At 46.4% G+C, this 115,343-nt stretch carries 89 protein-coding genes, 2 tRNA genes and 1 pseudogene (1 of these 92 only partly in view); 53 read left to right on the top strand and 39 right to left on the bottom strand.

Annotation, left to right across the window (positions count from 1 at the left end; all coding sequences use genetic code 11):
* Positions 1–93 precede the first annotated feature (93 nt).
* Complete coding sequence (gene gfa, locus L4D12_RS06815; protein WP_428447104.1) at positions 94–660, top strand: S-(hydroxymethyl)glutathione synthase; 567 nt, start codon at positions 94–96, stop codon at positions 658–660.
* 302 nt (positions 661–962) lie between these two features.
* On the top strand, positions 963–2,111 hold the full coding sequence (locus tag L4D12_RS06810) for an S-(hydroxymethyl)glutathione dehydrogenase/class III alcohol dehydrogenase (protein ID WP_428447068.1): 1,149 nt from the start codon (positions 963–965) through the stop codon (positions 2,109–2,111).
* Positions 2,112–2,204: 93 nt separating this feature from the next.
* Here the strand turns inward: L4D12_RS06810 and L4D12_RS06805 are convergent, their stop codons facing one another.
* From L4D12_RS06805 to L4D12_RS06785, 5 genes are all read right to left on the bottom strand, one after another.
* On the bottom strand, positions 2,205–2,780 hold the full coding sequence (locus L4D12_RS06805) for a hypothetical protein (protein WP_428447067.1): 576 nt from the start codon (positions 2,778–2,780) through the stop codon (positions 2,205–2,207).
* Between the two features lie 322 nt (positions 2,781–3,102).
* Complete coding sequence (locus L4D12_RS06800; protein WP_428447066.1) at positions 3,103–4,710, bottom strand: sulfatase-like hydrolase/transferase; 1,608 nt, start codon at positions 4,708–4,710, stop codon at positions 3,103–3,105.
* Positions 4,711–4,857: 147 nt separating this feature from the next.
* Positions 4,858–5,571 carry an oligogalacturonate-specific porin KdgM family protein gene (locus L4D12_RS06795; protein ID WP_428447065.1) on the bottom strand — a complete coding sequence of 238 codons (714 nt, stop codon included), beginning with the start codon at positions 5,569–5,571 and terminating at the stop codon, positions 4,858–4,860.
* A 430-nt stretch (positions 5,572–6,001) separates the two neighbouring features.
* A complete protein-coding gene (locus tag L4D12_RS06790) occupies positions 6,002–7,261 on the bottom strand; it encodes a metal-dependent hydrolase family protein (RefSeq protein WP_428447064.1) in 1,260 nt (419 codons plus the stop codon).
* Positions 7,262–7,356: 95 nt separating this feature from the next.
* A complete protein-coding gene (locus L4D12_RS06785) occupies positions 7,357–8,367 on the bottom strand; it encodes a helix-turn-helix domain-containing protein (RefSeq protein WP_428447063.1) in 1,011 nt (336 codons plus the stop codon).
* A gap of 117 nt (positions 8,368–8,484) precedes the next feature.
* On the opposite strand from L4D12_RS06785, the gene L4D12_RS06780 reads away from it, so the two are divergent.
* Complete coding sequence (locus tag L4D12_RS06780) at positions 8,485–9,948, top strand: pyridoxal phosphate-dependent decarboxylase family protein (RefSeq protein WP_428447062.1); 1,464 nt, start codon at positions 8,485–8,487, stop codon at positions 9,946–9,948.
* Positions 9,949–10,267: 319 nt separating this feature from the next.
* Here L4D12_RS06780 and L4D12_RS06775 read toward each other — a convergent pair whose 3' ends face one another.
* Together L4D12_RS06775 and L4D12_RS06770 are read right to left on the bottom strand one after the other, a co-directional pair.
* Positions 10,268–10,456: a hypothetical protein gene (locus tag L4D12_RS06775; RefSeq protein WP_428447061.1), complete on the bottom strand. Its 189-nt coding sequence runs from the start codon at positions 10,454–10,456 to the stop codon at positions 10,268–10,270.
* Between the two features lie 3 nt (positions 10,457–10,459).
* Entirely contained in the window at positions 10,460–11,680 is a 1,221-nt protein-coding gene (locus tag L4D12_RS06770) for an FMN-binding protein (protein WP_428447060.1), read from the bottom strand.
* A 225-nt stretch (positions 11,681–11,905) separates the two neighbouring features.
* On the opposite strand from L4D12_RS06770, the gene L4D12_RS06765 reads away from it, so the two are divergent.
* The 3 genes from L4D12_RS06765 (at position 11,906) to L4D12_RS06755 (ending at position 14,586) form a co-directional block, all read left to right on the top strand.
* Entirely contained in the window at positions 11,906–12,811 is a 906-nt protein-coding gene (locus tag L4D12_RS06765) for a LysR family transcriptional regulator (protein WP_428447059.1), read from the top strand.
* 82 nt (positions 12,812–12,893) lie between these two features.
* Positions 12,894–14,306, top strand: coding sequence for a reductive dehalogenase (locus tag L4D12_RS06760; protein ID WP_428447058.1), 1,413 nt, complete (start codon positions 12,894–12,896; stop codon positions 14,304–14,306).
* 1 nt (position 14,307) lies between these two features.
* Positions 14,308–14,586, top strand: a complete 279-nt coding sequence (locus tag L4D12_RS06755; RefSeq protein WP_428447057.1) for a tetrachloroethene dehalogenase — start codon at positions 14,308–14,310, stop codon at positions 14,584–14,586.
* Positions 14,587–14,931: 345 nt separating this feature from the next.
* Here L4D12_RS06755 and L4D12_RS06750 read toward each other — a convergent pair.
* Positions 14,932–15,022 (bottom strand) — tRNA-Ser (locus L4D12_RS06750).
* 282 nt (positions 15,023–15,304) lie between these two features.
* On the opposite strand from L4D12_RS06750, the gene L4D12_RS06745 reads away from it, so the two are divergent.
* The 6 genes from L4D12_RS06745 to ppsA all read left to right on the top strand — a co-directional run bounded on the left by L4D12_RS06745 (position 15,305) and on the right by ppsA (position 23,144).
* Positions 15,305–16,615: an AMP-binding protein gene (locus L4D12_RS06745; RefSeq protein WP_428447056.1), complete on the top strand. Its 1,311-nt coding sequence runs from the start codon at positions 15,305–15,307 to the stop codon at positions 16,613–16,615.
* 45 nt (positions 16,616–16,660) lie between these two features.
* Positions 16,661–17,062, top strand: a complete 402-nt coding sequence (locus L4D12_RS06740) for an AMP-binding enzyme (RefSeq protein ID WP_428447055.1) — start codon at positions 16,661–16,663, stop codon at positions 17,060–17,062.
* Positions 17,059–19,086: a pyruvate dehydrogenase (acetyl-transferring) E1 component subunit alpha gene (gene pdhA / locus L4D12_RS06735; protein WP_428447054.1), complete on the top strand. Its 2,028-nt coding sequence runs from the start codon at positions 17,059–17,061 to the stop codon at positions 19,084–19,086. Before L4D12_RS06740 ends, pdhA begins: the two co-directional genes overlap by 4 nt.
* On the top strand, positions 19,079–20,365 hold the full coding sequence (locus tag L4D12_RS06730) for a dihydrolipoamide acetyltransferase family protein (RefSeq protein WP_428447053.1): 1,287 nt from the start codon (positions 19,079–19,081) through the stop codon (positions 20,363–20,365). The genes pdhA and L4D12_RS06730 overlap by 8 nt, the downstream gene beginning before the upstream one ends.
* Complete coding sequence (locus tag L4D12_RS06725; RefSeq protein ID WP_428447052.1) at positions 20,362–20,607, top strand: acyl carrier protein; 246 nt, start codon at positions 20,362–20,364, stop codon at positions 20,605–20,607. Before L4D12_RS06730 ends, L4D12_RS06725 begins: the two co-directional genes overlap by 4 nt.
* A 65-nt stretch (positions 20,608–20,672) precedes the next feature.
* Positions 20,673–23,144 (top strand): phosphoenolpyruvate synthase, encoded by a 2,472-nt coding sequence (gene ppsA / locus L4D12_RS06720; protein ID WP_428447051.1) that lies wholly within the window; start codon positions 20,673–20,675, stop codon positions 23,142–23,144.
* Positions 23,145–23,219: 75 nt separating this feature from the next.
* Here the strand turns inward: ppsA and L4D12_RS06715 are convergent, their stop codons facing one another.
* The 4 genes from L4D12_RS06715 to L4D12_RS06700 are packed head-to-tail and all read right to left on the bottom strand — an operon-like array spanning position 23,220 to position 28,175.
* The gene (locus tag L4D12_RS06715) at positions 23,220–24,059 is read right to left on the bottom strand and encodes an iron-sulfur cluster-binding protein (protein ID WP_428447050.1); all 840 of its coding nucleotides are present in this window, start codon (positions 24,057–24,059) and stop codon (positions 23,220–23,222) included.
* The gene (locus L4D12_RS06710; protein ID WP_428447049.1) at positions 24,049–25,152 is read right to left on the bottom strand and encodes a 4Fe-4S dicluster domain-containing protein; all 1,104 of its coding nucleotides are present in this window, start codon (positions 25,150–25,152) and stop codon (positions 24,049–24,051) included. The genes L4D12_RS06715 and L4D12_RS06710 overlap by 11 nt, the downstream gene beginning before the upstream one ends.
* A gap of 1 nt (position 25,153) precedes the next feature.
* Positions 25,154–27,304: a formate dehydrogenase subunit alpha gene (gene fdhF, locus L4D12_RS06705; protein ID WP_428447048.1), complete on the bottom strand. Its 2,151-nt coding sequence runs from the start codon at positions 27,302–27,304 to the stop codon at positions 25,154–25,156.
* 46 nt (positions 27,305–27,350) lie between these two features.
* Positions 27,351–28,175 carry a formate/nitrite transporter family protein gene (locus L4D12_RS06700; RefSeq protein WP_428447047.1) on the bottom strand — a complete coding sequence of 275 codons (825 nt, stop codon included), beginning with the start codon at positions 28,173–28,175 and terminating at the stop codon, positions 27,351–27,353.
* 105 nt (positions 28,176–28,280) lie between these two features.
* Between L4D12_RS06700 and L4D12_RS06695 the strand changes: the two genes are divergently transcribed.
* From L4D12_RS06695 to L4D12_RS06680, 4 genes are all read left to right on the top strand, one after another.
* Positions 28,281–30,977 (top strand): cation-transporting P-type ATPase, encoded by a 2,697-nt coding sequence (locus L4D12_RS06695; protein WP_428447046.1) that lies wholly within the window; start codon positions 28,281–28,283, stop codon positions 30,975–30,977.
* Between the two features lie 327 nt (positions 30,978–31,304).
* Positions 31,305–32,360 (top strand): PTS fructose transporter subunit EIIC, encoded by a 1,056-nt coding sequence (locus L4D12_RS06690; RefSeq protein WP_428447045.1) that lies wholly within the window; start codon positions 31,305–31,307, stop codon positions 32,358–32,360.
* Positions 32,361–32,382: 22 nt separating this feature from the next.
* Positions 32,383–32,697, top strand: coding sequence for a PTS fructose-like transporter subunit IIB (locus L4D12_RS06685; RefSeq protein WP_428447044.1), 315 nt, complete (start codon positions 32,383–32,385; stop codon positions 32,695–32,697).
* Between the two features lie 228 nt (positions 32,698–32,925).
* On the top strand, positions 32,926–33,768 hold the full coding sequence (locus L4D12_RS06680) for a helix-turn-helix transcriptional regulator (protein ID WP_428447043.1): 843 nt from the start codon (positions 32,926–32,928) through the stop codon (positions 33,766–33,768).
* Positions 33,769–33,849: 81 nt separating this feature from the next.
* On the opposite strand, the gene L4D12_RS06675 is transcribed toward L4D12_RS06680, so the two are convergent.
* Positions 33,850–34,644 (bottom strand): MurR/RpiR family transcriptional regulator, encoded by a 795-nt coding sequence (locus L4D12_RS06675; RefSeq protein ID WP_428447042.1) that lies wholly within the window; start codon positions 34,642–34,644, stop codon positions 33,850–33,852.
* Between the two features lie 237 nt (positions 34,645–34,881).
* On the opposite strand from L4D12_RS06675, the gene L4D12_RS06670 reads away from it, so the two are divergent.
* Positions 34,882–37,344, top strand: a complete 2,463-nt coding sequence (locus tag L4D12_RS06670; protein WP_428447103.1) for a beta-mannosidase — start codon at positions 34,882–34,884, stop codon at positions 37,342–37,344.
* 172 nt (positions 37,345–37,516) lie between these two features.
* Here L4D12_RS06670 and L4D12_RS06665 read toward each other — a convergent pair whose 3' ends face one another.
* From L4D12_RS06665 to L4D12_RS06600, 14 genes are all read right to left on the bottom strand, one after another.
* The gene (locus L4D12_RS06665) at positions 37,517–40,264 is read right to left on the bottom strand and encodes a glycoside hydrolase family 38 N-terminal domain-containing protein (protein WP_428447041.1); all 2,748 of its coding nucleotides are present in this window, start codon (positions 40,262–40,264) and stop codon (positions 37,517–37,519) included.
* 27 nt (positions 40,265–40,291) lie between these two features.
* The gene (locus L4D12_RS06660; RefSeq protein ID WP_428447040.1) at positions 40,292–40,738 is read right to left on the bottom strand and encodes a PTS sugar transporter subunit IIA; all 447 of its coding nucleotides are present in this window, start codon (positions 40,736–40,738) and stop codon (positions 40,292–40,294) included.
* 13 nt (positions 40,739–40,751) lie between these two features.
* A complete protein-coding gene (locus tag L4D12_RS06655; protein ID WP_428447039.1) occupies positions 40,752–42,293 on the bottom strand; it encodes a PTS fructose transporter subunit IIC in 1,542 nt (513 codons plus the stop codon).
* 252 nt (positions 42,294–42,545) lie between these two features.
* A complete protein-coding gene (pbpC, locus tag L4D12_RS06650; protein ID WP_428447038.1) occupies positions 42,546–44,675 on the bottom strand; it encodes a penicillin-binding protein 1C in 2,130 nt (709 codons plus the stop codon).
* A 29-nt stretch (positions 44,676–44,704) separates the two neighbouring features.
* The gene (locus L4D12_RS06645) at positions 44,705–49,258 is read right to left on the bottom strand and encodes an alpha-2-macroglobulin family protein (protein ID WP_428447037.1); all 4,554 of its coding nucleotides are present in this window, start codon (positions 49,256–49,258) and stop codon (positions 44,705–44,707) included.
* A gap of 724 nt (positions 49,259–49,982) precedes the next feature.
* Positions 49,983–50,073, bottom strand: a tRNA-Ser gene (locus L4D12_RS06640).
* Between the two features lie 99 nt (positions 50,074–50,172).
* Complete coding sequence (locus tag L4D12_RS06635) at positions 50,173–50,682, bottom strand: SixA phosphatase family protein (RefSeq protein ID WP_428447036.1); 510 nt, start codon at positions 50,680–50,682, stop codon at positions 50,173–50,175.
* Between the two features lie 109 nt (positions 50,683–50,791).
* Positions 50,792–52,039 (bottom strand): ABC transporter substrate-binding protein, encoded by a 1,248-nt coding sequence (locus L4D12_RS06630; protein ID WP_428447102.1) that lies wholly within the window; start codon positions 52,037–52,039, stop codon positions 50,792–50,794.
* A gap of 5 nt (positions 52,040–52,044) precedes the next feature.
* Positions 52,045–53,490, bottom strand: a complete 1,446-nt coding sequence (locus L4D12_RS06625) for an ATP-binding protein (RefSeq protein ID WP_428447035.1) — start codon at positions 53,488–53,490, stop codon at positions 52,045–52,047.
* Positions 53,491–53,560: 70 nt separating this feature from the next.
* Complete coding sequence (locus tag L4D12_RS06620; protein WP_428447034.1) at positions 53,561–54,286, bottom strand: response regulator; 726 nt, start codon at positions 54,284–54,286, stop codon at positions 53,561–53,563.
* Positions 54,287–54,361: 75 nt separating this feature from the next.
* The gene (locus tag L4D12_RS06615) at positions 54,362–54,568 is read right to left on the bottom strand and encodes a DUF3283 family protein (RefSeq protein WP_428447033.1); all 207 of its coding nucleotides are present in this window, start codon (positions 54,566–54,568) and stop codon (positions 54,362–54,364) included.
* Positions 54,569–54,986: 418 nt separating this feature from the next.
* On the bottom strand, positions 54,987–55,172 hold the full coding sequence (locus tag L4D12_RS06610; RefSeq protein WP_428447032.1) for a DUF4223 family protein: 186 nt from the start codon (positions 55,170–55,172) through the stop codon (positions 54,987–54,989).
* A gap of 454 nt (positions 55,173–55,626) precedes the next feature.
* Positions 55,627–56,316: a hypothetical protein gene (locus L4D12_RS06605; protein ID WP_428447031.1), complete on the bottom strand. Its 690-nt coding sequence runs from the start codon at positions 56,314–56,316 to the stop codon at positions 55,627–55,629.
* Positions 56,317–56,453: 137 nt separating this feature from the next.
* Positions 56,454–56,972: a porin family protein gene (locus L4D12_RS06600; protein WP_428447030.1), complete on the bottom strand. Its 519-nt coding sequence runs from the start codon at positions 56,970–56,972 to the stop codon at positions 56,454–56,456.
* Positions 56,973–57,417: 445 nt separating this feature from the next.
* Here L4D12_RS06600 and deoD point away from each other — a divergent pair, with 445 nt between their 5' ends.
* The 11 genes from deoD (at position 57,418) to L4D12_RS06545 (ending at position 70,766) form a co-directional block, all read left to right on the top strand.
* Positions 57,418–58,128, top strand: a complete 711-nt coding sequence (gene deoD / locus L4D12_RS06595; RefSeq protein ID WP_428447029.1) for a purine-nucleoside phosphorylase — start codon at positions 57,418–57,420, stop codon at positions 58,126–58,128.
* A 267-nt stretch (positions 58,129–58,395) separates the two neighbouring features.
* Positions 58,396–59,928 (top strand): transposase, encoded by a 1,533-nt coding sequence (locus L4D12_RS06590; protein WP_428447028.1) that lies wholly within the window; start codon positions 58,396–58,398, stop codon positions 59,926–59,928.
* Between the two features lie 318 nt (positions 59,929–60,246).
* On the top strand, positions 60,247–63,219 hold the full coding sequence (locus L4D12_RS06585) for a hybrid sensor histidine kinase/response regulator (protein ID WP_428447027.1): 2,973 nt from the start codon (positions 60,247–60,249) through the stop codon (positions 63,217–63,219).
* Between the two features lie 392 nt (positions 63,220–63,611).
* The gene (gene tal, locus L4D12_RS06580) at positions 63,612–64,562 is read left to right on the top strand and encodes a transaldolase (protein WP_428447026.1); all 951 of its coding nucleotides are present in this window, start codon (positions 63,612–63,614) and stop codon (positions 64,560–64,562) included.
* A gap of 79 nt (positions 64,563–64,641) precedes the next feature.
* Entirely contained in the window at positions 64,642–66,651 is a 2,010-nt protein-coding gene (gene tkt / locus L4D12_RS06575; RefSeq protein WP_428447025.1) for a transketolase, read from the top strand.
* A gap of 209 nt (positions 66,652–66,860) precedes the next feature.
* Positions 66,861–67,259, top strand: coding sequence for a DUF2170 family protein (locus L4D12_RS06570; protein ID WP_428447024.1), 399 nt, complete (start codon positions 66,861–66,863; stop codon positions 67,257–67,259).
* Positions 67,259–67,945 (top strand): PspA/IM30 family protein, encoded by a 687-nt coding sequence (locus L4D12_RS06565; protein ID WP_428447023.1) that lies wholly within the window; start codon positions 67,259–67,261, stop codon positions 67,943–67,945. The genes L4D12_RS06570 and L4D12_RS06565 overlap by 1 nt, the downstream gene beginning before the upstream one ends.
* 43 nt (positions 67,946–67,988) lie before the next feature.
* Positions 67,989–69,020 (top strand): potassium channel family protein, encoded by a 1,032-nt coding sequence (locus tag L4D12_RS06560; RefSeq protein WP_428447022.1) that lies wholly within the window; start codon positions 67,989–67,991, stop codon positions 69,018–69,020.
* A 26-nt stretch (positions 69,021–69,046) separates the two neighbouring features.
* Entirely contained in the window at positions 69,047–69,682 is a 636-nt protein-coding gene (locus L4D12_RS06555) for a YjfK family protein (RefSeq protein WP_428447021.1), read from the top strand.
* Between the two features lie 33 nt (positions 69,683–69,715).
* A complete protein-coding gene (locus L4D12_RS06550) occupies positions 69,716–70,132 on the top strand; it encodes a DUF350 domain-containing protein (protein WP_428447020.1) in 417 nt (138 codons plus the stop codon).
* Positions 70,133–70,142: 10 nt separating this feature from the next.
* Positions 70,143–70,766, top strand: coding sequence for a DUF1190 family protein (locus L4D12_RS06545; RefSeq protein ID WP_428447019.1), 624 nt, complete (start codon positions 70,143–70,145; stop codon positions 70,764–70,766).
* A gap of 75 nt (positions 70,767–70,841) precedes the next feature.
* On the opposite strand, the gene L4D12_RS06540 is transcribed toward L4D12_RS06545, so the two are convergent.
* Positions 70,842–72,176 (bottom strand): cytochrome-c peroxidase, encoded by a 1,335-nt coding sequence (locus tag L4D12_RS06540; protein ID WP_428447018.1) that lies wholly within the window; start codon positions 72,174–72,176, stop codon positions 70,842–70,844.
* 445 nt (positions 72,177–72,621) lie between these two features.
* Here L4D12_RS06540 and L4D12_RS06535 point away from each other — a divergent pair, with 445 nt between their 5' ends.
* From L4D12_RS06535 to L4D12_RS06490, 10 genes are all read left to right on the top strand, one after another.
* Entirely contained in the window at positions 72,622–73,065 is a 444-nt protein-coding gene (locus L4D12_RS06535) for an ATP-dependent zinc protease family protein (protein WP_428447017.1), read from the top strand.
* Positions 73,062–73,967 (top strand): 30S ribosomal protein S6--L-glutamate ligase, encoded by a 906-nt coding sequence (gene rimK, locus L4D12_RS06530; protein WP_428447016.1) that lies wholly within the window; start codon positions 73,062–73,064, stop codon positions 73,965–73,967. Before L4D12_RS06535 ends, rimK begins: the two co-directional genes overlap by 4 nt.
* A gap of 484 nt (positions 73,968–74,451) precedes the next feature.
* Positions 74,452–75,639 (top strand): glycine betaine/L-proline ABC transporter ATP-binding protein ProV, encoded by a 1,188-nt coding sequence (gene proV / locus L4D12_RS06525; RefSeq protein WP_428447015.1) that lies wholly within the window; start codon positions 74,452–74,454, stop codon positions 75,637–75,639.
* A 3-nt stretch (positions 75,640–75,642) separates the two neighbouring features.
* A complete protein-coding gene (proW, locus tag L4D12_RS06520; RefSeq protein WP_428447014.1) occupies positions 75,643–76,725 on the top strand; it encodes a glycine betaine/L-proline ABC transporter permease ProW in 1,083 nt (360 codons plus the stop codon).
* Entirely contained in the window at positions 76,722–77,732 is a 1,011-nt protein-coding gene (gene proX / locus L4D12_RS06515) for a glycine betaine/L-proline ABC transporter substrate-binding protein ProX (protein ID WP_428447013.1), read from the top strand. The genes proW and proX overlap by 4 nt, the downstream gene beginning before the upstream one ends.
* A 993-nt stretch (positions 77,733–78,725) precedes the next feature.
* Positions 78,726–79,703 carry a DMT family transporter gene (locus tag L4D12_RS06510; protein ID WP_428447012.1) on the top strand — a complete coding sequence of 326 codons (978 nt, stop codon included), beginning with the start codon at positions 78,726–78,728 and terminating at the stop codon, positions 79,701–79,703.
* Positions 79,704–80,078: 375 nt separating this feature from the next.
* Positions 80,079–80,621, top strand: a complete 543-nt coding sequence (gene ectA / locus L4D12_RS06505) for a diaminobutyrate acetyltransferase (RefSeq protein WP_428447101.1) — start codon at positions 80,079–80,081, stop codon at positions 80,619–80,621.
* A 24-nt stretch (positions 80,622–80,645) separates the two neighbouring features.
* Positions 80,646–81,911, top strand: a complete 1,266-nt coding sequence (gene ectB, locus L4D12_RS06500; protein WP_428447011.1) for a diaminobutyrate--2-oxoglutarate transaminase — start codon at positions 80,646–80,648, stop codon at positions 81,909–81,911.
* A gap of 13 nt (positions 81,912–81,924) precedes the next feature.
* Complete coding sequence (locus L4D12_RS06495) at positions 81,925–82,311, top strand: ectoine synthase (protein WP_428447100.1); 387 nt, start codon at positions 81,925–81,927, stop codon at positions 82,309–82,311.
* Between the two features lie 73 nt (positions 82,312–82,384).
* Positions 82,385–83,809, top strand: a complete 1,425-nt coding sequence (locus L4D12_RS06490) for an aspartate kinase (RefSeq protein WP_428447010.1) — start codon at positions 82,385–82,387, stop codon at positions 83,807–83,809.
* Between the two features lie 390 nt (positions 83,810–84,199).
* Here L4D12_RS06490 and L4D12_RS06485 read toward each other — a convergent pair whose 3' ends face one another.
* The 4 genes from L4D12_RS06485 to L4D12_RS06470 all read right to left on the bottom strand — a co-directional run bounded on the left by L4D12_RS06485 (position 84,200) and on the right by L4D12_RS06470 (position 87,340).
* Entirely contained in the window at positions 84,200–84,742 is a 543-nt protein-coding gene (locus L4D12_RS06485) for a type II secretion system protein (protein ID WP_428447009.1), read from the bottom strand.
* Between the two features lie 264 nt (positions 84,743–85,006).
* Positions 85,007–86,182 (bottom strand): diaminopropionate ammonia-lyase, encoded by a 1,176-nt coding sequence (gene dpaL / locus L4D12_RS06480; RefSeq protein WP_428447008.1) that lies wholly within the window; start codon positions 86,180–86,182, stop codon positions 85,007–85,009.
* A gap of 76 nt (positions 86,183–86,258) precedes the next feature.
* Positions 86,259–86,645, bottom strand: a complete 387-nt coding sequence (locus L4D12_RS06475; protein WP_428447007.1) for a RidA family protein — start codon at positions 86,643–86,645, stop codon at positions 86,259–86,261.
* A 23-nt stretch (positions 86,646–86,668) separates the two neighbouring features.
* Positions 86,669–87,340: a helix-turn-helix transcriptional regulator gene (locus L4D12_RS06470; RefSeq protein ID WP_428447006.1), complete on the bottom strand. Its 672-nt coding sequence runs from the start codon at positions 87,338–87,340 to the stop codon at positions 86,669–86,671.
* A 341-nt stretch (positions 87,341–87,681) separates the two neighbouring features.
* On the opposite strand from L4D12_RS06470, the gene L4D12_RS06465 reads away from it, so the two are divergent.
* The 4 genes from L4D12_RS06465 to L4D12_RS06450 all read left to right on the top strand — a co-directional run bounded on the left by L4D12_RS06465 (position 87,682) and on the right by L4D12_RS06450 (position 92,146).
* Entirely contained in the window at positions 87,682–88,848 is a 1,167-nt protein-coding gene (locus L4D12_RS06465) for a M24 family metallopeptidase (protein WP_428447005.1), read from the top strand.
* Between the two features lie 84 nt (positions 88,849–88,932).
* Complete coding sequence (locus L4D12_RS06460; RefSeq protein WP_428447004.1) at positions 88,933–89,760, top strand: maleate cis-trans isomerase family protein; 828 nt, start codon at positions 88,933–88,935, stop codon at positions 89,758–89,760.
* A 168-nt stretch (positions 89,761–89,928) separates the two neighbouring features.
* On the top strand, positions 89,929–90,891 hold the full coding sequence (locus L4D12_RS06455; protein WP_428447003.1) for a DMT family transporter: 963 nt from the start codon (positions 89,929–89,931) through the stop codon (positions 90,889–90,891).
* A gap of 103 nt (positions 90,892–90,994) precedes the next feature.
* A complete protein-coding gene (locus L4D12_RS06450; protein WP_428447002.1) occupies positions 90,995–92,146 on the top strand; it encodes a M20 aminoacylase family protein in 1,152 nt (383 codons plus the stop codon).
* An 88-nt stretch (positions 92,147–92,234) separates the two neighbouring features.
* Here the strand turns inward: L4D12_RS06450 and L4D12_RS06445 are convergent, their stop codons facing one another.
* A complete protein-coding gene (locus L4D12_RS06445) occupies positions 92,235–94,787 on the bottom strand; it encodes a YncE family protein (RefSeq protein ID WP_428447001.1) in 2,553 nt (850 codons plus the stop codon).
* A gap of 1,240 nt (positions 94,788–96,027) precedes the next feature.
* On the opposite strand from L4D12_RS06445, the gene potE reads away from it, so the two are divergent.
* The 4 genes from potE (at position 96,028) to L4D12_RS06425 (ending at position 101,517) form a co-directional block, all read left to right on the top strand.
* On the top strand, positions 96,028–97,356 hold the full coding sequence (potE, locus tag L4D12_RS06440; RefSeq protein WP_428447000.1) for a putrescine-ornithine antiporter: 1,329 nt from the start codon (positions 96,028–96,030) through the stop codon (positions 97,354–97,356).
* A gap of 249 nt (positions 97,357–97,605) precedes the next feature.
* Positions 97,606–99,903 (top strand): arginine decarboxylase, encoded by a 2,298-nt coding sequence (adiA, locus tag L4D12_RS06435; RefSeq protein WP_428446999.1) that lies wholly within the window; start codon positions 97,606–97,608, stop codon positions 99,901–99,903.
* Positions 99,904–100,008: 105 nt separating this feature from the next.
* Positions 100,009–100,197, top strand: a complete 189-nt coding sequence (locus L4D12_RS06430) for a hypothetical protein (protein ID WP_428446998.1) — start codon at positions 100,009–100,011, stop codon at positions 100,195–100,197.
* A gap of 240 nt (positions 100,198–100,437) precedes the next feature.
* Positions 100,438–101,517: a permease gene (locus L4D12_RS06425; protein WP_428446997.1), complete on the top strand. Its 1,080-nt coding sequence runs from the start codon at positions 100,438–100,440 to the stop codon at positions 101,515–101,517.
* An 87-nt stretch (positions 101,518–101,604) separates the two neighbouring features.
* On the opposite strand, the gene L4D12_RS06420 is transcribed toward L4D12_RS06425, so the two are convergent.
* The 5 genes from L4D12_RS06420 to L4D12_RS06400 form a co-directional block, all read right to left on the bottom strand.
* A complete protein-coding gene (locus L4D12_RS06420; protein WP_428446996.1) occupies positions 101,605–102,228 on the bottom strand; it encodes a hypothetical protein in 624 nt (207 codons plus the stop codon).
* Positions 102,229–102,354: 126 nt separating this feature from the next.
* The gene (locus L4D12_RS06415; protein WP_428446995.1) at positions 102,355–103,491 is read right to left on the bottom strand and encodes an ABC transporter ATP-binding protein; all 1,137 of its coding nucleotides are present in this window, start codon (positions 103,489–103,491) and stop codon (positions 102,355–102,357) included.
* Positions 103,491–104,405, bottom strand: coding sequence for a sugar ABC transporter permease (locus L4D12_RS06410; protein ID WP_428446994.1), 915 nt, complete (start codon positions 104,403–104,405; stop codon positions 103,491–103,493). Before L4D12_RS06410 ends, L4D12_RS06415 begins: the two co-directional genes overlap by 1 nt.
* Positions 104,405–105,703, bottom strand: a complete 1,299-nt coding sequence (locus L4D12_RS06405; protein WP_428446993.1) for an ABC transporter permease subunit — start codon at positions 105,701–105,703, stop codon at positions 104,405–104,407. Before L4D12_RS06405 ends, L4D12_RS06410 begins: the two co-directional genes overlap by 1 nt.
* A 63-nt stretch (positions 105,704–105,766) precedes the next feature.
* Positions 105,767–106,900 carry a sugar ABC transporter substrate-binding protein gene (locus tag L4D12_RS06400; RefSeq protein WP_428446992.1) on the bottom strand — a complete coding sequence of 378 codons (1,134 nt, stop codon included), beginning with the start codon at positions 106,898–106,900 and terminating at the stop codon, positions 105,767–105,769.
* Positions 106,901–107,376: 476 nt separating this feature from the next.
* Between L4D12_RS06400 and L4D12_RS06395 the strand changes: the two genes are divergently transcribed.
* Together L4D12_RS06395 and murQ are read left to right on the top strand one after the other, a co-directional pair.
* Positions 107,377–108,294 (top strand): LysR family transcriptional regulator, encoded by a 918-nt coding sequence (locus L4D12_RS06395; RefSeq protein WP_428446991.1) that lies wholly within the window; start codon positions 107,377–107,379, stop codon positions 108,292–108,294.
* A gap of 70 nt (positions 108,295–108,364) precedes the next feature.
* Positions 108,365–109,270 (top strand): N-acetylmuramic acid 6-phosphate etherase, encoded by a 906-nt coding sequence (gene murQ, locus L4D12_RS06390; RefSeq protein WP_428446990.1) that lies wholly within the window; start codon positions 108,365–108,367, stop codon positions 109,268–109,270.
* 161 nt (positions 109,271–109,431) lie between these two features.
* On the opposite strand, the pseudogene L4D12_RS06385 reads toward murQ, so the two are convergent.
* Positions 109,432–109,584 (bottom strand): annotated as a pseudogene (locus L4D12_RS06385) (DNA-binding response regulator); the annotation flags it as partial.
* Between the two features lie 338 nt (positions 109,585–109,922).
* Between L4D12_RS06385 and L4D12_RS06380 the strand changes: the two are divergent.
* From L4D12_RS06380 to L4D12_RS06360, 5 genes are all read left to right on the top strand, one after another.
* The gene (locus L4D12_RS06380; protein WP_428446989.1) at positions 109,923–111,269 is read left to right on the top strand and encodes a magnesium transporter; all 1,347 of its coding nucleotides are present in this window, start codon (positions 109,923–109,925) and stop codon (positions 111,267–111,269) included.
* A gap of 221 nt (positions 111,270–111,490) precedes the next feature.
* Positions 111,491–113,446: a tetratricopeptide repeat-containing diguanylate cyclase gene (locus L4D12_RS06375; protein ID WP_428446988.1), complete on the top strand. Its 1,956-nt coding sequence runs from the start codon at positions 111,491–111,493 to the stop codon at positions 113,444–113,446.
* Between the two features lie 305 nt (positions 113,447–113,751).
* Positions 113,752–113,970: a hypothetical protein gene (locus L4D12_RS06370; RefSeq protein ID WP_428446987.1), complete on the top strand. Its 219-nt coding sequence runs from the start codon at positions 113,752–113,754 to the stop codon at positions 113,968–113,970.
* Positions 113,971–114,278: 308 nt separating this feature from the next.
* Positions 114,279–114,884: a hypothetical protein gene (locus L4D12_RS06365; protein WP_428446986.1), complete on the top strand. Its 606-nt coding sequence runs from the start codon at positions 114,279–114,281 to the stop codon at positions 114,882–114,884.
* 97 nt (positions 114,885–114,981) lie between these two features.
* Positions 114,982–115,343, top strand: partial view of a ClbS/DfsB family four-helix bundle protein gene (locus tag L4D12_RS06360; RefSeq protein WP_428446985.1) — the 5' portion only. Its footprint extends 154 nt past the window's final position; only the first 362 of its 516 coding nucleotides appear in the window; the start codon lies at positions 114,982–114,984; its stop codon lies off the right edge, out of view.

Raw genomic sequence — 115,343 nt, 5'->3', positions numbered from 1 at the left:
ATAAACCTACACACCTGACTCTGAATACCAGGGAAAGTGAATAACATGAAAAAACAACTAGCAAAATTATTAACCTTAATGAAGGGAACAAAAATGAACGTTATTACATTACACCCAGCGATTGATCATGGCTTTTCAGCAACTCAAGAAGGATTCAATGGCGGTGTATTAAACTGCAAATGTAAAACCAACAAGGTGAGCGTACAACTTTCTGGGCAAACTGCTCATAATCACGCGTGTGGTTGTTCTAAGTGTTGGAAGCCTGAAGGCGCAATCTTTTCTCAAGTTGCCGTGATTTCACGTGACAATCTTAAAGTGATTGCCAATGAAGAAAAATTAGTGGTTATTGATGAATCGGCAGCGATCCAGCGTCATGCCTGTAAAGAGTGTGGTACTCATATGTACGGCCGTATTGAAAATGGTGCGCACCCATTCTTTGGCCTTGATTTCGTTCATACTGAACTATCCGATGACAAAGGTTGGTCTGCGCCACAGTTTGCCGCTTTTGTCTCATCGATCATTGAAACGGGTACTGATCCTAAAGACATGGATGCTATCCGAGCGCGTTTTGAAGAACTGGGTTTGCCAACCTACGACTGCCTGTCACCAGCCCTAATGGACGCAATCGCAACGCACATTGCAGCACAAAATAAAGCATAACTAGCACCCCAATCATTTGGCTATGTTCAATAGCCAAATGATTGCATTAGGGGCTCTGTTAAGTGATCAGTATCTCTCATATATCGGCTTATTACTCTAGTCAGCTAAAGATTCGATTGTTACGCATAGGTAATAATGAATTTCACAATGAACGGATTATCAAATATTTGTAATCCTCTATACTGCATCCAACAAAGCGTTACAGCGGGTGAGAAAACTCAACTACGCTTATGATTAACCCACGCTTACCCCAATATTTATGCTTACTTGTCTATCGATAAGTAATCAATAAGGAAAAAACAATGACACTTGAAATCAAACCAGGTCAAACTCACATCAAATCGAAAGCAATGGTTGCTTGGGCCGCGGGCGAACCACTCAAAATGGAAGAGGTTGATGTACAGCTTCCTAAAGCTGGCGAAGTATTAGTTCGTATCGTCGCAACGGGTGTATGTCACACTGACGCATTCACTCTATCTGGTGATGATCCAGAAGGTATATTCCCTTCAATCCTCGGTCACGAAGGTGGCGGTATTGTTGAAATGATCGGCGAAGGCGTCACCAGCGTTAAAGTCGGTGATCATGTTATCCCGCTTTACACCGCAGAATGTGGCGAATGTAAATTCTGTAAGTCAGGTAAGACTAACCTATGCCAAGCGGTTCGTGAAACCCAAGGTAAAGGCCTAATGCCGGACGGTACTAGCCGATTCTCTATCAATGGTGAAACCATTTTCCATTACATGGGTTGTTCAACGTTCTCTGAGTATACCGTTCTACCTGAAATCTCATTGGCGAAAGTAAATAAAGAAGCCCCCCTTGAAGAAGTGTGCCTGCTAGGTTGTGGTGTGACAACTGGCATGGGTGCAGTACTAAACACTGCAAAAGTAGAGAAAGGCGACAACGTAGCCGTATTTGGTCTTGGTGGTATCGGCCTTTCTGCCATCATCGGTGCACGTATGGCGGGTGCTAACCGCATCATCGGTGTTGATATCAACGAAAGCAAATTTGAGCTTGCGAAACAGCTTGGTGCGACTGATTGCATCAACCCAATGAAATTCGACAAACCAATCCAAGACGTGATTGTTGAAATGACAGATGGCGGTGTTGAGTACTCATTCGAGTGTATCGGCAACGTTAACGTCATGCGTCAAGCACTTGAGTGCTGCCATAAAGGTTGGGGCGAATCTGTAATCATCGGTGTTGCAGGGGCTGGTCAAGAGATCTCTACTCGTCCATTCCAGCTAGTAACAGGCCGTGTATGGCGTGGTTCTGCTTTCGGTGGTGTTAAAGGCCGCTCTGAGCTTCCTGAAATTGTTAACCGTTACATGGCTGGCGAGTTTGGACTACAAGAGTTCATTACTCACACCATGGGTCTACAAGACGTCAACGAAGCATTTGAACTGATGCACAAAGGTGAGTCTATCCGTACTGTTCTTCATATGGATAAATAAGCCATTGATGGGCCTTCGGCTGAAGGCCCATTATGCTTAGGCGACAATTAACAATCATTCTCGAACAAGTTTCGCTCTAACTCGCTGATTAACTCAGCGAACCTGTGTGATTGCATACAATAAATAATGTGTTTTATCTGCATCTATCGCAAAGGACGATTTAACCATACCTTCCCTTTCCAGAATTTGTGCAAGTTCTTGCCAAACGGGTGTGTCGTTTTGCCAATTATGACTCTGACACCACCAATTCTCATACTCTGATGATTCAGTAACAGCCAATAACAAAATAAAATGCGGCAAATCATTATAACAGTGAGGGTATTGAATTGACTGGGCTCTCTTAAAATCAGCGATGAGTTCCTTACCTTTATCAACAGAATAAAGTTTCTTCGACTCAACAGTAAGAATGAATTCATCTCGGCATATCACATGTAAGTCTAATCTTATCGGTTTTTTAGCACTTGAATCTTGGTAAACATTGCTGGCTTCTGGATATACGAACCAACCTTTTCCCAAACACTGATGGGCAAATTGCAACGTAAGATTGGCCTCATGAATACCATTCTTATCTGAGTTGATTACCGGTGTATAAATATTCAGATGTTCTTCTAATTTACAAGATGTCTTATTAATAAGTTCAATTAGTTGGTTAACTTCTTTCTTCTTCATCGTGGCTTGCTTATTACAATGTAATGATCACAGCTTATAGTACTTTATAAAAGTTATTTTGATTTCAGATAATCACTTTCAAATTTATATTGATGATCCTGTTCTGCACTTTATTTTATTCTTTCCCAAGCAACTTATTGTATGTAACCTTATAGTTCCATCACACTACCAGACACAACCTTGGAAATTTTTTTTAGCTCAATCGATACTAACGACGTTAATATTCATAATGGCGCCCTGACACCGAGGATAGGGCGTCCATTACATCACTACACTTTGATACTTAATAAAAGACCGCCACGAATGACAGTCATTTTAACTATTACTTCAAGTGTTCTGGAACACCTTCTTTTTCCCAACGTGCCTTTGTCGCTTCCAACCAGTCACCTTTGTTGAAATCAGTCATTCCTGTAGGAAGTACTTGGTTCTGAGGAATCCACTTAGCTAAGTCAACCTTGACTTGATGGTACTCCAACTTATTAGCAAGGTTATGATGCTCATGTGGGTCAGTCTTGTGATCGTATAGCTCTTCTGAACCGTCACGGTAACGAATATAGCGATATTGCTCATCACGCACTGCATGGTTCTTATAACCCCAAGTGGTGATAGATGGGAACTTTCGATCAAAGTTAGGATTGTTAATCAGCGGCTTAAGCGAGATACCTTCATTAGATTGAACGTGAGGTAATCCACATAGTTCTGTTAGTGTTGGGTACAAGTCAAGTAAGTTAACGGCTTGTTGTGTCTCTTGGCCTTTAACTTGTTTAGGTAAGCGAATTGCAAGCGGTACACGTGTTGACTCTTCCCATAGAGTCATTTTACGCCAGCTTGTATGCTCACCCAAGTTTTGACCATGATCCCCCCAAAGAACAACGATAGTGTTGTCTTTATACTGACTATTTTCTAGTGCATTAACTACCTTACCAATCTGGTCGTCAACGAAAGCAACGCAAGCTAGGTAGCCTTGGATTAGCTCTTTCTGGAACTTCATACCAATAGCCTTAACAGCGGCATGGTCGCCACCATTAATAAAGCCATGAGTCATTAGCTTACCGTAAAGAGGTATATCATCCATATCGTTTTCAAGATATTCCGGTAGGATGATTTCATCAAGCGGGAACATTTCGAAGTATTCACGTGGAGCAGTGTAAGGAACGTGAGGACGAACGAAACCACAACCTAAGAAGAATGGCTTATCGTAATCCTGCTTAAGCTTATCTACAGCCCACTGAGCAAACATTTCATCAGGCATGATACCGCCATTAGCAATATCATCGCGGTCTAATGGACCAGCACAAAGAGAAAGACCTTTCTTACCGAACATAGGGAAAGTCTGACTACCCTCTGCAGGGAACGGGTAATATTTATGATCATTTTCGCCATAACTACCGTAGCCCTGACCACGTTCTAAGAATTTAAGATCATCGCCTTTCATTAACCACTTAGGAGCAAGTTCTGACCATTGCTCATCTTTACGGTAGTCATACAGACCGTGATGAGTAATCTTACCAACTACCATAGTGTGGTAGCCGTTATTCTTGAAGTGCTGTGGTAATGTTGGGATATCACCAAGAACTTGCTCTGCAATTTCTGGTAGGTTCTTCATACCTAGCTCACGGTTAGAATACCAACCCGTAGTAGAAGGACGCATACCAGTAAGGATAGCATTTCGACTTGGGCCACACACAGGAACTGGACAATGAGCGTTTACAAAGTTAGTTGAAGATCGAAGTAAACGATCAAGGTTAGGCGTTTTAGCTTGTGGATGTCCTTTTAGGCAACCTAGCCAGTCATTAAGGTCATCTACTGCTATGAATAATACATTAGGCTTTTCGCCTTTAGCCATCATAGGGCCAGCTACTGAATTAAGTGCGGTCATTGCACCAACAGCGGTAGTCGCTTGAATAAAGTTTCTTCTTGAAATCTTCATTTATCTTTCCTTAGCGTAATACGAAACAACTTGAAATATATCAAAAGAAAAAGAAAGCAAAAGTGACAATTATCTAGTTGCTTATCTTAAAGTGAAACTAAAAAAAGGCTCCTTAAAAGAAGCCTGCTTTTGTATAAATCACTATGCTTAAAACAGGTAAGCAAAACCCAAACGCCAACGTAACTGACGCTCATCAGTCTTAGGACTAACCTTGATGTCACCAATTTCAGCGTATGGCTGAAATCTGCTGAATCCTTTGTACGTTGCTTTTAAATTATGAAAGTAGTCAGTCTCTTTATTGTCAAATAGAACATTACCGCTTACCGAATTCGTGATATTACCTTGGTATAATAGGTGTACATTCTTACTGACTCCATACCCTAGGTATAGATCGAATGCCTGGTTACGGTGAGTATTGTGACTTGTGATAACTTGCTTATAACGTCCCTCTAACTGAACTTTGTTATCAGTAAGGTAGCTAAAGCGAAGTGATGGGATGTACAAATTGTTTTCATTAGTGTTAATTGCATATGCGAAGCCTGGGCGTATGGTTAGATTAGGATTGACCTTATAGTTGTGATATAGACCTAATTCATAAGATCCAATCTTGTGATCACTCCAAATGTCATTGTCATTACCGCCATTGACATAAGCAACAGTTTCGAGGATGTAAGAGCCTTGGCGTAAGTTAACTTGGAACTTATTATTGTACTGGTCAACTCCGTCACGATATTCTTGACGAAACTCAAACTTACCGTGTGTCGGTAAATCCCAAAAAGACTTCTCTTCTTTCTTGGTTTCCGCTACAGCCTGAGCACTACAAGCAACCCCTAGCAATATCGCTAATAATTTAATTTTCATTTATCTCCTCCTTTTTATAAATGCAACAAAATGAAAGCAATAATCACGCAATCAAAGGCAAATGAAAACAGCGAAGCAGATGGTAATTGGAAAGATTCAACCTATCAATGACAAATAATGTCCAATTGGTCACATTTATGAACAAAACATCATGCTTAATAGGAATGGGAGAAATGTTATTCAGATTTTCTACAACACTAATTTCAAGGTGTTTTATGATGTACAAGAATTAACCTTGTTTTTTATGAATTCTGAGAGAAACCAATCATATCTCTGGACGATGGCGTAAAGTACGAGGTAATTACCTTTTCAGGAAAGTGAAAGCTTAGATAAGCTAAATGAGTAATACGAGGTCAAGCATAATATGAACCCGTATTATGCTTAATCCTCGCATTATTGTAGTTTTTTACTCAGCAAGACGACTCGATTTCTACAATGTATTTTTGTAGATCATGCCATCTTTCATGATTAAGTTTTGCTTTTCAGGATTGGTTACACATTCCACGCCCGACAATGGGTCACCATCGATAATCAATAAATCAGCATACGCACCTTCAGTAATAACGCCCAACTTACCTTGCTGATAAGGGTGCTGATAAGTCGACATCTCAAATAAACGACCACAGTTTGCCGTTACCATGCGTAGAGCTGTTATCGAGTCAAAGACACTTTCTATTGCTTGCAGTTCATTTGACTGTGTTTTATGCACATAGAGACTGCCGACACAATCCGTACCAAAACACACGTTTTGAATATCGTACTTCTTAATTAGCTCTGCCGACTTAAACATTGCCTTACCAACGCGCTCAGTCTTTTGGTACAAGATTTCATCGCCCAATAGGATCTTGCGCTCAGCAATCAATGACGACGTGAAATACGAAGGAATGACATAAATCCCTTTGTCTTTAATGATTTTCGCAATGTCATCATCCATGATAGTGGCATGTTCAAATGACATTACCCCCGCTTCAGCAGCACGGCGCATAGCATCTGCAGTATGAATATGGGCGGCAACATACGTGCCGTAATCCGAAGCCGCTTCAACCGCCGCTTTCATTTCATCAAGGGTATATTGCAAAGTATCTAGCGGATCAAAGGTTGATGATGCACCACCACCAGCCATGATTTTAATCTGAGATGCGCCCATGAATAGCTGTTCACGCACCGCTTTAAGCACACCAGAGCGCCCATCAGCAACGGTAAACGCGCCTGTTTTCATTAATGGAGAATCTTCGTGTACACCAACACGTTGTTGTGCCTGATTTTGGCGATAATCTGAGTGGCCACAAGTTTGCGAAATAGCCGCTTGTGACGGTAGGATTCGAGGGCCAGTCGCATAACCTTTGTCGATACTATTTTTCAAACCCAGCGTATTACCCGCCACATCACGAACAGTGGTAAAGCCTCGCATTAGCATCTCTTCTGCCACTTTCGCAGAGCGGATTGCAACCTCTTCACGCGTCATTTTATCTAGCTCATGGAAGGGGGCAGACATAGTGAGATGAACATGCGCATCCATAAGCCCTGGCATCACCGTTTTGCCTTGAGCATCAATAACTTCATCTGCTATTGCTGTATCTATATCCCCGATCTTAGTAATCAAATTATCTTCAATAAGAAGGGATGTATTACGCTCAAGTTGATCATCAGTACCGTTAAAAACATTGGCGTTAATAATTGCAATTTTCATGACAAAACTCTCTCTGTTTTTTCGTGTTATAACTTAGGGTGTGGTCATATCATAGGCAAAGAGTGAGAGAGAGAATTGCCATTTGATGACAGTGGCTATTTTGACCGATTCAATTTCCGATATTGAGATGGCGTCATCTTCATCTGACGTTTAAATGCGCGGGTAAAGTGGGCGGAATCGGTATAACCCATCTTGCTAGCTATGCTAGTAAGCGATAAATCCGTGTGACAGATCAGATCGATAATCTGCTCAAGCACCATCGCTTCAATAATGTCACTGTATATAGCGCCTTCTTTTTCTAAACGCCGCTGCAAAGTACGTACATTAATACCCAAGATGTCTGATGCCCATTTGATAGAAAGCTTACCCATCGACAGATAAGGCCTAATCGCCAACTTAAACACAGCAACAAACGAATCCGCTTTAATTGAATCTGTCATGCTATCTGAAAACGAAACCCGAGTTGGCAGGTGAACAGGGCTAAGCATCATTTCTTCAGGGATCGTGACCGCCATGACAGATCGCGCGGTATAAAGCTGGGTATTTATGAGCGGCTTGAAGCTACGAAAAATATCGGCATCATGGGATTGCAGTGCCAATTCACTCGCGATCCATTTACCCGAGGTTAATGTCGACAACAGTTCATGCATAAAAATCACTGAAAACAGTTCGGCATACTGAAAGCTTACGTCATGACTAAACGGTTTATCCCTCACTAACCACCATTTCCCACCTCTTTGCTGGGTATAGACCCTACTGCCAGTGGCTGTCTGTTGCAGCAACTCACAGCATTCATCTAATGCGGCCTTTAAGCTTGAAGAGTGAGTGAGCTTTTCAAGCAAACGTGGAATATACACATCATGGCAAACACTCCAAACCAAGAGCCCAAACTGATCAGGCGTTGTTCTACTGCCTAAAATTTGAATCAGATTTTTTAGTGCATTTTCAGGTAAATAATCGTAACAGCTGTCAGTGTTATGCAGATCGTTAGGGATCCTAGACGCTTTCAATAATGCATACATATCATGATCTAACGTTTTGAATAGTTGCGAAAATAACGCAATATCTTCTCGCTTAACTAACGCTATTTCTCGATTTTCAACCATCGCTTTCACCCTTACACCGAGCCCAGACAGATAAAAACAGCATTGTCATCAAATGGCAAGAATTTCCAAACCTGCTCGCTAAGATGGAATAACACTTCGTCATCAAGGTAGAGCGTTATGTCACATCAATTCAATCAGTATAAATCACCATTACAACACTCATTTGAACATGCGGTTTCTTATATAGAGTCACTGCCAGATAGAAAGATCGACCAGACACCAACGTCACAGCAGCTTCGCCAAGCGATTGCAGGGCCACTTCCACTACATGCTACCGACCCTGCGACCGTTATCGATGATATGGTTAAAAATGTAGATGCCGGGCTCATTGCGTCAGGTGGTCCTCGTTTCTTTGGTTATGCGATTGGCGGTTCATTCCCAGCGTCGTTAGCAGCTGATTGGATGGTGAGTGCTTGGGATCAAAATGTACCGTATTTTGTTTCAAGCCCTGCAATGGCTGTTGTTGAAGAAACCGCAGCAGAATGGATAGTTGAGTTACTCGGTCTAACAAAAGGCTCGGCTGTCGGCTTTACTTCTGGTGCACAAGAAGCGATTTATACTTCGTTGATCACGGCAAGAAATACGCTGTTACAACGTGAAGGTTGGGATGTCGCAGCCCGTGGTATGTATGGCGCACCTCGCATTCAAGTGGTTATTAGCGATCAAATCCACTCAACCATTAAACGCGCCTTATCCATGATAGGCATTGGCTTAGAAGACATCATCAAAGTACCAACGGATGACAACCTAAGGTTGATCCCCGAAGAACTGGAACGCGTGATGAAACTGTGCGAAGGACCGACCTTGGTATGTGCACAAGCGGGCTGTATTGACTCAGGTGCATTTGACCCCTTTGATCAAATTGCCGATTGCGTAGAAGCACATAGCAACGCATGGCTACACGTTGATGGTGCTATCGGTTTATGGGCGGCAGCAAGTGATAAACAAAAACACCTATTGAAAGGTATTGAACGCGTCGACTCTATCGATACCGATGGCCATAAATGGTTCAACATGCCTTACGACTGCGGCATGGTGATTGTCAAAGATCCAAGCACTATCACTACCGCTATGGGCGGGAACAACATGGGTGATTACCTGAATGATGCGATGGATAAACCCGATCGTAATGCGATCAACTTCGGTATTTCGGCATCACGCCGTGCGCGAGGCGTACCAGTGTATGCTGCATTTAAATCACTAGGTAAAGAAGGCATTGTCGCTCATCTTGATAATTGCAGTGCACTAGCAAAACTCATGGCGGAAAAACTGGCGGCGGTTGACGGGATCACCATTCTTAACGATGTCGTTTCAAATCGTTTTTCAGCCCAATTTGGCTACGGTGATGAGAACGACCGTAACGAACTGACAGCACGTGTCGTACACCACTTACAAGAAGAAGGTTATTTATACCCATCAACATCAGGCTACAAAGGCTTAAAAACAATGTTGATTTCAATTCTGAGCTGTCATACAAGCGAAGAAGATGTAGTAACCTCAACGCAGAAAATCATTGCTGCCTACCATCACGAACAGGCAATGATGAAAACAGAATCGCATCAAGCGGAATGCATGAGTTAAGTGACCAATATCAACCACAATAAAAAACGAGCTAGCCTTTAAGGTTAGCGCGTTTCAGTTGCATCTTTCGATAAATTCAAACCCGGTTTTACGCAGTAATGGAAACACTGTCTATTATCCACCACCATTTATCACAGCAAAACAATAAGACTATGACCTATGCTTAAATAAAAACGTCCATCTCCCACATTATTTAACTATATCCTTAAGACTATTCTTGGGTAATAACATTCCGGCATCCTTATTCATAAGTTGTTGATGTCATGTTTTTATCTAAAAATGTCACCCTTCAATGAATACAACTAAGCAATACTTGAGGTTAAATCCGAATACCATTTAGCATAAACAACATAATCACAACCACGGTTAATCCATAGCCAGCAGTGGTGGCATACATGATTCCTTTAGAAGCCGGTTGCTTGTGCGAACCTCGTTTTGGCTGCACATTTATCGGCTTGCGTTGGATCGGTGTACCTAACGCTTGTGTTTCAATCACTTTCGATTCCATCGCTTAACTCCTATCCCAATTGTTTTTTACTCGTTGTACTGATTTTGCCCGACTACGCCACCACTTACGGGCTTGTTGACGCAGCCCAACCATCAAGTTCAAGCCCCGGCCTAAAGGACAAAATAGGCGACACCAGTAATCTTTGATGAAAAAACTGCCGGTTAAGGCCAGCGGTAAGATGTACCACTGCACCCCCACCCCATCGAGTGAGAACAGCATTGAAAAGGGTTCATACGAAGCAACTGCGGGGTTTCGAGTAACAAAAATCAGCATTAAGGCGAGCCAGAGCAAAACATTCACCACTTGCTCGCCATGAACATTAATCCACTCAGAAACCGCAAAATTGTTTTTCCCCAGCTTGTGCAGCCAACGCTGAATATGGTGGAAAGGACACAATTGGCTGCAATAGAGATTCTTACCCAGCCAAACAATACCGATCGCGATGGTAAACAAGAGAATATACAGAGATGGATTCTGACGAGGATCCGGCCAATAGCCGAGTAGTAAGCTCGATAATGCCGCTGTAGACAAGGCCATATTAGCCCAAAAACCAATCACAACCACTGAGAGTAAACCTACCAGCATAATGTGATATTTACGCAACATCGCTGGCATTTTTCGCTCAAATAGCACCATCAACACCAGCACAGTTAACATCGCATCAGTCCATTGAAAGCGTAATAGCGTCTCCACAGCATCAACACTCAGCCCCCGCGCAGTCGCTTCTTCATGCGCCGCTTTTCGCACCGCTTCAGTCATACCGACCACGGTTAACGTCGCCCCGCTTACGCCATCAATATCTTGACCGACAACCATTGCATGGGTGATGGTTTTGCCATTGATACGATCAAGAAAGCGCTGGTTCATCACATTCACCACGTAACCCGCAGTATCGACATGGGTCACTAAGGTTGCGTTACGAATGCGCTGGTTATCATCAACATTAAACGCCATGACTAGTGGCCCACCATAGCCATTAGCGGAGGCCGCGTAGACGGGAGTGGTTGCACCTTGCTGTTCTTGCTGTAGGGAAAAACGATAGTCGCGCTCGTCATCTTGCAGGAGCGATGAGGCGTTAAAATGAGATGCGAGGGTATGACTCAGCCCGATTTGCTGGCTAAAGCCAACCCACCATGCAAAAAGTAGCGAAATGAGGGCAAAAAGCATCGCCATTCGTTGCCATAGCGCGCGTTGTTTGGGAGAAGAGGCTTTCCTTGTTTTCATGCCTAACACTTTGAACAAAAGGACGTAGCACTATTGTGACACTTTTTACCGGACACGCTTATCCCTGAGAATGGATACCCCACATAGCAATAATGCTATAGCAATCAAGGGATAACGACAGGATTCAAAAAATGGGTCAATAACATGCTCCAGCTCAACATTTAATGATGAGAGGATAGATTTTACAGGCTCGGTGACGATAATGACGTGCCATTAGGAGAGACCATGAAAATCGACGACCTCGCACTGTTTGTTAAAGTAGCTGACCAGCTCAGTTTCACTGAAGCCGCCAACAATTTAGACCTACCACAATCTACGGTTAGTCGGAAAATAAAGCAGATAGAAGATGCGCTGCAATCACGCTTATTCGAGCGTACCAGCCGCCAGATCTTTTTAACTCAACAAGGTCACCAGTTCTATAAGCACTGCAAAGCGATTGTAGATGAATTTCATCTAGCGCAAGAGAATCTCACCGACTTTCAATCTGCCCCTAGTGGTGATCTGCACCTTTGTATGCCCACCTTTTTTAGTGAAGCGCTATCGAAAGAATTCTTTGATGACTTTATGCGATCTTTCCCGAAAATCCGCATTCATATCAAAACACTCTCACCGACTCTAATTGAACAAACCAGTGATGCAGATTTGTTCTTTTACATCGAACCACCGAGAAACAGCGGCATGGTGGCACGGCGTTTATTCACTTTCAGCCGCCGCTTTTACGCTGCGCCCAGCTACCTTAAAAAATACGGCACACCTAATCATCCTCGATATCTCATCCATCACAATTGTTTACGCTTTGATTCTCGATTGGTAGATGCATCATACTGGCACTATATCGAAAATAATGAGGTGCATTGCGTAGAGGTCGATGGCTCTTTTATCTCCGAATCCATTCGGTCGACCATGCAACTGGCTGAGAAAGGAAATGGGATCTGTTATACGCCCCAATTTCTCACCAACCCGTTAGTGCGAGAGGGTAAGTTGATTTGCCTGTTTGATGGTAAATATTCCTTTGAACAACCCTATTACGTGATGTATCACTCTCGTCATCATATGCCGAAAAAAATCCACGTGTTTCTCGATATGCTGACGCAGTATGTCGAACAAAAATACGATCTATTTGATTTTTGAATAGGGTTATAGCAGTGCGGATCTGCATACCTCCGCCAAGGTTACCTATTATCGTACCTAGGATTATAAACTTGGAACGATCATGGAAAAACAACCCACTCCAACGCCTGAAAAAGACACCTCAACGTTGGAAAACCCTCATCGCCGCAACCTATTCAAAATGGGCGCAGCGGCGACAACTCTAGCGGTTACTGGTGGCGCAGGTGCGTTCATTACTTACCGTGTTAATGGCGTACCGCACGACACTTTCCCGGTTGAAATAGATGATGCTGTTCTAACACCGTTTGATCAGCGTAATTCAGTATTCAGTTATGCTATCTCGCAGGAATTACAGCAACAATTCCCTGAACGTAACACGGCTTTTGCTGAAGAATTAGGTATCCCCGGCTTCACCTTTACCAGCATCATGAAGTCGCTCAAAGCACACGCACAACCTAACCCCGCCGCTTGGGATAACAACACGCTCGGTTACCGACAGATTGACTGGGCGCTCTGCCATGCTGCTGTCGGGCCATTGGATCGCTATTTGGCACCACTGAGTAAATTTGGTTCTCCAAAAACCGGTGAACATACCTGGGAGCAGCTAAACCTTGCCTCGGAAAAATGGCAATTCGAATCTCCGGCCGATGCCAGCCAACATATTAAGCGTGCCGCGTGCATGTTTGGTGCTGATCGAGTAGGTATCACTCACAACGATGACCGCTGGAACTACTCACCAATTTATGATCCAGTAAACAGTCAGACCTACACGTGGGAAGACGACTTTCCATTCAAACCGAAAACGGTGATAGTGCTAGCATTTGAGATGGATTACGAAGCAATCCGTACTGCTCCTTCTGCTGTCTCGGCGGCATCAGTCAACAACGAATACACAGAAATGTCCTTGGTAGCAGGTCAACTGGCAGACTTTATTCGTCGTCTTGGTTACCAAGCAGTGGCTTCGGGTAATGACTTGGGCAACAACGTGGCTTACAGCATTGCTGCAGGATTAGGTGAAGGCGCGCGTAATGGAACATTGATTGTGCCTAACTTCGGCAGCCGGGTGCGTACGGCCAAGATCTATACTGACTTTGATTTTGTTGAATACGACAAACCGCGCTCTTTTGGCATTATGGAGTTTTGCGAAAACTGTAAACGCTGTGCTGAGCAGTGTCCATCGAATGCGATCAGCATGGATGATAAGCCCTCCATGGCCCCGACCTATCCGGGCAGTGAACGCATCGAAATTTCATGGCACGGACAAAAAGGTGTACGTAAATTCTATAACGATGCGAAAAAGTGCTTTAAATACTGGGGTGACAACGGCATTGGCTGTGTCATCTGCATTAAAGCCTGTCCATGGAATAAACCCGACTTCTGGCACCACCGTTTAATTGATGCCTCCAACACCGTCACAACAGGATTTGTCCATAAATTAATGACAGAAGCAGATATTCTATTTGGTTACGGCAATATGGAAGTCGATAAATTCTGGCTGTCAGACAAGGAGAAGTAACATGATCGGATTAATGTGGTATCTGATGGGTATGCTAACAACAGGCGCGTTGTGGGGCTATGTCCACGTAAGTAAGCACTATCACCTAAACTGGATGAGTAATCTCGCTCTGGCTTCTGCGTTTGGTATTTTATGGATATGTCTCGGCTGGTCTTGGGCATCGTTTGCCGAAGGTGAAGCACAGTCAGGTGCGATGGGCTTGGTATGTTTTGGCTTGCCCGGCATCATCTTGCTCAATCTCACGTGGAAGCGATTAATCGTACCAAGTAAGCTAAGTTAAATATTCTTAAGACACGTCGGTAAATAGTGATATTTCACGGTTCGTTTTTAAAATGTCAAGGCTAGCCTTTTTGTCACGACATCCAATATTGAGCGTGTATATACTCAACCAACAGGTGTAAAAAAGCCGACAATGAAGTCGGCTTTTTTATGTTTGGCGGAGAGATAGGGATTTACTGCTCGCAAGCTCGCGCCCTCCGGGCTATTGCCTTTTCGTACCTTCGGCACGGGCAATGTGCTTTCGCTTCGCTCAGGTGAACCCTTCCCTAGGGTTCTGCACCCTATCTCGTTCTTTCCCACGTGACAGGTGTAAAAAAGCCGACAATGAAGTCGGCTTTTTTATGTTTGGCGGAGAGATAGGGATTTGAACCCTAGGTGGGCTATAAACCCACGCCGGTTTTCAAGACCGGTGCTTTAAACCACTCAGCCATCTCTCCATGCCGCGAATAATACGACGAGGAGGTTTCGTTGTAAACCCTCAAAAATACCGAGTGCATATAATCACAGCAAGAATAGGCGTTATTGTTCACCAGGCGATCAGCGCCTTGTTTTCTAATTAGAAAAAGCCTCGCTACTCGGTGGTTTTTTATACTGCGCCATTAACTCTCAACACTGCAATGGCAAAATTAAACCTATACACCACACTTACTCATGCTGCGTCACGGGTTCAGACACACGACATTTCTGAGCAATCTATCACTCTTGAGCAGGCGACAAGCATGGTTAAACCCATCTTCCATCAGACGTTGGCAGACAATGCAAACCTCAAACACTACCCTCTTACCCAAACTGACGTTGATCCGCCTTGTCTTATCCCTAAAAGGCTCTCTAATGGCGGACTCAACATCGGTTATGAGGCAGTTGACTGTCATCTGCAGCCCCCTTGTGACGGCATAGATGCAGACAAAGTCGCCCTGCGCTGGATCAGCAAAGACGATCGGGTGGTGGATTACAGCTACCGCGAGCTTCGTCAGCAAACCAATCGCTTTGCCGATCTGCTCAATCAACTTGGGCTAAAACCCGGCAGCCGGGTCTTCAGCTTGGCCGGACGTCAACCGGCACTCTATATTGCCGCCCTCGGCACGCTCAAGGCGGGTTGTGTGTTTACCCCACTATTTTCAGCATTCGGTCCTGAACCTATCCGCTCACGGATGGAAATCGGTGAAGCCAATCTGGTACTGACAACCTACAGCCTGTACCGCAGGAAACTCAAAAGTTGGTGGCGTGAGCTGCCCCATCTCAAAGCAGTGCTGCTGATTGATGAAAATCCGGATAATGAAGCGGACTGTTATGACTTTACCACCCTCATGGCCACGGCCGATCCTGATCGTCCCTGTGAAAATACCACACCTGACGACATGGCATTGCTGCACTTTACCAGTGGCACCACTGGCAAGCCCAAAGGGGTCATTCACGTTCATCAGGCCGTACATCACCATATCCGTTCAGCCTATTATGCGTTAGATCTCAAGTCATCAGACATCTACTGGTGTACCGCCGATCCCGGCTGGGTTACGGGGACGACCTACGGCATCATCGCACCACTTTGCCTTGGTGCAACCCTCATTATCGACGAGGCAGAATTCGATGCTGAACGCTGGTATCGAATCTTACAAAATTACCACGTCACGGTCTGGTACACCGCACCGACTGCGATCAGGATGCTAATGAAGATTGGCGATGCGCTACCGAAGCAGTTTGATCTGTCAGCCCTGCGGTTTATGGCCAGTGTGGGCGAGCCGCTCAACCCTGAAGCCGTCGAATGGGGCAATCAGGTACTCGGCTTACCTTTCTATGATAACTGGTGGCAAACCGAAACCGGCGGCATCATGATCGCCAATTTCCCCAGTCAGCCCATTAAGCCCGGTTCGATGGGCCACCCCCTACCCGGCATTAAAGCGGCTATCGTCAATTCAGATAAAAATGGCCATCAACAGGTCGAAACCCGCCCGATGATGGTCGGGGAGCTGGCACTCAAACCCAACTGGCCATCCATGTTCCGCGGCTACCTCAACCAGCAAGAGAGATAGCAGCAATGTTTTGCTGATGGCTGGTACTTAAGCGGTGATCTGGCGATGCAGGATGAAGACGGCTATTTCTGGTTTGTTGGCCGCAAAGACGATCTCATCAAATCGTCCGGCCATTTGATTGGTCCGTTTGAAGTCGAGAGTGTGTTAATGGAGCACCCAGCGGTTGCTGAAGTCGGGGTGATAGGTGTGCCCGATCCGGTCGCAGGACAACTAGTGAAGGCATTTGTGGCACTCAAACCTAACATTCCCGCCGATGAAGATCTGCAACAAGCCCTGCTGGGTCTGGCGCGAAAACGGCTGGGGGCCGCTGTCGCACCGAAAGAGATCGTATTTCGCACCAACCTGCCAAAAACCCGCAGTGGAAAAATCATGCGCCGACTGCTCAAAGCCCGAGAGCTCGGCCTGCCGGAAGGGGATATTTCAACTTTGGAGAGTGATGAACGATGACTAACAGACTCCATATCAACCGTGATCATCTTGTCCACCAGCTACGGCAAATGCTGCGGATTCGCCGCTTTGAAGAAAAGTGTGCCGAGCTTTATGCCTTAGAAAAAATCCGCGGATTTCTGCACCTCTATATCGGTGAAGAGGCCATTGCGGTTGGGGTGATGTCAGCCTTAAGTGACGACGACCAGATTGTCGCCACCTACCGTGAACATGGTCATGCCCTTGCGCGCGGCATGAGTATGGGCAGTATTCTTGCTGAAATGTATGGTCGCAGCAATGGCTGTAGCCGGGGTCGTGGCGGATCGATGCACCTGTTTGATAAGAACCGCCACTTTTACGGTGGCAACGCAATTGTCGGCGGGGGGCTTCCTTTGGCTACCGGATTGGCCATGGCCAATAAAAAGATACGGCGAGAAGCCGTCGCGGTCTGCTTCTTTGGCGAAGGGGCGGTAGCCGAAGGAGAATTCCATGAAAGCCTCAATTTAGCCGCCTTATGGCAACTACCTGTGCTTTTTGTCTGTGAAAATAATCGCTATGCCATGGGCACCGCACTGTCATTGTCAGAATCTGAGACCAATATCGCTAAAAAGGCTGAAAGCTACGGGATCAGCGCCAAACAGGTTGATGGAATGAATGTGGTCGATGTGGAAGCAGCAACTTGTCATGCGCTCGATTATATCCGCCAGCAGCAGCGCCCCTATCTCATTGAATGCCAGACCTACCGTTTTCGTGGCCATTCCAGTTTTGATACCCAGCTCTACCGTGACAAGGGAGAAGTCGCCCAGTGGGAAGAAAAAGGCCCGGTAAAACAATTGATCCAGTGGCTGCAGCGAAACAGCCATTTTCAAGATCAGGAACTTACCGACATTGAAGCCGACATTGCGGCGGAAATCAGCGAAGCGATTGCCTTTGCTGAAGCGGGAGAGTGGGAGCCTACTGATGAACTTAAGCGTTTTGTGCACAGCCCCGGTAGCCAGCCGCCACCGACTCCGGTGATCTGCACTCAGGACGCAGCAACACTGACCTACCGGGAGGCATTGCGCGGCGGGCTCAGCGATGCTCTCAACAGTGACCTGCGTATTTTCCTGATGGGGAAAGATGTCGGCCGTTATGGCGGCTGTTATGCGGTCAGCAAAGGGCTGATTGAGCAGTTCGGGCCAGACAGAGTCATTGATACACCGCTGTGCGAGTCCGGTTTTGTCGGGGTCGGCATTGGAGCCGCACTCGGCGGAATGCGCCCGATTATCGAGGTCATGACGGTCAATTTCAGTTTGCTCGCCATGGATCAAATCATCAACAGCGCAGCGACCCTGCTTCACATGTCCGGCGGTCAATTTAACGTGCCCGTGGTGATCCGCATGGCGTGTGGGGCCGGTAAGCAGCTAGCAGCGCAGCATTCACACAGCTGGGAGAATTTCTACGCCCACGTCCCTGGCCTTAAGGTACTCAGCCCGGCAACCCACAACGATGCCCGCCACATGCTTGGCATGGCGCTGGCCGATCCGGATCCTGTACTGATTTTTGAGCATGTCATGCTGCTTAACGAGAGCGGCCCTGTCAGTGAGACGATCGATGCTCCAATGCATCAAGCTATCGTCCGTCATTCTGGCAGTGATATCAGCCTGATCACTTACGGTGGCAGCCTTGATAAAACCCTCCAAGCGGCAAAACTACTGGAGGATGAGGGAATAAGTGCTGACGTTATTGATCTTCGCTCCCTTCGCCCGATCGATACTGAGACCATCGTCGCCAGTGTCAGCAAAACACATCGGGCGGTGATCATTGATGAAGGCTGGTATACCGGCAGTCTGGCAGGTGAGATCAGCGCCATTATCATGGAACAAGCATTCTGGCAGCTGGATGCGCCGGTTGGTCGGGTGTGCACTGAAGAAGTTCCGATCCCTTACCCTCAGCATCTTGAACAAGCGGCCATCCCTCAGAGTGACAAAATCATGGCCGCCGCTAAAGCAACTCTGGCCATTCCCGAACCACACGCCAAAGGAGGAAAGCCAAGCTATGGCTAGCGCCGAACTCAATACCTCGCTGATTGACATCAACATGCCTGCGCTCGGGGCAGATATGCATGACGGCACCCTGATCGAATGGCAGGTCAAGCCGGGGGATAAGATCAACAAAGGCGATATTATTGCGGTCATCGAAACCAGCAAGGGCGCGATTGATATGGAGGCCTACCACAGCGGGATCATCACGGAGCTATTAGTTGAACCCGGTATCAAACTGCCTGTTGGCAGCGTACTGGCACGCATGAGCACCACAAGTATGGCTATACCCGTTACCTCAGAAGCGGTCACCTCAGAAGCAATGACTTCGGAGGACAGGCCCATCCCCTCGAAACCTGTCACCGCGACTCAGGCAGCGACGAATATCGTTCCAGATGATACCCCTTTGCCACCTTATCGTCCGCCGCGATCTTTACCGTCATCATCGTCTCCCCCCCGGCAACGGGTTTCTCCTGCTGCTCGCCAGCAAGCTCTTCATCGCGGGATCGATCTGGCAACATTGACGGGCAGCGGACCACAAAGGGCCATTATCCTGCGGGATATCCCCGTCACACCTGAACCATTAACGGACATATCGATCGTCGAACAAACGACCAGTGACACGGCACCACAGACACCCTCACCGATGCGCCAGGCGATCAGTGATGCGATGAGCCGATCCAAACGGGAAATCCCCCACTATTACCTCGCGCTAGACATTGATTTAACGGCCGCTCAGCACTGGCTTGGGCAGCAAAATCAGCAACGCGAGCCAGAGCGGCGGCTATTGCTGCCAGCGGTACTAATCGCAGCTATTGCTCGCCAACTCCGGCATTTTCCGGCGCTTAATGGTGCTTTCAGCAACGGGGCTTTTACCCCATCACAAGCCATTCATATCGGCAATACCATCAGCCTGCGCGAAGGCGGGCTGGTGACCCCGGCGATCCTTCATGCCGATCAGCTAAGCATTGACCAAACCATGGATGCCCTGCGCGATCTGACTGAACGCAGCCGTCACGGGCGGTTGCGCAGCTCGGAAGTAAGCGAAGCCACGATTACCGTTACCAGCATTGGCGATCGGGGTGCCGACAGCATCACCGGGGTGATCTACCCGCCACAGGTGACCATTATCGGCTTAGGTCGACTACGCCAAGCCGCGATAGTGACCGTCGATGGTGAACTTGCCATCGGTCAGTGCATGACGGTTACGCTGGCCGCCGATCATCGGGTCAGCGATGGGATCACCGGCGCCCGCTTCCTGCACGCGCTCGCCAAACAGCTTCAACATCCGGAGGCCTTATGACCACCATTGATATTCCCTCACTTATCGCCAACGCTATCAAACACATTGCCCCAGAAACCGAATTAGCGGCGATCAACCCAAATGACGACCTCCGTGACGAATGCGATCTGGACTCGATGGACTTTCTCAACCTGATCGCCGCGCTAAAGAAAACCACGGGAGTCAGCATTCCTGACACTGACTACCCCAAAGTACGAAGCTACAACCAACTGTTAGCATATTTACGTAACCATACTCATTAAGGTGTCACCATTAAGACAGCAAAAACCCCACCATAGCCGTAACATCTGCAACGAGGATTTTCACCATGCCCATCAAGTCCATTCCACCGCTGATTTACCGTTTCCGGCAGATCCATGCCAGAGATGTGGGTCTGGTCGGGGGGAAAAATGCCAGCTTGGGTGAAATGCTGAACCAACTCAGTCAATCTGGCATCCGAGTACCGGACGGCTTTGCCACCAACGCCCAGCTATACCGTGATTTTCTGCACCAAAATCAGCTTGATGGCCCCATCACCCTGTTGCTTGACGCAATGGACAACGGCGAAGCTACGCTTAGTGAAACGGGTCAGGAAATTCGCTCTCTGATCAGCCAGGGCGCTTTCACGGCTGAACAGGAAACCGCCATCATCAATGCCTATCATGAACTGAGCCAGCAACTCGGCGAGCAACAAAACGTAGCCGTCGCGGTGCGCAGCTCGGCCACCGCCGAAGATCTACCCGAAGCCAGTTTTGCTGGTCAGCAGGAAAGTTACCTCAATATTCGTGGTGAACAATCGGTGCTTGACGCCTGCAAGCAGTGTTTTTCCTCCCTGTATACCGATCGCGCCATTGTCTACCGTCAGGAACAAGGTTTTGAACATCAGCAGGTGGCTCTGTCGGTCGGCATACAGCAGATGATCGAGTCGCACTGTGCCGGGGTAATGTTCAGCCTCGATACTGAAAATGGCTTCCCAGACGTGGTATTGATCAACGGCAGCTGGGGACTGGGGGAAACCATTGTCAAAGGCACCGTCACCCCAGATCGCTTTATGGTGTATAAACCGCTGCTCGACCAGCCGGGTAAGCGGCCTATCATTGAAAAGCAGCTAGGGAACAAACGGGAAAAAATGTTGTTTGCTACTCACGGCCACGCTGAGTCTCCAACGGTTAGCATCCCCACCAGTGATGCGGAACGCAATCAGTTGGTACTCAGTGATGATGAACTCCTACAACTGAGTCGCTGGGCTGTGATTATTGAACGTCACTATGGCTGTGCAATGGACATGGAATGGGCCAAAGACCGCCATAATCAGCAGATCTACATGGTACAGGCCAGGCCCGAAACCGTTGAAGCTCAAAAAGACAGCGGTGTATTAGTTAACTATCAGCTAGACAACACCACCGCCCCGATACTGCTGGAAGGCGCCAGTGTCGGCAGGGCGATAACCAGCGGCAACACCTTTACCGTGCTCTCACCTGAAGACAGTGCGCAGTTTCCCGACGGGGCGATTCTGGTGACCGAGCGAACAGACCCAGACTGGGTGCCACTAATGCGCAGGGCGGCGGGCATTATCACCGATTCAGGCGGCCCCACCAGCCATGCTGCCATTGTCAGCCGTGAGCTGAAAGTGCCGGCCATCGTCGGCACCGAACAGGCTACCCGCACCCTCACCACCGGGCAAACAGTCACCTTAAGCTGTGCCAGTGGCGCGGTCGGGCAAGTCTATGAAGGGGTGGTGAACTACAGCACCCAACAGATCGACCTCACCACCCTACCGACACCCCAGACCGATATCATGATTAATGCCGCCATGCCTGACGGTATTTTCCACTGGTGGCAACTGCCAACCGCAGGCATCGGCCTGACCCGGATTGAGTTTATTATCTCAAGCCAGATAGGGATCCACCCGATGGCGCTGCTCCACCCTGAGCAGATCACCGATAGCGCGATCAGGCTGACGATCAACCAGCGCTGTAAGGGCTTTCCAACCCTGCCCAATTTCTTTGTCGACACCCTCGCTCTGGGGGTCGGGAAAATCGCCGCCAGCCAGTACCCTAAACCGGTTATCGTGCGAATGTCGGATTTCAAATCCAACGAATATAGGGGATTGCTCGGCGGAGAATACTTTGAACTGCATGAGGAAAACCCGATGCTCGGGCTGCGCGGCGCCTCACGCTATTACCACCCGCGCTATCGCGAGGCCTTCGAGCTTGAGTGCAAGGCAATAGCCAAGGCTCGCGATGACATGGGGTTTGATAATATCATTGTGATGATCCCGTTCTGCCGCACGGTCAGCGAAGCCGACAAAGTCCTCGCGGTGATGGCACTGGCCGGACTTGAACGGGGTCATAACGGACTGCAGGTTTACGTGATGTGCGAGATCCCGTCCAACGTGATCCTCGCTGACCGCTTTGCTGAACGGTTTGACGGTTTCTCTATCGGCAGTAATGATTTAACCCAGCTGGTGCTGGGCATCGACCGAGACTCAGCCGAGCTTAAGCCGATGTTTGATGCCCGTGACGATGCGGTGAAGAGCCTGATCAAACAAGTCATACAGGTCGCACACAGTAAAGGGTGTAAAGTCGGGATCTGCGGGCAGGCCCCATCTGATCATCCTGAATTTGCAGCGTTCTTGGTCGAGTGCGGGATTGATTCTATCTCTCTCAGCCCCGACTCATTTGCCAAGGGATGCGAGGTTGTCGCCAAGGCCGAGCACAACCTTTCTCATCACCGCAGCCATGCTAACAAGAACAAGGATGACAGTAATAATGGTAATGAAGACAAATCAGATAAATGACTCAAGTCCCGTCGTCAGCCACTCTGCCATCCGATTTTCTATCACTTAGGCTCTCTACTACAAGCTATTACCTAGCTATACATCAGACTGCAAGGCGCAGAGCTCTGCCCAGCTGAATGTCGGGCCATCAGTACACACATACTTCTCATTAAGGTAACAGTGCCCGCAGAGCCCAACAGCACAGTGCATCCGCCGTTCTATCGACAAGTATATGGCTTCAGGCTCGACCTCATAGGCGACCAGATATTCAGCTATCGCCGACATCATGGTTTCCGGTCCCGCCAACAGCACCCGATCAGGTTGTTCACCAAAGGCATGCAAAACGGTCGGCAAAATCCCTGTCGCGGTGCCCAAATAATACCCGTGTTCATTCAGGCCAGTCATATCCTCAACCGCCGTGAACATAGGAATACAATGCTGCCACTGTTCTCGCTCTGGATTGAGCATCAAGGCGGCTTTGCTGCGCGCCGCATACAACACCTCAAGCTGGGCAAAGTGCTGCTGCTCGATAAGCTGCGCGATCACACTGACCAACGGGGCCATCCCACACCCGCCGCCTATCACTAAAATTCGCTGCTCGGCCAACTCTGTCACGGGCCACCCTCGGCCGAACGGCCCGCGCGCACCCAGAACATCACCCGAATGACACCCAAATAGGGCTTGCGTGACGGCCCCCATTTTACGGACCAAAGCGCGAAAGTTGCCTTGCTCATCAGGCAGAGTCGTAAACGTAAACGGTGCCTCACCCACTCCTGGCACACTGAGCATAAAAAACTGCCCGCCTTGCGCCTGCAACCACGCAGGTGAAATGCGTTGCTCATCGTCAAGTAAACGAAATTGATAATGACGGGCATCTTCGCCATCATCATAAAAACTGACTATTTCAATGCGTTCAGGGGTTAGGTTAACCATCATCAGCGATCCTTTTCATCACGGAGTGCACCCCGATCACACCGGGACACGTCTGTTCGCAACGCCCGCAACCAATACAGCCGTACCGACCAAAATCGGGCGTAAAATCATCACTGAACTTGTGATACCAAAAGCGCTTCACCCGCTGACCCGCCAGTTTTGCCGGGTTATGGAAACTGGCCTCACGCTGAAATCCCTCGTACAGGCAAGAATCCCAAAACCGAACCTGGCGGCTATTTGTTGAAACGGCACTTCTCGTTAACACTGCATCTTCGGTCGCGGATTCAGCGGGCAATGCTTCAGTACTGGCGACATCGACACCGGTGGAATCGGCCACGGAGCGGGTCCCAAAACAGGAACAGGTTGGGCAGAGGGTAGTACAGCCGGAGCAACCAAGACACTGGGTCCCTATCTGCTGCCAGAAGGTATCCGGGATCTGATGACTGTTTAGCTTGTTGATCCCATCAGTCAAATACTGATGGTCCGGAAACGCCTGCTCACAATGACTAATGTTATCCCAGCGCAGACTGATGTCATGCGGTGAGGCTGGATCAAGCGCAAAACCATGCAAGGCTTCCTTTCCCAGCACTGACAGTGCCACCAGTAGCCAGCGATTATCATCAAGAGGATGGAGCACCAAATCTGCCGTCTCATCTCTGACACTCGGCCCTGCATTCACCGTTGGGCAAAAACCGTGCTCACACGGTTGGGTACAATCTAGCCCTACTAACAAAACTTGTTCACGGCGCGACTGATAATACGGGTCTTGTTCAAAAAAAATATCTTGGTAATGGATGGCCATTAAATCACAGCTCTGCACCCCGAACAGAACAAACGGATCAGGCGATGGCAGGGTTTCCCGAAAACACTGACCATCAAACACGTACAGTGGTTCTTGTTCGGCAAAGAAAAAGGCTTTGGCCGAATGCGTGGGTTTATGTGAGAGCAACGGCGGCCAATCCCTATCAACTACCTGCTGCCACTGGTAATCATGGTGTCCTTCGCCATCCTGCGCCATCACCTGATAAAATGTCCGATTACGTGATAAATGCACCCGCAGCGCATCCAGCGACTTCAATAAGTAAGTATTATGCATGCTAAGGCTTCTCCTCCTGTAACTGCCACACAGCACGGGGAATGTGGTCGGCAGGCAAGGCGATAACCGCCACCGCACAGGCTTTCAGCTCCGGCATTTTGGTGACAGGATCTTGCGCGGTATTGGTCAACTGGTTAGAAGGGGCTTCCTTAAAATGATAGGGCATACTGACCAGCCCGAGCGGTACATCGGTGGTGATCATAGCCCGGGTTTCAATATAACCCCGCCGGGATCGCACACCAATCGGCCCATACGGCGAAATTGACAACGCGCTGGCATCCAGTGGATTGATGAACAAAATGCCGGGCGGAGTCTCACGCTCAAGCAGCGGTGATTTTCGAGTCATCGAGCCGCAGCCATAATGGAAATGCAACCGGTTGGTGGTCAACAGCAACGGATACTGTTCATCCGCTAACTCATCGATCGGTACATAGTGAACCGGGGTAAGACGCGCCCGACCAATGGGGAATTGTTTCTGATGAAGGATTGCGGTACCTTGCGGCGCACTCTCATTACACGGCCATTGCAAGCCATGGTGCTTGGCCAGCTTGTGGTAACTCATGCCCTGATAAGACGGTGTCAGTGAGGCCATTTCATCAAAAACGGCAGCGCTGCATTCCCAATTCAGCAGCTGGCTGCCCATTCGTTCTGCCAGCGCTTTCAGCCATTGCCAGTCACCCATTGCCTCACCCAATGGCAGAATCACCGGATTAACGCGCTGCACCCGACGCTCACAATTGGTAAACGTACCGGCTTTCTCAGCAAATGACGCGGCCGGAAGCACATAGTCAGCCAACTTGGCCGTCTCCGTCATCGTCAGCTCGGCGACCACCAGCAAATCCAATGCCTTGTAAGCTTCACGGACGTGGTTCTGATCGGGATCAGTCACTACCGGATCTTCGCCAAACAAGATCTGTGCCCGAAATTGTCCGGCCAATGCTGCCTTGCTCATCCCCAGTGATGTCAACCCGGGGGTCGCAGCCACCGATCCCCCCCATGCGACTGAAAAACGTGCCTGAGTATCACTGTCACCAGCCAGCTGGTAACCCGGATAAACATTGGGTAGGCACCCCATGTCACAGGCACCCTGCACGTTATTCTGACCACGCAACGGGTTAATACCTGTACCGGGTTTACCGATATGGCCACAGACCAACGCCAAATCAGCCAGAGCAATCACATTGTTGGTACCGCTGACAAACTGGGTGATCCCCATACCATAAAGGATCATAGCCCGTTCAGCACGACTATAGCGTTCAGCCGCTTGCCGGATCAGCCCGGCATCAACCCCAGTGATCGCAGCAACGGACTCAGGCGTGATATGTTTAACCTGTTTCGCCAATGCGTCAAAGCCCTCACAGCGTTCTGCGATAAAATCACGGTCATGCCAGTCGTTACTCAGGATCACTTGGATCATGGCGTTAATCAGGGCAATATTGGTGCCCGGCGTCAGCTGCAGATGTAAATCAGCCAGTTTGGCTAGCCGCGTCACCCGAGGATCAACCACTATCAATGTCGCACCCGCCAATTTGGCCTGAATGATTTGTCCACCGAGCACACTGTGATTTTCAGTTGGATCGGCCCCTATCACCACTATCAGCTCGGTCTCAAATAAGTCGTGAGTGCTGTTGGTCATCGCCCCTGAGCCCAGCACTTGCTTGAGGCCTGCGACGGTCGGGCTATGACAGATCCGCGCGCAGTGATCGACGTTGTTGGTGCCCAGTACGGCACGAGCAAATTTCTGGGCGGCATAATTATCTTCATTGGTTGCCCGGGCACTGCTGATCACGCCGACTGCATCCGGGCCGAATTCGTCGATAATATCAAGCAGGGAGGTGCTGATCGCGTTAAGCGCTTCATCCCAACTAACGGGAACAAACTGATCGCGCACACGCTTAAGTGGTTGGGTAATACGATTCTCTGGTGAAATAGCATACACGCTGCTCCAGCCCTTATCGCACAGCTTTCCTTGACTGATCGGGTGATCATATTGAGGGCTCACCCCGCAGACACGTCCCTGCCCGTCACGGGTCAGGTACATACCACAGCCAACCCCACAAAACGGGCAGACGGTTTTTATAGTTTTTATGATTTGGGAAGCCGTGGCTGGGTCTGGTATCGCTTTCTTCGGCACTGCTTGGTTAGACATCATTTTCACCTAGCCATTTGAGCATGGCTAGATTATAGCAGCCCACCCGTTATGCGCTGGGGGAACGACCACGCTGGTAAATCACATGATAGACCAGGCCGACCAGTACACTGCCGCCCACAAGATTACCTAAAATCACCGGGATCAGGTTACTCGCAAGCCCAAACATACTGACCGAGTTGGCCACCTCAACGGTACCCGACGCATCCAGCATAATTGCCAGCGGAATAAAGTACATATTGGCAATACTGTGTTCAAACCCGGCAGCCACAAACGCCGAAATCGGAAATACGATCGCCACCGCTTTATCAATCACGCTACGCCCTGCCAACGCCATCCATATTGCCATACACACCAAGACATTACACAGCACCCCTCGAAGAAAAGCAGTCCAGAATGGCATTTCACATTTTGCAGCAGCGATCTTGGCATATGTCGCAGCAATCGCGCCTTGGTTCATTTCCGTGTGTCCCGAATGAAACACCAAGGTGGCGATCCCGACAGCCCCCACGAAATTAGCGATACTGATTACCAGCCAGTTTTTCAGCAGCTCTCCGGTTGTGATTTTTCTATCCGCCCACGCCATAGCCAGTAAATTGTTGCCGGTAAACAGCTCGGCGCCCGCGACTACCACCAGTAGCAAGCCAAGGGAAAATACCCCCCCACCGACCACCTGCTGGGTAGCAAATCCTAAGCTTGCATCTGATTTCACCAGGGTATAATACAGTCCCCCCAGACCAATAAATGCCCCCGCCAAAATGCCAAGCATAACCATCTGTAACAATGGCAGCCGAGCTTTCGCCACCCCAATACTGTCAACCTTTTCGGCGATCTGTTTGGGTGAAAATGCATCGAAACCATACATATCAGCCATCCCCTTCCCGATTTCCGTTCATTGATACACTCAAGCTAGTCCAGTTTGGACAATAATCAATCAAGTCTGTTATTTGTCCGGCACCTTAGCGCAGGAGCCTTTTCCATGGATGAAAACCCGCACATTTGGCACCATGAATCAGCCGACAGTACCTTCGCTGCCGTTGCCAGCCAACCAGAAGGGCTGGAGGTCGATGAAGCCCGTCGGCGACTGACTGAGCAGGGACTGAATAAACTCCCGACCTCCCACGGACGCTCTGTCTTACAACGGCTACTCGGTCAGTTTCATAATGTACTGATCCATGTCTTATTGATTGTGATGGTCGTTACCGCAATCCTTGGCCATTGGATTGATGCAGCAGTTATTGCTGGCGTGGTGGTGATCAATGCGCTCATCGGTTTTATCCAGGAAGGGCGGGCGGAACATGCGCTTAACGCTATCCAATCAATGCTGGCCCCCTCGGCCAGAGTCTTACGTGGCGGCCAGCCATTTACCATTCCAGCCGAGCAGCTTGTGGTCGGTGATGTGGTGATCTTGCAGTCTGGCGATCGGGTGCCTGCCGATCTGCGTCTGTTTCGCACCAAAGGCTTTCAGGTAGCCGAAGCACCATTAACCGGGGAGTCGGTCGCGATCGAAAAGTGTACTTCCGCAATCAGCGCAGCCAGCGAACTGGCCGAACGGCGCTGCATGGCCTACTCGGGGACCCTAGTCACCCATGGACAGGGAGCCGGCATTGTGGTGGCTACCGGCCTCGGCACTGAGCTGGGCAAGATCAGTGCGCTCGTCTCCCGGGTCGAACCTACAATTACACCGTTGCTCAGGCAAATGGCGCAATTCAGTCAGTGGCTCACTGCTGCCATCATGGTTATCGCGGTGGCTACCTTTAGTTTTGGTATTGTGATCCGCCATTACCCCATCACCGATATGTTCCTTGCCGCAGTCAGCCTTGCGGTTGCCGCTATCCCTGAAGGGCTTCCAGCCATCATGACCATCACACTGGCTATCGGGGTCGAAAAAATGGCCAAACGCAATGCGGTGATCCGCCGACTACCCGCAGTGGAAACGCTGGGCGCGGTCACGGTGATCTGTACCGATAAAACCGGCACCTTGACCCGCAACGAAATGACCGTTCGCAATATTGTGACGGCCGATACCCCATTTGAACTCAGCGGCACTGGCTATGATCCCCACGGGGGGATCACTATCGATCATCATGCCATTTTTCCTGAACAGTACCCCTTGCTGCTCACTACTCTCCGTGCAGCGGTTCTGTGCAATGATGCCGATCTACGCACCCAGGAGGGACAATGGCACATCCATGGTGACCCGATGGAAGGTGCCCTGCTGGTCGCGGGGATCAAAGCAGGATTTGATACTAATACCGAAAATAAAACCTATCCCCGCACCGATCTGATCCCCTTTGAATCTGAACACCGTTTCATGGCAACGCTGCACCATAGCCATCAGGGGGAGGCATTCATCTTTCTTAAAGGCGCCCCTGAACGGGTAATGGAGATGTGCAATCAACAGCAGACCAACGATGGAACAACAGCTATCGACCTCGCTTACTGGCAGCAGCAGACCGAACACATGGCCCATAATGGTCAGCGGGTACTGGCCATCGCCTATCGGCCAACAGCGCATGACCACCGAGAGCTCACGTTTGACGACGTGAACGATAACCTGATCATGCTCGGTCTGTTTGGCCTTATCGATCCCCCCCGGCAAGAAGCGATTCAAGCTGTCAATACCTGCAATATTGCCGGTGTACGCGTTAAAATCATCACCGGAGACCATGCTCTCACCGCCCGCGCTATTGCCCGCCAACTGGGACTGATCAATACCCAGGAAGCGCTTACCGGTCAGCAGATCGATCAGCTCAGCAACGATGAATTATTCGAACTCGCTACCCACATTGATATTTATGCCCGAACCAGCCCAGAACACAAAATGCGACTGGTTACAGTATTGCAGCAGCACCATCAGATCGTCGCCATGACAGGTGATGGCGTGAATGACGCCCCGGCACTAAAACGCTCAGATATCGGTACGGCGATGGGCCGCAGTGGTACAGCGGCCGCCAAAGAAGCCGCTGAAATGGTACTGGCCGATGATAACTTTGCCTCCATCACCGCCGCGATTGAAGAAGGGCGGGCTGTCTATGACAACCTCAGAAAAGCGATATTATTCATCCTGCCAACCAATGGCGGCGAAGCCTTAATCATCTTTGCTGCTGTACTGCTCGGCTTTGAACAACTGCCATTAACCCCGGTGCAAATCCTCTGGGTTAATATGGTAACAGCCGTGACTCTCGCCTTATCACTGGCCTTTGAGCCCAAAGAAAGTGATCTGATGCAACGTCCGCCACGCCCGCCAGGCTCCCCTTTGCTAAGTCCTCACCTCATCTGGAGAATTGGCTTTGTTTCCGTGATCCTGATGGGCGGTACATTAGGCTTGTTCCAATGGGAGATGGGGCAGAGCGATGACATTGCCCGCGCCCGGACCATTGCCGTCAATACTCTGGTTATGTTCGAAATCTTCTACCTGTTCAATGCCCGCTACATCCTCGGTTCAATATTTAATCGTCAGGGGCTAACGGGCAATCGTTATGTCCTGCTAGCCATTGTGTTCCTCGCGATATTTCAATGTGCCTTTACCTATCTTCCGGTTATGCAGACCTTGTTTGGTACTCGTCCTTTTGAAGCGGGAATATGGCTAAAAATCATCCTGGTCGCCTCATCTGTGCTGTTTCTTGTTGAACTGGAAAAGTGCGTGCTTCGCCACACTTTCACTCACACCTAATACCCGCCTTATTCATTGCCGATAATTTCACAGCTAGATTTTTCACACACCAACTGGATTATTAATGCATTTCCCCATCACTTTATCCAGCATTATCGCCATTTGGTGATCTCGCTCACTGAGGGGCTGAGAGCTAAATCACATCTGTTTTTGCTGGATACAATAGTCCAGTGAATGCCCTATTTATCCAATAGTTTGGCTCTCTATTCCGCTCCATAATTACAGCCAATGAAACAACACCGTGTCACCTCAATTAGCGTAATCCTATTAGGTGGGCTCTTAAGCCAACTGAAAAAATAAACCCTAACGAACATGGAGAGATTTAAGATGAAAAGCCAATTGTCGATCTTAAAGCGGCACTTATTAACTGGCACCAGCCACATGCTGCCATTCGTTGTCGCTGGTGGTGTGCTATTAGCACTGTCCGTTATGCTTGGTGGTGAGGGAGCGGTACCTGAAGGCGTTTTCCTTGAAGGCCTGTGGGACATGGGTATCGCTGGTTTTACCCTGTTTGTACCGGTTCTTGGTGGCTATATTGCCTACTCTATCGCTGACCGCCCGGCACTGGCTCCAGGTATGATTGGAGCTTACCTCGCCAACCAAGTGCAGGCTGGTTTCCTTGGTGCCATTATCGTCGGCTTCATTGCTGGCTATGTGGTGCTACAACTTAAACGTATTCCGCTGTCAAACAAGCTCAAAGCCATTTCTACCTACTTCATTTTGCCTATCGGCGGTACGTTTATTGTCTCTGCATTAGTTATCTGGGTGATCGGTGCGCCAATTGCAGCCGCAATGGAAGCGATGAACAGCGGACTACAAGGCATGGCTGGCGCATCAAAAGCCCTATTAGGCATTGTGCTTGGCGGTATGACAGCATTTGACATGGGCGGCCCAATCAACAAAGTTGCTACTCTATTTGCTCAAACCCAAGTGGGGACTCAGCCATGGCTAATGGGTGGCGTCGGTATCGCTATCTGTGTGCCTCCTCTGGGTATGTTCCTGGCAACCCTGCTTTCACCAAAACGTTACACCGATGAAGAGCGTGAAGCGGGTAAAGCAGCAGGCATCATGGGTTGTATCGGTATCACCGAAGGCGCGATTCCTTTTGCAGCCGCTGATCCGGTTCGTGTTATTCCTTCAATCATCGTCGGCGGCATGGTCGGTAACGTCGTGGGCTTTATGTTCAATGTACTTAACCACGCACCATGGGGCGGTCTGATTGTTCTGCCTGTAGTTGACGGCCGTATCTTCTACATCCTTGGTATTGTTGCCGGCTCAGTCGCTACCGCCTTAATGGTAAACGCACTGAAAAAACCACTCGACCAACGTCAAGATGCTGTGGAAGAAACAGCAGATGACAGCCTTGAATTAGATTTTAATTAAGAAACACTCTCGGAGAAATAGAATGAAACTACTAGGCGTAACTTCTTGCCCATCTGGCGTTGCTCATACATACATGGCTGCCGAAGCCCTAGAAACAGCTGCAAAAGCAAAAGGCTGGGATGTAAAAATTGAAACTCAGGGCTCTATCGGGATTGAAAATGAAATCACGATGGCTGATATTGAAGGTGCTGATATTATTATCCTAACCAAAGATATCGCCATCAAAAAAGAAGAGCGCTTTAACGGTAAAAAAATTGTCCGAGTTGGCGTGGCTGACGCAGTAAAAAAAGCCCCACAAATCATGGATAAAATTGAAGCGCACTTAGCAACCGCTTAATTTAAAACATACTCAATTTCGCCTTGGAAGCAAGCACCTTCTTTCAAGGCGATTTTTTATCCACTTTACAAAAAAAAACAGCACTAAGTTAACACTTTACCAAGCAATATTTCGCAAAGTGTTTAATTCTGTACGAGAATACATGTATAGGTAATTGGACACTCATTCCTTTCATCACCATCCTTTTTAGAATGCTCCCACTGGCGGATGAAATAACAGGCAACCAGCATGAAACATACCTTCTCTGATCTTATCGACAATGTCATTTCAGACGCTTCAGCGTTCAACCAGATCTGGTTTGCCGGTGATGAGATGCCACCACCAGAAGCCAGCTATCAAGTAAACTTTCCACGTCTAGAGCTGGTTTTCCAAGGAAACTATGAAAATTTACTAGAATGTCCGCAGCAACAGATAGAAAACATCATGCTTAGCGCTGGCGATGCATTATTTATCCCGGCTAACGCTTGGAACAAACCCAGCTGGAATCAAGAGTGTTCGGTATTAAGTCTATTATTTGGCAAAAGCCAACTCGGTTTTAGCCTCGTCAGCAAACGCGACAATGAAGAAGGCTTCTACGATGTGATTAAATACAGCGTTCCTCAACGCACAGGACGGGCAATTGATCATATTCTGACAGCACTCACGACGCTGGCTCATGAAAAGCAAAAACAACCTGCCGATAAGTATCTTCTGCTTGCGCTACTGAGCTACTGCAAAGATATGATTGAACAACCTTCTGAGGATGCCAACCGTCGAGGAGAGGATATGTTTAAAGGGGTGTGTATTTACGTTCAGGAAAACTTCCACCGCAATATTACGCGTGATACGGTTGCCGCACGGTTTAATATCTCACCGAACCACCTATCCCGCTTATTCCGTCAGGAAGGCCATATGCGCTTTGCCGATTACGTTTCCTGGGTACGCCTTGAACGCGCTAAGTTCATGCTCAAACGCTACAATTTTCGCTTAGAAGAAGTCGCCCAACGCTGCGGCTATCATGATCCCAATTATTTCTGCCGGGTATTCAAGCGCAAAACGGGTAAAACCCCCACCGAATACCGCTGCCATTAAGCCCGCCCGAATCCCATAACAATAACATCTCGATCCAATATTGCCCGCTCATCGCGGGCTTTTTTATCTGTCTTTTTCACTTTAGCTCAGAAATAGTTGTTCGGTCGCCATCCAATTTTGAATGGAATCACGATAATCCGACACATAACGGTAATAGATATGATCGATGGCCATCAGGATGGGCATTTGTCCTGATATCATCCCCGTTGACTCCTCGCCGTTCAGCGAAGCGGTTAATATTGATGCGTCTGCAATTGCCAGTAATTTTGATTTTTCATTAGCGGTAACACACAACACCATGATTCCACGTTTTTTCATCTCTTGGGCATAACGGATCATCCGCTCATTATTGCCCTTTAGCGTCAGCAAAATCACCAATGCGCCGGGAGCTAAAATCGAACTCACCATTTGCATTGAGTCGCTGTCTTGCACCACCTCAACAAACTTACCCAAGCGGGTAAATCGAAACTTCAGATCCGCCCCAGCCAGCGCACTGTAACCCGAACCAAAGACATGGATAACATCATGGCTGTGAATGGCTTGACTAAACATCGCCACTTGCGCGGTATCCAGTCGCTTATCAAAGGCCTGCAGCACATCCACATAATCATTATGCAGACTACTGGGTTCAATGACCTGCTCTGGCCGTTCTTCGTCCAACTGCTGCTGGTAGATATAGAGAAATTCTTTAAAATTATTCAGACCCACTTTTTTGCAAAAGCGTGTAATCGATGCCGTTGAGACACCAATATCCAGTGCCAGATCTTCGATATTCTTTGCAGGTTTACGAGCGAGAAAGTAATCAGCCACTTTGATATCTGCACTCGTAAATTTGATACGGGCGTATTCAAATAGCAATGGCAAGTCTTTGTTCATTTATTCACTCCTGCAAGTCCCTTTAAGACGAAAACAATTACAGCATACCACCGCTATGAAACGTATTACAGCACACAAATTGAAAAAATTTTCATAAATTCAGACCCATCACACAGGTCACAGAAATTCCATCATGATACATTAATCTAGTTATTGCGATGTTAGTCCTATCCTCCCGCGATAAGGCAATCAATATACTGAGACTTGCATATTTATATCCATTTACAGGAGTTCATGGTGTCAACATTCTTACTTGACGGTGACTGGCAACTCTCATCACCACAGCATCCACACATTGATATTACCTGCACATTACCGGGTGACGTGCATTCCGCCTTAATCAACCACCAGCTACTGCCTGCTCCCTACTTAGGGTGCAATGAAAAAGAGGTACAGTGGGTTGGAGAGTGCGACTGGCAACTGACGCGTACCTTCAATGTAGACCGTGAACTACTCGCGGCACAGGCTATTGATCTCTGTCTTGAATTCGTTGACACCATGGCAACAATCACCATCAACGGCCAGACAGTGTTGCAATGTAGCAATATGTTCCGCCGTTATCGGGTCGATGTACTGCCTTACTTACAATGCGGTGAAAACCATATTGCGATCACACTTGATCGTAATGATCGTGAAGCAGCCAAGCGCGCTGAAAAACTGCCGTTCCCTGTGCCGTGGGCCGTTGGGAACAACCAGATCCCACACATGAACACGCTACGCAAAACCCAATGTCATTCCGGCTGGGATTGGGGGATCTGCCTAATGGTTAGCGGCATCTACCACTCTATTGCGCTGGTGCCGGTTTACCAAACCCGCCTCATACAAGTGCGTACCGCGCAGATCTGGCACGATAACGGCAGCTGTCAACTGACGGTAACAATCGACTACGATCGCCTTACTTCGAACAATGAGTCTGATGAACTGGTTATTGAGTTCGATCAGCAGCCATATCGGATCACCTTACCCTCACAAGATGTCGGTTCGCATCAGTATCAGCACTCCATTACCCTTGAAAACCCGCACCTTTGGTGGCCAGCCGGATACGGCGAACAGCCGCTCTATCCGCTGAACGTGCAGCTCAACCAGCACGCGGTTGCTAAACAGATCGGCTTGCGTAAACTGGAACTGGACACCTCAATAGATGACATCGGCAGCGCCATGACGTTCAAGGTCAATGGCAAAGCCATCACCGCCAAAGGGGCCAACTGGATCCCGCTTGATGCCTTGCCTAATCTGCATACGCCAGAGCGTTACCGACAGCTGCTGGAAGATGCGGCAGCGGCCAACATGAACATGATCCGAGTCTGGGGTGGTGGCATGTATGAGCACGATATCTTCTATGATTTGTGTGATGAACTCGGGCTTTTAGTCTGGCAGGATTTGATGTTTTCCTGCGCGCTCTACCCGTCAACCCCTGAGTTTCTTGTCGATGTAGAAGCGGAACTGCGCGATCAAGTGCGGCGACTGGCCGATCACCCATCGCTGGCCTTATGGTGCGGTGACAATGAAGTCATTGGCGCGATTAGCTGGTATCCGGAATCAAAAAGCAGTCGTGAAAAATATGTGGTGAATTACGACCGTCTCAACCGGATGTTGGCACAAGTGGTCGCAGAAGAAGATCCGACCCGACGCTTCTGGGCCAGCTCACCGTGTAATGGTGAACTGGATTTTGGCGATGCCTGGCATGATGACAATTGTGGTGACATGCATTATTGGGATGTGTGGCATTCAGGCAAGTCATTCGATGCTTACTACAGCGTCAAGCCGCGTTTTTGCTCAGAATTTGGCTACCAGTCCTGGCCGTCACTGCCGACGGTGAAAACCTACGCCGATCAATCTGACTGGAACGTCACTTCACCGACATTCGAGCAGCACCAGAAAAATGGCCGTGGCAATAGCATCATCACTGAGATGTTTACCCGCTATTTCCGCTTCCCTAACAGCTTTGATCAGATGCTTTACCTCAGTCAGGTACAGCAAGCCCTAGCCATTAAGACTGCCAGCGAATTCTGGCGCGCCCATAAAGCGCATTGCCGCGGTATTTTGTACTGGCAACTAAATGACTGCTGGCCAGTCAGCTCATGGTCGAGCATCGAATACACTGGCCGCTGGAAGCAGCTGCACTATCAGGCTAAGCGCTTTTTCGCCCCGCAACTGGCGACCTTCATCAAGCAAGATACAAGCTTGGCCCTTCATCTGGTCAACGACCAGTATCACCCCGTGCCCGTTGAAGGCCAGATATTCAAGATCCGCTGGGATGGCGAAGTGGTCGACACATGGCCTATCCATACCACCCTCGACGCTGATAGTGCCTGCAAGGCGTGGGAGATCGACACTTCTGCATCTTTTGAAGCTAATAGCCGTGGACACTTCTTCCACGTCCGACTTCATTGTGGTGATATCGTGCTTGAGAATAGTGCCTATCCGGCGCTGTTTAAGCATGCCAATCTGCAAACCACCACCATTGACTGGCAGGTAAGCACCGACGACCAAGGCACGTTTGTCGAACTGGATTGCGACAATCCGGCACTGTTTGTTCACCTTGAGTTTGAAGGTGAAGGCCGCTTTGATGACTCCAGCTTCACCCTACTACCTTCTGCTATCACTGGCAGCAAGAAACGGGTTCGTTATCTCGGCAATGCCAGCCCTGATGAGTTAACCCATGCCCTGCGTGTGTATCACCTCCGTGATACGTACTAAAGTTTAACCTTTCCTCCCCTTACCTTCGTCGTCATCTCAGCCCCAAGCTGAGATGACGCCGTTCTGCTTTCTGCAGATAAAAAAAGCCGGCAATGAATGCCGGCAAAAACAACAATAGCAATAGATATAACTTTACTCTTTAGACACTGACTCACTAACTTGCACTGGCTCACTAACGGGCAATAAAACTCCGAATTTGCTTAGGCTTAAACAGCCCTAACGCCACTTCATTATTAATGTCGCACGGCAGACCAACCTTTTGCTCCAGTAAATCCACTTCCACCAGCGAAGTGAACGATGCTGGTAAGCAAAGTGCACCTGCCTCGTTCAACGGCTGAGAATGGGGGTTATACACGCGGATCAACACCCCTTCCCCTACCTCGGCGGGTTTAATTGCACTCAGTACCAATCCATCAGACTGCAAGCAGATCCCTTGTTGATGATCCGGTACAGTATGAGGTAACGGATGCATCACAAAATACTGCAATGTATTGGTGAATTGATTCAACGACTGATGCTGATACGGCAGCACATCAATGGCATATTCCTGCCAGCGGCGTTGAATCACCGACGGTACAAACTGGAATTCAATCAGTACTGCACACTCAACTTTCACCTGACCCTGCAACTGGCTATCCGGCGTTGGGATATATTTAAATTGCTGGCCTGAGGCAATCCCCGGACGGCGTTGCAGATCTGGCTTACCAAGCCAACCTACTGAGCGGAAGCAGGTCAGTGCTAACTGATTATTCGCCCTGACTTCATATTCCTTCACCCCTTTCGCCAACAGGGTCAAACTTGCGCCTTCATCATGCATATTGGCAAAATGCACCATCGGATAAATCGGGCTCGGCTCTTCTTTCCAACCCGCATCGCGCCAGTCATGAAGGTGAGCTGGCACATTGACGCGTTCTACAACCCCAAATGGTGTATCGGCCCACGACGTTGAGGTCGTAAACGGTGCTGTTACCACCAGCTGTAACCGATGATCGTCCACCTGATTATCAAACTGCGCATCAATTGATAATGGGCTAATCGATAATGGACCCGTCGATAACGGAGCAGCATGAGGCTGAGCTGGCGCGTTCGACGCAGACTGTTCCAGACATAAGGCAATCCGATAGGCCAGCTCGCCTGTACAAGCTTTAGCGGCCCGCTCTGCCAAGTTTTTCGGTAAACACCACGTCCCTTCAATCACCAAGGTTTGCTTATGCTGGCCTTGTTGCACCGAGACAGTGGCACCCTGCCAGTCCAACGTCAGCAACCAGTCGTGTTCAGGCGGCGAATAATCATAGGTATCGCCGTCATCCCCCATGTCGATGAGATCCAACTGGTAAGGCGCTTGATGCGGCTGTTGTTTATCCACTAACTGCAACGCGCCTTGATTGAAGCAGATCCGGTAGCGATCATTGTCTATTTCAACGGCAGCAGCATTCGCGGCCGATATTTCAACTGGGCTCACCTCAACCGGGATCATGATATCTTTAGCTATCCCTGTCTCATCTTCTGCATCGCATTCGCACACTTGTAAGCTGGTAAAGCCCGAGGCTAGCAACGCACAATGAAAGGTGATTTCACTCTGATAATAATACAGCTCAGGATCATTCAGGCTTTCATCACGCTGAATACTGCCACGGTAAACCGCCTCACGGCGTAGCAGATCAAACGTAACCACCTCGCCCTGTAAATCTCGCAAGAGAAAGTCCGGTTGTTGGGTTGATACCGTCATGCAGATCAACGGGTCACGCGGGTACGGCAAGGTATTGAACACGGTCAGCCGACCATCAATCCCGCCTTGCTGTGCCACTGGTTGCGATTCCGCCATTTTCCGCACAAGGTAATCCACCGCCGACCCAGACATTTGATCTGCTTGCTCATAGCGGGCCAGAATGATCTTGTTGGTTTTATCGGTATTACACCCACCCGCACTGTCGTGCGCATGGTTACGCATCAGTACTTTCCAGACCTGGTCGAGCAGCGTTTTCTTCGGCGCAATACCCTGTTGCTGGGCCATTACCATTAAGGGTTCTAGCTGGTAGCACAGCCGGCGTTCTACCCTGTCATTAAGGTATTTATGATCATACCGTGAAGAGTAAATTGAACGGTGGATCTTCGAAACCTGACCATCAATAAATTCGCCACTCAAACACGGTAAAATCAAGCCTTCGTCGGCAATCGCATCAAACAGCTGATCATAACTACTTTCGATGATCCGGTAGTCAGTCGTGGCTTGATCACAAACCGCAATACGCGGCTTAATATTGCTATCGATATAGCGTTGATCGCCCCCCAGCGGGATCGCGATATTATTCGCCATCACCCCCGCTTCAACGAGATGGCACAGCGGGGTCGGATCATCAAAGTCCATCAAGTAGGAACCGACAAAATAGCCATTTTTGATGTTATAACCGCGAACTTTGCTGCCATCTTCGCTCTGCCAGTCAAACTCTCGACTCTGGCACACATCCGTTGACAGCCCGCGCCAGAAAACGGTTTTATCAATGCCGACACCCTGATAGATCTTCGGCATATCGATACTCTGACCAAACGCATCAGGCACATAGCCGATTTTCATCACCGGACCATATTGCTCGCCCAAGCGCATACCTGTCACTAGGTTACGGACGATAGACTCACCGCTAATGATCAGCAGATCCGTCTGGCTGTACCACGGACCAATTTTCAACTTCCCCTGCTGAACCAAGCGACTAAAGCGCTCCACCTGCTCAGGGCAATGAGCGAGATAGTCTTCAACAATACTGAGTTGACCATCCAGCAGGTAGGTATCACTCTCTCCGGTTTCTAGCCCGCTCATCACTTCATCCATATGATAAATCAGCTGAATAAGTGACTCATGGGTTGAGAAATACCATTCAAAATCCCAATGTGTATGCGGGATCACATGAAATACTTTCTTCATCGTTACTGCTCACTTCCACGCATACCACTACGCCATAGCGCTGGCGATCACATCTTGAACCTGACCGGCATCACCGTTCTGCAAGGTATCTCGAAACGGTTTTCGCATCATGCTGCGCGAAAGTTTAGCCAGTAAACGTAGGCTCTCCTCACTCCCTTCTGCAGGAATAGTGAGTGATACTGCCGTTGTCACTGGCTTTTCATCCATGGTTTCCCACGCTATCGGGTGACTAAATCGCACCACAAAGATCCCGGCATGTAACACCGTGTCATGCTTACAATGCGGTATAGCAACCCCATCAGTCAGCCCTGTGCTGCCATGCTGTTCTCGCCCGTTCAAACCCGCCTCAAACGCCTTGGCGTCCGCCACGTAACCGAGGGCATAAGCGTTCGCGGCAATAAAGGCAAACACCTGCTCTTTGGTGGTTGACTCGGTATCGAATAAAATATGTTCAGCTTCAAATACGGTTTTCATTCTCAATCAGTCCTTACGCGGTTTTTATCGGTTGCGGGTCAATAACAGGGGCTTGCTCTGTCGCTACAGGCGCAGCCGCCGGGGTTGTCTCGACCTCAATCGGTTTACGCCAGAAGCCGATAATCAGAGCTGTCAGTGTGATACCCGCAAACGTACAGAGGATCCAGGTCACGAACGGAATAGGCTGCTCGATATAACCGACAAACGTTCCCAATGGTGAACCAATACCGCCATAGAATTTGACATCTAAGAAGCCCACTAAGCCACCCGCTAACGCAGAGCCTGCGACACTGGCGGTGATCATCTGTACCGGGTTAACGGCAGCAAATGGGATGGCCCCTTCCGTGACGCCGACAATGCCCATACCAAAGGCAGATTTAGCCGAAATTTGTTCTGTTGCGGTAAATTTGTTTTTGAACAGCTGGGAAGCCAGGAAAATACCCAATGGCGCAACTGAAATCGCCGCCTGTGCTGCGGTGCCCGGTACGAAGTTAGCCCCTTCAATACCGTATTTTGCAACCGTATCTGTAAAGACGGCGGTACCAAATATCAATGCCGTTTTGTTCACCGGGCCACCGAAGTCAAAGCCGATCATCGCGCCGATAATGGCACCGATAATGAACGTAGAAGCAGAGTAGGTATTGGTCATCCACGTTAAGCCGTCATACATTGCCCCCATGCCTGACGCGATAGGCCCGCCAATCATGTACTTCACCACAATGGTAATAAAGAAGGTGGCGATCAACGGTAGAATCATGATCGGGACCAATGGCTGCACGATTTTCGGCCAGCGAATTTTTTTCAGCATTCGGACGAAGTAGCCAACTATAAAGGCCACGAGAATGGCAGATAAGAAGCCACCACCGGTTTCCGTGCCTAAGAACGCGGCATCATTGGCGATGTAAGCACCGATCATGGCTGGCGCAATCGCCGGACGTGATGCAATCGAGTTGGCAACAAAGCCGGCAAAGAGTGGGATCATCAAGGTAAAGCCGACTTTACCCACCTGGAATAGGTGATACATTAAATCGCCAATCGGGTCATTGCGGTCAAAACCCCAAGCAACCAAACGGCCTAAATCATCTTTTTGGAAGGCAAATATATTGGCAATCGCCAGCAATAAACCGGCAGAAATTACCATCGGTACCATGTAAGAGATACCACTCATGATGTGCTGGATGAAGCCATTTTCACTGGACTTACCCAAGGTAATATTACCGACCTCTGTCCCTTTGCCGCCAAAGATGCTGCCTTCTTTCAACGCCAGTTCAACCAGCGCCTTGGCATCTTTAATCGCTTCCTTCGGGCGGGTTTTGTAGACTTTCTTACCGACAAAACGCGCCATCTCAACTTCAATGTCTGAAGCGATAATCACCACGTCTGCCGCTGCGATCTCTTCGTCTGTCAGAATATTCTCTGCACCAATTGAACCTTGGGTTTCAACCTTGATCTTGAATCCATGCTCTTGGCCTGCCACTTCAAACGACTCTGCCGCCATATATGTGTGGGCAATCCCTGCTGCACATGCAGTAATTGCAACGATGGTATGACTCATTCAATACTCTCCCGTTAATTTTCACGCTCCATCTTATTACGTCTATTCTGATAATATTTTCACACCAAGTATGAGATCGATGACACACAAACAAAACAATTGAAAAAATTTACACAAAACCACCTGGTGAAAACACGATAATTACTGATTAATCATATGGATACGATATTACTGAATTTCAAATTCGTGACAGAGGTAACTATTTAGTTATCCAATTTGAAAGAGAAACGAGGACTCACAAAGGTCTCGCCGTTAATGCACGGTAATATGACGAACATCGCATTGTGCTCCAAGACAAGCGCTGATCGTCACCTCACCCCGATAATCGGCTAACGGCAATACTGACGAAGAGTACAACTGATGGTTAATAAACCATGCTACCTGCTCTGAGTCAGTATTAGCAACCAGTGGTAGCTGCTCAATTTGATCCTGATAGTAGTGCTGGCCGGTTTTAATATATTGAATATTAACAGCCAACCCTTTAATCGCCGCGGGTGAAGCGAGTCCTTTTTGTTGTTGCCAATTGGCAAGCTGGGTTGGCCACACGGCCTGTCCCACCACAAATTGGCCATGACTTTCTAGCGTTGGAGGCGTGATCCCTCGTACGGTATAGGCCGATTTTTGCCCGAGACACTGCGACGCTGGTGTCGCTTGGCTATCTCGCCCTCCAGGCCAGCAAATCGTTTTTTTTACAACGTTTTGAGGTCGAACAATACGATGCTTATCTCGTGGTAGTTGATCGAACGTATCAAACATCAGCGGGGCTGCCTGTGTCGCCCCCAGATAACCAACCATCGGGCTGGCATCTGGCCGCCCTATCCACACCCCCACGGTATAATCCGGACTGACCCCCACAGACCAAAAGTCGCGATAGCCGTAGCTAGTACCGGTTTTCCACGCGATTTTACGCCGGATGCTGGGAACCACTCTGTCTGGCGCAGTGATCTCACTCAAGGTGTGATAAATAATCCAGCTGCTTTCAGACGTTAACAGCGTGCGGGCTGACCGCGTCTGCTCTTGCGCCAGAAACCGTAATGGCGTTACCTGCCCCTGCATGGCTAACGAGCGGTATAAACTCACCAAGGTCAGTAAATCCGCCCCTGTTCCGCCAAGCCCTACCGACAAATTCGCATCATCATGATGCAAACGCACATCGGCACTTGCCAGCAGATCATCAAAAGCTTGCGGGGTAATGGTATTGAATACCTGAATTAAGGGAATATTGAGCGATTGCTTCAGGGCTTCACTGACAGTAATAGCCCCTTGAAATCGTCCGTTCAAATTACGCGGTTTATAATCACCAAATACCGATGGCACATCACTGAGCAGACTGGCAGAGTGGATCACGCCTAAATCCAACCCCAACCCGTAAATGAACGGCTTCAACGTCGACCCAGGCGAGCGAACCGCTCGGATCATATCAACATGTGAAAAGCGGCTATCATCATGAAAATCCACCGCGCCCTGATACGCAATCACATTGGCAGTTTGATTATCAATGACCAATACCGCCGCTGAGCTCTTTGCCGGTAACTGATGACTAAGTTGTATCAATAATCGCTGAATACGGGTCTGGATCGCATGATCAAGCGTGGTACGTATAACATGGGCATCGGGAGATTGACGCTTTAGTTCCCGGCTTAATAATGGGGCTAAAATAGGGGACGGATGGTGGCGCAATAACACCGGCTCTGCACGAAGAAAACCCACGCTACGACTGTCGAGTATCGCACTCCCCAGCAACCTATCGAGCACTTTATTCCGCATGAGAGCCGCGATTTCTGGGTAGAGATCAGGCCGGTAACGAGACGGTTTCTGTGGCAATACCACCAGCAAGGCAGCCTCAGTTTTCGACAGAGCACGCGCTGACTTGCCGAAATAGTGCTGCGAGGCGGCCTCTACCCCTTGCAGGCTGCCGCCAAACGGGGCCAGATTGAGGTAATGGGATAAAATCTCCGACTTGCTGTAATACCACTCTAACTGCAGCGCCCGAAATGCTTGCTTCAGTTTTCCGCTCAGTGAACGTTGGTGCGGGTCGATCAAACGCGCCACCTGCATCGTCAGGGTCGACCCTCCCGAGATCACTCGACCGTGATACAGCCACTGCCCCGCCGCTCGCACAATCGCCAGTGGGTTGATCCCGGGATGGTAATAAAACCAGCGGTCTTCATAATTAAGCAAGGCTTGAAGGTAAAACGGATCGACGTCCTTTACTGTTACCTGATAACGGTGCACCCCTTGCCTATCAGCAAACGCACGCAATACCTGCCCATTCGCGCTGGTCACCACCGTGGCAGGACCATCCGGATACAATGGCGGTAATGGATAGATAACATTGAGCGCAGCCGCGAGCAAAGCCACCACAAATAGAGTGGCTAACACTCGCTGTGCCGCCCGCAGGCAAAAACGTTTTATGGGATCACCGATATCGTGTCATCACCTAACCAATACACCAGATGTTTGCTGGGTGAGTACATATTTTCAATATACACTGGCGGCACGGTAAACTGCCCCGGCACTTCAGCACGTAGTACATAAGCGAAGGTATACGTCACCCCTTTTGAAAACGAGTGTGATAGCACAAAGCGGTCATTACGGTATTCCTCATGAGTGGGGGTATCAAGCGAGAAACCTTCCGGCAATAGCGAGCTGATATTCAGCCCTTGGTTTAAACGTGGATTTTCCAGCACAAAACCAGCGGGGATCGTCTCAACCCACAAGCCGTTGGGCAGATCTTCTTTAAAGTTAGCCTGCATGATCATGAGTACCCGCTCACCAACCACGACGCTCTTAGCTCTGAACGGAGTGCCCGATAAGGTATAGATCATCCGTTTCAATGCATTAACCGGTAGCGTATTCAACGGGTTCTTGCCATTATCAACCGTACGGTCGGCGAGCTGATAGCCTTGCGCTTGCAAGTTAATATACAGCGGGAACGTATTGTTATTGGTGATCGTCATCTCAGGCAGCAAGGGCACATTAAACGTTCCGGTATAACTCGATGCTTTGTCATTGATTGCAATGTCGAAAACTTGTTCCGCATTTTTCTGTTGTGTAACGACAGCCGCTTGCAGCAATGCGCCTCGCTCTTGAGTACTCAACCACGATTGAGCCAGGGATTGTTCAACCGCGCTTTCCAGCAACTGGGCCTGCAGCTCACTGGCTGCCAGATTAAGCATAGGCACCGATTGTAACCTAACTAATACCTGTACCGACTGCGCGTTGTCGCGAATGTCCGAACCGTAATCATCCAAATATTGCTCACTGCGGGTCACTGTTTTTGCCTGCTTTAGCATCGCCAATGCTTTATCGCTGTCACCGACATGGGCGAAACTCGCCGCCAATTGCAGGTAACTCAACAGTGAAGGATACTGCTCAATCCCCAGCTTATCTAAATGGCTCCACTGCACTTTACCTTGCGCCGACATAACATAGGCCGCATACGCCAAGGCACTATCGCCAGTGGCGCTGTTATAAGCCATACTGCGGGTATAGTCAGAATAAGTCAGGTAATCTGACAAGCGTGTCTGAGCGGCGCTAAGCATGGCGACAGGAACTGTCCCCGGATAGGCTTTTTCCACTTGGAGTAAAAAGTCGGTGACATACACACTAAGCCACGGTTGCTCGCTCCCATAACTGTCCCAGAGTGAAAAGCCACCCATGTCCGTTTGCATGGTTTTCAGCGTCATAACAGCTTGATAAAGGATTGCCTGATCTGACTGGCGCTCTCCTTTTTTCAGGTTCCGCGCGCGCGTTTGCAAAGCGGCCGCTTTAAATTGCTCCAGCTCAGGTAAATGATAGAGGTAAGGCAAGGCTTTACTGGTAGTTTGCTCTGCACAACCGTACGGATAACGATAAAGATCCCGCGCCTGCTCGGTCACACTGAGTACCGGCGTTTGGCTGATATACGCATGCCCTTCTTTCCCATTCACACTCGCTAACCCTTGCCACAATGCGTCGGTAAAGGTCACGGTTTCCCCCGGCGCTACCCATTCACTGCTGGCTTTCGTCACCCAGGGCATGACGGGTCGGATCGGCACTGACCATGCCCTGTCTATCTCCAGCGTATCACTGCTAGCTTGCAGCCTGATCGACGTCGCTAGTTGTTCAATGCTATCCGACACCTGAAACGGGATGCGGTAAGCCACATGCCCTCCATCAGCAAGATCAACCTGTGGCGGCAGCGTTGAGGTATCTAATGCAAGCTCTCCACCATTACTCACTGTCAGCGCTAATTGCTGCGCTTGCCCACTTAAATTATGAAGATCCACCGTAACGCTTGAACTGTCTCCCGGCACCAAGAAACGCGGTATACTCAACTCAGCCACCACGGGGGCGGCAATCGGCGCATCCTCAACCGCTAATCCCACTTGGCTGGCATTAAACACGGTGGCGATGATCTGCCCTTCCCCGTTATAATCCGGGATATCCAGCTCAACCACCGCGTTACCATCCACGACCTGAACGGGCTGTGACATCAAAATAACGGTTTTGCTTTCCACCACATCATCATTTTTATTGTCTGTTTTACTCACCGCATCACTACCAAAACGTGACTGGGCAAACGGGTTCTTCCTCAAGTCATATAACCGAGAATAGAGATCAACCACATCAGCGCTATAACGGCGCTGATCAAAGAAATAACCGAATGGGTCTTGTGGCATGAAACGACTCAGATTGATGATCCCCTTATCGACAATCGACAATGTCACCCAGGTATCACCTGCGCTTTCTGCTGCAATATTATCGACCGTAACGGGAATAACCAACCGCTCCATCGGCCGGATCACCTCTGGTAGTGTCAGCGAAGCCGTCAATTGACGATCGGCCCGCTCTAATGCTACGGGCACAATACCAAAGTAGCGTTTCGGGGTGGCAGCCTGCACGGCAGTTAACGTCGCTGTCAGGTATATATCGTGCCGTGATATACCTTTTTCTAGTGGCACCCGCACCTGCTGCACCCCTTTTTCCACCGCAATCCGCTGCGACCAGACCACCTTGTCGGTTTCTAGGGTCACCAGCAAGCTACCGGCTATGGGTGCGGTGATCGCCGCTTGGATCTCTTCACCAGAGGTATAGGCTTTTTTATCCAACTGAATATCAGCGTGATCCGGCTTGGCTTTCACCTGCTCACTGCCGCTGTACCAGCCTGCATAAAACAAATATTCGCTAACGACATCAGTGTGCTTATCGGTCACAGTGATCCGGTAATTGCCCCATTTCACCGGAACAGAAACAGGCATCGATTGCCCATCTGCAACGGTCACCGTCTGGCTGGCAATACGTCGCCATTGATCTTGCTTTTTACGGGTCCAACCCACGCCGTCTTCATACAACCAGTAATATTCGCCCTGGTCGTAATCAAACGTTACCTCCAGCTCTCCCGCCAGCAAAGCCTGACCATCATGACTTAGCAAGCCCACCGTAAACTCAGCGTCCGAGTCATAGCCCACACTCTCTGACACAGGCTTTATCCCAGGAATAGGGCTATCAGCCCAACTGACATAACGTAAATAGCGCTGAACCGCTGCCCCACCCGCTTCTAGCAAGCTAAAGTTGGCGACGGTTTGAATCGGGCTTTTCAGTCCTTGCGGTGATGGCGTAGGCAGTACAACCCCTAGCGTTCCTTGTGGCGAGAGTCGTTGCTTATCGAGAGAGGCGTAGCCCTCACTGAGTGGATGAGGTTGCCCGACAATAAAATCAGCATATTCCCCGGTAAAGTGCCTGATTGGCTGAAAGGTCAAATCGGTTAATACCGTATTGCCTGCCGCCGGACTACCAAACAGATAACGCCCGGTTAGCTCGACTTGATAATCTTCACCCGCCACGACAAAATCAGCCAAATCACCGAACGTTAAATCCATCCTTTCCGGTACAAACTCTTCCAACTCAAAGAAAAAACGGCTGATGGGTTTGTTTGCGCTGGGATCAATCCGCACCTCTACTTTGTAGCGCCCTGTCATCCAACTGGACGCCGTCGCCAACTGACGAGAAAAATATCCCGCCATTTGCGGGGCCAGCTGTTCGGTTAAAATCACTTCATTGCGCGGGTTGAGCACCGTAAGGGTAATAGACTGCTCAGTGATTGCCTGACCATCCTGATCACGCAACAATATATTAATCGGTAATGATTCCCCCGGCTTCACCAAGTCACGGTTACTATAAATAAACGCCTCGACGGGCTGATACGCGCGTCCACCAATTTGGAGATCAGACAGATCAAGCGGCACTTCCCGCAATGGGAGAATACCGATATCCTTCGCAGGGGTTGAGCCTGCGCCACCAGCTACTCGCGCCACCACCACATCAGTCCGCTTCGCCGCAAAATCAAACACCGCCAGACCATCGTCATTGACGGCGACTCGTTGATGCAGTTTATGATCGCGATATAACTCAACCTCACCTTGTGTGATCACCTCCCCGCTCGATAACCATGCAAGACTGAAAACGGATTGATTCGCATGTAAACGCGCCTGAATGCCAACATCAGTCAATAACATGTGCTTTGCTTGTATATCGTAAAAACTGCCGGGCGCTTTTAGCACCACCACATACCAGCCTGAAGAAAAATCATGTGGGATCGGGATCCGCGCACTGGCTTGTTTATTAGCGGCACTCGGTGGTAGCGAAAAACGGTCTGAATAGACACTCTTATAAGCGTGCTTTAATTGTTCTAACGCATATGGTGTTGGGGTATCCAACAAGTACTGTGTATTGAGGAAGGTTTCCGGATCGGTAATTTGTAAAATTTCGACGTCAACCTGCGACAAATTAATAAAATTGATCGGGATGGACTGACTGTTTGAGCGAGGCACCAGAGGACCACTCCCAACAAATGATACCGCAGGGGTTTGTATCCCCTGTTCACCACTCTCCTCGGCATAACTAAATGGCATAAACAGCGAAAGCCATAATAACATGAAGAAAATGCTGAGTTTTGACGCCAGCCGTGAAGAAAAAAACATGAGAACACTCCTTTGTTCATCCATACTCATTTAGCGGTATTCATTTGTTATCCATCCCCTTCCATTATCACCGCCAATGCCGCGCATAGCATACCGCATGACACAATTATGCGTCGCACAACACATATTTTTATAAGACTCACACAACTTACACCACACCATGAAATGGACGACAACAGCAACTTATTGTCAGTACAAGACAGCATAAGAGGGACAAGAAAGGGCGGTATATCTATCAGATATCGTGACTTGAAAAGTATCCAACAAAGACAGTGACAGAGCATTAATGAAGGCCTAAAACACTGAGTAAAGAATGGAATCTTTGAACGTGTCGCTAGAATAGTTTATGTCTATTCATTTGCTAGCCAGAGAAAAAGCGGACAAACCCTAGAGTTGATTGCAAAGACATTGCGGCAGAGAGATGTGCTTTCGCTTCGCTCAGGTGAACCCTGCCTAGGGTTCTGCCCCCGATCTCGCTCTTTCCCACGTGACAGGTGTAAAAAAGCCCAGCATTTCTGCTGGGCTTTAGAATGTGGCGGAGAGATAGGGATTTACTGCTCGCAAGCTCGCGCCCTCCGGGCTATTGCCTTTTCGTACCTTCGGCACCGGCAATGTGCTTTCGCTTCGCTCAGGTGAACCCTTCCCTAGGGTTCTGCACCCTATCTCGTTCTTTCCCAAGCGACAGGTGTAAAAAAGCCGACAATGAAGTCGGCTTTTTTATGTTTGGCGGAGAGATAGGGATTTGAACCCTAGGTGGGCTATAAACCCACGCCGGTTTTCAAGACCGGTGCTTTAAACCACTCAGCCATCTCTCCATGCCGCGTATAATACGGGGGGGATGATGCGTTGTAAACTCTCTTTTTGCCACTTACTCACCGAATGCTTGGGTTTCAACCAAATGAGACAAAACGTCGTCATTCCACGCTATTATTTGCCTCAACTCTCCGCTTTGGATAGTCATAATAATACAGTGTGGCCAGTTCAGCCGTGATTGCCTGCCAGCAATCTACCTCAAATCCAAACACAACAATCCCACTGGTGGGTATATTATCGACAGCCATTCCCAAATTTTTTGCCAATTCGGTCACTGCTGGGTTATGGCCCACCAGCATCAACCGGTCAACGACATCGTTACAGTCACGGATGCTAGTTAACAACTCATCAGCGGATTCAGTGTAAAGCGCAGTATTTGAAGCTAGCTTTGGCTGACTCATTAACTGTTGGGAAAACAAATAACCCGTTTCTAACGCCCGTAGGGCGCTACTGGTTAATATGAGTTGAGGCCCCATTTGCCAGGCATTTAGACGGTGGGCCATATCGGGTATGTTTTTCTTACCGCGCTCATTAAGGGGGCGCTCATGATCATCGAGTGTAGGATCATCCCATGCAGATTTCGCATGACGAACCAAAAACAATAGCTTCATCGCACTCCTCCCAAACAGTCAAACTGCGTTCTACACAGCAACACCGTAAGTATAAGCAAGAAGCAAAGGGGTCAAGATGTTCAAATTATAGAAAAGACATGGGTAAACACTACATCGCTGATTTTACCGCACGCGCTAAACGGTCTGCAGCCTTGACCGGATCCACGGATTTCGCATCGAAGAAATTGCTGACCACATCGAAAATGGCCGCCTGCACATAACTTGTCGTTGCAAGCCCTTGTGACACACTGGGTACGAGGCCACCGTGTATAACGGTTTGTTTGAACGCGGCTTGTGAGTCTTGTGCACACTGATCAAAATTGGACAGATCCATATCCATCCGCACCGGGATCGACCCTTTACTGCGGTTAAACGCAGCTTGAAAGGATTTATCCAATATGGCGCGCGCCAAATCTTTTTGCGCTTGTTGACCCGCTTTATCCCTTAAATTAAAAAAGGCAAAACTATCGATATTATAGGTAAATTCCCCTGCCGTACCTGGCGCCGCGACACAGATATAATCTTTCCCCGGAATTTTGCCTTCAGCTTCAAATTCACCTTTTACCCAGTCACCCATGATTTGCATCGCCGCTTCACCGCGACTCACCATCTCGGTGGCACTATTCCAGTCTCGTCCTCGGTATGCTGGGTCGATATAATCACGCATGCGACGAAACTGGGTGAACACCGCCACCATTTTGTCGCCCGTCAGCACCGACATATCTAACTCAACAAATGCGCGGTTATAATCATCTGCACCTAACACCGCCAGTGCGACTGCTTCAAATAAGGTGACGTTTTGCCACGGTTGACCACCATGAGCCAGAGGGATATATCCGGCTTGCTTAATCTTGTCGGCAGCAATAAAAAATTCATCCAGTGTTACAGGTACCTTTACCCCGACTTTGGCAAAGATATCCGGATTAGCCCATAACCAGTTTACACGGTGAATATTAACCGGTACGGCCAGATAGTCACCCTTGTACATCATGATCTGCCTCGCTACGGTCGGTATGATCTGCTGCCAATGCTGCTCTTGGGCAATATCATTTAAGTTCATCAAAAAGCCAAGTTGCCCCCACTCATACAACTCATGGCCTTTTAACTGCGCCGCTGACGGTGGATTGCCTGATACCGCCCGGGTTTTTAACACCGTCATAGCACTGTCTCCACCACCACCAGCAATGGCGAAATCCTTCCACTGGTTTCCCTGTGACTCAACTTTATCTTTCAATATGGAAAGCGCACGATCTTCACCGCCCGATGTCCACCAGTGCAACACCTCTACCTCTCCAGCCGTTGCATTACACCCGGCCAAGGCAAGTACAAGGGATAACAATGTTGTTGCTGGTTTCATACTATTCATACTTTCGTTACCAAGCGGGGAATATATACTTCAACTTCTAATCCACCTTCGGCGGCATTGTGGATGGCCAGATCACCACCGTGAGCATGTATAATATTACGCGCGATACCTAAACCGAGACCGTGGCCATCTTCATCGGTTGCAATTCGTACATACGGTTCAAACACCGCATCAAGCGATGCTTCGGGTATACCAGGGCCTTGATCTTTAATAATGACAACCAAGGCTTCTTTCTTATCAATAATGATCAGCTGTACGTCATGACCATACTTAACCCCATTATCAATCAAGTTTGTGAAACAACGCTTGAGCGCCAGCGGTTTACCCATGATGGGGGCAATTTTACTCTCAGGAATATGTACTTTTACGGTTTCTTGATTATGTTGTTCGGCAATGCTCGCCAGCAAGGTCTTCACATCAACCTGAGCCAGGTTTTCATGCAGATCGGTATCTTTCACCGCCTGTAGGGCCCCTTTCACCATCATTTCCAACTCATCTAAATCATGGTTGAATTTCTCTATTTTGCTTTCATCATCAATCAGTTCAGCACGTAACCGTAACCGAGTAATCGGGGTTTTTAGATCATGAGAGATAGATGAAAATAACTGCTCGCGATCATCGATATAGCGTTGTACCCGTAGCTGCATACGGTTAAAAGCCCGCGTCGCTGTCACTAACTCACTGGCCCCTTCTTCTTTTAAGGGGGGTTGGTAAATATCAAAACTCATCGCATTAGCGGCATAGGCTAACCGCTTGAGTGGTTTAGTCTGGCGACGGATCATGAAGAAAGTGAACACCAGCAGCAAGGTGGTAATAAACAGCATGAACACTACTTGCTGACGGGTGATTATATCGTCGCTGAGTGTGACATAAGGAGCAGGTAATAACGCCGCAATATACAGCCATTCATTTTTGGCCAGTTCCAGTTGCACCACTAAGATAGGCGGGTTAAGCGGCTCAAGCGTAAGCGTGTAATGTGCCCACGAACGGGGTAAATCTTGTAATAGAATATCGTTTTTCAGAACGTGTAAGGTCTCGGGACGTGAGAACTCAACCTGAATAACATTCAATCGTGGCAGTTTTTCTCTTAGCTCATGTTTAAAGACATCAATCGCTGTTCGCTTCATCAATGAGTCAGGAATGGGATCAATTAAGATCTCTTCTTGGTTTAACGACACAAAGAAGCGCGTACCTCCCATATTGCGCAGTTGATCAAGCACGATATGGCGATATTCCAACGGCAGCGACTGAAAAAACGTCACTGTAGAGGCAAACATATTGGCCATGCTGGCAGAGGCAGATTCCAACCCAGCCAAATCTCGCTGTTTAGATTGCGCATACCAGATCCCCGTTGCGATAACCTGTGCCAGAAATACAGCCAGTAACGTAAACCAGAGGGTACGGGCCAACAGAGATTGCGGCCACCACTTTCGAATATTCATTAGACGTATCCATACAGGCAACCTCATGCTTTATCGTAAGCCGGGTTGCCACGAGTCACGGGGAGAATTACTACTCTTCGTAAATCACATCAGCATTAAAGGAATAGCCATTGCCACGAATGGTTTTGATCAATCGTTGTTGTGAGCCCGTATCACCAAGCCGCTGACGTAACCGGCTCAGCTGCACATCAATGCTTCGCGCTGATGGTGTCGCCTCTCGGCCTCGGGTGGCAAAAGAGATGGTATCACGATCAAGTACTTCATTCGGGCGAGTAAGAAATAGCATCAACAGAGCAAAATCACTGCCACTGAGATCATATTCTTTTTCCTTCACTTGATCCCGCAAGCGTTGCGCAGCGGTATCTAAGCGCCAATGGGCAAAACGAATGGCTTTGGGAGCGGTTGGCAGCTGTTGGGCTTCAGTCGGCTTAACTCGTCGTAACAGCGCTTTGATCCGGGCCATAAGCTGACGCGGACTAAACGGTTTAGCAATGTAATCATCTGCCCCCAGCTCCAGACCGATAATCTGATCCATTTCATCAGAAACAGCCGTCAGCATAATGATCGGCACGTCTGAAGTTTTACGAATATACTGGCAAAGAGTAAAACCATCATCACCCGGCATCATCACATCCAACAAGATAAGATCAGGGTAACCCATCGCCAAGCGGCGCTTCATGTCTTCCCCTTCAGCAGCCGTCGTAACGGTAAACCCGGCTTTAGTCAGATACTCATCAAGCAACTCACGGATGTCTTGATCATCATCCACAACAAGCACTTTCTTGCTTAAACTCATTCTTTTTTCCTATTGCCCAAATGGCATTACATTTACCACGATGCTCAGACTCGAAGCCAAGATCGCGTAACGAGGTTAGGCGACTCCCATCTCGATTTTGTATTTTGACACTGCCCGTTCAAAAAACTCACGCTCATCATCATCGGTAATGTTATGTGTCATCTCGGCAAACACTTCATAGCCTTTCTTCGCGTTCTTAACCTGCCACACCGCGTAGGCCGCTTGCTTATCCAGTTCTATACGATTTTTTTCTGCCTCGGAAAGCAATGTCAAATTGTGCATAATCAATACCTGACGCCGATTAATAAATTACGGTCTGATTCTAGCGAATTTCAGCGTCAATACCAACGACAAAGCCACCTCAAAGGATCAGCTTGACTCTTAATGCTATCGCGTTTATTGCTCGTCATATTTCTCATCATCAGACAACAATGCATGTCACGACATCAATGATCGCCACATCATTGCAACTCGCGCAGGATCCACCCTATCAAAGTAGTACATCGTACCTTGATAAATACATCCAAATCAGACAATCAAATAAGGAATTTAAATAAGATGAAAAGGGGGACATTCAGATATGAAAAAAGGCCGCGAAAGCGACCTTTTATAACCAGCTTATCTTGCTGCAAATAAAATAAATTCATTTACTATAATGTGAATCTAAAATGAAATATTTATCTAAATGCAGGTTCTGATATTAGTGCTTGTTTGTCGCATTTTGTGAATCACATGCGCCCAATGCAGCAGAAACAGAAATAGCTGGAACTAGTAAGTAATCAGTTGAGCAAGTTTTATCTTTGTTAAAAGTAGTACCAGTACAACCTGTAAGAATAGTCGCAGCAGCAACAACAACAAAAGCCAACTTAGCAGTAACTAATTTCATGGTAATTCCAATTCCAAGTAAATGTATGATTTTAAAATGGTACCACAGAGGAATATGAAATTGGTAGGCTAATTTTAAAATTATTTAAAAAAAATCAACGAGCAAAAAAATGTGAGTAAATAATAAACAACACTGCAGAGAAAATAGTTCAGATTTGGTATATACCTTAACGTTAAATGAAGTAAATAAATGGTTATCTATCGGTAATTGATATGCTGAAATATATAATTAATCTTCATTTGTAGCGACTAAAATGAATGCTTTTATAATACCAAAATATTACTCATTGATTTGTTACATAATAAAAACCAGCATTTACTTATTGATCACAATATATGGATTATTCTTTCTCCCTAATGATGTGATATAACGCAGGATTCAGAGTAAGATCCGTGCGTTCAATTTAACGGAAATAAGCATGGGAATGGCTATATTGAAAGAACGTGGGTATACATTAAAAACCCAATAACCACTTAACACTGAGAAAAAAACCAAGAATGACAACCGTGGTCAATCCTACACTCATTATAGGACTTAAGGTAACAAAGCAAGGATTGCGGATAGCATCCGTTAATGTCGGCTCATTCAGTGCTGCCTGCTTTTGAGTCTGATTCTGCTCATGGGACTGCTCCTCCAGATAGTGATGAATGGTTTCGATAGATTCATCGACAGAATCAATGACCTGTGCCCCTAGCCATTGTTCGCGATCAATCAGTTGCATGGGCTCAATATTGCGAGGTGTACTAAAGTGACCAGTACGGCGATCTATCACTGAGATAGATAACCATGCATCATGGTGCCCCCATACCCAGCACGGCAAATAAATGCCATCAATATTCACTTGACTGGGGTAAGGGAATTCAATGTCGTTTATCCGCATCAATAACTGCTCTGTCGAGTCACTGATTACTTGAACGGGTTGCCAACAATACGTCAACCAATGAGAAAAATTATTACGAAATGCCGATTGGCGTAATGGGGCTAATCGGGATGCACCTCTCAACATATACTCAGCCTGTTGCTGCTGAGAGACAGAAGTGAGCGAGATGGGTAAAAATGGGACATGCCGCCCTAAAGCAGACTCCTGCAATATGATCCGGTTAACCTGCTCAACTGTTGACGTATAGTGTGCATAGTTGGTCATGGGGAGCCTCCAGAGCGATTCTCTACCTTCTAGGTATTGTATGAAAATCGCGCTGAAACTACTTTGACCCGTATCGTATTTTATTTATTGAACCATGGACACCCTCAGGAAAACCACATTATGCAGTCTGCCTGTTGCTATAAGCTGGTACCAATACCGAACAAAATTGAATTATTGGTCACATCACCCATATCGCGGTACTCATAGCCTAACGATAAATCAATAAAAGGCAGCAGGGTAAACACAAAACCGGCCCCCCCCGTAAACCCCCAGCCATCATCACTGCCTTTCATGCCAGAGTTTTCAATATCGTAATCGTAATAGTTCGTTCCCGCCTTGGCATAAAGATTACCAATCAAAAGTGGCAAATCACCACGAATAGTGATGGGGAAAGCGGTATAATCAATATCATTCTTCGCTGACTGGCCATCTGCATTAATTTCAGCGCTTCCCTGTACCACTCCAGCATTCACACTGATCATGTCATTAAACTGATAAGCGGCATTTATCCCATATTCGAAACCATAGTCATCATGACCATCATATTTAATCTGTGCGGCACCTGCCGTTGCCCCCACCGACAAGCCAAAAATATCGGCTGATGCTGGCGCGGTACAGATCAGTAGAAAAAAACCAGCACTTAACACTCTTTTCATATTCATTCCTCGAAAACGGTCCTATTGGTTAAGAGGTAGTGCGGTTCGCGGAAAATTACCAATTTCATTGATACTTCCGTGCTAGAGGTCACTCTGTTTCAGGTTTTTTTCCCGGTTACCCATCCGCCACGCAGTGCAATCGATTACAATTTGGCACGTTAATCCATTTTGTCGATCACATAACATTGAATTCTAATACCTAACAAAAAAGAATAAAACATGTTGATTTTGCAGATAAACACGCTAAGGCTCGGCCTTTTTTGACGTTTACCCCCCCAAGATAACGCAAACGATCCCCTTCTCACTTTCAACATATTTGGTAATCAATGAGCTATTTTTGTTTAAGAGCAAGACAATTTGTGATCATGATCGCGAGATTGTATGCATCACTTGCTTACACTTTCCCCATCAAAACAGTAAAAATACTAGATACTTGGAGTGAACTATGGCTACCCCACACATCAATGCTGAAGTCGGTGATTTTGCAGAAACTGTCCTGATGCCAGGTGACCCTCTGCGCGCCAAATTTATTGCCGAAAACTACCTTGATGATGTCAAGTTAGTGTGTGATGTTCGCAATATGTTCGGTTATACCGGCACCTACAAAGGCAAGCCTGTCTCTGTCATGGGACACGGTATGGGTATCCCTTCATGTTCTATCTATGTCCATGAACTGATCAAAGATTTCGGTGTTAAAAATATCATCCGTATCGGTAGCTGCGGTGCCGTTCATGACGATGTTAAACTAATGGATGTGATCATCGGTATGGGCGCATCAACGGATTCCAAAGTAAACCGCATTCGTTTTAACAACCACGATTTCGCTGCCATTGCGGACTTCGGTCTATTGGAAACCGCAGTGAATGAAGCTCGCGCCCAAAACGTACCTGTTCGCGTGGGTAATGTTTTCTCTGCTGACCTATTTTACAGCCCGGAAGCTGATCTATTCGAAAAAATGGAAAAGCTCGGCATGCTAGGTGTTGATATGGAAGCCGCTGGTATCTACGGTGTTGCTGCTGAACTTGGCGCTAAGGCATTGACGATTCTGACTGTGTCTGACCACATCAAACGAGGTGAAAAACTCAGCTCTGAAGATCGCCAGAAGTCCTTTGCTCAAATGATGGATGTGGCGCTGGAAACCGCTATCAAGTTGTAATAACAGATTGTTAGTTTCTGTACTGGCGTGATGAGCATCGACTTCGCAGCTCAATATTCTGTAAAATGTGGCGTCTTACACAATTTAAGCGATGTTACTCGTTAACATCTGGCGCAGTTGCCTGAACATGGTCTATTGCAGAAACTAATGGTGCAGAGCAGTGAAATACCTGCTCTGTACCACCCCTTTTAAAACTATAAGCAGCTTTAGCAAAATTCCGGCTGTGTGTTTGTTGCTTATGCTCATAGATAAGATTAGGCTGATGCGATGAATACTCGCCACACCGACACCCCCGAATCTCTGTTGCCAGAAGCCTGCAACGGCCATCAACTCAATCATTGCAAAACAGTGAGCTGCAAAAATTTTGGCTCAACGAATACCCATCACTACGTCTTCCAACGTAGTAATCCCAACAGACCGGCTCTGGTCTGCCGCGAATGTGGGGCTTTTCCTCCTATCATCAGCAACTATGATGTCATGCAGGAAGTGCAGCGGCTAAAACAACTGCAAAATGCAGGTATGCCTGCTTGTAGTAATCCTGACTGTGAAAATCTGGAATTACCCGTGCTTACCCATCGTCATCTCTACCACGCGTTTGGTTTTAGTGGCGATCGTCAGCGCTACCGTTGTAAATGCTGCCAGACAACGTTTGTTGACCGCTGGTCAGGCACTAATACCAAAAATGCACTTCAGCAGACAATGCTGGCGATGTTATTTACCGGTTATTCAGTACGTGATATCTGCCGCCGACTCAGCATGAATCCCAAATCGTTTTATGATCAGCTTTCACATATTGCTAGCCGATGCCGTCGTCAGTTGGCGATGTTTGATGCCCGTCTTTGCAAACAGGCCCAACAGTTATCTCTGGCAACCAATATGTGTGTACTGCAACCCGATAGTGACAATGGGGTGATCTGGATTGCCAGTGGTGAAGCGAAATCGGGCTATGTTCTCGCGCAAGATATCAATTACCAAACAGCCACGCCCCCAGATAACAGCGAACAGTCGCTCAATAGCAATACAGCTGAAAGAGATACACCGGATGGGCATCATAACCCATACCGCCGTGGGGCTCGTTTTATGCCACCGCAACCCGATCGCAAGGTTGCAATCGAACATTCGCGACCAAACGGGTTACTGGCTCAGATAGACGCCACTTACCGGGAGGCGATGTCACGCCCCAACTTAGAAGATCTGCTATCGAATAAAGCGCGAGTTAATTACCCGAGCAAAGGATGCTTAATTCGGCCACAGTACACCGTTTACGCCCACAATTTGCACCTGCGAGAGATGCTCTACAATAACGAAGAATTGTCGTTTTTTATGCCGCTGGAGCCGATGCTTCGCTCTGCTTGCATTTCTGTGTTTTTTGACCGAATAAAACAGAAAACGATCCACCCGGTATACGTTGAAACGGATTCGGATTGGCAGCATGGCCAGCACGCCAAACATATTGACATCGTGCTCATTGGTTGGTGGCGAGATCGTTGGGCATTTACTCGACAGGATGAAAACAGCAAAGGAATCTGTCATCTTGGCGGAGAAAAAGGCAATGAGGGACACTGGTTAGAAACGGCATCCCACAGCGCAATTACCCGCTATCAACAGCAATGCCAAAGTCAATTCAGCCAGTTGATCAATGAACCTCGGCGTAAATTACGGCCTGGCGGATTACTGCCATTATTAGACATCTACCGCGCATGGCATAACCTCTGTCATCAAGACAAAACAGGGGTAACACCAGCCCAGAAGCTCGGCCTTGTCACCGCGCCGTTAACACTGGAGCAATTGCTTAGTTAAATAACTGTACCCTCGCCCCTCAAAGCCTCCGTTACAGCGAAAATCTATTGGCTTCTCATCAAGACGCAGATTTATAGCGATCGTGGTCTCACATCCATACCAATGTCAAATAATGGCGGTGAGATCGTGTTTCTTCTCGTAATACGGGCAATAGAGTTGATTCTTCACTGTCAGTTATACCACACTCCAATACAGGAACAGGCCTACACAATGTGGCCAGATATTCGCCGATGAATTCGTTTGACGAACCCGCATTCTGACCGTGGTTCTTTAAACAAGGCGGCGTGAGAATGATTGGATGTCGAGAGGTATGAATTGGTGACAATAATTCCTAATAGAATAAAACCAATACTACTGTGTTGTATGTTGTTTATTGGTATTGTACCCACCGTTGCTTATAACTGGTTAAGTAGTGATAAACTCACCACGGTTGCCACAGAACAAATCATCAATGGTTTAAATACCCGTACCGAACTTGCCGCCCATAACCTTGACGATATCCTGACTCAACGCTTCCTCAGTATTCAAAAGTTAGCAAATTCACCAGTCTTTCTCCTTGCACCAGAACAAACGCTCGGCCAGGGTACATTCATTCAAGACTACCTCAATGAATTGACTAAGGTTGATTCAGGATTTAGTCGTATTGACCTCATTGAATTACGTCAACAGCACATCACCCTTGTTGCAGGTTCTGAGCTATCCCCCAAAAACACACTTACACACTATTTAGATCAAACCGGTATTGCTGATCTTACTGACGCACTGTATCTACTCACCTCCGGACAACGTCACTTGGTTTTTTCCGAACCGCATTATGACGCGAACAACGCCTACTTGTTTATCATCAGTCCGGTTATCCACACTCATCATGAAACAGATGACAGTGAACGTTTTTTAGTCATTAAATACCAACTGAATGAACTCAACAGCCAGCTGACATTTCTCGGTGAACGGATCAGCGACACGGACTATATCATGCTGATCAACGAGGACGGTGGAACCGTTTTGGCGGGTCGTCACCAAGGTAAAGATGTCACTACCTTTAAGAACATCGACACCCTATTCCAAGACCGCCTCCATCAGTTCGCCCCTTTACAACCTACCGTAAATAATTCACTGCTAAGCTTTCAAAACTGGCAAGGGGAAACCATGCTGGCAACCCTGGTTCCGCTAACTTTCCAGCAAGCTGGCTTGTCTCGATGGACGCTTGTCTCTATTACCCCCAAAAGTGCAGTTACGACAACATTAGTTTATCTCCAGCGCTACTTCTTAATCGCATTACTCGCAACCGCCAGTGTTGTTATTATACTTTCTTTGATGCTAAGCCGACGGATCACCGTCCCAATTGCAAAGCTGTCACGCTTTGCCGCCCAATTTAAACTTGGCAACTATAGCCGCAATGCCGATTTTAAGGGCCCCTATGAATTTCAAGTCTTGCATGATGCTCTCAATCAAGGGGCAGATAAAATATCGATAGATAAACAACTTCTCAATCAAGCGCTACAGAAAGCGGAATCAGCCGACCGCGCTAAATCTGCCTTCTTGGCCAACTTATCCCATGAGATCCGCACCCCGATGAATGGGATGCTGGGGCTTACTCAGCTACTACTGAAAACAGACTTAAGCAAAGAGCAGAAACAGCACTTACGTACTTTGCTCGATTCGGGCAACCACATGATGGGGCTGCTCAATGATATTCTCGATTTTTCTAAAATTGAACGGGGCCAACTCACCCTCGACCCAACCCACTTTTGCTTTACCGATTTAATCGACTCGACCGACAGCACCTACCATTCGCTGGCTAAAGAAAAAGGCATTGGCTTCCATATCCACTGCGATTTCGACCAGCAACGCTGGTTTTATGCCGATAAAGCCCGGATCCGGCAAATTCTCTTCAACATCATCAGCAATGCGATTAAATTTACTGAAAATGGACGGGTCGATATTAATCTCTCGCTTGAGGATCATGGAGAGACACAATCGCAGCATCTGACTATTATCATTAAAGATACAGGCATCGGTATTGCCCCTGATCGTATTCATTCTATTTTTGACCCATTCGCCCAAGCAGAGGCCTCAACCAGTCGCCGTTTTGGTGGTACCGGGCTTGGCCTCAGTATCGTCAAACAACTAACTCAATTAATGCAGGGTGATATCCATATTTCAAGTCAACCGGGTATGGGGTCGAGCTTTACTATTAGCCTTCCTCTGGAACACGGCCACTACAAAGAAGACACCACACCTATCCCCCACTTAGATCACAATACTTTTGACAACTTGAATGTATTAATTGTTGAAGATAACCATCTCAATGTAATGATCATTGATAGCTTTCTTAAACATCGAAGTTTCGCCACAAGTGTCGCCGAAAACGGCGCAAATGCACTTCGAGCAATAGAAGCTCAACCCTTTGATCTTATTTTGATGGATAACCATATGCCGGTTATGGATGGGGTAGAGGCCATTAAACGCATCCGTCAGCTCCCGGCCCCAACGTGTGATACTCCCATTTTTGCTTGTACCGCAGATGTATTCGCTGAAACCCAACAGAAAATGCTCGATGCTGGCGCGCAATGCGTGATCACAAAACCGCTGGATGAACAAAAGTTGGTTGATGCACTTCTGCGGTTCAAGCCACAGATCACGGCGAGGAAGCAGCAACGCCTCTCAACACCACAATCAGCATTAATTCATACTCACAGCGGTAGCCATAAGACCTCTGCCACATCAAACATATCTCGTGATAATAGCCGTTCACCGACTCTGCCAGACACCACGCCAAGCCGAACAGTAACACTGGATGAAGACCCCATCTTAGACACGTTTAACCAGACTAACCGCTCTGACGGGGATGACAGCATAGGCACAATACACAATGAACACCGAGTGCTAGATGATATCAACCACCGTAGCTCACTGTCAGCGGAACACTTTCAACACGTCGAACTCGTTACATTGCTGGATCTCATGGACAATGACCATGATATCGTCATTGAATTTTTACACATGTTCTGTGAGGAACATGGCAATGATGCAGAGCGCTTTGAACACTCGCTGAATGAACCAACGCTAGACAATGCACTGCTGATCAGTCACTCCCTCAAAGGCGCGGCTGGCAGCATCTCAGCCCCTCGGGTTTATCAGGCCGCTATGGCTATAGAGAAACAAATTAAGCAACAGCAACGCCCTAGCAGTGATGACATCACAGCACTTAAGCAGACACTCAATGAGCTTGTCGATGAAATTCACCAACAATTGGATGAACGACAGCCATCTCCCCCTCGCCAATAAGCCTCTTAAAATTGCTAGGGGGTAAGCTCTTTTGCTCAGTGTTTGTTCAACTGCTATTTCTCATCAAAACAAAAGATCACAAGCATGATCATATGCTCACCAAATTGACGCTATATTTTCGCTGATAAATGTCTACAAATCGCTTGATGAGTATTTACTCTTTTAAAAAGCACCAATTAATGTGACAAGGGCACGTTTTGTCTTGCATTTGTATTGACAAAATTCCTTGAAATGATAATCATCATACTATCAATTGTTCTTACACATTCCATATGTTCACTAATAATGTTTTTTGTTTACTGCGGAATGGTTAAGAAAACGTAATCATGACTTTACTAGCGAATTTTTCGGCTAGCATTGAAACAAAGTCCACACGTATAAGGTCGATAGATATGAGCACAAAACTGGAACAACTGCGCGCGCTAACAACTGTTGTTGCTGACACGGGCGACATTGAAGCAATCAGTAAATACCAGCCTGAAGATGCGACAACTAACCCGTCGCTAATCCTGAAGGCCGCTCAGATAGCTGAATATGCTCCTCTTATCGATCAAGCTATTGCATACGCAAAAGCACAAAGCGAAAACAAAGAGCAGCAAATCGCTGATACCTGCGACATGCTGGCCGTTAATATTGGTAAAGAAATCCTAAATGTTGTTCCTGGCCGTATCTCTACAGAAGTAGATGCGCGTCTGTCTTTCGATACAGAAGGCAGCATCGCCAAAGCTCGCCAGTTAATTAAAATGTACAATGATGCAGGTATCGCCAACGATCGTATTCTGATCAAACTAGCATCAACCTGGGAAGGCATTCGCGCAGCGGAAGTGCTAGAAAAAGAAGGCATCAACTGTAACCTAACCCTACTATTCTCATTTGCCCAAGCGCGTGCTTGTGCTGAAGCAGGTGTATTTCTGATCTCTCCATTCGTTGGGCGCATCATGGACTGGTATAAAGCTAAAGAAGGCCGTGATTTCGAACCAACAGAAGATCCAGGCGTAGAATCTGTTACCGCCATCTACAACTACTACAAAGAGCACGGTTATAACACTGTCGTTATGGGTGCAAGCTTCCGTAATACGGGTGAGATTCTAGAACTTGCTGGCTGCGACCGCTTAACAATTAGCCCTCAGCTGCTACAAGAGCTAGAAGATGCGCAAGGTGAAGTGATCCAGAAACTAGTCACTGCTACTGATATTAAACCATGTCCTGCAGCCATGACTCACTCTGAGTTCCTATGGGAACACAACCAAGATGCAATGGCGGTTGAAAAGCTAGCAGAAGGTATCCGTAATTTCGCGATTGACCAAGGTAAGCTAGAAGCGATGATCGCTGAGCGCCTATAAGTACAACAGCATTCAGAAAGCGGCTAAATAGCCGCTTTCTCCCTTTTTTGATTAAGACAATTTCATAGTGGATAGAAATATGGAACATAATGCGCTTTCTCGCAAAGATCTGGCCAATGCCATTCGTGCCCTAAGCATGGACGGTGTACAACAAGCTAACTCTGGCCACCCTGGTGCCCCTATGGGCATGGCTGACATTGCTGAAGTATTGTGGCGCGGCCACATGAACCACAACCCACAGAATCCACAGTGGGCTGATCGCGACCGTTTCGTGCTATCAAATGGCCACGGTTCAATGCTGATCTACTCTCTGCTTCACCTGACAGGCTATGATCTATCAATTAATGATCTGAAAAATTTCCGTCAACTGCACTCTAAAACACCTGGTCACCCAGAATATGGCTACACACCAGGCGTTGAAACGACCACGGGCCCACTGGGTCAAGGCATCACCAATGCCGTAGGTATGGCTATGGCAGAAAAAGCTCTGGCTGCCCAGTTCAACCGCGATGGTCACGATATCGTCGATCACCACACTTACGCGTTCATGGGCGACGGCTGTCTAATGGAAGGTATTTCTCATGAAGCGTGTTCACTAGCGGGTACATTGGGCCTAGGCAAGCTAATCGCGTTTTGGGATGACAACGGCATCTCTATCGACGGTCACGTTGAAGGCTGGTTCGCTGATGATACCCCTAAGCGTTTCGAAGCTTACGGCTGGCATGTTATTCCTGCGGTTGATGGCCACGATGCAGATGCTATCAACGCCGCTATTGAGGCAGCAAAAGCAGAAACCAGTCGTCCAACACTGATCTGTACTAAAACCATCATTGGTTTCGGTTCACCAAACAAAGCCGGTTCTCACGACTGCCACGGTGCCCCACTAGGCGCTGAAGAAATTGCGGCAGCACGTGAATTCCTAGGCTGGAATTACGGCCCATTTGAAATTCCTGCAGATATCGCTGCAAAGTGGAATGCCAAAGAGGCAGGCGCAGCGAAAGAAGCAACGTGGAATGATAAGTTCGCAGCATACGCAGCAGCTTACCCAGAGCTTGCTGCTGAATTCACCCGTCGTGTCAACGGTGAGCTGCCTGCACAGTGGGAAGAAAAAGCCAATGCAATCATTGCTGATCTGCAAGCTAACCCTGCCAATATCGCTTCTCGCAAAGCTTCACAGAATGCCCTAGAAGCATTCGGTGCGATGCTACCTGAATTCATGGGTGGCTCTGCTGACCTTGCGCCATCCAACCTGACCATGTGGTCTGGCTCTAAATCACTGACAGCGGATGATTTCTCCGGTAACTACATTCATTACGGTGTACGTGAGTTCGGCATGACGGCAATCATGAACGGTATCACCCTACACGGTGGTTTTGTTCCTTACGGTGCAACCTTCCTGATGTTCATGGAATATGCGCGTAATGCGATGCGTATGGCTGCACTGATGAAAATTCAGAACATCCAGGTTTACACCCACGATTCAATCGGTTTGGGTGAAGATGGCCCAACTCACCAGCCTGTTGAGCAAGTTTCATCACTACGCCTGACACCTAACATGAGCACATGGCGTCCATGTGATCAGGTAGAATCAGCAGTAGCCTGGAAACTGGCGATTGAGCGTAAAGACGGCCCATCTGCGTTGATCTTCTCGCGTCAAAATCTGGCTCAGCAGCCACGTACAGACGCACAGGTAGCTGATATCGCTAAGGGTGGTTACATCCTGAAAGACTGTGATGGCAAGCCTGATTTGATCTTTATCGCTACCGGTTCTGAAGTTGAACTTGCCGTACAAGCAGCTGCTCAGCTAACTGCTGAAGGTAAGCAAGTACGTGTGGTATCTATGCCAGCAACAGATGCATTCGATAAGCAAGATGCCGCTTACCGTGAATCAGTCCTACCATCAGATGTAACCGCACGTGTTGCGATTGAAGCGGGTATTGCCGATTTCTGGTACAAGTACGTTGGCTTCGATGGTCGCATCATTGGTATGACTACCTTTGGTGAGTCTGCACCAGCCGATGAACTCTTCAAAATGTTCGGTTTCACTGTAGAAAATGTCGTTACTACTGCAAAAGAGCTTCTAGCATAATATCGCGACTTTCTCATACCAAAAAAACCAGACAGATGTCTGGTTTTTTTATATTACTAATTTTGTATTAATTTCATGCCCAATCCCAAAGTACCTCACAAAATAACAATAAAAACCGCTACTCACATGGTAATTTAATGATTTAACTTCATAATATGGGTGCGATTTTCGATCAACTTCGCCTGATATTAACGAAAAAGGTAGCAATTATGACATGGCAAGTATCTGAACTTATTCCACTACTCAGTGAACACGATGGCTGGAAAGTTGAGGCTAAAGAGCAAACACTGATCGTCAGAAACGAAGACAACATCGAAGCATTCCTCGCTGTTGCAGGCGAACAGATTGTTGTAGAAGTCTTACTCTTTGCTGAATCACAAGTAAACGACGTAGCAGCACTGAACGATGATATTCTTCGTACCCATAAAATGTTCCCACTGTCTACCATCGGGATCAACGCCATCGACGGTACCAATTACTATGTCGCTTTTGGTTCACTGTCGTCACAATCAAAAGCTGAAAGTATTGTGATTGAAGTCGCTACTCTATTCCGTAATGTTGAAGCTTTCATCGAACTCTATCAAGACCATCTTCAAGAGGTTGCATAATGAGCGTCTGGAAAAAACTATTTACTGCCATTAAAGGCGGCGTTAACGAAACAGCCGAAAGCGTGGCTGACAATCAAGCCCTACGCATTCTTGACCAAGAAATCCGTGAAGCGAAGCAAGATCTCCGCCGTTCAGACGAAGCTTTAGTGAGCATCGTTGCAAAACGCAAGTTGTCACAACAGAAAGTTGAAGCCTTTAATAAAGGCATCACTGAATATGAAACCCATGCGCGTGGCGCAATGGAAAAAGGCCAGCAAGATCTTGCACTTGAATGTGCCCAAAAAGTCGCGACGCTCCGTAACGAACAACAAACAGAGCAGACTTATCTCGACCAATTTATGACATCCGAACAACGTATGCGCACCAATATCAGTCAGGCAAAAGATAAACTGCGTCAGTTAGAGCAGCAAGTTGATGTCGTGAAAGCAAACGAAGCGGTACAAAAAGCGCAGTCTGCCGTTTCATCCACCAATGTCGGTGCCAATGCCAAAATGCACACTGCTGTTGAGTCACTTGAGCGTATCAAACGACGTCAGGACGAAAAATCAGCGCAACTTGAAGCTGCCGCTGAAATGGCGGAAGAACAATCTGGTAGCAGCCTTGATAAAAAACTAGCGGAAGCGGGGATCACTTCGGGCGGCACGGCCTCTGCCGAAGATGAGCTCAAGCGTATCCTTGGCCAGTAGCGATTAAAGATATCAGCAGTTATCATCCACTAAGGAGATATTGATGCCACTCTGGCTTATATTCCGACGCTGGGCTGCGGGTCAGTTTCATGCATTAAGTGGACGTAACCTGCTACTGATCATCCTCGGTTATACCGTAATCAGCTATGCACTGCTCACTCTCTCGGGTGAGCAGGCCTTAGTTCAGTCTCCAACCGACTTCATCTACTACCTTATTGTTACGGCGTCGACCGTTGGCTACGGAGATATGTCGCCAGCCTCAGTCTCTGGTAAATGGGTTGTTATCTTATTTATCATCCCCGGAGGGCTGGGGCTCTTTGCCGTCACCGTGGGGCGAATAGCGAGTATTTTACTTGATTACTGGAAACGGGGCCTGCTAGGCAAACGGAAAATTACTTTGAAAAATCATATCCTTGTTCTAGGCTGGAATGAACAGCGTACCTTGCACCTAATCAAAATGCTGCAGTATGAAGAGAAAGGCAAACGAGCAATTGTACTCTGTGTTCGCCGAGAAATGGAAAACCCTCTTCCAAGTGAAATCCAATTTGTCCGCGTACCAAGCTTCACAGACCATCAAGGTATGTCGAATGCAAACATTGAAAATGCCAGCTGTATCCTGATTGATAACCCGGAAGATGATATTACATTATCTGCCGCTCTCTATTGCGCTAACCGTAATCCCAACGCCCATGTGCTCGCCTATTTTAATGATGAAGCCCTTGGTAAGCTGCTTAAACAGCACTGTCCCAACGCTGAATGTATTCCCTCGGTTGCGGTTGAAATGCTAGCAAAAGCAGCCGTTGACCCTGGCTCAAGTGAACTTCATCACGAATTACTCAGCACCCATCATGGGATGACGCAATATGCCGTCATCTATCCTGATAATGCACCAGCCACAACCGTTAACCAATTATTCCCGGTCTTCAAGCAGCACTATGATGCGATTCTTATCGCCATTGATAGCGGCAACGGGGTTGAGCTAAACCCACCATTAGATCGTGAAGTGTTGGCTGGTAGCAAGCTATTCTATATAGCAGATGAGCGTGTAAATAATTTCAATTGGCAACGTAACTAGTGCTGCATCAAAGCATTGGAGTGACTATGTTTGACTGGTTTAAAAAGAAAGCTGACACCCCGCCCCCTGTTGAAAAGGGACCTGAATTTCTGGGTTTGCGCCTTGGTGGTGCCTTTGAACTTGATGATCTAAAACTCAAGTTAATCGAACCTCAACTCACCATCGAAGGGGCATCAAGAACACAACTAATCAAAGCAGTTGGTGAGATACAATTAGATGAACAAACCCGTTTAATCCGCTATTACACCGATGATGATGGATTTATTCAGATCCTAACTCATGGCGAGTCCGAGGCCGATATCAGCGAAGTAAAACTGTATTATTTCTATGAATCACAACCCATTGATACCCCCGCACAATGGCGGCAACTGCTTGATCATAAAATTGTTCAGCCACAATGGGAACTCGACGGGCATCTCTTTGACAAAGTATGGGACAATAGCCGTCCTGTTGCCATGACCGAAAAAACCTGGCTGGAAAACGGTAAAATCACTCAAACCGATCAATTCGTGATGATTTACGAACGTGATTGCGGTGATGATATTTTTGAATCACTACTGATTGCCGGTGAAGAGAAAATCTACCAAAACCAAGCTGAACGCTGTTTGGCGATGAGTACCGGTTTCGACTTATCACCGACCGATTTTAAACTCATCGGCTAACCCTTTTTAATATCAATAACCAATGGAACAAACATGGAAGTCTTAACCAACTCACTTGCTGGCCTGGGTGCCTTTTTACTTTATTTTTCCTTATCACTCGTCTTTTTACTGCTGTTTAAATTTGTCTATGTCCGTTTCACGCCACATGACGAATGGAAACTGGTTAAAGAAGAGCAAAATATTGCGGCCGCTATCGGTTTATCAGGCTCCATCATCGGCTATTGCCTAGCGATTGCCAGTGCAGCCAGTAACTCTGTAAACCTGATCGATTTTGCGATCTGGGGCGTCATTGCCCTACTGGCGCAGTTAGTCGCCTTTGCGATTATGCGTTTTGGCTTCATGCCAAACATTGTTAAGCGTATTGAAGCAGGTGAAATCCCAGCCGGGATCATCATGGCAGCCACCGCCATTGCTGTCGGCCTGCTTAATGCTGCCTGCATGACGTACTAGGGGAGTTGCCATGAAACGCAGTAAGCATGTCGTTCTTGCCAGTATGCGTAAAAACTGGCGGCCAGTGTCAATGGTACCTGTTACCGTTGTACTTGCCAGTACCGCACTATCAGGCTGTAGTGAACCCACAAAAAGTGCCTCCATCTACAAAGGCCTGAATGACTGCATCAATGATAATCCTAGCTACGCCGAGGAATGTCGTTCCGCCTACCAATTGGCTTTGCAAGACGCAGCCCGAACCTCACCAAAGTACAAGACGCGTGCGGATTGTGAGATGGAGTTTGGTATTGATTCTTGTACGCAAGCCCAAGGCAATAATTGGTTCATGCCTGCCATGGCGGGTTTTATGTTTGCCCGGATGATCAACAGCCACAATGGCTATTACTCACAGCCTATGTTCAATTCAAGCTACCCATCAAGCCGCTATTATGGCCATTGGATCACGGCTGATGGCTATGACTATGGCCGCAGTGGTTACAGCAAAACCAAAGTGCGAGTCACTAAAGATCAAATGAAAGCCAAGCCGACAATCAACCGAACCATTTCTCGGGGGGGATTTGGCTCTACCGTGTCAGCCAAATCCAGCTGGAGCAGCAGTCGGTCGTCAAGCAGCAAAAGCGGCTGGGGCGGATAATCGGCCTTTTACCTACTGTTACACACCACATAACAAGAGAGCCGCCAATGCGACTCTCTTGTTTAGCTATGCGGCCTACTCTGGCAATGTTGACTCATACGGGTCACTGAAAATGGGATTGGTAAGAAATGCGTCATCGGTTAGGGTCTCAAGAAAAGCAACCAATGCATCCTTCTCCTCTTGACTCAACCCCATTCTCAACGGCCTTCCGCCGACCCGTCCTGATCGGGTTAAATCCGGGCTTAAATTAGGGTGAGGTTGAATCCCACTATTATAAAACTCCACCACATCTATCAGCGTCGATAAGCGACCATCATGCATATAAGGCGCTCCCACCGCAATATTTCTTAATGACGGCGCTTTAAAGAACCCGCCACTCGCCCCCTGATCAGCTGCACCTCGTCCATCCAACCCATTTACATGGGCTTGATCCATCGTATGGGCAGCCGTTTGGTGACAAGAAACACATCCAAGTGAGTCTTGCGCCCCTCCGGGATAGCCAGAAAACAACCGATGACCCAGCATCTCCTGCTCAGTATATACGGCAGCAAAATCAGGGTTATCCCGCTCTCCAGCAACAAATGCCTGATCATATTTCGACTGATAACTCACCATGGAACGGATAAACTGAGCCATGGCCAACGAAATCCGCTCACTGGTAATGGCCTCATCACCAAATGCCTGTTCAAAGAGTGCTGGATAAAAGCTGGTCAAACCGAGTTTGACCTCAAGATCAAACAAATTCATTCCCATTTCAACGCCATCCTGAATCGGCATCAATACCTGCTCTTCTAAACTATCAGCTCGCTCATCCCAAAAGAATTTCCCATTTTTGTAGTACGTCGCATTGGATAAGCTCATTGAATGTCGGCCTGTTTTGCCCCCCTCAAATCCATCACTGAATATCTTTGGATCGGTAAAACCATGTTGCTGTATATGGCATGATGCACAGGCTGTCGTATTATTGGCCGACAGTCTCACATCATAAAATATGATCCGACCAAGATTGGCCCCCGCATTGTTTACTCGATTACGAAATGGCGTGTTATTTTGTGAATCAACATTACCAAAGGGTGATGTTATCTGAGTGTAATGCTTAGGCTGTGCCGCCAGATAGGCCTCGTAATCATAACTAATGGACAAATCGGGTAACGGTAACCCATCAATATCTAACAGGGGCTCGGGCTGTGGTTGAGGGGGATCATCAACAGGTGGTGTCTCAATGTCCGGCACTGGTGGTTCAGTCTCCGGATTTTCAGGGATAATGACACTATCATCGACAGGTAATTCAACTACGGGCTCTTCCCCTCCGGAAGGTGAGATTACACTACCGGTTTCAGATGCGTCTTCACGGCAAGCCGTGACCGACGCCAATATGGCGACCGCCAAAATATAGCGAGAGGTATTCATCAAACACTCCAAACCTAGCCAACTTAGGTGTTTATGGTTATTAAATCCTGACAGTGATTTATTTTTATTCTGCCTTTGTTATCACACTAGCAGTGGGGAAGGTTCTTATTTCTGACTAGTGAGATAAAAGCGAACTATAGCAGTGAGTTAGCACCAGTCGATTAACTCAACAATCCCAATATCGCCTTGGTATATGAAAATGATATTAACTGCTGTACGCGTCATTCAACGACGATAACTACTGATTTCACATCATTATATTTAGTGCAACACAACGTTGACTCTCTCCTCTGCCACTCATCGAGACGACTTCTGGGAGTACGCTATAATTTTCCAGTAAAAAACCATTTACAGTACAAAGCATGGCGAGAAATACGCACCGGACTGCAGCAAAATATTGCACTTTCACGCACACCCTTTATCTACCTCACAAAGGTAAATAACGATGTCAGATAAAATGATTGTCGGTTGGCGAGAAACCCTTAGCTTACCCAGTCTCGGCATTAATCGTATCAATGCTAAAATTGACACGGGTGCCAGAACCTCATCTCTTCATGCCTTCAAATGCGAAGAGTTCACCAAAAATAATGTGCTCTGGTTACGTTTTTGGACCCACCCAGAACAACACCGCACTGATATAGTACAAACTTGTGAAGCCGAAATTATCGACCAACGCGCGGTCAAAAGTTCAAGCGGCCAAGAAGCTCATCGCTACGTCATCAAAACGACCATGACGCTGGGAGGTCAGACCTGGCCCATTGAAATAACTATCGCCAATCGCGACAAAATGGCCTACCGAATGCTACTTGGGCGAACAGCAATGCATGGCCGGATCATCGTCGACCCTGAACAATCATTTTTAATAGCTTGCGAGGAGAGCGATACATGAAAATAGGCATACTATCGCGTAATCAGAATTTGTATTCATCAAGCCGCCTGATTGAAGCTTGCGAAGCCCGCGGACATAAAGTCAAGATCATTGACGTGCTGCGTTGTTACATGAACATCAATTCTGACCGGCCACAAATTCATTTCAAAGGGGAAGAACTCTCTGACTTTGACGCCATCATCCCGCGTATTGGTGCCTCGGTCACTTTTTACGGCACCGCCGTGTTACGTCAATTTGAAATGATGGGGGTATACCCCGTCAACGAATCAGTGGCAATCACCCGTTCACGCGACAAACTCCGCTCGATGCAACTCCTGTCACGTAAAGGCATCGGCATGCCAATCACTGGCTTTGCCAGCAAACCTGACGATGTGAAAGATTTACTCAATATGGTGGGCGGCGCTCCTGTCGTCATCAAGCTGCTAGAAGGCACGCAAGGTATTGGTGTGGTTTTAGCTGAAACCCTCAAAGCTGCAGAAAGCGTTGTTGAAGCCTTTCTTGGCTTGAAAGCCAATATTATGGTACAGGAATTCATTAAAGAAGCAGGCGGAGCAGATATTCGGTGCTTCGTGATTGGCGATAAAGTCATTGCGGCCATGAAGCGCCAAGGAGCCAAAGGCGAATTTAGATCGAACCTTCATCGTGGCGGTACCGCCTCTCTGGTTAAAATCACCCCGGAAGAACGCCGTACCGCAGTTGCGGCATCAAAAATTATGGGGCTGAATGTCGCAGGGGTGGACTTACTCCGATCAGCACGCGGTCCGTTAGTGATGGAGGTCAACTCATCACCGGGGCTGGAAGGGATAGAGAGCGCAACCGGTAAAGATGTTGCAGGGATGATTGTTGAATTCATTGAAAAAAAAGCGGCGAGTAAACGAACAAAAACCCGAGGTCAGGGTTAATATAAAATGCGTCTTCAAATCCAATGCCAAGGTGTTGTGTAACCCATTTACGCACAACACCTTCTCCCCTCATCCGCCAGATCGTCAACAGCCTACTCACCAACATATCACATGGAAAATTGAGACAAATTACACTCATTTTAATCTCAATTTATTTAATCGTTTTAAGCATCCCGTTTAACGGGTAATAACCGACTCACCACACCATAAAATACTTTGACCACTAATCATTAAATACTATTAAACCCACTCACTGCTCAACAGCAAGCCTATATTAATAGCACCGCAAAACTTCACATTGTTAGTGAACTAAGTATATAGTTGAGTATATTGAGGTGTTTTTAGCAAAAAATTTTCACTTTTTTATTGATCTAGGTACGTAGACACTATAACTCGCATTGATTTTGACACCTCATTTGTTTAGTGTTCTACATACTTACTTGTGAGTGAATTGTTAATGGATCGACGCCAAGGATGATATTAAATGGCTGCCATATTAGAAGTACAGAACCTCTATAAAGTGTTTGGGAGTAAGCCCGATGCTGCTTTCTCTCTTATCGATAAAGGATTAGATAAAGATACCATTTTTAAACAAACCGGACTGACTGTGGGGGTGCATGATGTCTCTCTCAGTATTGATGAAGGCGAGATTTTCGTCATCATGGGGCTATCTGGTTCCGGAAAATCAACACTTGTCCGCTTACTGAATCGATTAATTGAACCGACCAAGGGCAAGGTCTTGTTCAGAGAGCGGGATATTGCCCATATTTCAGACCAAGAATTGCGAGACGTCAGACGCAATAATATCTCAATGGTGTTCCAGAATTTTGCCTTAATGCCGCACATGACGGTCATTGAAAACACCGCATTTGGATTAGAGTTAGCCGGTATTGCCCTTGAAGACAGGCAGCAGTCTGCTCGTTCAGCATTAGAACGGGTTGGTCTGGCAAATCATTGTGCATCATATCCTGATGAATTATCGGGGGGGATGAAACAACGAGTCGGATTAGCAAGAGCCCTCGCTTGTGATCCTGATATTTTATTGATGGATGAGGCCTTTTCAGCGCTCGACCCATTGATCAGAACGGAAATGCAAGATGAACTGATCCGCTTACAGAATGACGATAAGCGTACCATTGTCTTTATCTCTCATGATCTTGATGAAGCAATGCGGATTGGCGATAAAATTGCCATTATGCAAGATGGCGTCGTCGTCCAGGTTGGCACTCCCGATCAAATCCTTCATCAGCCTGCCAATGATTACGTACGTTCGTTTTTCCGCGGGGTCAATGTTGCGACAGTCCTCTCTGCGAAAGATATTGCCCGTAAAAAACCTGTCGCCGTCTTTAAAAAATCAGAACTTGACGGTCCCGCATCGGCTCTGCAACTGTTGATGGAGCATGATCGTGACTACGGCGTAGTCGTAGATAAAGCCAATAAATTCTCAGGCATTGTCTCACTCGAATCGTTAACACAAGCACATGATGAACAACGTTCTTTGTCCAGTGCTTTACTGCCTGACTGCCAGTATCTTTTACCCAATACCCCCATAAACCAGCTGATCAGCCACGTTGCCAATGTGCCCTATGCCGTACCCGTTGTGGATGAAGATCTCAACTACTACGGCGTGATCACCAAGTCTCGATTATTACAAACATTAGATAGGGAATAACACATGGGTAAGGAAACAACACCGCCAAGTGACTCATGGAGTCAAACCGAACAGTCGGCAGATCCATGGTCATCGACATCTTCGCCAGCCTCTGGGACAGAGAATGCATGGCTGGCTGAATCCGAGATCACACAACCCCCCTTCGATTGGCAAAACCCTTTCCAAGAAGCCCTGATCCCATTTGACCAATGGGTCGATACGGGGCTGAGCTGGATGGTCGAACATGGTCGCCCGATCTTTCAGGCTATTCGCGTACCTATCGATTTTATCTTATCCACCTTTGAGTCAGGGCTCGTCTTAACGCCTGCGCCAATTATGTTAATGCTACTCTTTTTACTGGCCTGGCAGTTTTCGGGATTAAAGCTGGGCTTGTCGACATTGGCTTCCTTACTGATCATCGGGTTAATTGGTGCTTGGTCTGAAGCGATGACCACCTTGTCGCTGGTGATGACCTCGGTATTCTTCTGTTTGCTCATCGGATTGCCCCTGGGGATCTGGCTGGCCAGAAGTTCAATGGCAGCGAAAGTGATCAGACCAATACTGGATGCCATGCAGACCACACCAGCATTTGTCTATTTAGTACCTATCGTAATGTTATTCGGGATCGGTAACGTACCCGGCGTCGTTGTCACAATCATCTTTGCCTTACCTCCTGTTGTTCGCTTAACGATTCTGGGGATACAACAGGTCCCCGACGAATTAATCGAAGCTGGACATGCCTTTGGTGCCAGCCCAAAGCAAATGCTTTATCGGATTCAATTACCGTTAGCAATGCCCACCATCATGGCAGGTGTTAACCAGACCTTAATGCTCTCACTTTCGATGGTGGTTATCGCATCCATGATCGCGGTTGGCGGTCTGGGTCAGATGGTATTACGGGGCATTGGTCGGCTTGATATGGGACTTGCCGCAGTGGGGGGATTGGGCATTGTGATTATGGCTATTTTACTCGATCGGCTTACCCAAGCGTTAGGTGCTAATTCTCGTAATACAAAAAGTAAATGGTATCACCACGGGCCAGCAGGCTTTGTATTAAAACACAAACCATCTATTAATAATGACAACAAGATTGGAGAAAACGCATGATTGCTTCATGGAAGAAGACACTAACATTAAGTGTATTAGTTTCAGCAGCCTGTGCCACAAGCACTGCATGGGCAGAAAAGCTCCCCGGTGAAGGGATCACAGTACAACCATTACAGTCAACCGTCGCAGAAGAGACCTTTCAAACCTTAATTGTCAACAAAGCACTGGAAGCATTAGGCTATACCGTTAAAGCGACAAAAGAAGTGGATTATAATGTCGGTTACACCTCCATTGCAGAAGGCGACGCGACTTACCTAACAGTCGGCTGGTTCCCACTCCATGCGGATAAATTCACCATGGCGGGTGGTGACGAGAAGCTTTTCCGTAAGGGCCACTATATCAGCGGTGCCGCACAGGGCTATTTGATCGACAAAAAAACCGCTGAAAAATACGGTATTACCAACATGTCGCAGCTTACCGACCCCAAAATTGCCAAACTGTTTGATGCCGACGGTGATGGTAAGGCTGATCTAACAGGCTGTAACCCAGGCTGGGGCTGTGAGCGGGTCATCGAAGCACATCTGACCGCATATAAATTGCGCGATACTGTCAGTCACAATCAAGGTAATTACGCCGCTATTATCGCTGATACAATTTCGCGCTATAAGAAAGGCTCTCCTGTTTTATATTACACTTGGACGCCTTACTGGGTTAGCGGTGTTCTCGTTCCGGGCAAAGACGTTACTTGGCTTGAAGTACCGTTTTCAGCCCTACCCGATGAGCGTAAAAACGTCGATACCACCCTGCCAAATGGCAAGAATTATGGGTTTGAAATGAATTCAATGCGTATTATCGCTAATAAAACATTTACTGACGAAAATCCTGCTGCTGCAAAATTATTTGAAATCATCAAACTCAACATCAATGATGTCAGCGCCCAAAATATGATCATGAGTCAAGGTAAAAATTCATCAGCAGACATTGAAAGCCATGCAAACGCTTGGATCAAATCGCATCAAGCCACCTTTAACACATGGCTTGATGAAGCAAAACAAGCAGCTCGCTAACGGCGATTTACACATAAAAGACTTAAACCAAAAGCAGACACACATAAGTGTCTGCTTTTTCTTTAATAAACATACACCCAAGTTACCTCAAGATGCAGGATTCAGAGTGATCTCAGCGCAACCACACTCATCTGCCCACCATTATCTTGCGATTTAAATTATGTTGTTCTACGGCTTCATGGCATTCACTACCTTTGAATACCTAGACAATGTTTCATCCGCCAACTCATACACATTCTTTCTGTCAGATAGTGACCTTTTGTCAAATGATCAGGTGAACAATAATAAATTTATGATGTGAGTATACATTTATTAGAAATAACGAATGACATAATTTCAATTTTCGCCGAATTTTTAATTTCAGTTCACATAACTTCCCACCCACTAAATAATTTCATTTCGCATCGCAGATGCATACCATCCCATATTTATTGGCGTTCATGCAGCCCCTTTGATGGTTAACTTTATTGGCCCACCGTCATCATCTTCCTCGCAGACCAACAGGACACTTTAGTTAACTATAATTCAAGATTATGATTCATTTACAATACTATCTTGCTCTCTCCACTTAAAAAGGATAAGAAAAATCAGATCGAAATCATGATTTACATTGTAAATAAGATATAAAAACAACAAAAATCGATCTAGATCACTATTCAAAGATAAAGACATGTCAACAAGTTCACTTTACTGACCTTTTGGACATAGGTCACATTATTGAACTGTATGATCGGTAAACTAGCATGCATACAATTACTGATGATACACACAACAATAGATAATTAACTATTGTTAACTTAATACAGATATAAACAGTACTATCTCTTTGAACTTCGAGAGCGATCTCTTTTCATTATAATTTATTTTATCGATCAACAGCTTGTGGTTACACAAATAATTCATCTGATGAAACAAAAACAGAGAAAATATATACGAGCTGCTCTGTAAAAAACGATTAAACATTTATTTGCCAAACAAATATAAGAAGGCACCATGGACGTAAAAAATAAAAATGTATTTTTAGGGTGGGTAGCAGCAATATCTGTGGCTGTAATTTGGGGGGTAACTGGCGTCGTATCAAAGCCGCTGTCAATGGCGGTAGATCCCATGACATTGGTGTTTTTCCGGTATGTCACGGCTGTAATTGGTTTAACTGTTATCTATTTTTTCACCTCTAAAAGTGAATCACTCAGCAAAGATTTAGGCGCAAGTTTAAAAATAGAGAAAAAAGACATCGTAAAAATTGCCCTGTGCGGCATTATTGGCCAAGGCGTTTTCTCTTTATTTAATTTCCTTTCCCTCTCCCACATTGGTGCAACTGAAAACGGTGTGATCCAAGGCATGCAGCCTTTCGCCACCGTTTTCTTTGGCATGATGTTTATGCATTTTAAAATGAACAAAATTCAATGGGGCGCCTTCATTGCATCTGCACTGTGTATCTACGCCATGAGTGTAGGGCCAACAACAGTGGTTGAAAATGGTAACTCACTACTGGGTTTTGCTTATGTGACTATTTCTATGTTGTCACTGGCCTGGACGGCCTATCTACGTAGTAGCCTTGCTGAAAAATACGGCTCTGTCGTATCAATGCTGTATCAATATATCTCGGTCGCCGTACTTGGAGTATTTGTCGTAATCGCGATGGATCTTGACCTCTCTCAGATCAATATCATTCTATCAAGCCCACTACTGATCAGCCTGCTCATTTTCCTTGGCATGGGGATCTCTGGGGGTAGCTACCTTATCCAACTTTACTCATTCAAACAAATCGGTGTAGAAAAAGCGACCATGGCACTGAACCTAATGCCATTAGTCGGTTATTTGGTTGCAGTCTTCACATTGGGTGAGGAGATGGTACTAAGTAAAACTATCATCGTTTCGCTGATTGTTGTTGCCCTGTACGTATTTACTAAATACGAAACGAAAGTTCCCGTCAGCAAAGCCCCAGAGCTTAACGCACAAGAAGCCTGATTTTAGCGCCATATAAGAACAACGGTCTGACGCAAGAAACAATCTACACTCTGATTAAACGGCATATTTCGGTATGCCGTTTCTATTTCACCGCCTCACTCTCTCCCCTTCTTCGCCTCCTATTTACCCCAGTTACTACGCCTTCTTATTGAGTAAAATGCTCTGCATTTTGTAACATTGCAGTTAACTATGAATAGATTTGAAAATCCATTAATTTAGACCTCAAAGCATTTTTTGACTTTATTTATAGTTAACAATATGTGATAATTGTCACATATCTGCAGAGAAAGGCGCCTATAGCTTGATTTTCAGTTAGCTAAGATGGGCATAATAATGAAGGAAATTGATTAGGGCTCAAAGGATATGTATCAATCTATTATCACACCCACACCAAAGGTTAAAAATCCAGAAAATGGAGACACGCCTGGTTCGAAATGGACGTTTCGTGAACCGACGGTTACCGATGGCGATGCGATTTACAGCCTAATCGCGAATTGCCCCCCATTAGATACCAACTCTTCATACTGCAACTTTCTCCAATCCACTCACTTCAGCAAGACCTGTGTTCTCGCCGAGCACAAAGGCGATATTGCAGGTTTTATTTCGGGTTACCAAAAGCCCAACGAACCCGATGTTTTATTTGTCTGGCAAGTCGCCGTCTCCCCTCGCTTTCGTGGCAATGGCCTCGCAATGCGTATGCTTACTGCTCTTTTAAAGAGGGAGGCCCTCACAAACGTACAAGCCGTAGAAACGACCATTACTAAAGAGAACGATGCCTCATGGGCGCTATTTAAAAAACTCGATGCTAAACACAATAATCGAGGGGTCGTATCAACGTTTTTAGATGGTGAAGCACATTTCAAAGGTAAGCACGATACGGAACACCTGTATCGAATCCCATTAAATAACTCTCAATAATTAGGAATCATAAACGGCCTTATCATGGATATTTTCAAAAAACAAGAATCCAACGTACGCTCATACTCAAACAGCTTTCCGGTTGTATTTCAAAAAGCCAAAGGCTGCTGGCTAGAAACCAACAATGGAGATCGTTACTTAGACTTCCTTGCCGGCGCCGGATCACTGAATTACGGACACAATAACCCCGTCTTAAAAGAAGCCTTGCTTGATTACATTGGAATGGATGGCATTACCCATGGTTTAGATATGCATTCCAATGCTAAAGCCGACTTTCTTAGCGCATTCAGCCGCTACATTCTCGAGCCAAGAGGCTTAAACTACAAAATGCAATTTACTGGCCCAACCGGGACAAACGCTGTTGAAGCGGCAATTAAATTAGCAAAGAAAGTTAAAAATAGAAGCAGCATTGTCGCCTTTACCAACGGCTTCCATGGTTGTACAGCGGGTGCACTTGCTGCTACAGGCAATCAACACCATCGTCAGGGAGCAGGTGCTAGCCTGAACAATGTCACACGCATCCCATTTGAAGGCTATGCCGGTATTGATGGCTTAGCGTTATTTGAAACCATGTTATCTGACAACTCCTCCGGTATGGATAAGCCTGCAGCAGTACTGCTCGAAACCGTACAAGGCGAAGGCGGCCTCAATGTCGCCTCTGACGAATGGCTACAGCGCTTAAGTAAGATCTGTAAGGTGCACGATATCCTTATGATCGTCGATGACATTCAGGCGGGCTGTGGCCGTACAGGCACATTCTTCAGCTTTGAACCCGCGGGCATTACCCCGGATATTGTCACACTCTCAAAATCAATCAGTGGGTATGGCTTACCGATGGCGGTGGTGCTACTCAAACCTGAACTTGATATTTGGAAACCCGGAGAGCACAACGGAACATTCCGTGGTAATAACCACGCCTTCGTAACGGCTGCAACAGCTCTGGAAATCTACTGGTCAAACCGCAATTTTGAATCCCATATTCAGCAATGTTCAAAGCAAGTCAGTCTCGTCATCCAGCGTTCCATTAAACGCTTCCCCGATCTGTTTGTGAAACAGAAAGGCCGCGGCATGATGATAGGCATTGAATGTAAGCATGATGATATCTCACGCGATATCGCAAAAGCGTGTTTTAAAAATGGCATGATCATTGAAACCGCAGGCCCGAATGATGAAGTCGTGAAGTTTTTCTGCCCACTGACCATCACGGCAGCCGAGCTTGAACAAGGACTCAATATTTTCGAAGGTGCCGTTGAATCTATCGCGGCAAAGTACTTCAAAAAAGCATCTTAACAAGGAAGAAATGATGATCGTAAGAACACTCGATGAGTGCAAAAATAGTGAACGACGTGTTGTCTCGGATAACTGGGAAAGTGTCCGAATGTTATTGAAAGACGACAACATGGGGTTTTCTTTCCACATCACGACCATTTATGAAGATACAGAAACCCATATTCACTATAAAAACCATCTGGAATCCGTTTACTGCATGAGCGGTGAAGGCGAGATCGAGGTCGTAGGCGGCGAAACCTACCCGATTCAGCCTGGTACTCTGTATATTCTAGATAAACATGATGAGCACTACCTGCGAGCTTACAAAAACAAAGAGATGGTCATGGCCTGTGTTTTCAACCCACCGATCACTGGGACGGAAGTACATGATGAAAATGGTGTGTATCCGGTTGTTGAGTAACGGGTTCTAAGTGGGGTCTCGCACCCCACCCTCAGCCATATTCTTTTCTTTTAATCATCAAAAAGGCTTCATCATGACTTATACCGTAGAAAAAATCGGCGGTACTTCAATGACTGCATTTGATGCAGTGCTCGACAACATTATTCTTCGTCCGGAAAATCGCTATAACCGTGTCTTTGTGGTTTCCGCGTATGGCGGCATTACTGATGCGCTGCTGGAATGTAAAAAAACCAGCAAGCCCGGCGTATACCAGCTGATCGCTAAGCGTAATGACAAATGGGAAGAAGCACTCGCTTACGTTGAAGAGCGCATGCTGCTCACCAATGAATTCATCTTTGCTGATCCGATGAACCGTATGCGGGCCGATACCTTTATTCGCTCGCGCATCGCAGAAGCAAAAACCTGCATCACCAATATCCTTGAAACCTGCCAATACGGGCAGTTTACCCTGCGCCACTACTTACCGCAGATCAGAGAGTTTCTTTCTTCAATGGGTGAAGCGCACAGTGCCTATAATACTGCGCTGAAACTGAAAACACTGGGGGTTAATGCCACCTTCGTTGATCTCTCAGGCTGGGACACTCAGACCCCAAAAACCCTCGATGAAACCATTGGTGAAGCATTTAGTACGATTGATGTAAGCAAAGAACTGCCGATTGTGACGGGCTACGCCTACTGTAAAGAAGGGCTGATGACCACCTATGACCGTGGTTACAGTGAAATGACCTTCAGTCGTATCGCCTCTCTGACCAAAGCCGATTTAGCTATCATCCACAAAGAGTACCACCTGAGCTCGGCAGACCCACGTGTTGTTGGCCAAGACAAGGTGCTGCCGATTGGCTACACCAACTACGACGTCGCCGATCAGCTCGCTAATTTAGGGATGGAAGCGATTCATCCCAATGCCGCAGCAGGGCTTCGTGAAAATGGTATCGAACTGCAAATTAAGAATACCTTCGAGCCTGAACACAAAGGCACATTGATTTCGGCAGGTTACAGCCCCGAAACAGATAAAATCGAGATCATCGCCGGTAAAGAGAAAGTGTTTGCCCTGCATGTATTTGATCAGGCGATGGTCGGTCAGGTTGATAATGTCAGCTATGATCTGATGCAAATCATCGCCGATACCCGCGTCAGCTTAGTTGGAAAAGAGATGAACGCCAACTCCATCACCTACTATTTGGGCGGCAGTACCGACAGCCTGAATAAGGTGTTATACAAAGCGGAGAAACTCTATCCAGCTGCCTCAATAAAAGGCCGCATGGTCGCGTTGATCTCAGCCATCGGATCACAAATTGACACCAATAAAACGTTAGCTAAAGGGGTACTGGCATTAATGAATAATGATGTCACCCCTGTTGCACTACACTCATCCATGCGTAACGTTAACGTCCAATTTGTGGTCAATGACAAAGAATATGAACAGGCTATCTGCGCACTGCACCAAGAGTTCTTTGAAGCGAAAATCAATGCCAAGAAAGTCACGCAAGTGGCTTAGTTCCGCGCATTCATAAACGTGTAGAGTGCTTAAAACAACAAAAGGTCTGCTGCTGGCAGGCCTTTTCTATAACCAACAAATGTTCACAAACTTGCATGCTGAACATTCAGATCACCCACGTTACACATCAAAAAAATCATGCAGTTACGATAAATCATCTCTTTAGGGTTATACCCTCTAAAGTACAGACGTAAGATAGTACGTCTTATACCAGCTACATGACGTGTAGAACGGGATAAAAAATAAAGCTGCAAGGAAGCGGCACATAATCTCCTCTCAGACACTTTACGTATATTAAAAATCAAGAAAGAGGCCGTTCAGCTCTTGTTTATTCTTTTAATCTGCTCCATTAGGTGACTTAGGTATAGACCTATTACCTCTAAAACCTGATCAACATTCTGTCAACTTCAAAGCAAATTCTGATTTTGGATGCCTCTCATCAGCTGGCGTATATTTCAAATAACATTGTGGTATATCACCCTGCCCATAGAAATTATCGATCTGAGGAAAAACAAAGAAACCGCCATCAACATCACCTTCTATATTCAGGTGATGACTGCCTTTATTATTGTCGTCTAACGGATACACATCGATATTCATTAATGCCTTCAAGGCTTCTATCACAACATGATCCTTTCCTAACGCGAAATATGAGAACCATGGATAATGATCATATTCATCGATTCGAATATGCACATCATTAACAATCATATAACGACCATTACCGTCTTGAACGATATCGGCTGAGGGTAATTCTGTTTTTGCCGCAAAGAGGCTAAATGCCGACTCCATTGCCCCTTCCGTGGCTTCTAATACTGCGATCTTGGCATCACTTTGTATTCCCAGAAACCGTGGCGCAACGGTCACGGCCAGGATTCCTAAGATCACAATGACAACTACAAGCTCTATCAGAGTAAAACCATTGCGCTTCATTTCTCTCACCATGGACAAACAAGGTGTACAATTATGAAGCAATAATATCATGTGCTTGATAGTTTAAGGTTCAAGACGGTTAAGCATTTTCAAAATGTATTTTTCCATTTTTCTTTCGCTATGAATTTCACGCTAAAGGTATCCATACACTGGCCTCTTAGCGGATAACAAATAGCGAGATGATCCGGATCTAAAGACAAAAAAAGAGGCCTTTCGGCCTCTTTTTATCCATTATTCAGCATTGGCTTATTATCTCAAATGAGATTATAGCGCTTGCTCGCCTTCCCACACGATACGACGGTAACGTGCTGGGTTGGTGTCGCCTTCTGTGCTAAATAGCATTACCACAGAGTCTTCACCTAAGCCCATTTCAGCAGCCTGCTCGCGGCCAGCTTCTGTTGTCATCAGCAGGTATAGCATACCCATAGTGATAGCACCTGATTCACCACTGATAACCGCTTCGTCGCCTTTCAGTGGGTTACCAAGGATACGCATGCCTGTTGCCGCTACATTGTCTTCTACAGACACGAACGAATGGCTGCAATCACGCAGAATTGGCCAGGTTACTGGGTTTGGCTCGCCACAGGCAAGACCTGCCATGATAGAGCTAAGTGAACCTGTTACGTTAACCATCTCACCCACAAGGCCAGAACGGTAGATACAATCTGCCGCAGCCGGTTCACCGATGATTGCGTTGAAGTTACCAGCGCCTAGTCGGTCAGCCATAAAACCAAGCACACCACCCGCCATTGCGCCAACGCCAGCCTGTAGCATAACGTGTGTTGGCAGACCTTCTGTCATCGCTTCAGCTTGTTCAACCGCTTCGTCAGCCATGGTCATGTAACCTTGAGAGATCCATGTTGGGATCTGCTCGTAACCTTCCCATGCAGTATCTTGTACTAGCATCCAACCGTTTTCTTCCGCTGTTTTGTTCGCGAGGCGTACTGTGTCATCGTAGTTTACATCTGTTACGATGCATTCAGCACCAAGACCACGGATACGGTCAACACTTGCCTGAGGTGAACCCTTTGGCATGTAAACAACGGCTTTCTGACCCATTTCACGTGCAGCCCACGCAACGCCTGTGCCGTGGTTACCCGCCGTTGCGGTAGTGAACACCAGTGGTTTTTCTAGCTTAGATGCCACTGTTTTCAAATCGATTTCGCTGATGTCCATGTTCAGGTGTTCAGCCAATACTCGACCCAGTGCGTACGAACCGCCCAATACTTTAAATGCATTCAGACCGAAACGCTTTGATTCGTCTTTCACTAAAATAGCCTTCACACCTAGGTGCTTAGCCAAGTTAGGCAGTGATACCAACGGTGTTGGGGTGTAACCCTCGATCTGCTGGTGGAATGAACGAGTCGCAGCAGCGGCTTCTTTAGAAAATAGCGCGCTTACTTCGCCAGTGTAATTTGGGTTTTTAGATACTTTTAACATCGCGATCACTTCAGGCATAGGGGGGAAACAGGCAACCCGAGCAGGGGAACAAGGGTTACCAGATTAAAACAACGAATTACTTATTGATGTAAGCAATCGCTTCAACTTCAACTAACGCATCTTTTGGTAGACGAGCCGCTTGCACACAAGAACGTGCTGGAGCAACGTCAGTACCGAAGAACTCAGTGTACACTTCATTAAATGCGGCAAAGTTTTCCATATCAGAAAGGAAACACGTGGTTTTTAGCACGGTATCCATAGAAGCACCCGCTTCTTCAAGAATCGATTTCAGGTTAGCCAGAGACTGACGCGCCTGCTCTTTAATGCCGCCTTCAGCAAATGCCATGGTTGCAGGATCTAACGGTAACTGGCCAGAAGTGAAAACAAGATCGCTGAATGCCAATGCTTGTGAATATGGACCAATTGCTGCTGGAGCTGAATCTGTATGAATTTGTGTTTTCATCGTATGTCTCTTGCTATCCGTAACTATGACTTAAACTCGCGCAAGTACTTATAAATTGCGTGACGAGTGATACCTAACCGCTCCGAAACAATTGCTGTGGCTTCTTTTAATTCAAAGATGCCGTTTTCAAACAATAGCTTCGTGATGGCTTTGTTCTTACCTTTTAAATTGATAGAGGCATCATTCTCAATATCGGTAATAGCATGGTTAACTGCCTGATCGATAACATCCGTCGCACATGCGCTGAAGTTTTCACTCATACCAATATTGGCATGGCCCACTTCAGGCATCAGTGTTTTGATGATTTCAGGAAATGGGAATGACAAGTTCATATTGATACAGAACATGCCAATCGGCTTACCTTCTTCACCCGCAAGAATACAGGTGGTCGATTTCAGCAAAGAGCCATCTTTACTCTGGGTAAAGTAACTTTTTGGCGTGACCTCGCCCGTTTTTTCAAACGCACTCAGCATTCTCAAGCCCAAATCAGTGATTGGAGACTCAAGCGTCCGGCCAGTGTGATGTCCATTGACTATCTTCACGACTGATTTTTCAAAGTTCTCAAAGGAGTGGATCACCACTTCACTATGAGGACCGATAAAATCGGCAATGGTATCTGCTAACCGAAAGTACGAAGTGAGGATCTCTTTGTCCTTATCAGTAAATTTTGTTGACAGTGAATCAGAGGTCTTCATGCTTATCCAGGCCACTTTTGTTAACTTAAATTGACGATATTGTGATGCAAAGGCCGTAACCTTTCAACTCTAAAATTAAATCTCGGTAACTATAGAACGCTATTAGTGACCTATAATCAACTAAAATAACCGCAAAAGTTCAAAAAAGTTGACCTTGCTCACTAAAATCACCCCGAACGCACCACTTTTGGTTCACAATCGTTAACTTCGCGACTTCGGTCACATTATTTGACTCAATTATCAGTAAACTTGCCGCCATAACGTCAACTATAGTGAACTTTAATACATCTTAGTTCACTTGATGTAACCGAAAGAACATTAAAAGTAATGAGGGATAACAGATGATGAATTACCTAGCACGTGGATTTGAACTAGCTGAATTTGAAGAACGTACCGCTCGTGCTCAGAAAGTAATGCGTGAGCAAAAGCTTGATGCCATGCTTTTCACCACAGAGCCAAATGTTCGCTATTTCACTGGTTTCCATACACAATTCTGGCACAGCCCGACGCGTCCTTGGTTTGTTGTTATCCCTGCAGAAGGTAAACCAACGGCAATTATCCCTGAAATCGGCGCAAGCGGTATGGCGGGTACTTGGATCGATAACATCATTACTTGGCCGTCACCACGTCCTGAAGATGATGGCATCAGCCTGGTAGCAAGCTTCCTGAACACTCTACCTTGTCGCTTTGGCCGTGTAGGTGCAACACTGGGTATCGAGTCTCACCTTCGTATGCCTGTAAACAACTACATGAAGCTGACGACTCTTGTGAAGAAAGACTTCGTGGACGTGTCACTGGAAATGCACGGTTTGCGTCAAATTAAGTCTCCAGCTGAAATCGCAAAAATCAAAGAAATCTGCCGTATTACTAATGTGGGCTTTGCAAAAGTACCGGAATATGCACGTGCTGGTATGTCAGAGCGTGAAATCTGTAAGCGTTTCCGTATCGATATGCTCATGGAAGGTGCTGATGAATGTCCGTACATCATCGCAGGTTCTGGCCAAGACGGTTACGACTCTATCATCATGGGTCCAACGGATCGCGTGATTGAAGATGGCGACGTATTGATCATCGACACTGGTGCAGTACGTGACGGTTACTTCTCTGACTTCGACCGTAACTGGGCATTCGGCTCTGCAAGCGAGCAGACAAAAGACGCGTACCGTGCAACTTACGAAGCAACAACCGCAGGCTTTGCAGCAGCGAAACCAGGTGCAACAACCACTGATATCTACAACGCAATGTGGAAAGTACTTGAAGCCAACGGTGCGCTAGGTAATGACGTAGGTCGCTTGGGCCACGGTTTGGGTATGGAGCTAACTGAGCGTCCATCAAATACGGCAACAGACAATACTATCTTGAAGCCTGGCATGGTGATGACTCTTGAACCAGGCATGGTTTACGCACCAGGTAAGTCAATGGTTCACGAAGAAAACATCGTGATCACTGAAGACGGTGCCGAGTGGCTGAGCGAGCGCGCAGAACCAGAACTGATCATTATCCAGTAATCTACCCGACCTGACGACGACATAATAGCAATACAATAACAATAAGGGCTGGCCCACCAGCCCTCATAGAAGAGAAAAGCACACATGAACACCATTGACGATTTTAAGCAGTTTGAAGTGCCACTAACGTATGAGCCTGCGCCACGTATCGACCGTACCCATATCGGCCTTGTTCAGCTAAGCACAGATCACTCTTTAGAGATGGACTGGGCAAAATTACTGGGGACTCAAGCCGCGGTATTTAGCTCTCGTGTTTTCTACAGCAGCGAAATGACACCAGAAGCACTGGATCGCATTGCTAGCGGTATCAGCGAGGCCTCTGATCTGATCGCTTACGGCCTACCTATGGATGTGATGGCATTCGGTTGCACTTCAGCGTCAATCATCATTGGTGAAGAACGCGTTGCTGGCCTATTAACCAAAAATCGTGGCGATATCCCTGCTACCAACCCTTGGACAGCCGCACAAGCCGCCTTTAAGCACCTTGGCGCGAAAAAAATTGCTGTTTTCTCCCCTTACCCAACTGATGTGAACTTCCCACTGTATCAGCAGCTAACTAAAGCAGGCTTTGAAGTCGTGGTATTGGGTTCACTCGGTATCGAACGCGATACTGATATCACCACCGTTTCTAAGCAATCTATGCTTGACGCACTAGAGAAAATCCTGCCTGAATCTGGTGCGGATCTTGTCTTCATGTCATGCACCAACTTGCGTGTACTTGACCATATTCAAGAAATTGAAAACAAATTCAATATCCCTGTTGTGTGCAGCAACTCTGCCATGTTCTGGCATGCCATGCACCTAACCGGTAAAGCAGCATCTTGCCCGGGTTATGGTCACCTGCTGAATTTAGGCACCACAGCCATCGATTATGATCGCATCCTTGGCCTTGATACAGAAGTGACAGCCTAGTCATCCGACTCAGGAAACAAGTGACAGAAGGGATAACCCCCTTAAAGCATCAAGTTTAGCGTTACCGGTTAGCGACCGTCCCCACAGAGAATTACGGAATATAAGCCTACGAATTAGGGCTTACGGGGACGCTCGTCTTAAATAAATGGACAATAAAGGATTTAGATTATGAACCGTACAACAATGGGTTGGATAGCAGCAATTTTCATCGGTCTTCTGTGGGGTATTCCATGGATCGTTGGTACGCCACTTTTGGAAGTCATGGATGCGCAAGTATTAGTTTGGGCACGTTACACCGTGGCCTTCATTACCCTTGCCATTATTCTAAACGTAGGCATTGCAACGGGTAAAGTTGAGAAAAAGCGTGACTTTAAATTGAACTGGGAAAACCGTCACGACATCGTGTGGTCTGCCGCATGTGGTATCATCGGTCAAGGCGCATTCAGTTTCTTTTCATTCCTATCACTTGACTATATCACTGCATCTGAAAACGGTGTTATCCAGGGCCTAATCCCTATCTTGATTCTGACTGTCGGTTTCTTCCGTCACAATGCTCGCTTCACGCCAATGCAAATGCTAGCTGCGCTAGGTGCCTTCATCGGTGTCGCTATCCTGGTTATGGATCCAAAATCAGAAACCAGCGGTTTCAACATTGGCCACCTAATCTGTTTCGCGAGTGCGGCAAGTTTCGCTACAATGGCCTACGCTCGTGCTGAACTGGCAGAAAAATACGGCTCAGTGGCAACGATGTTCCACCAGTTTGTTTTCGCATCAATCGGCTTCGGTCTATACCTTGTGTTCACCGGTGCGGATCTAAGCGCTGCGCTTGGTATCTTCAGCTCTCCACTGCGTATCCTATGTATCACTATCCTAGGTGTTGGTATCTCTGGTGTGAGCTACATCATCTACATCTACGCCATGGAGCGTGTAGGCGTTGATGGTACGGGTATGGCACTAAACCTAATGCCACTGTCTTCATTCGTTCTTGCTGTATTCGCACTGGGTGAGTCTGTAACACCAATGCGTCTTCTAGCCATTGCTGTGGTCATCGTCTCTATGATGATGTTCATGAAGTTCGGCAACGACAAGGCGAAAGAAGAAGCCGCAGTACTTGATACGCAAAAAGCATAATTCAGCTTCTATGCCAATTTAGACCGACATTATATAACTATCAAAAATAATACGCGCAGCAGTTCCCCTGCTGCGCCGATTTGTACAACAGAGGTAAATCATCATGACCATTAAGCAGCAAGTTACTGAATGGCGTCGTCATATCCATAAGCACCCTGAGTTTGGTTTTGAAGAGGTGATGACCGCCGAAATGGTCGCGACTAAACTGGAAGAGTTTGGGATTGAAGTGCACCGCAATATCGGCCAAACCGGTGTGGTGGGTATTCTAAAATGTGGTGACAGTGATCGCTCTATCGGCCTTCGTGCAGATATGGATGCCCTGCACATTCACGAAAAAAATACCTTTTGCCATGCCTCTGTTAATGAAGGTGTGATGCACGCTTGTGGCCATGACGGCCACACTGCCATGTTGCTGGGCGCTGCACATGAACTAGCGCGTACCCGTAACTTCGACGGTACCGTTTACTTTATTTTCCAACCAGGCGAAGAGCATGGTGTTGGTGCCAAAGCGATGATTGCTGATGGCTTATTCACCCGCTGGAAGATTGATGCAGTGTATGCAATGCATAACCTGCCAGGAATTGAAGCAGGTCATTTCGTGACTCGCCCTCACTCGCTAATGGCCAGTGAAAGCAGCTTTGAAATCGAAGTAATTGCGACGGGTGGCCACGCAGCCATGCCTCACATGGGTACAGACCCAATCGTGGTAGGTTCACAAATCGTACTGGCTATTCAGACTATCGTTTCCCGCCACCTGAGCGCAATTGATGAAACAGCGGTTATCTCTGTGACTGAGTTTGCGACTAACGGTACAGTTAACGTGATCCCATCTCGCGTGACGATCAAAGGTGATACCCGCAGCTTTACTGACCAAGCGCTATTCAAGATCGAAAAAGCCCTTGAGCGTGTTGCCGCTGGTACCTGTATGGCTGCCGGTGTTGACTACTCGTTCAAGTTCAACAACAGCTTCCTGTCGACCATTAATACCCCAGCAGAAACCGAGCACGCGGTACGCGCGGCGATTGCGGTGGCAGGCGAAGACAAAGTAAACGGCAGCTGCCAGCCATTTACCATCAGTGAAGATTTCTCTTTCATGCTACGTGAAGCGAAAGGTTGTTACATCCTAGTTGGTAACGGCGTAGGCGAATGTGGTGGTACTGCCCTGCACAACCCGCTGTACGATTTCAATGATGAAATACTAATGTCAGGCGTGAACTTCTGGCAGACATTAGTTGAGCAACAACTAAACGCATAATCGCTCTTTCCCCTTAAATAAAAAGCCAGTCAGAAAACTGACTGGCTTTTTTCATGCTGCTTAATACAAATGTTTGGTTAGTCGCAACTTAGTGCGCAAATGACATTGGGTTTTCAGCAAAGTAACGTTCAACCAAGTTCACGTGATCCGCAGGACGAGGACGACGTTTATTATGATCGACAGTGTTGTACATCTCTTCCCTTGGCGTTTTGTAAAAAGCGTTAATTTCGTCATCTAAATAAGGCAAAGATTGACGGCGAATCAACATCTGGTGCAGATCGTGTGTCATCGGCTGTAAGCCATTGCTTTGATTAGAGAAACTACTGCTATGGGAACCCCAGTGGTGACCAAATTCATGACCAATGATACCAACACCCGTATTGTAGTAATGTGAATAGTAAATCCAAGTATCAACGCCCAGCGTTGACCCGCCACCTAAACCACCACCAATAGTCGAGATCCCTAAATTGATAACACCGCGATTCATAAACTGATCATAAACGCGTTGGTAATCCTCAGCGGTAAAGTTACCACCAGGGCCATCAACCGGTCCGGCATTACCATAAAACTCGTTAACACCTTGCCCAATACTGTCTTTGTAGTTGAACCAAAGATGCTCAAATTCAGGACTGTTCATCACGTAGGCGAAGTTGGCCATCATGATAGTCCACTCTCTTGCGTAAGCCGGGGTGATCTTAGCCCAGTTACCTGCAGAGAACGTACCAAAACGAAGTCGCCACTTAGGCTTGAGATCCGTGATTTTTTGGACAAACTTATCAGTCTTTGAGGTCAGGCGGATATCAATAAGGTTCTCAGGTAAATAACTGAGACCCGCTAAACCTTTAATGGCAACAGACTGCTGACCGTCAATGGTTGGGTAGTAAACGTTATCTTTCAACGAGTGCTCAAGTTCAAATGATGAAAATGCATCCAACTGAGTAATTGAACCCAACTGAACCCATGCGCCTTCCTTATCAATCCGAGCTTCTACGGTTAAATCGTAAGTAGGCTGTGCAGCGTAACTAGTGATTTCCAGCTTATCCGTACTTTGGTGGCCGGAAAGCAGGCGATCAATTCGGATTTCATGATTCTGAGTTAAGCTTTCCCAGCTTTCACCATCAAACAACAGTGGTGTTCGGGTTACGTCTGATGCGGTTAGGTCTATGTCATTACTATGATCAACGGTATTGTTCGATTGATGAACACGCAGGGTTTCTACGTCAGCCAAAAGTACCGTTCGACCTTGCAACATGGCAAGAATATCGTTTTCTACGGCCAAATCGAACGATGCTACCGAGGCGACTTCTTGCTGCGATACTGGATCATAATAAGTGCTGAACTGCTGAGTAGATGGTGTCACAACCCCTGTATCAGTGAACGCTAACGTGCCTGCTGGAAATAACTCTACTTGACCTGCACGACTACCCGTAAACACATCCCCGCCAGTGGTTTCATACACATTACGACGCTGTGTTTTGGTATACACGTCTTTTGGCTCGATAAGGGCTTGGCCTTTCTCGATACTGGTAATATCAAACACATAAGTTAGCGAGGTATCAAAATTCACCACCAACTCATTACCCACCACTTCCATCTTCACGTTACGGTAAATACTGTTACTCTCTGGCAGACTTAAGAAGGCGTGTTTTACGGCTTTCTTATGGTTAGACAGTGTTACATCACTTTGGGAATAAACGGAGATCTTGCCGGTAATATCAGCAACAAAAATGTAATTATCATTCGCCGCAACGCTGTATGGGTGAGTCAGTGTTTTATCAAAACCGTTACCAGACCACGATCCGGTACCGAGAGACATGATGATCTCATCGTTATTTGTCGTGTCATAAATATCGACCCGGTTAGAGGATAAAGACGCGACATAGAGTCGACCATTGTGCTCGGTCACGTCACTCACAACACGATAGGTTTCATTGACACCATTTAAGGTGAAACCTGTAATAGCGGGCAATGCTTGCTGCTTTTTCAGATCAAAGCGCTCAATCTTAGAGAACCCGCCATGGACGTTACCTACATAGACCTTCTCACGGGTCATTGCGACCGTTTCAGGAGCAAAGTCACCTTCCTGTTCATAACCAAAAGTGGCATAGTCAAGTTTGCTACCTTTGCCTAAGAACGCAATTTCTTTCAGCGCCTCACCCTCTTTTAGTCCACAGCTTGAGGTTTCAATTGCCAGATGGGTTAATCCCGTTGGTGAGCTCACGTTACCTTCAGGTCCGTACTCAATCAGACAGCCATTCCCGTAATCGTAGTTACCAAATACCTTATTAACCGCTACCATGCCTAAATCATACCAGGTCAACTCCCAGTCATTATCAATAAAATCAAAGACGTTGCGAAATGCGGTTTCATCAGTAAACGGCATCGGGAAATCAAATAAGATGTAGTTATCTTTATTAATTTCGTACTGCATACCATTAACGTTGATAAAGCGTTTTTCACCTTGAATAATGACGTTACTTTCATCCGAGGCATAGTCTCTTAGCTCAGCAATGCGCTTATCTATTTTTTGATGAATGGAGATCACTGTCTCTGAAAATGTACTTGAGGAAAGATCAGTAGCAAGAGCACTGCTTGATAATAATGTTGAGCCAATAATTAATGATAATATGTTTTTTTTCATACCTTTATACCCCTCAAAAGGATTGACAATTCATTCTAAGCATCAATATTAAAAGAGGCGGTATTTATCTCTTGTTACTTGGCTTAAGATCACTTTATTGATCGCATTACTATGCACAGAACATATGATGATTGAGCTGATATGTATTTTTTTAAATTTAATCAATTACTTATGTAATCTAGACATCGGTTTCGTATGACAAATTGATACCAAGCATATTTCACACAGATAAACAAAATCGCACTAAGCGCGCGACACCTATAAATAGCTATCTCTAATAGGGCTTTCATAATCTCAACCAGTAACGAGAGTAAACGGGGAAGCAACCCATACCAGTAGGGCTTTTGCGGGCATCTAAAGAGATACTGCAACCTCTTATGAACCTCTTCATTTATTATTGATCGTACCATGCCTCTTAAGGCAGGTTGCAAAACGTACTATTTTGCCAGCATTATTGTGTTACCTTCAGCAAAAGAGAGAGCGATCAGAGTGAACAATAGCCACTACAGCACGTGATGCCCTTATTAATGTAACTAATGATGCCCAATCTCAGTGGATGTCGATTCTTATCTTCCTCCTCAAAACCTGCCAATACATACTGACTGGATTAAATTATTACCGATCCAACCGCCTTGCACGCTCTTTATCCGGTAAAACCTGTCACCACCGCCTGATACACATCATTTTACAAAAAAAACTTGCACATTAATTCTCACTTATTCTGCATAAGCATTTTTCGCTTATTACATGATGCAAACGTTCCATTGGGTGGAAAGATGCTGCACTGCTTGAATCAGAACCCTGCTAACTCATTGATTACCCGTTAAAGCATGATGCAGATCACAATTTTTCTTCATGCTTAACCTACTCCATATTTTTTGTATAACAATTTGAATATCAATTTACATTGAAGCTTTAAAACCGATTCATGCAATGCTTGTTTCCATTTTTAGGGTTTTTAAATTTCCATTTTTAATTAAGAATACATCCATCGATTTGAGAGATGCTTTCTCTAAAAGATTTAATAAATATCATTTCAATAATAAATGAATATTTATTAATGGACGTATAACTGAGTTATTATTTACTTTGTTATCTCTGTTATAAGAGCACATTCGTTATTTTTGTTTATCACCAATATCAAATTACCGCCCTTTTAATACAGTATTCCACGGACAGGAATAAACCATTTAAAGATAGTACGTATTTATTCCGTCTCATCTGAATTAAGGGTAAAAATATGTCTTCAGATGCCAATAGTAAAAAAATGGGATTGGTTGGATTAACCGTCCTTGTTGCAGTTAATATGATGGGCTCAGGTATCATTATGTTACCAGCCAGCTTAGCGCAAGTTGGTGCCATTTCAATGTTATCTTGGGTAGTAACTGCGTTAGGTGCAATGTGTATTGCGTATACCTTTGCAAAGTGTGGTGCTTTCTGTAAACGTTCAGGCGGTATGTCAGCTTACGCACAAGAAGCGCACGGCAAATCCTCTTTCTTCATCTCTTCTTACACTTATTACGTATGTTTAGTAATTAGTTGTGTAGCAATCGCCGTTTCAGCAATTGGTTACATTAAACCATTCATGCCTTGGTTAGATACACCTGTGCACACTTTCTTCGGTGTTTGTGCAGTACTTATTCTAACTATGGTCGCTAACTTTGGTGGCCCTAAGATCACAGGTCAAATCTCAGCATTTACTGTTTGGGGTATTATTCTTCCTGTACTTGGTCTGTCTATCATCGGTTGGTGGTGGTTTGATCCACAAACGTTCATGAGCGCATGGAACCCACACCACGACACAACAATGCACTCTGTATCTTCAGGTATTGCACTGACTTTATGGGCATTCTTAGGTATTGAATCAGCAGGTGCTAACTCAGATGCTGTTGAAAACCCAGAGCGTAACGTACCACTAGCAGTATTGTTCGGTACAGGTTTCGCAGCGGTTATCTACATTGCTTCGACTGGTGTTATTCAAGGTATTATTCCTAACTCAGAACTTGCTGCTTCAACAGCACCATTTGGCCTAGTATTCAGCCACATGTTCAACCCTACTGTAGGTAACGTTGTAACAATGGCTGCGGTTATTGCTTGTATCGGTTCACTACTAGGTTGGCAGTTCACTAACGCTCAAGTATCTAAAGCTGCGGCAGATGAAGGTCTATTCCCTAAAATCTTCGCGAAAACTAACAAAGCAGGCGCACCAATCATCGGTATGCTTATCATGTTAGTGGCTGAATTGATTCTTGCTGTGATGACTATCTCTCCTGACTTGATCAGCCAGTTCAACGCGCTACTAAACCTAGCCGTATTTATCAACATGGTACCTTACATCTTGTCAATGACAGGTCTAGAAGTACTACTTCGCAAGAATATGGTTACTCCAAAGCAATATCGCCTAGGCGCTGTTGTGGGTACGCTAGCGGTTATCTACAGCATCTACGGTGTATATGCTTGTGGCGCTAACGCAGTATTCGGTGGCACAATCCTGACTCTGTTTGGTTATATTTTCTATGGTTTCATCGCTGCTCGCGACGTTGATACCGCAACTGAAGTAAAAGCGTAATCCGCATAAATATACTTCAAATAGAAATAGTAATAGAAAAATATATAGCTTAATTAAATGACTGGTTTTAATTTTAATCCTTCTATTAAGACCAGCCATTTAGTTAACATGATAAAAAGAGTTTTCACTATTAATAGCTCGATAACTCACCATAAATTAACGTTAACAACTCTGCTTGGTCTATTAAATATATAGATCATCCAAAGCGGTTACGCTGAATAGAAAAATTCATATTAGGTAATTATAATTATGAGCAACAACTTCAGCAAAATGCGCACTCTGGTTGTAGAGCCGCAAAATATCGATTCTAGCAGCTACGCTGCTCGTACTACCCAAGCACTGATTGCAGAACTTACTGATCGTACTATCGAAATCGTAACTGCAAATTCATATGAAGATGCTAAAGCTGTTATTCTAGCAACACAACTTGATAGCTTAGTACTAACGCTTGATAAGTCAGAAGAGCAAATCCTAAATTCTAACGAAGAAGTTGACCTGCTTAATACGCTTAAAGAGCGCCAGACTGAAGTGCCTGTTTTCCTACTAGCAGAACGTGCACGTACTTCTATTCTTGCCAACCGTAAACTTATGGAACGTGTTGACGAGTGCTACTCTGTACTAGAAGACACTGCAGATTTCGTTGCTGGCCGTATTGTTGCTGCAATGAAGCGCTACCGCTCACAAGTGCTACCACCGTTCATGAAAGCGATGATGCACTACAACGACATCCATGAGTACTCATGGTCAGCGCCAGGTCACCAAGGTGGTATCGGTTTCACTAAGACCCCTGCTGGTAACCAGTTCTTCGAATTCTTTGGCGAAAACTTGTTCCGTACCGATATGGGTATCGAGCGTGCTGCACTAGGTTCACTACTTGACCATAGCGGCGCATTCAAAGAAAGCGAAGTTGAAGCAGCGAAAGTATTCGGCGCACATGAGTCTTACTCTGGCATCGTCGGTACCTCTGGTTCAAACCGTACTATCATGCAAGCTTGTATGAAAGATGACGACATCGCAATTTGTGACCGTAACTGCCACAAGTCAATTGAACAAGGTCTGATCTTAACTGGCGCTCGTCCAATCTACATGGTACCTAGCCGTAACTGTTACGGTATCATCGGTCCGATCAGCAAAGTACAGATGAGCAAAGAAGGCATTGCCCTTAAAGCGAAAAATGCTGGCATTCCTTTCAATGCAGACGAGAAAAAAGCAGGCTACGCCGTAGTAACTAACTGTACTTACGATGGTCTTTGCTACCACTCAGAAGTAACAGAAGCGCTACTAGGTGAGAGCTCAAGCCGTATCCACATGGATGAAGCTTGGTTTGGTTACGCGCGTTTTAACCCTATCTACAAGGGTCACTTCGCAATGCGTGGCGATGCTAAAGACCACAAAGGTCCAACGGTATTTGCAACTCACTCAACTCACAAGCTCTTGAATGCATTGTCTCAAGCTTCGTACATCCACGTACGTAACGGTGAAAACGCGATTAACTTCGACCGTTTCAACCAAGCTTACATGATGCACACTTCAACATCGCCACTGTATGCAATTTGTGCATCTAACGATGTTGCAGCAAACATGATGAAAGGTGAAAGTGGCCTATCGCTAACTAACGAAGTTAACCGCGAAGCGATTGTCTTCCGTCAAAATATGCGTAAGCTATTTAACGATTACACCAGTGAAAATGACTGGTTCTTCAAACCATGGAACGCTGAAACTGTTACTGAAATGAACGGTGACAAAGTGAAGTTTGAAGACGCTTCTGTTGAGTCTCTAATGACTATCCAACAGAACTGGAAACTGACTCCTGGTGACAAGTGGCACGGTTTTGACGAAATCGACAACGACTGGTGTATGCTTGACCCAATCAAAGTAAGCTTGCTAACACCTGGACTTGACGATAATGGTCAATTCCTAGAAACAGGTGTTCCAGCTGCACTTGTAACTGCATACCTAGGCCGCTTCGGTATCGTACCAACACGTACTACTGACTTCCAAGTAATGTTCCTATTCTCAATGGGTATTACTAAAGGTAAACGTGACACATTGATCAACACCTTGTTGTCATTCAAGCGCCACTACGATGCTAACGCTGACCTAGAAACGCTACTACCTGAGCTTGTAGCATCATCACCTGAAACTTACAAAGGTCTTGGCCTGCGTGACCTGGGTGACCGTATGTTCCAATACCTAGTACGCCACAACCCAGCACAAGTACTGAACGAAGCATACTCTAGCCTACCAGTTATGGAAGTGAAACCACGTACTGCTTACCAGTTCGTTGTGTCTGATGATGTTGAGCTTGTTCCATCGGATAAACTAGAGGGTCGTGTTGCAGCGAACTCTGTTATCCCTTACCCACCAGGCATCCCAATGCTAATGGGTGGTGAAAACTTCGGTGATGAAACAAGTCCTCAAATCCAGTACTTGAAAGCACTAGAAGCATGGGATAAAGAATTCCCTGGTTTCGAACATGAAACCGAAGGTGCAGAGATCGAAGATGGTAAATACCACGTTCTATGTATCAAAGCAGCAGCGCTTTAACCGCTAATGCTTCGCCCCTTGCGATACCGCAAGGGGCTATACCCAAGCGACCTTAAAAAGCTTGAGATCGCTTGGGTATATATTCCTTTCTCCAGATGACTGGCAATGACATCTGAAGGAATCCTATCCATCGACAGTGACGTTTCATCAGAGCGACATTATCAATGGGTAGATCGTAACTGCCAAAGTATTGCTAAAACACTGTCTTATATTGTCGGCATGCTAGATGCCACGAAGGGTAACGGTAGCAACTTACCTGTAACCGATCATTTAGCTTTTCCTCGCTCCTTCTGACTCATAGGCTGAAGGAGCTTTTTTTTATCTGCGATTCCCTCTCCTCACTTCACGCTCAGTCCCAAAAAATCACCCAACAGAAGAAAACACAAATGACTAAGAATCAACCACATACCTGTTTTCACTCTTAATCTCGCCCTTAAGTTTCGAATATTCCGGAAATATGGTATTGACGACAAGTCAGGGTACCTTTATATTTCCACATATATCGAAATGAAATCCATTTTTAAGGCAACAATTATGAGTCCTGAAATTATTACCATGTTCAAAGAAGCCGCTGACATGTTCGCGTTTCTCGCCGCCGAACTGACCGTGCTTTTTTTGGTGGTTAGCTACCTGGTAGGTGTATTGCAAGAATTCTTAACCCCAGAGAAAATCCAATCCATCCTGAGTTCCCGCAAGGGGAAAGGCTATATGGTTGCAGCACTGTTGGGATCCATCACCCCGTTCTGCTCTTGTTCGACGATTCCATTTTTGAAGGGGTTGCTGCGGGCACGTGCTGGCTTTGGCCCAATGATGGTGTTCTTATTTGCCAGCCCGTTGCTTAACCCGGTGATCATTGGCTTGTTTGTAGTGACCTTTGGCTGGAAAGTTGCGCTGTTCTACTTTTTGATCGCGATGGCAGTGTCTGTCGTGGCAGGCTTTGTGCTGGAAAAATTAGGCTTTGAACGCTATGTTCGCCCTGAGGCGTATGAAATGGCAGAAGCTAACTCAAGCTGTGGTACATCATGCAGTGACAGTAAGCCCGCACCCGCCACCAGCTGCTGTGCACCGAAAGTAGAGCCCGTTGCCACCTCATGCTGTAGTACCCCGGCCAAGCCTGAGCCAGCGGCAACATCATGCTGTAGCTCGACGGTATCGGTTGACGTGAACAGTCACAGTGAAGCAGTATTAACCATCAAAGAAACCAGTCGCTGGGTACGTATCTGGCGTGCAACTTGTAAAGACTTTAAGCAAGTACTTCCTTACCTGTTGCTGGGTATTTTCATTGGCTCTTTCATCTATGGTTTTATCCCAACAGATCTGATCGCCAAGTACGCAGGTGAAGGAAAATGGTATGCGATCCCTGTCGCTGCCATCATTGGTATCCCGCTGTACATTCGTGCGGAAGCGGTGATCCCATTGAGTGCCGCGCTGGTACAAAAAGGGATGGCATTGGGTTCAGTCATGGCACTGATCATCGGCAGCGCTGGGGCAAGTTTGACTGAAGTGATCCTACTTAAATCCATCTTCAAGAATCAGATGATTGCCGCGTTTCTGGCCGTAATATTAGGCATGGCAATTGGCGCTGGTTACCTTTATACCGTGTTGTTTGGCTGAGGCCGCCTCCTCGCCGATCTCTGTAATAAAAAAAGCCCCGTTCACAACGGGGCTTTTTGACCTTTGACTATCTGTCGAGGCCACCTACTAGCTTTTAATTTCGTTATAAACGAGTAATAGCTTTTGCACTTCACCTTGGGTATAGGCAAGATCTTGGCTTTCTTCATAGCCCCACTGCGGGGTTATTTGTAAGCCATCTTTTGTCGGTAACACCTTAATAGCCACAATGCGGTTTTGCGCTTCATCTGAGATAAAAAAGAGATAAGGCTGAGGCTGCTCAAGCAGCGCATTGTAATGTGACGGAGTGGTATACACTGCATTCACTGCCTTCACCGCTTTACTCCCATAGAAGCGTTGCGCTTCTGCTAATACAGGTAGCGCCATTTCCTGAAGCTGCTCGTAGCTACTCTCGACATGGTATGCCCCGCAGTCACTTGGGATCTGATCACGCAGTGCTTTAAACGCAGTTTGGATAGAGGCTAATGGCCGTGTGGAATATGTTTTTTCAAACTGCTCCGCTGCAACAAAGAGCTCATCATTATTCACACAGCGGCTAAATATAGGCTGTTGCTCAGTAAACGTTGCATAGGAAAAGTGCGGTTTAGGCAGATGACTATACGCAATGATAAACCCCACAATGAAAATCACGATCGCAACCGCAATATGAAGCATGTAGTCATGAATGCGTTGAAGCTGTCCACGAAAATTCAAAGTCTGACTCCTTCCTTATCCCCCAACCGTCAGCGACAACGATAGGGCGTAAAGCGTTGGCACCGCATTGCACCCAGAAATAAAGGATCCAATGCGATGCCGGTGTTACGCTATTTCTTATTGTGACTATTTACGAAATGCAGCTGCGTTGAATGGATACTTAATGGACGCTTCGGTCTCGGTATCAAAAAAGTGCAGCTTGGTATTGTCGATAACCAAGGTGATTTTCTCATCAATCGCAACATCCGGTTCACCTGTGCCCAACGTGCCCACAAACAGGTTCATCGGCGCGGCATCAAAGAAGACATTAACGCAGTCACCCAGGTATTCCGTATTCATCGCGGTGGTTTCAAAACAGCAATCCGGGAATGCCTCTTGATATTTTTTGCCTGAACGAATGGCACTAGAGCGGGCGCCGAGGAAGACTTGCTTACCGTTATACCCTGCATCATTCAAGATGGACTGATCGCCCTCGCTCACAGCAATAGTGAACGCATCGCAACTGAATTTACCGTCTTGGTACAAGCCTTCAATGAGGTTCATCGATGGCATCCCCATAAAGGTCGCCACAAAACAGTTTTTAGGGTTGGAAAACAACTCTTTCGGCGTACCAATTTGCTGCACTTCCCCCATCGACATCAAGACAATGCGATCCGCCATCGTCATCGCTTCGACCTGATCATGGGTCACATAAATGGTGATCGCCCCTTTATCACGATGCATACGGGAGATTTCAGTACGGGTCGTGGTCCGTAACTTCGCATCGAGATTACTGAGTGGCTCATCCATCAAGTACAGTTTTGGGGTACGCACCATCGCACGACCGAGGGCAACACGCTGGCGCTGACCACCGGAAAGCTCTTTCGGCTTACGCTCAAGGTATTCAGTTAAGAACAGATCTTTTGAGACACTGTTTACGTGATCTTTAATGTCATTGGCAGGGTAATTTCGCAGCTTTAAGCCATAGCCAATGTTATCTCGTACCGACATGTGGGGATAAAGTGCATAGCTTTGAAATACCATCGCGATATCACGATCTTTTGAACTCACGTCATTGACCACGTTACCGTCAATGATGAACTCCCCTTCCGTTATATCTTCCAATCCGGCAATCATTCGCAGCGTGGTCGATTTACCACAACCTGATGGACCAACCAGAACAATAAATTCACCTTCTTCAATATCAAAATTGAAGTCACTGACCGAATAGGTATCTGAATTCGGGTATTTTTTCTTAATGTTTCTAAGTGAAATCTTGCTCATTATCCTTTTACTCCACCAGACGTTAAACCGCCTACGATATAATCTTGAAACTTATAGAACACTACAACGGGCGGAATGGCCGCCAACACCGCACCTGCGGCAAACACGTTATAACTGGACTCTTTGATATTATTAATTAGCCCCATCAGACCCACGGCAAGGGTTTTGGCTTCTGAGCTCATGCTGGCAATAAGGAATTTCGGCATAATAATGTCGCCAATCGGTCCTAAGAAACAGAAGATGGCAATTACCATGATCATCGGTTTCACCAACGGCAGCAGAATTTCAGTAAAGATCTGCATTTGCGTTGCGCCATCGATTTGAGCTGATTCATCTAACGCTCTTGGGATCGAGTCATAATAACCCTTCATCAAAATCGTATTCATGGTGATCCCGCCTGTGGTATAGATCAGGATCATGAAGATATACGTATACAGCGTGGCGTTGGCAGAGCTGTAAATACCGATAGAGCTGGCAATCGCATACAGCGCTATCAAACCACTGCCCGATGGAATGATCTGGATAATCAACAGCGACATCAATGCACTTTTCCGTGATTTATAACGGTAACGGGAATACACAAACCCCGAAATCGTAACAATCACCGTCGATAGCACCATGGTGATCAACGACACAAGAAAAGTATTGCGATACCAGCTTAAATACGGGATATCGGTAAAGAGCTGAACAAAGTTCTCGGTCAGACTAAAATTCTCTGGGAAGAATGAGGTTGAATAGAGTGAATTACTCACATTAAACGCGCTCATCAGTGTGACCAGTATCGGGTATATGATCACAACCGCCATTGAGATCAGAAATGCATAGCTAAAAATCAGCCCCATATTCTTGGTCAGAATATGACGGTTAAACTTCATCGTTTTCGTGCTGCGATTGAGATTGATGGCCTTATCCATTACATCACCTCCTCGTTTTTAAAGGCACCCGCTTTCAGCCATGAGTACAACACCACAGCCCCCACCACGGTACTGGTGATCAAGGTATACACGGCAGCTTCGTTATATTTGGCATCCATCATTAATCTAAAACCGAGCGATGAAATGGTATCCAGTGGTTTATAGATAGACCCCACCGTCTGCACCGTTGCCTCACCGAGCATGTAAACGATGGTGACGTTATTAAAGTTAAAGGTGAACTGGGTAATAAACACCGGGGCAACACTGATCAAAATCAATGGCAAAGTGATGTCGAAGAAGTTAGTCCACGCGTTACCGCCATCAATCGCACTGGCTTCGTAAAGATCGTCTGGAATAGTCTGTAAGACACCGGTTACCAAAATAAAGACATAAGGGAAGCCCAGCCACGCTTGGATCAAGATAATGGTGATCTTGGCTAAATCAGCGTCAAGGAAAAACCCAATCGCAGTACTGACATCGTATTCATTGCCGGTGAAGAAAGGGATAACCATGGTGTTCATTCCGCCCACTTTTGAGAAGAAGAGCTGGAAAACCAAGATGGTTAAAAAGGCAGGCACCGCCCAAGGTAAGATGTACACCGTACGGAAGAATTTTTTCCCTCTGATATGTTTGTTGTTCGCCACAACCGCCAATACCGTACCTAGTACGATAGTGAGTGCTGACGCACAAAATGTCCACGTCAGGGTCCAACTCAGCGTCTCCTGAAAGGCAGCCGCTGTACGTTCATTGGTAAACAGACGTTCAAAGTTCGTGAAGCCTTTCCACTCAATCAAAAATGCCGGAGGCAGGATGGGGCGTTTATAGTTGGTGAATGCCACGACAATCGACACAATGGCCGGCAGCAACGCGAAGATAAACAACAGAATAAACTTAGGTGCGGTAATTAAATTCGGCACGATCTCATGCGAAAGCCCACGCACTTTTTCGGTAAACGTGATCGCAAAACCGACATCATCTATTTGGCGTTTCACATCTTTTGCATCACGCGCAAACGCATAGTGCAAAGCCAAAAATACCAACAGCATCATAGCACCAATGGTTGACCCCACCATGATCAGGAAAGAGTCATCCACAAAGCGCTCAGCACCGATGGTGATTTTACCATTAGGCTGCTCAACGGCTAATAAACGGAAATTAGGAAGGATAAATTGGAAGTACACCAAGATCTCTAAAGCGAATAATGAGAGGCCAAAAATCGCCTCTCGAGTCCGACGCAGTAGCAGATGACCACTGCCGGGTATTGCCATAGAGAGCCAGAAAACAAGCTGTTGACTCATGTCATAACCTACTTTTTATTTTGCATGAAAATAAGAGCGCGGGTTGCGCGCTCTTATCGTCAATTACATATCTTCAATATCAATTTGAATGGTATCAACTGCCGCATCCAGTACCGCTTGGGCATTCTGACCTTGTGCAATTTGTGCCAGCGCGGTCTTCATTGGGCCCCATACTTTCATGAATTGAGGAATGTTCGGCATCGGCTGACCAATATTAGTCGCGTCGAAAATGGCTTTATGCAGTGATCCTTCTTCATAATGAACAGACAGGCTTGGTGACACTTCGCGTGTCTCGACATACCATTTCTGAGCATTTTCAGGCGTCGCAACGAACTTCATGAAGTCACGTGCACCATCTTTATTATCACTGTAACCGTTAACCGCCAGCCCTTTTGTCCCGGTCAATGCCTGATATGGGTGACTGCCATCCCAGCTTGGGATAGGTGCCGCGCCCACATTAATGCCGGCTTTTTCAATATCCGCTATAGCCCAAGGACCATTGATGATCGCTTTTACTTTACCTTCCATGAAATACTTCATCATGATGTCGAACGCGACGGTATCATCTTGCATCAGCGTCCAATGGCTCACACCACTGTCGTACAGGCTTTGGGCTGCTAGCGCCGCTTTCACCGAACCATCGTTATTTAAGCCTACGTTTTCAGGGTTGTTATCTTTAAAGATATACCCGCCGTTCGACATAAACAGACCACCGGCAAAGTAGAAATCCGTGAATTTGGCAGCCCAATCAGAAGGAGGGAGTTCTTTTAGGGTTTTTGGCGCTGCTTTCACCATGTCTTTGTTATAAAGGAAAAGCGTGGTATCGGTAGACATCGGTACCATATAGGTTTGACCGTTATACATCGCCGCATTTGTCGCAGCCTGAGTAAAACCGTCAATGGTAAAATTAGTTGGCGAAATCAAATACTGATCAGCGAGCTCACCAATCCGGTCATTGGGGATCATGAAAACATCGGCAATATTGCCTTTTTGCGTCGGTAACGCACTCATCAAGTCAAACATGCTAGTTGCAGTGACTTCAACCTTAAAGTCTTTACCTTTATTAAACTGTTCAGCTAATTCGGTAAAATAAGGTACGTATTGTTTTTCAACACCAACAACAATATTTTCCGCCGCCATGGCTGTGTTTGATAAAAACAGTGCTGCCGAAATAGCAAACGATATTTTCTTAATCATTTAATTTCCCCTGAATAGGAATAAAGAGTGTTTGACCGATAAATTCACATTAGAATAAAAGTATCTATTTCTATTTATTAATGTTGTTCAATGTTATTTCTTTATTCGATAATCCCTTATATCTAACAATCTCTTCTTTGAAGACTTGATTGGCTGCTTATTCACACTCATTGTAACGAGTAACTTAAAGAAGCTGGACCTATCATAGGATGCTGATGGCATAGGATGAAATGCTATTTTCCTCTGCGAGCCATAGAAAAAACACATAACACATAGATAAATGTTATCTGTAGCAATGATACATAAGGTATTGCATGCCTTCAGTGCATTAAAAAACGTGAGGACAACGGCAAAATGTAGACCCTTGTCAAACTCCCCTCAATGCACCGTTAAGGCCGCATCGCTAATATTAAAAATCGCTAGATATGTGATCACATGACACATAAAATGGCTTTTTTATCAAAAGAAAAGCAATCATGTTCAAGCTCATGCTTCAATTTGTCCAAGTGGCCAAAACTAAAAATGTGACCCAAGCGGCCAACCAGCTGTGTTTAAGCCAACCTACGTTGAGCCATAACATGCATAAATTAGAAGACAAGCTTGGCTGTAAGCTGTTTAATCGCAACTCTAAAGGGATCACGCTAACACCGAGCGGCGAGTTGCTTTATGAGCAAGCGAAAATGATGCAGAACTTATATGACAACACCCTTTATAAACTTGAAAAAAATAAGTTACGCCATCAAACAGAGCTGAAAATAGGCTGCGGTGATGCATGGTGGCACCTCTTTGTTCGTGATTGTGTTCAAGACTTCAGAAATACCTATCCACATAGTAATATATGTATTGATGTCGGTGATCATCTGCAACTGATGAATTTATTACTCAGTGATGAAATCAGCATTTTTGTGGGCCATGAAATATTAGGCCTCGCGCAATACGAAGATATTCTGTTTTACCCACTGTTTAGTTGTCATGAAGAAGTTTATGTTCGTAAAGGGCACCCGCTCCTTGAACGCACGTGCAGTAATGAAGATATCGCCCGCTTCCCTTCTGTCGATTTAGGCGCCTCTAAAATGCGCTTTTCACATTTGGTCCAGCAGCAAAATGAAGAGCTAAGCTCTTTTCAAAAGCGGCACTACCTGCAAGAAAAAGTGATCTACAATACCAACTCACTGTTAACTGCGATTGATTTACTGCAAAACAGTGATGCTATTTTACCCTACCCTGCGGGGATGAAAGCCTACTTTGGCACCTTTGATCTCGTTCCCCTGCAAATGCAGGAATGCTTTAGCACCGCGACCATCGGCGCTTACCTGCATAAAGACAAGCAAGAAAATACCCAGAGCATCGCTTTGTTAGAGCAGTTTAAAGCGTTATGTAGCAAGCTCGAATAATTCACGGTTCATCATGCCAACTGTTCGCGAATGCTATGATGACAACTCTATTATTTCATCAGGATCACCCATGAAAATCGACCTGACCAAGATGGTCACTGAAAGCCGTAACAGCGCCAGTGAACACATTGATACCCTACCGACCTTGGACATGCTCAAGGTGATCAATAATGAAGATAAAAAAGTCGCAGAGGCAGTAGAAACAACCCTGCCGGAAATCGCCCGTACGGTGGACGCCATTGCCGCTGCTTTTCAGCAAGGTGGCCGTTTGATCTATACCGGCGCAGGCACATCAGGTCGACTGGGGATCTTAGATGCCAGTGAGTGCCCACCCACCTTTGGTACCAAACCAGATCAGGTAATCGGCCTGATCGCTGGGGGTCACCCAGCGATATTACGCGCGGTAGAGAACGCGGAAGATAACCACGAATTGGGCGCAAAAGACTTACAAGATCTGAGCTTTACCCACCACGATGTACTGGTGGGTATCGCCGCCAGCGGTCGTACCCCATACGTGATCGGGGCGATGGAGTACGCAAAATCACTAAGGGCCACCGTCGCTTGTATCAGCTGCAACCCAAACAGCCCAATGACCGACATAGCGGACATCGCGATCACCCCTGTCGTAGGCCCGGAAATTGTCACCGGCTCATCTCGACTTAAAGCTGGCACCGCACAAAAGCTGATCCTCAACATGCTCACCACAGGTGCAATGATCCGTACCGGGAAGGTTTACGGTAACCTGATGGTTGATGTGGAAGCCACCAATGCCAAACTGGTAGAACGTCAGAAAAACATTGTTGTTGCCGCCACAGAATGCAGCCGAGAAGCCGCAGAAGCCGCACTTGATGCCTGTAACGGCCATTGTAAAACCGCCATTGTGATGTTGCTGGCAGGCGTGGATGCTGAGCAAGCCAAAGCACTGCTTACCACACACCATGGCTTTACCCGTCAGGCGATTAGTGGGGCAAACTGAACCATAATAAAACAGCCCTGCAACGAAACCGTTGGCAGGGCTGCTGAGCGACTATGATAGTCTTTTACGCGGCATCAATAGGCCGTAGAAACAAATTGCCTGGGCTAATGGTCAGGTATGCGTGATCGCTCAAGCTGGCATCAAACTGGGATGAATTAAGCTGCGACATCGACGGGAGTATGACGTAAAACGGCATAGGCTTCTTTCGCAGAGCTGAACTCTCCAACCACGTGAAGATCTGGCTCAACATTGAGCAACTGAGCAAATCCAGATCGGACCATAATATGGTCATCCACCAAGGCGACAGAAATCATAGTGACATCCTCTGTAATGATCGCATCGTCTCGAAACACCCTTGTGGCATTCAACGAAGGCTCCATAGCGCCATGATAATACTCTTATAAGCCTACATTTATCTGTGATAGCAGTAACGTAGCGTAGTAAAAGCCTATATGGCTTCCGATGGCCTCATTATCATTTTTATCGATGTATCAATACTCAGTTACTTATATTGCGAAGCAGGACAATACCTCTAGCGAATGTTAAGGTATCTCTTCCGCGCCTTGGCCTCGCCTCAATAGCAAAGAAGCGGAACATAATAAAATAGCACCGCGAAATGAAGTAAACAGCCGCCAGCTACAAGGAACCATGCATGAGCAACACCATCGATTTAAGCCTACTTATTGAACGTATTTCTGCGGCCGATTCAGAAGAGCAATGCCAAATATTCAACGAGTACGATGTTCAACACCTCGAAGCAGGCTCACTTGCGACACTGTTTGAGGCACTCCCGTTAGATCAACGTATGGAATTGTGGCGTCAGTTACCTCTCAACGATCACGTTGATGTACTAACCGCCATGCGTGCTGATACCCGAGAATGGGTGATCCAATCGCTCAGTGAAGCAGAACTCAATCTGGTTTTGGCCAAACTCGATAACCTGTCGCTGATTGAATGGGCAGATTCCTTGCCCGACGACATTATCGATCGTGCGATCGATATGCTCAGTCGGGAAGATCTGGAACTGTTTGACCGCGCGAATCAGTACAGCGAGGATGAAATAGGCCGTTACGCCAACCCGAAAGTGATTTCTCTACCGCAAGGGATTTCCGTTAAACGCGCCAAGGTATTGCTTGAACGTTATGGCTACCACTACCCAGCCCCAATTTACGTCGTGACTCGTAACAAAAAATTTATCGGTGCGATTAATTATCAGCAGCTAATGGAAGCCGATCCTCTTCATAAGCTCAGCACATTGGCAGACACTCAGTGCCCGGTACTGGAAGATGATGCCTCACTTACCGAAGCCGTTGAAACCATCGAACACAGTCAGCGTTTTAGCCTACCGATCATCAATACCACCAAGGAACTGATTGGCGAAATCGATCTTCACCTCGCGCTCGAATTAATGCGGGAATATTACGAAGGGACTTTAATGGCAAACGCGGGTATGAGTGAAGAGGATGATCTCTTTGCCCCTATCGCAAAAAGTTCACGTAAACGCGCAGTCTGGCTCGGGATCAATTTAATCACGGCCATTCTGGCCTCCATGACTATCAGTCTATTTGAGGACGTCATTGCCCAAGTGGTTGCCCTCGCCGTATTGATGCCGATTGTTGCCTCCATGGGCGGCATCGCAGGCAGCCAGACATTAACCCTAATGATTCGCGGTATGGCGTTAAATCAGGTTACTGCGGGTAACCGAATGTCATTATTACGTAATGAATGTGGGATCGGTTTCCTCAATGGCGTATTGTGGGCTGTATTAATCGGCATCATGGCTGGGGTATGGTTCCAGTCCCCTGTCATTGGTATCGTGATTGCCGTCGGTATTGTTATTAATATCATTACTGCAGCACTATTTGGGGTGCTGATCCCTGTGATGTTAGATAAGTTTAAACTCGACCCGGCACTGGCAGGTTCTGTGGTACTCACCACGGTTACCGATGTGGTCGGCTTCTTTGCCTTCCTCGGCACCGCTAAAATGCTACTGCTATAATCAAATTTTTATGTGCATTACTTATCAGCCAGTATAATTGCCCCCCAATCGTTGGATAACCCATCATTGGGGGGGGATACCAATTTCAAATATTATGCGTGACTACTGATTGTATATTATCAACTACATATGTGACAGGGCTCATATTTTTTAATAAAAGATATTATTCATCATAAGTGAATAGATATAATGGCAAGCTTAATACGTATTAAGTTATTCACATGCGAACTAAAATCACACTATTCATTAACATTTTGACTGTTTTTTTCTGCTTAGTCAGTAATGACGTGTGGGCTAGTGACAGCGATAATGCATGGCAAGAACGTTACTACATAAACAGATATAAAAATCCTGTCAGAGCAATTGAAATTCTTCAAGCACAATATCAAAAAACCACTGATATATCAGAAAAGCTCTACCTTAAAGAGTTAATCTACAATTTATATGTAAATAGTCATCAACCATATAACAATAACAGTACATTAGAAATAGAGAAAAAATATATAAGTGCTTTAAATGCATCCACTAATGCTAACCAGAGAAAATCGATAATAATATTGTCTGACCTATTAAACGATGCCATAAGTCACAATGATATAAAACAACAAGAATTGTTTAACTATCAACTTTGCAAGACGGCAAATAAGTTTGGTCAATATACGGCTGGCGAGCACTATTGTAATAATCTATTATCTTTTATAAATCAAAAAAACTATAAATCAACCGTTCCACGACATGACTCCTACATTATTATTGCAAATAATAAAATGCATCAAGGCTTATATACGGAAGCATTAGATATATATACGAAAATAATAAACTTATTGCCTATATACGTTCCCGCAGCCAACGCTTATAACAATATTGCATTAATATTAATTGATCTTAAAAAATATGATGACGCAGAGGTGTTTTTAAATAAAGCGTTACAGATAGTGATGAACGATCCATCAAAAAACACGATGGCTCAAGTGTACCACAGCATGGCCAAGCTATATGATTTACAAGGAAAAAATAACAAAGCCATCGATATGTATAAAAATGCAATAACACTCATATCCAATAGCAAAAACTACTACGGAATGAGTTCAATCTATCTGGGATTAGGAGATTTGTACCTTGATAAGAACGATTTTGTTAACGCCGAAAAATACCTTAACATAGCTAAATCAGTCGCACAAAATGGCTTCGATGAAAACATGCTGGCTAACTCCATGTTATCGTTAGGGATCATGTTTTCAAAAAAAAATGAGGTTATTCAAGCGCTCTATCATTTGAAAAAAGCATTACAGCTAAGCACTGATTTTGATATTTTTGAAGTCAAACAAAAATCGCTTAAAGCTATATCAGATATTTATTTCAAAGCCAACGATAGCTTAAATGCTTATTTATACTATAAACAGTACGCTAATAATCTAAATAATAAAAATGCAAGTCAACTCCCAAGAGCCTATAAAATACTGGATGACACTCAAAGAGAGCGAGAGCTATACCGTGAAAATCATGAGCTTAAAAATCAAATAGAATTGATGAAAAATACGTCTGATAATGAATCGGTAGATTATAAAAATATTTCAATTTCTTTATTATTTATTTGTGCGACTTTGAGTCTCGTTATCGTATTCTCAAGAAAAAAAGCAGATATGTTACGCTATGATCCCTTAACCGGAGTATTACGAAGAGAATCTATCATCAAAATAATACAAGAAACCAATGAATGCAAAACACAAGATAACTATAACGCATTGATTTTATTTGACATTGATCACTTTAAATTAGTCAATGATACCTACGGTCATCCAGCCGGTGATGCGGTATTAGTTGAGATAGCCATGAGATTACAACAACATCTTGGTGACCATGGACTAGTCGGAAGGCTCGGTGGTGAAGAGTTTATCATATTACTTAGAAACACAGAGAATTGTTCATGTGTAGACATACAAAACATTCATGACTGTATCTGTGATCAGCCTATTCAAGTTTATGGCAAACATAATGTGACTATTACAGTCAGCTCTGCTTATCTGACGACAGAAAAAAACCTTTCAGCCTTTATTGATCTCTACACGATTCTTGACCAAGCGCTCTATTTTGTAAAAAATAATGGCCGGAATTCAACGATTGACGCACTCAATACGCCAATCACCTTTCCAAATAATGGCTTTACCTGCTGCTGAATGAGCAGGGGCTTAGGCGCGCTATGATTTGCCATGACCATTCTCGCTTTACGTCTACCACAAGCCTCCACAGAGGCATCATATATAACTCATTGCTCTATCATTTCAACAGATGATGTTTTATTCGCATATTTAGGCTTAATCAGTAACCAATTATCCCTATGAGAATATCGATATTCCTCTCAATTATTAAAAGATCCACGACAGAAATATAAAATCAAATATAAAACATGATGCACATCAATTTTACACATCCCTGAAATGAGTAACGTGTACCCATAGTACTACCTGTCAGGAGGACTAACATGAGAGTACCTATTCGATGTCCAGAATGTAACTGTACCAGCGGCCTACAGCGTATACGGCGCCGATGGCATGAAAAGTCGTTGGCCACCGCCGCTCAAGAAAAACTTCAATGTCCAGAATGCCAATCTTACTTTATGCGCGGATTAGGCCAGCAACATTTGCTCTATATTGGCACCTACGATGCCATCAAAAAGAAAGAACCTGAATTTGAATATTAACTCACCCACGATCGATGACATACACCACTTCTACAGAGCAAGGTTTTGCATACTGCATACCTTGCTCTTTTCGTCTCTTTTTCGACACCATCATCGATAACACTCTCGACCTAATTCCCCCGTTCTAAAATGGCTTCCTCTCATAAAATCACTTAACTCATTAACTGAAGTACTCGAAATTAAGCGTTATCACTCGCAAATCACACCCCATCTTCAACGCTGTCACTGACAAATAATTGTCACCTAATGCATAGTGATCGCTATTGAAATCCATCTGCCATATGAAAACGGTAGGATTACGGTACCATATGAAAAAAATAATATTCACCTTGCTGCTTATCGCTGCTAGCTGGCAATTTTTGACAACCAAAAGCCCTGTCACACTTGGACCGGGCATTTTTGTCAATGAAGTACCGTTCCAAAAAGCAATCCATCCACACACATCATTCACTCTAGATAACTTTACCATCACAAAGAAATTCGAATTTCAGATTAAAGCCAAAGTGATCGCAATGAAGAATTATTATTTTGACCGCCAGTCAGATATATCCAAAACGGATTTCGGGTTGGGATGGGGAGCAATGTCTGATGAATCCATGATTAATCAATTCGAATTTTCGCAATCTAACCGATTTATGTGGTGGAACGCAGAAACATGGCCAAGATCGAAGCAGGAGATACAAAATCAGTTAACCAATGCTCACCTTATTCCCGCGACAACCGCTGTTGAACATGACATAGATAGCGTCCGGCAAGGGGATATTATCGTTATATCTGGTTATTTAGTTAATGTGAACGAAAATAACAGCCGCTGGTATTGGAATAGCTCAGAAAGTCGTACAGATACCGGTGATGGAGCCTGTGAGATTATATGGGTTGAAAGCTTAAAAATAGTAACACCTTTAACATTATAATTTTAACAACTGAGAACTATATTAACTTATACTCAAGTTACTCAGGCTCTAGGGTAAGTTGCCGGGTATCATAAAATAATCACAAATGGAGCTGTCGATGTCCTCCGTTCCTCAAAATAAAGCAGAATTACTTCATGCGATCACAATCGCCGCAAACACATTATCCGACGATTACCGTGCAATTCCAGACGAACTATCAAAAACACTTGCGATTGAGGGGAATGTAAAAGGCACCACGATCAGCGTGTGCGATACACTGGCTTATCTCATCGGCTGGGGAAAACTGGTATTAAAATGGTATTCACTTACCTCACAAGGGCAGCCCGTTGATTTTCCAGAAACTGGCTACAAATGGAATCAGCTTGGCTTACTCGCCCAACATTTCCAAAAAGAATATAAAGATTGGCACTATCTGGATTTACACAGTGAGTTTGTCACAACCACTGAGCATATTTTGGC

It is taken from the genome of Photobacterium nomapromontoriensis, from assembly GCF_050336815.1.
GTDB classification, from domain to species: Bacteria; Pseudomonadota; Gammaproteobacteria; order Enterobacterales; family Vibrionaceae; genus Photobacterium; species Photobacterium nomapromontoriensis.
Note: the sequence above shows the minus strand (reverse complement) of the source record. Positions and strands in the feature narration are given on the sequence as shown.

Excerpts from the sequence above, each read along its gene's own strand:
- gfa (WP_428447104.1), top strand. The coding sequence starts at position 94 with ATGAACGTTATTACATTACACCCAGCGATTGATCATGGCTTTTCAGCA.
- L4D12_RS06810 (WP_428447068.1), top strand. The coding sequence starts at position 963 with ATGACACTTGAAATCAAACCAGGTCAAACTCACATCAAATCGAAAGCA.
- L4D12_RS06805 (WP_428447067.1), bottom strand. The coding sequence starts at position 2,780 with ATGAAGAAGAAAGAAGTTAACCAACTAATTGAACTTATTAATAAGACA.
- L4D12_RS06800 (WP_428447066.1), bottom strand. The coding sequence starts at position 4,710 with ATGAAGATTTCAAGAAGAAACTTTATTCAAGCGACTACCGCTGTTGGT.
- L4D12_RS06795 (WP_428447065.1), bottom strand. The coding sequence starts at position 5,571 with ATGAAAATTAAATTATTAGCGATATTGCTAGGGGTTGCTTGTAGTGCT.
- L4D12_RS06790 (WP_428447064.1), bottom strand. The coding sequence starts at position 7,261 with ATGAAAATTGCAATTATTAACGCCAATGTTTTTAACGGTACTGATGAT.
- L4D12_RS06785 (WP_428447063.1), bottom strand. The coding sequence starts at position 8,367 with ATGGTTGAAAATCGAGAAATAGCGTTAGTTAAGCGAGAAGATATTGCG.
- L4D12_RS06780 (WP_428447062.1), top strand. The coding sequence starts at position 8,485 with ATGTCACATCAATTCAATCAGTATAAATCACCATTACAACACTCATTT.
- L4D12_RS06775 (WP_428447061.1), bottom strand. The coding sequence starts at position 10,456 with ATGGAATCGAAAGTGATTGAAACACAAGCGTTAGGTACACCGATCCAA.
- L4D12_RS06770 (WP_428447060.1), bottom strand. The coding sequence starts at position 11,680 with ATGAAAACAAGGAAAGCCTCTTCTCCCAAACAACGCGCGCTATGGCAA.
- L4D12_RS06765 (WP_428447059.1), top strand. The coding sequence starts at position 11,906 with ATGAAAATCGACGACCTCGCACTGTTTGTTAAAGTAGCTGACCAGCTC.
- L4D12_RS06760 (WP_428447058.1), top strand. The coding sequence starts at position 12,894 with ATGGAAAAACAACCCACTCCAACGCCTGAAAAAGACACCTCAACGTTG.
- L4D12_RS06755 (WP_428447057.1), top strand. The coding sequence starts at position 14,308 with ATGATCGGATTAATGTGGTATCTGATGGGTATGCTAACAACAGGCGCG.
- L4D12_RS06745 (WP_428447056.1), top strand. The coding sequence starts at position 15,305 with ATGGTTAAACCCATCTTCCATCAGACGTTGGCAGACAATGCAAACCTC.
- L4D12_RS06740 (WP_428447055.1), top strand. The coding sequence starts at position 16,661 with ATGCAGGATGAAGACGGCTATTTCTGGTTTGTTGGCCGCAAAGACGAT.
- pdhA (WP_428447054.1), top strand. The coding sequence starts at position 17,059 with ATGACTAACAGACTCCATATCAACCGTGATCATCTTGTCCACCAGCTA.
- L4D12_RS06730 (WP_428447053.1), top strand. The coding sequence starts at position 19,079 with ATGGCTAGCGCCGAACTCAATACCTCGCTGATTGACATCAACATGCCT.
- L4D12_RS06725 (WP_428447052.1), top strand. The coding sequence starts at position 20,362 with ATGACCACCATTGATATTCCCTCACTTATCGCCAACGCTATCAAACAC.
- ppsA (WP_428447051.1), top strand. The coding sequence starts at position 20,673 with ATGCCCATCAAGTCCATTCCACCGCTGATTTACCGTTTCCGGCAGATC.
- L4D12_RS06715 (WP_428447050.1), bottom strand. The coding sequence starts at position 24,059 with ATGATGGTTAACCTAACCCCTGAACGCATTGAAATAGTCAGTTTTTAT.
- L4D12_RS06710 (WP_428447049.1), bottom strand. The coding sequence starts at position 25,152 with ATGCATAATACTTACTTATTGAAGTCGCTGGATGCGCTGCGGGTGCAT.
- fdhF (WP_428447048.1), bottom strand. The coding sequence starts at position 27,304 with ATGATGTCTAACCAAGCAGTGCCGAAGAAAGCGATACCAGACCCAGCC.
- L4D12_RS06700 (WP_428447047.1), bottom strand. The coding sequence starts at position 28,175 with ATGGCTGATATGTATGGTTTCGATGCATTTTCACCCAAACAGATCGCC.
- L4D12_RS06695 (WP_428447046.1), top strand. The coding sequence starts at position 28,281 with ATGGATGAAAACCCGCACATTTGGCACCATGAATCAGCCGACAGTACC.
- L4D12_RS06690 (WP_428447045.1), top strand. The coding sequence starts at position 31,305 with ATGAAAAGCCAATTGTCGATCTTAAAGCGGCACTTATTAACTGGCACC.
- L4D12_RS06685 (WP_428447044.1), top strand. The coding sequence starts at position 32,383 with ATGAAACTACTAGGCGTAACTTCTTGCCCATCTGGCGTTGCTCATACA.
- L4D12_RS06680 (WP_428447043.1), top strand. The coding sequence starts at position 32,926 with ATGAAACATACCTTCTCTGATCTTATCGACAATGTCATTTCAGACGCT.
- L4D12_RS06675 (WP_428447042.1), bottom strand. The coding sequence starts at position 34,644 with ATGAACAAAGACTTGCCATTGCTATTTGAATACGCCCGTATCAAATTT.
- L4D12_RS06665 (WP_428447041.1), bottom strand. The coding sequence starts at position 40,264 with ATGAAGAAAGTATTTCATGTGATCCCGCATACACATTGGGATTTTGAA.
- L4D12_RS06660 (WP_428447040.1), bottom strand. The coding sequence starts at position 40,738 with ATGAAAACCGTATTTGAAGCTGAACATATTTTATTCGATACCGAGTCA.
- L4D12_RS06655 (WP_428447039.1), bottom strand. The coding sequence starts at position 42,293 with ATGAGTCATACCATCGTTGCAATTACTGCATGTGCAGCAGGGATTGCC.
- L4D12_RS06645 (WP_428447037.1), bottom strand. The coding sequence starts at position 49,258 with ATGTTTTTTTCTTCACGGCTGGCGTCAAAACTCAGCATTTTCTTCATG.
- L4D12_RS06635 (WP_428447036.1), bottom strand. The coding sequence starts at position 50,682 with ATGAAGCTATTGTTTTTGGTTCGTCATGCGAAATCTGCATGGGATGAT.
- L4D12_RS06630 (WP_428447102.1), bottom strand. The coding sequence starts at position 52,039 with ATGAAACCAGCAACAACATTGTTATCCCTTGTACTTGCCTTGGCCGGG.
- L4D12_RS06625 (WP_428447035.1), bottom strand. The coding sequence starts at position 53,490 with ATGAATATTCGAAAGTGGTGGCCGCAATCTCTGTTGGCCCGTACCCTC.
- L4D12_RS06620 (WP_428447034.1), bottom strand. The coding sequence starts at position 54,286 with ATGAGTTTAAGCAAGAAAGTGCTTGTTGTGGATGATGATCAAGACATC.
- L4D12_RS06615 (WP_428447033.1), bottom strand. The coding sequence starts at position 54,568 with ATGCACAATTTGACATTGCTTTCCGAGGCAGAAAAAAATCGTATAGAA.
- L4D12_RS06610 (WP_428447032.1), bottom strand. The coding sequence starts at position 55,172 with ATGAAATTAGTTACTGCTAAGTTGGCTTTTGTTGTTGTTGCTGCTGCG.
- L4D12_RS06605 (WP_428447031.1), bottom strand. The coding sequence starts at position 56,316 with ATGACCAACTATGCACACTATACGTCAACAGTTGAGCAGGTTAACCGG.
- L4D12_RS06600 (WP_428447030.1), bottom strand. The coding sequence starts at position 56,972 with ATGAAAAGAGTGTTAAGTGCTGGTTTTTTTCTACTGATCTGTACCGCG.
- deoD (WP_428447029.1), top strand. The coding sequence starts at position 57,418 with ATGGCTACCCCACACATCAATGCTGAAGTCGGTGATTTTGCAGAAACT.
- L4D12_RS06590 (WP_428447028.1), top strand. The coding sequence starts at position 58,396 with ATGAATACTCGCCACACCGACACCCCCGAATCTCTGTTGCCAGAAGCC.
- tal (WP_428447026.1), top strand. The coding sequence starts at position 63,612 with ATGAGCACAAAACTGGAACAACTGCGCGCGCTAACAACTGTTGTTGCT.
- tkt (WP_428447025.1), top strand. The coding sequence starts at position 64,642 with ATGGAACATAATGCGCTTTCTCGCAAAGATCTGGCCAATGCCATTCGT.
- L4D12_RS06570 (WP_428447024.1), top strand. The coding sequence starts at position 66,861 with ATGACATGGCAAGTATCTGAACTTATTCCACTACTCAGTGAACACGAT.
- L4D12_RS06565 (WP_428447023.1), top strand. The coding sequence starts at position 67,259 with ATGAGCGTCTGGAAAAAACTATTTACTGCCATTAAAGGCGGCGTTAAC.
- L4D12_RS06560 (WP_428447022.1), top strand. The coding sequence starts at position 67,989 with ATGCCACTCTGGCTTATATTCCGACGCTGGGCTGCGGGTCAGTTTCAT.
- L4D12_RS06555 (WP_428447021.1), top strand. The coding sequence starts at position 69,047 with ATGTTTGACTGGTTTAAAAAGAAAGCTGACACCCCGCCCCCTGTTGAA.
- L4D12_RS06550 (WP_428447020.1), top strand. The coding sequence starts at position 69,716 with ATGGAAGTCTTAACCAACTCACTTGCTGGCCTGGGTGCCTTTTTACTT.
- L4D12_RS06545 (WP_428447019.1), top strand. The coding sequence starts at position 70,143 with ATGAAACGCAGTAAGCATGTCGTTCTTGCCAGTATGCGTAAAAACTGG.
- L4D12_RS06540 (WP_428447018.1), bottom strand. The coding sequence starts at position 72,176 with ATGAATACCTCTCGCTATATTTTGGCGGTCGCCATATTGGCGTCGGTC.
- L4D12_RS06535 (WP_428447017.1), top strand. The coding sequence starts at position 72,622 with ATGTCAGATAAAATGATTGTCGGTTGGCGAGAAACCCTTAGCTTACCC.
- rimK (WP_428447016.1), top strand. The coding sequence starts at position 73,062 with ATGAAAATAGGCATACTATCGCGTAATCAGAATTTGTATTCATCAAGC.
- proV (WP_428447015.1), top strand. The coding sequence starts at position 74,452 with ATGGCTGCCATATTAGAAGTACAGAACCTCTATAAAGTGTTTGGGAGT.
- proW (WP_428447014.1), top strand. The coding sequence starts at position 75,643 with ATGGGTAAGGAAACAACACCGCCAAGTGACTCATGGAGTCAAACCGAA.
- proX (WP_428447013.1), top strand. The coding sequence starts at position 76,722 with ATGATTGCTTCATGGAAGAAGACACTAACATTAAGTGTATTAGTTTCA.
- L4D12_RS06510 (WP_428447012.1), top strand. The coding sequence starts at position 78,726 with ATGGACGTAAAAAATAAAAATGTATTTTTAGGGTGGGTAGCAGCAATA.
- ectB (WP_428447011.1), top strand. The coding sequence starts at position 80,646 with ATGGATATTTTCAAAAAACAAGAATCCAACGTACGCTCATACTCAAAC.
- L4D12_RS06495 (WP_428447100.1), top strand. The coding sequence starts at position 81,925 with ATGATCGTAAGAACACTCGATGAGTGCAAAAATAGTGAACGACGTGTT.
- L4D12_RS06490 (WP_428447010.1), top strand. The coding sequence starts at position 82,385 with ATGACTTATACCGTAGAAAAAATCGGCGGTACTTCAATGACTGCATTT.
- L4D12_RS06485 (WP_428447009.1), bottom strand. The coding sequence starts at position 84,742 with ATGAAGCGCAATGGTTTTACTCTGATAGAGCTTGTAGTTGTCATTGTG.
- dpaL (WP_428447008.1), bottom strand. The coding sequence starts at position 86,182 with ATGTTAAAAGTATCTAAAAACCCAAATTACACTGGCGAAGTAAGCGCG.
- L4D12_RS06475 (WP_428447007.1), bottom strand. The coding sequence starts at position 86,645 with ATGAAAACACAAATTCATACAGATTCAGCTCCAGCAGCAATTGGTCCA.
- L4D12_RS06470 (WP_428447006.1), bottom strand. The coding sequence starts at position 87,340 with ATGAAGACCTCTGATTCACTGTCAACAAAATTTACTGATAAGGACAAA.
- L4D12_RS06465 (WP_428447005.1), top strand. The coding sequence starts at position 87,682 with ATGATGAATTACCTAGCACGTGGATTTGAACTAGCTGAATTTGAAGAA.
- L4D12_RS06460 (WP_428447004.1), top strand. The coding sequence starts at position 88,933 with ATGAACACCATTGACGATTTTAAGCAGTTTGAAGTGCCACTAACGTAT.
- L4D12_RS06455 (WP_428447003.1), top strand. The coding sequence starts at position 89,929 with ATGAACCGTACAACAATGGGTTGGATAGCAGCAATTTTCATCGGTCTT.
- L4D12_RS06450 (WP_428447002.1), top strand. The coding sequence starts at position 90,995 with ATGACCATTAAGCAGCAAGTTACTGAATGGCGTCGTCATATCCATAAG.
- L4D12_RS06445 (WP_428447001.1), bottom strand. The coding sequence starts at position 94,787 with ATGAAAAAAAACATATTATCATTAATTATTGGCTCAACATTATTATCA.
- potE (WP_428447000.1), top strand. The coding sequence starts at position 96,028 with ATGTCTTCAGATGCCAATAGTAAAAAAATGGGATTGGTTGGATTAACC.
- adiA (WP_428446999.1), top strand. The coding sequence starts at position 97,606 with ATGAGCAACAACTTCAGCAAAATGCGCACTCTGGTTGTAGAGCCGCAA.
- L4D12_RS06430 (WP_428446998.1), top strand. The coding sequence starts at position 100,009 with ATGACATCTGAAGGAATCCTATCCATCGACAGTGACGTTTCATCAGAG.
- L4D12_RS06425 (WP_428446997.1), top strand. The coding sequence starts at position 100,438 with ATGAGTCCTGAAATTATTACCATGTTCAAAGAAGCCGCTGACATGTTC.
- L4D12_RS06415 (WP_428446995.1), bottom strand. The coding sequence starts at position 103,491 with ATGAGCAAGATTTCACTTAGAAACATTAAGAAAAAATACCCGAATTCA.
- L4D12_RS06410 (WP_428446994.1), bottom strand. The coding sequence starts at position 104,405 with ATGGATAAGGCCATCAATCTCAATCGCAGCACGAAAACGATGAAGTTT.
- L4D12_RS06405 (WP_428446993.1), bottom strand. The coding sequence starts at position 105,703 with ATGAGTCAACAGCTTGTTTTCTGGCTCTCTATGGCAATACCCGGCAGT.
- L4D12_RS06400 (WP_428446992.1), bottom strand. The coding sequence starts at position 106,900 with ATGATTAAGAAAATATCGTTTGCTATTTCGGCAGCACTGTTTTTATCA.
- L4D12_RS06395 (WP_428446991.1), top strand. The coding sequence starts at position 107,377 with ATGTTCAAGCTCATGCTTCAATTTGTCCAAGTGGCCAAAACTAAAAAT.
- murQ (WP_428446990.1), top strand. The coding sequence starts at position 108,365 with ATGAAAATCGACCTGACCAAGATGGTCACTGAAAGCCGTAACAGCGCC.
- L4D12_RS06380 (WP_428446989.1), top strand. The coding sequence starts at position 109,923 with ATGAGCAACACCATCGATTTAAGCCTACTTATTGAACGTATTTCTGCG.
- L4D12_RS06375 (WP_428446988.1), top strand. The coding sequence starts at position 111,491 with ATGCGAACTAAAATCACACTATTCATTAACATTTTGACTGTTTTTTTC.
- L4D12_RS06370 (WP_428446987.1), top strand. The coding sequence starts at position 113,752 with ATGAGAGTACCTATTCGATGTCCAGAATGTAACTGTACCAGCGGCCTA.
- L4D12_RS06365 (WP_428446986.1), top strand. The coding sequence starts at position 114,279 with ATGAAAAAAATAATATTCACCTTGCTGCTTATCGCTGCTAGCTGGCAA.